The following is a 115,343-nucleotide window of genomic DNA, read 5'->3' as shown; positions in this document are numbered from 1 at the left end:
GGTCTTGTGCTCGACGCGGCTCGGCCCCTGATATTCGCCGGTGGTGAACTGCACGTCCTTCGGGATGTCGACGACGACCGGCCCCGGACGCCCCGTGGTGGCGACCTGGAACGCCTCATGCAGGATGCGCGGCAGGTCCTCGATATTGCGCACCAGCCAGTTGTGCTTGGTGCAGGGCCGCGTGATGCTGACCGTATCACATTCCTGGAAGGCGTCGGATCCGATCAGCGAAACGGGAACCTGGCCGGAAATACACACGAGAGGAATCGAATCCATCATCGCATTGGTCAGCGCGGTGACCATGTTGGTCGCCCCTGGGCCCGACGTGACCAGCACGACGCCCGGCTTACCCGTGGAACACGCATAGCCCTCCGCCGCATGACCAGCGCCCTGCTCGTGGCGCACGAGCAGATGCTTGATGTCGTCCTGCTGATAGATCTCGTCGTAGATGGGGAGCACCGCACCGCCAGGATATCCGAACAGATATTCGATACCATGGTCCTTCAGCGCCTGCAGAACCATCCCGGCGCCCGTCATCTCCCGTGTCATTGTTTCGTCCTCGTTCTCATTGCCGGCCCTGCCCGGCTTTCCGGCCCGCAGGAAGGGCCTCGAAGTCCAACCCGGCGGCCCCCTGTTCCGTGGACACTCAGGCAATAAAAAAGGGCCTCGAGGGCCCTGTTGCGCACAACACCGTTCCCGATGCCCTCAGGCCATCCCGGCTGCGTGCGCGTTCCTTACAAGAATCAGCGTCTTCATACGTAAAACCCCTCCGCGATCGGACACCCGACCACGATGCGGCAGACCCTAAGCACGCGGGGATGGAGGGTCAAGCGTAAAAGTGCAAATATTTCGTCGCAGGCACCCACGCTTGACGAAAATTTCGCATAGAGCATCGATCACCCCGATCGCAGCGTTCAAATTGCGGATCCGCGGATCGAAAGCCGTGCGGGAAGGCAGCTACGAACGCGCCGCCCTGCGCATGGGAACGACGATGGAACAGCGCATGCCGGTCAGGGTGAAGGAGCGTTGAACTTCGCCTTCGACCTGCGTCGGCATCACCTCATCGATAATGCGCGAGCCGAAGCCGGTCGCCTCCGGCGCCTGAACGCCTTCGAGCCCGTCCTCGACCCATTCGATCTTGAGATCGCAGCCGCCCAGCGTCCATCGCACATCGAGCCGCCCCGTCGGACCGCCAAAGGCGCCGTATTTCGCCGCATTGGTCGACAATTCGTGGAAGGCCATGCCCAGCGCCTGTGCCTGGGTGGAGGTCAGCATCACGCGCGGGCCGCGCAAGGTGATGGTGCTGCGCCGCTCGTTGCGAAACGGCGTCAGCTCGCCTTCCAGCAGATCCGACAGCAGCATGCCGTCCCAACCGCCATCGACGAGAAGCTGGTGGGTGCGCGCCATCGCACCGATGCGCTGACCGAACACGGAGGTGAAATCCTCCATCGTGCGCGCATGGGCGGCCGTGCGCCGCGCAATGACGGTGATCGTAGCAAGCAGATTCTCGATGCGATGGACGAACTCGTGGGACACCGCGTCGTTCATCTACTCGGCCGCAACGTCTTCCGTCACATCCATCGCATGCTGCGCAACGCCGCAGATCTCACCGTCGTCGCCGTAGACCGGCACATTCCGGCACGTCCACTACAGTTCGCGTCTCCCGTCCTGTTCGCCGGACAGGGCAATCGGAAAGAACAGACGCTCGACAAGAGACATCTCGCCCGTCAGAGCCTGCTTCAGAGCCGCTTCCAGTGGAGCGGTCTCCTCCTCGGAGCCGGGAAACGCATCGAATATGTATCGGCCGATCAGATCTTCCCGGTTGCGTCCGGTCGTCTTCAGATAGGCCTTGTTCACGTCCCTGAAACGCAGCTCGGTGTCGAGCACCATGTAGGGTGTCGGCAGTTCATCAAAGAGCCGCCGATAGTCAATCGCCGTACTGGTACCTTCCCCACCGCGCAACAGTGGCGGAACACGTTCCGAAGAAGCCTCGCGAACAAGCATTCAATACTTGGATAAAGAAAAGCCACGCCGAAAGAACGCAAAGAAAACGCGCCTCGGGATCAACATTCGACTCAAGCCCTATCCGCGTTCTTGTGAAAGAAGTATCGGATCGGGCGACACTTGGAAAGCGGTACCCGCAGACCGTAGGACTAACGACAATGGTCGGCGAGTACGGCAGGTTCGAGGCAAGTAAAGAGGAGATCGTCTAAAGAGGAGATCGTCGCGAGCCCGCCCGCGACGGCAATGCTGCTCGACTCAGCCGACCCGGTCGATCCTGGCTGCGACGCTATCGACGAAGTTCTGCAGGAAGGCTGCCGTCTGTTCGTTGACGACATTTCCCGCCTCGTCGAACAACTCTTCCTTGTAAGAGAAATAGACTTCCGGCTGCCCCATGACGGCCATGCCGATCACGACCAGAACCTGCTTGAGCTGGGACTGGCCGACGGCGGCACCGATGGCTCCCGGCGAGGTGCCGGCGATGGCCACAGGTCTGCCGGTCCAGGAGTTCTGTCCCCAGGGACGCGTCCCCCAGTGGATCGCATTGTCGATGGCCGGAGAATAGTTGCGGTTGTATTCCGGCGTGACGAACAGAACGCCGTCGGCGCCCTCGATATCCTTCTTCAGCCGCAACACCGGTGCGGGCGGATTTTCCCACAGGTCTTCATCGTAGAGCGGCAGATCGCCGATCTCGATGAATTTGAATTCAAGCTTGCCTGCCGCCAGCTTGGCAAAGCTTTCGGCGAACTTGCGGTTCAGGGAGCCCGTACGAAGCGAGCCGACGAGCACAGCTACAGTTTTCATTGAGGAATGCCCCGTATACATTGGTAACCACCCTCCCACATGAGGGAGTTCATACCGCATCGCAAGATGGCACTTTTCCCTCCCCTAGGCACCTTGACGATACCGAGTATCGTTCGAGTTTCCGAATAAAGACCAATGAATTACGCAACGGAAGAAAAAGAACCCGCGATCACGGCGAACGGCGCAGTCACACAGATAGCGCCCGCTTCTTCGCAAGCGCACAAGCCGAGACAATGCGCCCGCGCCAACGAGGTGATCTCGCTGGTCGGCGACAAATGGAGCGTTCACATCGTCATGCTGCTGGGCAAGGGATGCCAAAGATTCATGGAGATCAAGCGCGCCATTGACGGCATTTCCCAGAAGATGCTGACCGCGACGCTTCGCGGTCTGGAACGCGACGGCTACGTGACCCGCACCGTCTATCCGACCATTCCGCCCAAGGTGAAATACGACCTCACCGATCTGGGACGGGACCTGCTGGTTCCCTTGCGCGCGCTCGGCACCTGGGCCCTGGAAAACCACGACCGGGTGGCCGCGTCCAGAACCGCCTACGACGCACGGCAAAAGCCGGAATAAGCCGGATATCGGGGGCGCAGGTCCCGCCGGACACTTTGTCAGAGATCTCCAAAAGCCCCCGGCGGGCCGGCGCGTTCAAGATCGTCACAGCCGTTCGATCTTACCCGCAACCTCGTCGATCAGCGCGACCGCGGCCTGAAGCTTTTCTTCTTCCATCCCCGCGGTGAGCCTGTTCTGCAGCACGGCGCGCAGATTGTGCATGGCCCGGCGTACGGGTACCACGTCGGTGCGCTCCTGTTCTTGCGAAACCGCATCCAGCCGCTTGAAAAGTGCCTCGATCGCTTCGCTCTGCTTTTCCAGATGCTCGATGCCCTTCGGGGTCGTGGCGAAGAGCTTGCGGGCGCCCTCGCTCGCCGTCTCCGTGATCAGATCCATGTCGGTCAGCAGCGTTAGCGTCGGGTAGACGACGCCGGGGCTCGGCGCATAGGCACCGCTCGTGCGCTCTTCGATGACACGGATCAGATCGTAGCCGTGGCGGGGCGTCTCCGCGATGAGCTTCAGCAGAACCAGCCGCAGCTCACCGCCGTCGAACATCCGCCGACGCCCGCGTCCACCGTGTCCGCGCCCGCCTCGGCCGTGACCACCACCGGAACCCTCACCGCAACTCCCGTCACGACGCCTGCCTCTGTGTCCATATTCTTTCATTTAATATACTACAAAACATGTTTTGATAGTTATAAGATAAATCTTATTACTATCGAATTGCAAGAGCCGACCGCATGAATTTTGCGTCGATGAGCGCGGCCCACCGAAGAGGCGCATCAAACAGGCCCAGACGAGGATACGAGAAACACCCCTCCCCCCGAATGTCATCCCCGCGCAGGTGGGGATTCAGTAACCACCAGGTTTTGCGGATCGAATGAAATGTCAGCGTTCACAGAGTGCTGGATCCCCACCTCCGCGGGGATGACATTCGGGGGGTAAAACGTGCCCGAAGCCAGGGCCCATCTTGTGTGCGCCCTCTCCCTTGTCCGTGCCTCTCTCCTTAACCTTGGAACTCTCCCGTTTATCCCCGAAGACGTTAGGGGACCGACTGCCTCAATGTTCCCATGCGCCCAATCCCCTCGCTCTATTGCATGCCCGGCATCTAGCTCCCGCATGACACTTCTTGCGAGCGGCACCCGCACCTCACCTTTGCGCTGCATGTCCTCACCTCCCACGCCGCCAGTTGCCTCTCCTCTCAACCGACCTCCCCAAAACCACCTCTCTTGCCTTCCCTCTTCCGTCATCACCGCCCACCAAATCCAATCTCGCCTGCCACCTCCTCACTCCCCTTCTCCCTCAGCAAGCTTCCCTTCCTTCGCCAATCCACCCTCCCACAGCCCTTGAATTGCCCTTGCGGCATCTTCGCGCGGATACGCCGCTTGACAACATTGCGCATTGGCGTCATGTCCCAGAACCGTACGGTACGGTTCGGTTTTTGGGAGGGGCTTTTCGGCATGTTCAAAGCGCCATATCCGATACGCACCGCACCCGAATTCGAGCCGGACCGCCAGAGAGCCCGGCCGTATCAATGGCCTTGGGAAGTGCCATGCCACGCGCCACCACTCCGGCCGCAGATGACAGCGGCTTCACACCGCGCCAGGCGGTGGGGCTCGCACGCGCAGCCAATTGCTCCAAGGAATCCCTCTACAAATGGTCCGGCGACCGCGACGGTCTGCTGGAAACCGTGGTGACCTTTCAGGCCTCCAAGGTGCGCCCGTTGGGCGCCGGCGAAAGCGCGCTCGATGCCGCAAGCTATCGCCGCCGTCTCGTCACCTTCGCCCATGAGCTTCTCTCGGTTCTGGCCGGAGACGTGTCGCTGGCGCTGAACCGCCTCGCCATGGCCAGGCCTCGCACCCGGAATCGCCGCTCGGCCGGCTGCTGGTCGAGCGCAGCAAGCATTCGGTAACCGCGCGCGGCCGTGCGCTGCTGGTGGCCGGTCCGCGCCAGCGCCATCTCGAGTTTCCCGACGCCGTAGCCGCCTACTCCACCTTCTATGGCCTGATCATGCGCGATGTTCACGTCCGCCTGCTGCTCGGCGATGCGCTTGAGCAGGGCGAGGAGGATTTCGCCGTTCAGGCCAAAACGGCCGTCAACCGGTTCTACCGCCTCTACGGAACCGAGCGTTCCGTGGAGGTTCTATCGCCCTCTTGAAACTACCGACACACTCCACACGCGCCCGGGTCGCGGCGGCTACAAAACTGAATAAAACTAACGTTTTGAAGGAGAAGACATACGCGTTTATTACGATCAGGATGCCGATCTCAACCTCATCAAGGAAAAGAAGGTCGCCATCATCGGTTACGGTTCCCAGGGTCGCGCCCACGCGCTGAACCTGAAGGATTCCGGCGTCAAGGAAGTTGCCGTTGCGCTGCGCGCCGGTTCCTCCTCCGCCAAGAAGACCGAAGCCTACGACTTCACGGTCAAAAGCGTTGCTGAGGCCGCCGGCTGGGCCAACCTGATGATGGTCGCCACCCCGGACGAGCTTCAGGCCGACATCTACAAGGAGCACATCGCCCCGAACATTCGCGACGGTGCCGTCCTTGCTTTCGCCCACGGCCTGAGCATCCATTTCGGCCTGATCGAGCCGAAGTCGACCGTCGACATGATCATGATCGCCCCGAAGGGCCCGGGCCACACTGTGCGCTCCGAGTATGTGCGCGGCGGCGGTATGCCGAAACTGGTTGCTGTGGCGCAGGACGCCTCTGGCAACGCGCATGACATCGCCATCGCCTATGCGGCGAGCCTCGGCGCCGATCGCGCCGGCATCATCGAGATCACCTTCCGCGAAGAGTGCGAGACCGACCTCTTCGGCGAGCAGGCTGTTCTGTGCGGCGGCCTGGTCGAGCTTATCCGCGCCAGTTTCGAGACGCTGGTCGAGGCCGGTTATGCGCCGGAAATGGCCTTCTTCGAGTGCCAGCACGAGATGAAGCTGATCGTCGACCTCATCTACGAGGGCGGCATCGCCAACATAAACTACTCGATCTCCAACACCGCTGAGTGGGGCGAGTACAAGTCCGGCCCGCGCGTCATCGGCGACGAGAGCAAGGCCGCGATGAAGAAGGTTCTCAAGGAGATCCAGTTCGGCCAGTTCACCTCCGAGTGGATGCAGGAATGCAAGGCCGGTCAGGCCCACTTCAAGGCCACCCGTCGCAACAATGACACTCACCAGATCGAGCAGGTCGGCGAGAAGCTGCGCGGCATGATGCCCTGGATCAAGCAGGGCGCCCTGGTCGACAAGTCGAAGAACTAAGACAGCAAACCTCGAACCGTCAGGTTCGCCAGCAAAAAAATCAATCCCCGCCCGGACATTCCGGGCGGGGCTTTGTTATTTCAGGAACCGCGCGATTTCTTCGCGGAACGTCGCCGACTTTGCCGCCGCATCTCCGCTCGCGGTGAGCATCGAGGCCGCCGACTTGTTGGTCTCGTGCACCGCCTCATCAAGTGAACCGATATTGCGCACGACCGTCTGGGTCAACTCGGCCGCGTTCTGGATGTTCCGGCTGATTTCCACCGTCGCGACACCCTGCTGCTCCACTGCGGCGGCAATCGCGGAGGTATAGCCGTTTACCTCATCCATGGTGCCCGTGATCGTGCCGATCGCATCCACGGTTTCTTCCGTCGCCTTTGAGGTCTGGGTGGCCAGTTCCTCCACTTCCGCCGCAACACCGCAAAGCCCCGTCCGACCTCGCCTGCGCGCGCCGCTTCGATCGTCGCATTGAGCGCAAGCAGGTTCGTCTGCTCCGCGATATCACGGATGAGCGAGACCACGTCGCCAATCCTTTGGGCCGAAAGCGCCAGACTGGTCACCTTCTCGTTGCTCGACTGCGCCGCGCTGTTGGCCTGAGCGACGATTTCCGTGGTGCACACGACCTAGTTGGAGATTTCCGAGATCGAGGACGACAGCTCTTCGGCTGCCGAAGCCACGGTCTGCACATTCCCCGCAGCTTCACCGGAAACCTCCGCCGCCCCGCTTACCTGTTCCGCGCTCGATGCGGCAACGCTTTCGAGACCTGTTGCCATCGACTGAAGGCTGCTGTTGCTCTCCTCGACGGAGGAAAGCAGCTCCTGCGAGGTGGCGCGGAACGTCTCGATGAGTTGCTCGATGCCTTCCTGACGCGCCTCCCGCGCCTTCTGGCTATGGCTTTGTTCCGCCTCCAGCCGTTCCCGATCGATCGCGTTGACACGGAAGATATCGACCGCACAGGCCATGTCGCCGATCTCATCGGCGCGCTTCGTGCCCTGCACCTCGATATCGCGTTCTCCGCCCACAAGAGCGACGATCTCGCCAGCCACGCCCTTCAACGGACGCAGCACCGAGCGGTTGGCGAAATAGAGGATCAATCCCGCGACCGCGAAAAGCAGCACGCTCAGCGCGATACCGGTGACCTTCGCGGTGAGGGCAATGGCGTGATAGGCGGACTGATCGTTGGCGAGAAGAGCGACCGCGATTGGCTTGCCCGAATAATCGTTCAGCGAAAAGCGAATGATCAGGAAGTCGCCGCTCTCGACGCTGCTTCCCTCACCCGTCAGTTCACCCATCAGCGTCTTGGGGGCAACCGTCTTCGGTAAGGTCGAGCCGATGACGTCATACCCGCCCGTCGACGGGCGAAGAACAGCCAACCGGTATCCGCTCTCCTTGGTGAAGGACGCGACGAATTTCTCGTGAAAGCCGAGGTCGAATTCCACCGAACCGATATGCTTGCCGTCCTTTAACACCGGCACCACACCGCGGTTGCCGATCCCCGCGACGCCCTTTTCCAGCCCCCAGACAGGCTTGGCCGCCTCGTTGATCTTGACCACGGTCTTGCGGAAGCCCAAGAGGTCGTCGCCTGACTTCTCCACCTTGTGCACCCGCAGGAACGAGGTCGCGGGGGGGGGAAGATGGAACTCGAACTGGCGAACGCCGAAGTTTGTCTTCAAATCCGAGAATGAAGCCGCGAATTCGCGCGCGAGACCGTCCCGGTCTCCGGCGGCGAATTTCTCCTGCACCCCGGCATCCCCGGCAACGAGGCTCGCCAGCATCAACGCCTGGCGGCTTTCTGATGCGATCGTCGCCTTCAACTGTTGCTCGGCGCCAACGACCTCTCGCGTGAGCACGGTTTCGGCCATATGACCGGACACCCACTGAGTGACCCCGAAAATCGCAACAGATGCAAGTATCGACAACCCCATGATAACAAGACTCAATTTGGCTCGGATCGTTTTCATCGCCATTTCCTCACATGCAGGACGGATCTCACTCTATCAGTTATTATATCTATGGAAATTTTAACGTTAAAATATGTAGGTTTACTTAAGGGAATGAATCGCCCAACTGCGACCTCTTAGCATCCGACAACAGTCACACCTCGACCCAACGCTCGTTGAGAGCGCGCCACCGGGTTTACGTAAAATTAAGGATAAGGGACGGAAGCGACCGAAACGCGAAGCGCTTCAAAAAGAACGCTTTTTCCCGGGATTTTCGGAGAAAATCCAACTGTTCCGCAGCACTCTTCGGCGAAGCTCGCCGAATTGACGTGACGCCTGCGACGAATTCCGACCCCGGGAAAAGATATTTTATTGGCCGCGCTACCCCGCTTTCAGGTATTGGAGGGCGTTAAGGGAGTCTCCCCCACGCCGATCCGAATGCCAACCTGAAGCCGGGAACAAGCCTGATGTCGCGACCCTACGCTATCCTCGACGTCTTCACCAACCAGGCACTTGCGGGCAATCCGCTGGCAGTCGTGTTGGAGGCCGACAGGCTGGACGACGCGGCGATGCAGAAGATCGCGGCGGAATTCAATCTGTCGGAAACGGTCTTCGTCTTCTCGGCCAGAAACCCGGCCCACTCCGCCAGCATCCGGATCTTCACCCCCGCACGCGAGTTGCCCTTCGCCGGGCATCCCACCGTCGGCACGGCCATCCTGCTGGCGAGCGATCGCTTTGGCGAGGTGGAGAAGGCGCAGGACGCCATGGTGGTGCTGGAGGAAAAGGTCGGCCCCGTGCGCTGCGGCGTGAAGCTGACGCCGAAGGCCGCCGGGTTCGCGGAATTCGACGCCCCGCGCATCTCCAAACCGGTCGGCATCAGCCTGGGCGACAAGGCGGAAGTCGCGACCGCTCTCAACCTCAACTCAGTCGATATCGGCTTTGAGAACCATCATCCCTCGACATTCGAGGCCGGAGTCCCCTTCGCCTTCGTGCCCATCGGCGGGCTCGATGCGCTGGCCCGCGCCAGACCGAACCTCGCCGCCTGGGTGGATGCGCTCGGCGACGGCGACCACAACAACGCCTTCCTCTACTGCCGCGACACCCGCAATCACCGCACCACCTTCCGCGCCCGCATGTTCGCCCCCGAAATGGGCATCACCGAAGACCCGGCCACCGGCTCTGCCGCAGCCGCGTTTGCAGGCGTGATCCGCACCTTCGACAAGCCCACCGACGGCACCCATTTCATCCGCGTGGAACAGGGCTTCGAAATGGGCCGCCCCTCGCTGATCGATCTCGAGATCGATATCGAAGGCAACGAACTGGGCGCCATCCGCATCGGCGGTCAGGCCGTGATCGTCGCGCGCGGGGAACTTTTCGTCTGATCGAGGCACCTACCCCCGAGTTCCACGGGCGCATGCCGTCGCACGACCTTACGCTGCGTTTTCTTTTCACTTGAAACGGGCCTCCCTCGCCCATCGCACACAAAGGCGCTTGCGCGAGCGATCGCAATCACCTAAACACCTTGTTTAATGGTTCGATAACGGGTCGCGGCCACACTGGTCGGACAGGACTTGAATCGGCGGCTTTTTGCCGGAACATCGGACAGCAAAGCGGAGATTGACGGGACCCATGATCGCCCGCCGCGAAATTACGGCACTTGTGATCGACGCGCGGCTGCGCGGCGGACCCTCTCTCATTGCCCTTCTTTCCCTTTCGCTTCTCGGCGCGCTCCTCCTTATCTGCTCCTGAGCGTCGACTGCTCCTTGATTTGAAGGGCGGGCACTCAGGGGATTGCAGATACCGAGCCAATAGCCCGAACGAACGGTTATACCCGGCCCCCATTGAGACAAAGAAGGCCGGAGCGAGGAAACCGAAGGATACCCCGCCATGATTACCGACACTGTCGCAGGCAATGAACCCGCGCAGACTGCCCCGGACGCCGAACACGTACGGATCTTCGACACGACCTTGCGTGACGGCGAGCAATTGCCCGGCGCATCGATGACCTTCAACGAAAGACTGCAGGTCGCGGAGCTCCTGGACGCGATGGGCGTCGACATCATCGAAGCCGGTCTCCCGGTCGCCTCGAACGGCGACTTCGAGAGCGTTCAGGAAATCGCCCGGCGCTCCAAGAACTCGGTCGTCGCCAGTCTGTCGTGCGCTGCCTTCAAGGATATTGATCTCTGCGACGAGGCGGTGAAACCGGCCGCGCAGCCGCGCATTCACACCTTCATCTCCACCTCCCCAATCCACATGAAGTACAAGCTGCAACTGGAGCCGGAAGAGGTTCTGCAGCACGTCTACGACAGCGTCGCCCGCACCCGCAACTGGGTCGATGACGTGGAATGGAACGCGGAGGACGGCACCCGCACCGAATTCGAGTTCCTGTGCCGCTACGTGGAGGCCACGATCAAGGCCGGCGCCAGCACCATCAACATTCCCGACACGGTCGGCTACACCACGCCGCTGGAATACAAGGACCTGTTCGAGCGCGTACGCGCGACGGTTCCCAATTCCGATCAGGCGATCTTCTCCGTCCACTGCCATGACGATCTGGGCTTGGCAGTCGCCAACTCGCTGGCCGGTGTTGCCGGGGGCGCGCGGCAGATCGAATGCACCATCAACGGGCTGGGCGAGTGAGCCGGCAACGCGGCGCTGGAGGAGATCGTCATGGCGATCCGCACCCGCCACGACGTGCTGCCCTACACGACCTCCATCGATTCCCACTATCTGATGCGGGCCTCCAAACTGGTCTCGGCCGTCTCCAACTTCCCCGTGCAGTACAACAAGGCGATCGTCGGCAGGAACGCCTTCGCGCATGAGTCCGGCATCCACCAGGACGGCATGCTGAAGAACGCAGAGACCTACGAGATCATGAAGCCCGAGGACGTCGGCGTGAAGGCAACCTCGCTGGTCATGGGCAAGCATTCCGGCCGCCATGCCTTCCGCGAGAAGCTGGCCGAAACTGGGCTTCGAGCTGGGCGACAACGCGTTTACCGACGCCTTCCGCCGGTTCAAGGATCTCGCCGACCGCAAGAAGAACGTCTACGACTAGGACATCGCCGCTCTGGTCGAGGATGAAATCTCCACCCGGGGCGAGGAGATGGCCAAGGTGATCGCACTGACAGTCATCGCGGGCACCGGCGGGCCGCAGAAGGCGATCATCACCATGGATATCGACGGCCAGCACATCACAAAGAAAGCCAACGGCGACGGACTGGTGGACGCCACCTTCAAGGCGATCCGCACCTTCGTGCCGCATGAGGCGCATCCGGCGCTCTACCAGGTGAGTGCGGTCGATGCACAGGCGGAGGTTTCCGTCCGTCTCGAGGCGGGCGCATCGCCACCGGCAAGGGCGCGGATACCGACACGCTCGTCGCCTCCGCACGCGCCTATGTCTCGGCCATGAACCGGCTCGCGCTGCGCATGAAGTCCTCCAACCCGCAAGGCGGCGCGCTCAAGGCGAGCTGAGCGGGAAGGCAAATGAGAATTGGAAAGGGCCGGTCTCGCACCGGCCCTTTTTCTTTGGGGCGGAGAGAGAAGGGAAGAGGATGGGAGCGGCTGCGCCGCACTGATTTCTGGATTCCGGATCAGCGCTCGGCTTCGCCGCACTTGTCCAGAAAGAGGAGCAATTTGCCGCAGCTTCTCACGCTGGATTCCGGGTCTGGCCATGCCGCTTCGCGGCAGATCGCCCGGAATGAGGAGCAAGCGGGGAGTTGTTAAGCAGACGTGACTGATGTGCGAGCAGCATCCGGTTTCCAAGTCGGCGTGTGCTTACAACTCAGCCCCCTCCCTCATTCCGGACAAGTGAGGCAAAGCCGAGCGCTGATCCGGAATCCAGAAATCAGTGCGGCGCAGCCGCTCCGCTTCCACTTCCCTTCCCATCACGCCCCCACATCAACAGATGCGCGGGACACGTCGCACAATCGCTGCTGCCGAACCCCGGCACGGGCACCGTGAACTCCACCGCCAGCAGCCCCCCCACCAGATCGCACTCACTCAGACCTTGGAAAGCTGCCGCCCGCACTTCGCTTGCGGCAACGGTCAGCCGGTCCACATGCCAGCGCAGGCGTTTCTCGTGCCGCAAATGCCGCGAGACCCGCGCCCGCACGCCTCCCGGCCCATGCGCGCTACCGCAATAGGCGTACCAGCCACGCGCAAAAACCGGATTGCCGAGCCCCGGCATATCCAGCGCCAGCCGCTTCCCGAAACGGATCAGCACCACGTAGGATCCCGGCGTTTCCGGCAATCGCGCAGCGGTGCGCTCCGACACCCAGCGCGCATCGGCAATGCATCCACGAAGCGGCGCCGGAATGCTCATTGCTCCGCATTCTCCAGCATCGCGGCTAGACTCTCCACGGTCTCGTCGATCTCCTCCGGCCGGGTTCGTGGCCAGTCGACCATCTGGTTGCGGAACCACGTTTCCTGTCGCTTGGCATAGCGCCGCGTATCGGTCTTCGCCCGTTCGATCGCCTCGCGGAGATCGCGCGCACCCGTGGCGGCCTCGGCCAGCGGCCGCACGCCGATCGCCTTCATCACGGGCGTGGAGGGATCGATGTTCATCTCGACCAACGCGTGGGCTTCCTCAAGCCCGCCATTGTCCACCATCGCCTCAAAGCGCTGGTTGATCCGCGCATGCAGCCAGGCCCGATCCGGGGCGATGACCAGTCGAGGCGCAGCCGGCCCAACCACCGTCTTCCCCTTCTCCGCCTGCCAATCGCTGAGCGAGCGCCCCGTCGTCTCGATCACCTCGATCGCGCGCAGAATGCGCTGGATATCGGCAGGCTCCAGCGCCGCTGCCATGACAGGGTCGCGCGCGGCGAGATCCGCGTGAAGCCCCTCGCCGCCCTCACACTCCACCAAGCCCCGCCAATGGGCGCGCACCGCCTCATCCACCGGCGGCACCGGGGAGAGACCTTGCGCAAGCGCCATGAAATAAAGCCCGGTCCCACCGGTAACGATGGCCGGCACGTTCCGCTCTGCCAGCTCGTCCAGAACGTGCTCCGCCTCGTCGCGCCACCGGCCCACCGAATAGGGCTCGTCTGCCGCAACGTGACCGTAAAGCCGGTGTTCTGCTTGCCGCTCCTCCTCCACGCTCGGGCGTGCGGAAAGAATGCGCAGATCGCGGTAGATCTGCATGCTGTCGGCATTGACGACGGCACCGCCCACAGCCTGGGCCAATTTCAAGGCCAAAGCCGACTTGCCGCTCGCCGTCGGACCAGCTATCAGAACGGCACGCCTGCGGCCCATTCTCTCACCCGGATCCTTCATGTCACACATTGCAACGCTCATTTCCAACCCCGCGGAACCGGCCGTCGACGACGCTCTGCTGCGCAAGCTCTCGCATATGACGCCCGGCGCCGGCCCGGCACGCATTCTCAATCCCGGCATTGCTGCCGATCTGCCTTTTGAGGCCGGCGACATTCCCGGCCACGGCGACTTCCTCGCCACGCTGCGCGACGAACTGGCGGGCCTGCCGGTCGACCTCTTTGTGCAGAAGGCGGAGGGTCGGCGCAAGCGGCTGCTGCTGGCGGACATGGATTCCACCATGATCGGTCAGGAATGCATCGATGAACTGGCTGCCGAAGTCGGCGTCAAGGAGCACATCGCCGCCATCACCGAACGCGCCATGCGCGGTGAGATCGCGTTTGAACCGGCGTTGCGCGAACGGGTTTCGGTTTTCAAGGGCCTGCCGGTCGCGGCCATCCAGCGCGTCATCGACCAGCGCATCACGCTGACGCCCGGCGGTCGCACACTCGTGCAGACCATGAAGGCGGACGGCGCGCGCTGTGCGCTGGTCTCCGGCGGCTTCACGCATTTTACCGGCGCGATCTCGAAAATGATCGGCTTCGACGAGAACCATGCCAACACGCTGGAAACCGACGGCGACATGCTGGCGTGCACCTTGCACGAACCGATCCTCGGCAAGGACGCCAAGCTCGGCCACCTCAAGCGTCTGACGGCCGAAGTCGGTCTCGATCCCTCGCAGACGATGGCGGTGGGCGACGGGGCAAACGATCTCGCAATGATCCAGGCCTCGGGCCTCGGCGTCGCCTTCCACGCCAAACCCGCCGTCGCCGTCCAGGCCGATGCCCGTATCGACCACGGTGACCTGACCGCGCTGCTCTATCTTCAGGGCTATGGCGTGGACGAATTCACCATCGACTGACGTAGGTCAGAAATCGATTTTGTGTCCCATCCTTCGAGACTGTGCTGACGCGCCTCCTCAGGATGACGTTGTGTGTGGTGCACGCGCTTTCAAAACCAACACCACGATAACGTCATCCCGAGGAGGGTCGTCAGGCCCGTCTCGTAGGATGGGACACACATACAAAAGGCCCGCGGAACCAACCGGTCCCGCGGGCCTTTCGCTAAGCTCTATGAGCCGGCCGACTTACTTCGAGATCGCGGAAACGATCGCGTCGGTGTTGTACTGCATCAGCTTGATGTAGGTGGGAGCCGGGCCGTCCTTGTCGGACAGGACTTCCGGATAGAGCTACCCGCCGGGCTGCGCGCCCGTGGCCGAGGTGATCTGCTTCACCAGACCGAAATCGTTGGAGTTCTCGAGGAAGTAGACCTTGATGGCCTCTTCCTTGATCTGGTCGATCAGCTCCGCGACATCGACGGCCGAGGCTTCCGTTTCGATCGAAACGCCCATAGGCCTCGGAGTAGTAGCCGAATGCGTCGTGGCTCGTCACAACCTTCCGCTTGTCTTTGGCAACCGCCTCGATGCGCTTGTGAATGTCGGCATCCACGGCCTTCAGCTTGGCGGTATAGCTCTTGGCATTGGCGGCAAAGGCATCCGTATCGGCCGGATCGGCCTCGGCAAGCGCTTTCTCGATGTTGTCGATCCACACCAGCACGTTGGGAATGGAATTCCATACATGCGGGTCGGTAACGGTCTTGCCGTCTTCTTCGAGCGTGTGCGTCTTGATGCCCTCGGGACACCACGACCGGCTCCTTCTCGTTGCCCGCCGCCTTGGCAAGGCGCTGGAACCAGGTTTCCAGGCCCTCACCGCTGAGGAAGGTTACTGCTGCCGCCTTCAACGCCTTGGCGTCTTCCGGGGAGGGCTCGAAATCGTGCGGATCGCCGTTCACAGGAACCAGGCTCGTCACGTTCACATGGTCGCCGCCGACATTCTTCACCACATCCGCCAGGATGGTGAAGCTCGCCACGGCATTGATGGTCTCGGCCGAGGCCACGGCCATGGAGCCCATGGTGAGGGCCACGGTGCCGGCCAGAGCAAGAAGCGTACTCTTGTATTCAAGGAAATTCTCCTTATCAGTCAACCCGCCAGATTCGGGCGTTTGATGAAGCGTCGAATGGCCCCGGACGGAGGCGACGATGAGAGAGGTGCAATAGATCAGGCTGGCGGTCAGGATGATCGTCGGCCCCGAAGCAAAGCGCAGATGGTAGGAAACGAGCAGGCCGACATAGCCCGAGAGCACGGCACTGACGGCCGTGACCACGACCATGCCGGGAAGCGTGCGCGCCCAGAGCTGCGAGATCGCGGCAGGCAGCATCATCATGCCGACCGCCATCAATGTGCCCAGCGACTAGAACCCGGCCACGAGATTGATCACCACGAGAAACAGGAACAGCACGTGATAAAGCGGCCCGCGCCCGCCGACGGCCCGCAGGAAGCCCAGATCGAAGCACTCGGTGACCAGCGGCCGGTAAACCACGCTCAGCGTGATCAGCGTGACCGAGGCGAGGATGGTGCCGAAGAGCACGTGCAGCAGATCGAGGTTCGAACCGCGCAAGGAAACGATGAGCATGCCCAGCGCCAGCGACATCAGATAGAAGCTGGCGAAGGTCGCATCCTCCTTGAGGACGGTCGTGCGGCTGACGAGACCGGACAGGAGCGCCACGCTCAGCCCCGCGCCGAAGCCCCATCGCGGGAAGCGACAGACCGCCCGCAATGAGAAAGCCGACGGCAGCGCCCGGCAGAACGGCATGGCTCAGCGCATCGCCGGCAAGGCTCATTCGCCGCAACATCAGCAACACGCCGACAGGGCCCGATCCCACGCCGAGCGCGAGGCTCGCCACAAGCGCGCGGCGCATGAAGCCATAGTCGACGAACGGCTCGGCTGCCAGGGCATAGAGGCTCATGCCGCCGTCTCCCGCCCGATCATGCATAGCGGAGCGTTCTCGTCCTAGTCCTCGGACATGGCCCGGGCGCGCAACAGGTTCTGCGGGGTAAGAGCCGTCGAGGTCTTGCCCCACGCGATCGCCTCGGGCGCCAGCAGCAAGGTGGGGGGAAGTTCGCGCGCACCGGCTCGAAATCGTGAAGCACGGCGATGACCGTGCACCCCTCCCCGTGCCAGCACCGCACGAGCATCAGGAGATCGCGAGTGGTGCGCTCGTCGATGGCCGTGAACGGCTCATCCAGAACGACGACGCGCGCATCCTGCAGAAGCACCGGGCAAAAAGGACGCGCTGGAACTGACCGCCCGACAGGGCGCCGATATGGCGGCGCTCGAAACCGGCAAGCCCCACGGCCGCGAGCGCCTGACGCGCGTTCTCGGCCAGCGCCTTACTCACCTCACCAGAGGGGCCTGTCCAGCGCCACCCGCCCAACAAAACGGTATCGGCGATGGTGAGAGGAAACTGCCGGTCGACGGCGGCCGCCTGCGGCAAGTAGCCGAAATCTCGCGCGGTCAGACCGCCGCGATCGACCTTACCCTCAACCTGGGAAAGCTCGCGCATCAGGGTCTTCAGCAAGGTCGACTTGCCCGCCCCGTTCGGCCCCGCGATCGCGGTGAGGCTGCCGGGAGGAAGCAAACGGAAACATGGTGCAGCGCCGGATGCCGGTCATAGGTGACCGTCACGTTGTCAAAGCGGATCTCGGGGATACTCACGGCAGTGCGACAGCCCAAAGGATTGCCAGCCAGAGCGCGGCGAGGATGACGAGAACGGCAATCAGCCGACGCCATGCCGGTTGGGCGATCACTGTCGAGCGGAAGGGGCCGGGAAGCATCAGGGCAATATCCGTTGATTACCCTCACTTCATATATGTAATTTTATAAAATTACATATATCATAGAGCGAAATCCCCCGACGGTTCGCGCCTTCATCCTCTCCGGAAAAATCGAAAATCCGACTTTTCCTAGAATTTTACTCCCTGCAGGGTACGCCTGACACCGCAATAAAAAACCGGATCCACAGATGTCGATCCAGCTTTCTGTCTCGTTCACGCCCCGACCAGAGATGCCCCGATGAGTGCGCGTAAAGCGTTCCGCCTATTTGGCGTCGCCCGGCGTACGCACCGCGACGAAACGCAATTCGCCGTTGGCGTTGGACAGCAGCAGCAGCACCGTGCGCCGCCCTTCCTTCTTCAGCTTGGCGACCTGTTTGGCCACATCCTCGGGCGTTGCGACCGGCTCCTGCGCCACTTCCACGATGACGTCACCCGCCACCACGCGCTTTTCTTCCGCCGCACTGCCGCTGTCGACGCTGTCAACCAGAACGCCCTTCATGTCCTCGCCGATCTTGAACTTCTCGCGGCTTTCGGCATTGAGCTCGGTGAGCTCCATCCCGAGCACGTTGGTGGCGACCGTCTCGACCTGGCCCTGATCGGTGCCATTGTCCTCGGCAGCGACTTCGCCCTCCTTCAGGTGACCGACCTTGACGCTGAGGGTCACTTCCTTGCCCTTGCGCAGGATGACGACGACGACTTCCTTGCCAATCTCGGTATCGGCGACGATGCGCGGCAGTTCGCGCATCCCCGGAACGTCCTTGCCGTCGAACGTGGTGATGACGTCGCCCGACTCGATCCCGGCGGCACCGGCCGGCCCAGCGTCATCGACGCCTGCCACCAGCGCACCATGGGCGCGATCCATGCTCAGGCTCTCCGCGATCTCGTCAGTCACTTGCTGAATGCGAACGCCGAGCCAGCCGCGCCGCGTCTCGCCGTACTTCTGAAGCTGGGCGATGACGTGCTGCGTCGTGTCGGAGGGAATCGCAAAGCCGATGCCGATGGATCCGCCGGACGGCGAGATGATCGCGGTGTTGATGCCGATCACCTTGCCCTGCATGTCGAACAGCGGTCCGCCGGAATTGCCCCGGTTGATGGCCGCATCCGTCTGGATGAAGTTGTCATAGGGACCGGAATTGATGTCGCGGTTGCGCGCAGACACGATGCCCACCGTCACCGTTCCGCCGAGACCGAACGGATTGCCGATCGCCATCACCCAGTCGCCGACGCGCGAATGGTCGGAATCGCCGAAGGACACCGCCTTCAGCTCCTTTTTCGGCTCCACCTTGAGAACCGCCAGATCCGTCTTCTTGTCCCGCCCGATCAACGTCGCCGTCAGCTTGGAGCCGTCGTTGAAATTGACGGTGATCTCGTCGGCATCCTCGATCACGTGGTTGTTCGTGATGATGATGCCCTTCTTGCCATCGATCACAAAACCGGAGCCAAGCGAACGCACCCGGCGCGGCTGATCCTGATCCTTGTTCTGACGATTGAAGAACTCGTCGAAGAATTCCTGGAAGGGCGAGCCTTCAGGCAATTGCGGCATCGGCACGGAGCGCCGGGCCGCCACCGCCTGCGTGGTGGAGATATTGACCACCGCATCGAGCAGATTTTCCGCCAGATCGGCGACGGAAGACGGGCCGTAGAGCCCCGCCGGAGCTTTCGTCCCCGCCGCGTCCTGGGCCAGGGCAGAACCGGTCAGCCCGGCTCCCACGGCAAGCGCCGCCAGCGCAATGAAGGAGTTGCGGATCATGAATCCGGTGCGGACCTTAGAGGCCATATGCCAGTCTCCTATCCACTGGGTGTCGTGCCGATCAAGGCATCCGTTGTTATGTGACGACAACCGTCCCCGCCACATTGAGCGCGGCCGTTGAAAACCGATTGGAATCTTATGACGCAATGAAACCCGAATTGCGGTCGAAAATCGACCCTGACGCGCGTTCGCAGTCACACTGACGTCAGCTTCCCGTCAAACCGAAACGCCCGTCCGGCTCCGGACGAGGATCGGCCCGTTCACCCGCGAACGAACCACACCACGAAAACGCCCGTCGCCAGCGCAGCGAGACCGGCCAGGCGCAGCACCTGATCCGGTGTCTCCTGCGCCTGGGCCATCAGGCGTTTCAAAGCGCCGGGCAGAAGCGCGTAGAGGGTTCCCTCTATGGCAAGTACCAGCCCGAGCGCCGTAACGAAGTCCTTCATTGTGCGCCGGCACTAGCCGCCGGAGCACCGCTCTTGCCGGATGCATCCGCCGTTCCCTTCGGCCCCCGGAAGTACCGGAAGAAGTCCGAATTCGGCGAGATCACAAGCCGCGTGTCGTTCGAGCTCATGCCGGTCAGATAGGCCTGCATGGACCGATAGAAAACGAAGAAGTCAGGATCCTTGCTGTAGGCCTTGGCGAAGATGCGGTTGCGTTCCGCATCGCCGTCACCGCGAATCTTTTCCGCATCGCGCTTGGCCTCGGCCACGATGACCGTGGCGTCGCGATCGGCACGCGAACGGATGCGGCGCGACTGCTCCTCACCCTGGGCGCGGATCTCGGTCGCCTCACGCTGACGTTCCGTCTGCATGCGGCGGAAGACGGCCTGACTTTTGGCCCCCGGCAGGTCCGCGCGGCGGATCTTCACATCCACCACGTTGACGCCGATTTCCTCTGCACGGCGGTCGATATTCTTGCGGATCGCCTCCATCAACTCCGCACGCTTGTCGCGCACCACGTCGGTGAAGGACGAACGGCCGAGTTCCGAACGCAGCGATGCGTCGAGGAAGGTCGACAGGCGCAGATCCGCCTCACGCACGTTGTTCACCGTCTGGAAGAACAGCACGGGGTTCTCGATGCGATAGCGGGCGAAGGCGTCCACGATGAGACGCTTCTTGTCCGCCGCGATCACTTCCTTGGGCTCCATGTTCAGATCGAGCACGCGGTTGTCGAAGAACACCACGTTCTGCACGAACGGAACTTTGATGTAGAGGCCAGGCTTCTTAGCGGTACGGCGAATTTCACCGAACTGAAGGACCAGCGCCTGCTGGGTCGGGTTCACCACGAAGAACGACAGATAGGCGAGAACCGCGGCCGCGATCAGAACGATTGCGACGAAACCGAAGAAACCGTTTTTCATCAGTTGCCTCCCTTGCTGGAGGAGGTTCCGGCGGTACTGCTTCCCGTCCGTCCCAGTCGTTCAAGCGGCAGATACGGCACGACGCCGTTGCCCTGGTCGTCGTCGACGATCACCTTGTCGGTGTCGCGGAATACCTTTTCGATCGTCTCCAGATAGATGCGTTCACGCGTCACGTCCGGCGCCTTCTCGTACTGCTCGTAGACCTTGAGGAAGCGGTTGGCCTGACCTTCGGCCTCCGCGACGGTCTGACCACGATAGGCGTTGGCCTTTTCCAGAACCTGCGCCGCCTCGCCTCGAGCTTCCGGCACGACCTTGTTGGCGTAGGCCTGGGCTTCGTTCTGGATACGCTCCTGGTCGGCACGCGCGGCCTGCACATCGCGGAAGGCGTCAATCACCTGGGTCGGCGGATCGACCTTCTGCATCTGCACGTTGGTCACGTCGATGCCGGCATTGTAGCTGTCGAGCGTCTGCTGCATCAGCTTCAGAACCGACTGCTGGATCGGCGCGCGGTTCTCGGTCAGGATATCGTCGATCTTGCCCACACCCACGACCTCGCGCATCGCGCTTTCCGCCACCGCCTTCACGGTGCCTTCCGGATCCTCGATGTTGAAGAGATAGGCGACCGCGTCTTTGATGCGCCACTGCACCTTGTAGTTCACGTCGACGATGTTCTCGTCGCCCGTGAGCATCATGCTTTCCTGCGGCACGTCGTTGGAGGAGACGCCACGCGAAGTGACGTATTCCTGCGTGCCGACATTCGTCTCCCGCACGCGGGTCACGGCGGGCGTGTAGACCGAACCGACCGGATAGGGCCAGTTGTAGTTCAGACCCGGCTGGGTTCGCGCTTCGACCTTGCCGAAGACCAGTTCCACGCCCAGCTCCTCCTGCTCGACCCGGTAGAAACCGGTGGCAAGCCAGACCAGGGCCGCAATGACGATCGCCAGAGCGATACCCTTGGCGCCCATATGACCGCCGCCGCCGGGAAGGACGGTGCGCAAACGGTCCTGGCTGCGCTTCAGCAGCTCCTCTAGATCGGGCGGATTACCGCCGCCACCGCCGCCGCGCTGCGGACCGTTGCCCCAGGGGCCCTGGTTTCCGCCGCCGTTTCCCCAGGGGCCGCCGCTGCCACCCTTCCAGCCGCCGCCCCCGCTCTGGTTACTCCAAGGCATCAAGACATCCTTTGTCGCCGGCCCTCATCGCTCCTCACGATGGATCGCCAGAATTGGCAAGGACCGTGGTCCGTTGTGTCATACACTTCATGGCCGCGGTTATAGGCGAGTTGACCCCACCTTTCAACGAACGCACACCCGAAGCCCCCACAAGCCGCCCGTCATGAGAGTGTGTCGGGCGGAAACTTCCGTGCAAGTGGGGTTTTGCTACGCAAATTCACCACTGCGAAGCCAAGTGCCCCGCAATTAAGAGTATCGGGGCCCGAAATCCGCCGGATCCGCGGCCTTGCGCCCCAGAAATCAGCCATCCGCCCGCCGATACGTAATGAAGGTTATTCCGGCGTTGTCACGCTCCCCGCGCGGGCACGCCTCGCGCGACACTTCGCGCCACGTGTCAGGCGAGATTTCGGGAAAATGTGTGTCCCCTTCGGGCGTCGCATGAACCTCGGTAATGTAGAGCACGTCAGCCGACGCCATCGACTGTTCGTAAAGTGTGCCGCCGCCGAGCACCATGACCTCGTCGGCGCCCGCCTCAGCTGCCAGCTTGCGCGCGAGATCGAGTCCCTCGTCCAGCGAGGCAACCACGTGGATACCCTCGACCGAGAAGTCGGGATTGCGCGTCACCACGATATTGGGCCGTCCGGGAAGCGGCCGCCCGATGGACTGGAACGTCCTGCGCCCTATCACCACCGGCTTCGCCATTGTCAGAGTCTTGAAGCGCTTGAGATCCGACGACAGCTTCCACGGCATGTCGTTGTCACGGCCGATAACGCCGTTTTCCGCAATAGCCGCGATCAGAGCGATCGAAACGGTCATAGGGCTTCTCCATATCCAAGCAGACCCGCCACATGATCCCCGATGGCGAGCGAGGCGGTCAGCCCCGGCGATTCGATGCCGAACAGCGCCACGACACCGCGCTGCCCATATGTCTCAGGCCCGTGAATGGCGAAATCACGCCCTGCCTCTCCGCGTCCCGACAGTTTCGACTGGATGCCCGAATAATCCGGCACCAGCGCCCCGTCGGGAAGCCCCGGCCAGTAGCGGCGCACGGTCTCATAGAAAAGTTCCGCGCGCGCGGGATCGACGTCGTAATCCTCGTCCGCATCCCATTCCACGTCCAGGCCGAACTTGATGCGCCCGCCAAGATCCAGCGTGGCATGGGTGCCCAGCCCGCCGGGCACCGGAACCGGATAGATCAGATGCGAGAACGGGGCCTTGCCGGTCAGCGAGAAGTAGCTGCCCTTGACCCGGTGAAGCTGCAGGATCGCCTCGCTCGGATATCCTTCAAGAGCGCTCGCCGCAGCCTGGGCACCAAGCCCGGCCGCGATCACGACCTCTTCGGCCAGAAGCTCCATCGGAGCATCGCCCCCGACCTCGAGCGCGATACCGTCCGACGTGATCCGCCCGCCCCTCAACGGCGCGTTGAAGGCGATCATCGCCCCCGCTTCCTCCGCATCGCCCTGATAGGCCAGCATTAAGCCATGCACATCAATGATACCGGTGCATGTGGACAGGATCGCGCCTTCGCAAGCCACCTCCGGCTCAAGCGCATGCGCCTCGTCGGCCGACAGAAGCCGCAGCCCCTCGACACCGTTGTTCTGCGCCCGCTCGACGATTGCCGGAAGCCCGGCGGCCTGCTCCTTGTCGGCGACGACGATCATCTTACTGGGCCGCCGCATGGGCGACACCGTGGCTTTCCAGATATGGATAAAGACGCTTGCGCCCTTCCACGCACAATCGGGTCTTCAACCAGTCCGGCGCATAATAGAGCCCCGCATGGATCACTTCCGAATTGCGGGCGGATACCTCCGACCCGATAAGACCGTGGCGCTCGAGCACGATCACCTCGCGCCCGGCAAGTGCGAGTGCACGCGCCACCGCCAGCCCGACGACGATCGACTGGACCTTTTCAGCCATTGCGTATCCTCTCCCTCATTCAGCCCTCAGACCGCGACCGGCGCCTTGATGTGGGGATACGGGTCGTAGTCCTTAAGCTGGAAATCCTCGTAACGGAAACCGAACAGATCGGTGACGTTCGGGTTCAGCACCATCTTCGGCAGAGGCCGGGGCTCACGCGAAAGCTGCATCTTCGTCTGTTCGATGTGATTGGAATAAAGGTGCGCATCGCCGAGCGTATGGACGAAATCGCCCGGCTTCAGCCCCGTCGCCTGCGCCACCATCAAGGTGAGGAACGCATAGGAGGCGATGTTGAACGGCACGCCCAGAAAGACGTCGGCCGAGCGCTGATAGAGTTGGCAGGAAAGCTTGCCGTCGGCTACATGGAACTGAAACAGGCAATGGCACGGCACGAGCGCCATCTTCGGCAGATCCACCGGGTTCCAGGCGGACACGACGAGACGGCGGCTGTCGGGATTTCGGCGAATTTCCTCCACTATCTGCGCGATCTGGTCGACCGAACCGCCCTCGGGCGCCGGCCAGGACCGCCACTGCGCCCCGTAGACGGGCCCGAGATCGCCGTTCTCGTCCGCCCATTCGTCCCAGATGGAAACACCGTTTTCCTTCAGATAGGCGATGTTGGTATCGCCTTTGAGGAACCACAGAAGCTCGTGAATGATGGAGCGCAGATGCAGTTTCTTCGTCGTCACCAGCGGGAACCCGTCGGCGAGATCAAAGCACATCTGGTGACCGAAGACGGAGCGCGTGCCGGTGCCGGTACGATCACCTTTCACGGCCCCCTCGTCGAGGATGCGCTGCATCAGGTCCAGATATTGTCGCATGAAGAGTGCTTTCCGAGTTCGTTGGAAGCCAAAGGTTCGGAGGCCACGCCACTCATGGCAAGGGAAACAAGCCCGCACCCGTCTCCTGCCCCCGCTTTCCTCAGGGACGGAGCGACTTCGTGAGGAACGACGAGGGCGGAGTTTGTGCGGGGGCCCATCCTTCGAGACGGCTCTGTCGGACCTCCTCAGGATAACGTTATCGTGTTGAACGTCTCAAGGAAGCGGGCACCATTCACAACGTCATCCTGAAGAGCGGTCGCAGACCGCGTCTCGAAGGATGGGCCTGCGTCCACAATCAGCCCTCGCCTGCACCTCCCCACAGCGTGCAGACTTCCGCTCCGCCATGTGAACATCCCCAGCAGAAAACCTCACCTTACCGTCACACTCTTTTCATCGGCTCCCTCACTACCTATATTCGTCGTGCCGGGGCGACCCGCTATGGCGATAAATGGTCAGTGCAATAAGCCTATCGGACCCGGGGGCGGTACCCGGCGCCTCCACCAGAGCCCATCGAAGCCGAAACGGCGAAAACGATGGGTTCCGGCGGGGGCGAAATAGGATCGACGAGGGTGTAAAGACTGCGCTTTCGCCCGGCATGGTTCCGCCGTTATCGGGCCGTTTTGTAGTTGCAAACGACAACTATGCTATGGACAACGCCGTCGCCGCGTAATGCGGTTCCGGTAGTCCGATCAAGTCTTGTCGGGTAGCACTGGCAGGCGGGGTTCGGAGGCACCTGGCAACAGAAGCCTCCGCTTTCGTTTTCCATGGAGGGGGCGTTTCTCGAGCGAGAGGGCTTTGACCGAGAGAGTGTCATGTCCGATGCGGACCGCTTCCCTTTTGCCTCGCAACAGTTCATGTTCGCGCGAGTAATATCGCCTGAATCGAACGCGCATCCCATCGGATGCACCCGCATCCCATCGGGTGCACCTTTGTCGAAACGGTTCGCAGGATCGAGCCTGCGTCCCCCAGAATGTCGAACAGCTCATGCCCGAAGACCTGATCCGCTACGACATCATTATCCAGGGCGCCCTGCGCGGCGCCGTAAAGAAGATCCTGACCGAGGTGGCCCGTACCGGCCTTCCCGGTGAGCATCATTTCTACATCGCCTTCGATACGACGGCGCCCGGTGTGCGTATCTCGCAGCGCCTGCGCGAACGCTATCCCCAGGAAATGACGGTCGTCCTGCAGCACCAGTTCTGGGACCTGACCATCACCGACCACACGTTCGAGGTCGGCCTGTCCTTCGGCGGCGTGCCGGAGCGGCTGCTGGTCCCCTTTTCCGCGATCAAGGGCTTCTTCGATCCGTCAGTCCAGTTCGCGCTCGAATTTGAGCCGGGCAAGACGGCGGAAGAGCTGCCCGCGGAAGTGGTTGCCGCCAGAGACGCGGCCAAGATGCTCGGCGACATCGAGAAGCTGACGACGACCGCAGCCGACGAGATCGCCAAGGCAGACTTTGGCGACGCCGAGAAAGCGAGCGGCACGGATCAGGACAGCGAGAGCGCGGAATTGGACGATGAAAAGCCCGAGACGAGCGCCGACGTTGTCTCTCTCGACACATTCCGCAAGAAGAACTGACGGCGACGCCCGCGCGGCCAACCGCCCTCCATCCGGTTTCAATCGGCAAAGGTTGTCCGCGCGCGGGTCACGACGCGCGGCGCACCGCAATCAGCGACTTGATGAGGCCGAGGAAATGCTCCCGCAACACCTCGGTGTCCGGATACAGGTAGGAAAACTGCCGGATATCCAGCAGCTTGGCTGACTGTATTTTCTCCACTGCATCGCCAACATCCGTTGCCTTCCCCCAAAATCCGCATCGACGCAGAAGCAGGATCCGATAGGCGATTGATTCCGGCAGCCAGTGCATGAACGGCGTGCGCGCATGCGGCTCGATCGGGAACCAGGCATAGGGAGTCTGGATCAGATAGCTCTTGCAGATCCGACGCGTTTCATGGACAAACGCCACCATGTTGTCCCACGCCACCATGTTGTCCCACATGCCGACATGCTCGATCACCGAATTGGAGAAACCGACATTGAACTGACCGTCGGCGAACCGGGAAAGGTCGCAGCCATTGCCGTATTCGACCCGGACCTTGTCGAAATCCGCCTGGGCATGGGACGGGTCGACGTTGATGCACAGCCACACCTCGACCGATCGAAATCGATCTGCTCTTCCCAGGTCTTCCAGAAGCCGCTGGTCCCGCCGATATCGAGAACCGTGCACTTGCCGTTCTTGACGATGAATGGCGCGGCAATCTCTTTCAACAGTTCCACGCGCCGTGCCCGGAAGGCATTGGAACTTGAATCGGGGGAAATGCTGAACATCCTGATCGACCCTTTGGCTGCTCTACCGTCAAATATATATTTAAAATGTATAATTTTTATATAGAACCGCGATGCGGTATGCAGGCGTCCGGAACGGACGAAATCGAAAACTGCCTGTTCCCCCTTCCCTATGCCCGGTTTGAGCCGCTATTCAGGCACCTAACTCCCTTCTAAGCCGAGGAACCTCCATGACAAGTCGTATTGAAACCGACACGTTCGGCGAAATTTCCGTTCCCGCGGATCGCTATTGGCGCGCGCAGACCCAGCGCTCGATCCAGAATTTCCCGATCGACGACGAACGCATGCCCGAACCGCTGGCGCGCGCACTCAGCATCGTCAAGATAGCGGCGGCGAAGGTGACCTCGATCTCGGCCTCATCGACAAGACGCTCGCCGACGCGATCATCCAGGCGACATCCGAGGTCGCCGACGGCAAGCTCACCGACCATTTCCCCCTCGAGATCTGGCAGACGGGGCCCGGCACCCAGTCGAACATGAACGCCAACGAGGTCATCTCCAACCGGGCAATCGAGATCCTGGGCGGCGAGATGGACTCCAAGAGCCCCGTCCACCCCAACGATCACGTCAACAAGGGCCAGTCGTCGAACGACATCTTCCCGACCGCCATGCATATCGCGGCCGCGCGCGAGATTGCCGACCGGCTGGTACCGGACCTCGCGCGCCTGCACAACGCGCTTGAGACCAAGTCCGACGCCTTCAAGGACATCATCAAGATCGGTCGCACCCACACCCAGGACGCACCCCCGCTGACCCTTGGCCAGGAATTCTCCGGCTATGCGGCGCAGGTCACCTCCGCCATCTCGCGGGTGGAACAGTCGGCCGAGGACCTTCTCGATCTCGCCCAGGGCGGCACCGCGGTCGGCACCGGGCTCAATGCGGCTTGACCGGCCTGCCCTTCCGCACCGCGCCGAACAAGTTCGAGGCGCTCACCGCCCACGACGCCATGGTTCACACCCATGCCGCGATCGAGACGGCGGCCGTGGCGCTCTTCAAGATCGCCAACGACATCCGCTTCCTCGGCTCCGGCCCGCGCTCCGGCCTCGGCGAACTGATGCTGCCGGAAAACGAGCCCGGTTCCTCGATCATGCCGGGTAAGGTCAATCCGACCCAGGCGGAGGCGCTCACCATGGTGTGCACCCGCGTCGTCGGCAATCAGGCGACGATGGCGTTTGCCGGATCGCAGGGCCATTTCGAGCTGAACGTCTACAGGTCGGTTCTGGCGGCCACGCTGCTGCAGTCTGCACGCCTGCTGGCCGAAATGCCGCCGTTTCTTTCGCCGAACGCTGCGTGGACGGGATCGAGGCCAACGAGGCGCGCATCACCGGACAGATGCAGCGTTCCCTCATGCTGGTGACCGCGCTTGCACCCAAGATCGGCTAAGACAAGGTCGCCAAGACGGTGCATGCCAACGGCACCACATTGCGCGAGGAAGCGCTGCGGCTGGGCTATGTCAGCGACGAGGATTTCGATGCGATCGTGCGGCCTGAAAATATGCTCGGCCCGAAATAAAATCGCTTTACCACACAAAAAGTCCAATTCGCAACGCAACTTTATGGGCATTACTGCGTTACGGTAGCGGGCTGTATCTGGGCGGGAGCTAAATTCCGCCTAGATACCCGGAAGTCATTGGGGCGAGGGGGGCTCGCGTCGGAGACATATCATGACAGCCGACATCATCAATCTACGGCAAGCACGCAAGGCCCGGCGTCGTGCCGACAAGGAAACCAAGGCGGCCGAAAACAGGGTTCGCTTCGGGCAATCGAAGGCGGACAAGGAAACGGCGAAAGCCGAAACCGAAAAGGCCACCCGGTCGTTGGAAGGACATCGGCTGGATCCCCCCAGCCGGGATGACGACGGCGCATGAGACTGCACAAACGTTTCCTCACCCTGCATGGTCACCGCACGAGCCTGGCGCTCGAACCCGAGTTTTGGGAAGCGCTGGAAGAAATCGCGCGCGATCGCGCGCTTTCGCTTGCCGCGACCGTCACCCAGATCGACGACAACCACACCTCGGATGCCGTGCTGACCTCCGCAGTGCGTCTGGCGGTACTCGCCCACTATCGCGAAACCCGGCACTGAGATCCCACGGGTCGACAGATTTCGTCACGCTACAAAAAGGGCGACCCTTTCGGGGCCGCCCTTTTCATTTGCCAGATACGCGAAGGCGCGGTCTTACCAGTTGCAGGTATCCGTGCGCTTCGGATCCTTCTTCAGGCCGGTCTTGGTGAACCATTCCTTCGTGAAGTCGTCGGCAGGCGACAGGGTCTGCCCATCATCGGAGACGGAGAAGGTGAACTTGCCGTCGGACTGAAGCACCACGTATTTCGTGCCTTCCCGCGCTTCCACGGTGTAGATCCGGTGCCCCATTCCCGCATAGGCCTTGCCGCCGTCGCAGAAGACCGCTTCCTTCATCAGGCTGTCGGCGTCCTGATTGACATAGGTCCCCTCAAGCCAGTCGGCTACCATGGCGGAACCCGCCATCACGCTTGAGATCGTAACAATCGACAAGTAACTCGCGGCTTTTTTCATGTCATCTCCATATTCTTGTAAGGTCTAAAAGCCGTTCGGGTTATATATATATTTTTGTGTCAACTCCATAGCCGCGCCGTATAATTTTATTTTATTCACATGATATTCTTAATCACGTAAATAATAAATTCCTCTAGGTAAGTAAAAAAATCTCAATACGAAAGGGAATAGCGGCAACATACGGCCCCGCCGCAATCACCTTTCGCTGTCGTCGTCATCCCTCGACTTCTACCGGGCGACGATTATGAAGAGATGGAAATGGCTTGCGGGATCCCGCAAGGAGGCGCATGCCGCCGCAGAGGGGCGCCCCGCCTCAGTTCCCGGGATAGGTCGGGTTCAGGATCACGCGATTGCCGGGCAGCGTTATGTAGCGCGGCACCTTGGGCCTCGTGTCCTCGCACGACGACCGACGGGACCGTACGGGCATATCGCTTGAGGGTTGGCTCTGAGAGCTGATACTCCCGGTAGTTTCCTCCGATGCCGCTTCCTGCACAGGGCTTTCAACAGCGGGCGTTACCGCGAAGCTTATCTATCGAAATCGGGGCGCCGAGCCCACCGTTCAGTTTCAGCGGCTCGCCCGTGGCGGGAACGGGAGTAAGCCCGCTTTTCGGCTTGCCCGTACCGCTCCGGGGATCGTCTGCGCCATCGATTGCCGGGCGAATTCGTTTGATGAACTCATACATCGACATCGGGCGCCCAATATCGCCCGTATCGGAGGTCTGCGGCTCCTTCGCCGCCTTTGCAGCGTCGCAGGCCGCTTTTTCCTGAGCCGCCTTTTCCTGCGCCGCTTTCTTTTCCCGTGCGGCCTTTTCCTGGGCAGCCTTCTCCTGTTGCGCCTTGGCGCGTTGGGCGGCCTCTTCCTCAACCTTGCGGGCAGCCTCTTCCTTGGCCGCCTGTTCGCGCTCCGCCTTCTCCTCCGCCGCACGCTCGCGCTTTGCCTTGTTGCGGTTCAACTGGCGCTGTTCGCGCATCAGCCGCTCACGCTCGTTGACGTCGGCCTGAAGATCCTCGACCCGGCGCACTTCCTTCTCAAAAGCGCGCAGTGTGAGGAAGGCGGTGAAGGGCTGAATGTCGATCTCGCGATGCGGCGCATCGAGCGGCCCGCGGAAGAGCACGCCGACCTGCGGCTCGGCTCCAGTCACCGCATTCTCGCCCGCATCCACCTTCAGCGACCAATCACTTTCCAACGCCCAGCGTTCGAGATCCGCCTGCCCCGACCTGAAAGCCGTTGCGCTCAGACTGTCGACGGTCACGTTGCGCGCCCGCGCTGTACCGCTCGCCACCACCAGCGTCCCGTCGATACGCTTGAAGGGCAGCGAGCCGATATCGAGATGGCTCTCGAACGCCCTTGGAGACCTCTTCCGGCTTCAGATTGAACCCCGCGTCCGCCGCACGGATGACGGACGCAAAGGCCGCCGGATTGATCGAACGGATCTCGCCGTCATGCACGGTGAAACTGCCACCGCCCGCAAGGTTCGCCACAATGCCCGCAATCGAGCGCCCGGTTCCTTCAGAATCGCCCTTCGCATCCAGCAGCCCCGTTGTCACTGGACGGTCGTTTCGACGCCACACGAGATTTTCCAGCGCGGTTCCCGTCAGCGCCAGATTACCTGAAACAGCCGCCTGCGCACCGGAGCGCTTGATCAGCAGCAATCCCTTGGCATCCCCGCCGTTGAACGTTCCTTATAGCCCGTCAATCGCCAGCTCGTCGGCACGGATCTGAAGCGCGAAATGCGCCTGCTTGACCGGCTGCTCAAGTCCCACATCGACGGCCCCGCTCGTCACGTTGAGCGAAACCGTCCCCTGCCCCATCAACGGCGCACCGAAGGCACCCGTCGGCCAGGGCGTATCCGTTTCCCCCGCACCGGTTCCTCCGACGGAATCCCACACATCCGCACCGAGCAGGACTTCGGAAAGCGGCGCCAGCGCGACGCGTGAGACCATCACGTCCCCCGTCACGCGCCGCAGGCCGGACTTCAAAACCGCATCGAGCTTGCTGGCCAAGGTGATGTCGCCGAGCCGCGCACTCACATCGCTCAACGATGCGGAGGCGCCTGCACCTTCGACCTTCGCCTTGGCATCCACCGGCAGCTCGCCGCTCATCATGGGAAGGAGCCGCCCGGCCAGCATACCGAGCGGAGAAACGTCCGCGCTCTTAAAGGCAAGCGTGCCCGAATAGACGGGAGCAATCGTCGCCCCCTCGTTCTGCGGCCAGGACATGGATCCGTCGAAAGAGGTGGAAGCACCGAGACCATCGGCGATCAGCGTCACAGCCAGCCCGTCGGCCGGTCGCCCTTCCGCCCTCACCGTCACCGAGCCGCTTCCCAGGTCCGGCAGGGGCACGACATCGATCCCCAACTGGTCGAGCAGGTGCACGCCTTCCTCGGCCTTGAGGGAAAGATTGCCCGTCACCTGCGCCTCGCGCCAGTGATCGACCGCGCCGGAGGCACCGAGCTAACCGTCGAGCTTGCTTCCGCCCAGATCGCCGGACAGCGCCATGCAAACCTGCGAATTGTCCTCACCGTCCGCCTTCGCCGTGATCGAGCCGTCGATGCTGAGCGGCGCCAGCGCCTCGCCGCCCGCGGCAAGCCGGTCGACCAACGGATTTTCCGGAAAGGGCCCTTTCAGCATGGTCACGAGCCCATCGATCCGGCTCGCCTTGACGCTCGTACGGAAGGATCCGTCGGGCGCGGTGGAAAGCTTGTCGATCCGCCCGCTTGCCTCGATCTCCGCTCCCGCGAGATCGGCGGCTGAGAACTGCTCCACCTGCAGATCGTCGCCTGCAAGGCTCGTAGCAACCCGCACCTTGTCCGCAAAGACGCCCGCATAGACGAGCCGGTCGGTCTTCAATCTCACCGAGATATCGGTATCGAGCGCAGGTCCGGCTTTGTTGTCCCCGCTCTTGCGCCCCATCATGTGAGCGAAGGCTTCAAACCGATCGAGATCGAGCCGATCGACCTCCAGATTGGCCGCGACACGGGCACGGCCCTGATCGCTCGCCGCCCGCCAGGTCACGTCGCCACCATGAGGCGAAGGCGGAAGGTTGCGGGGGAATCTATGCGAACCTGACCGGAAAAGGCCGGTTCGTCCGCGCTGCGCAATTCGCCCCGGCCCGACACTGTCGTCTGGCCGGGAAGACGCGCCTCCAGATCGGCGATCTTCCAGCCGCGCGGCAGGGTTTCCGCTTCCAGATGGATATCCTGCGCCAGACCGCCTGCAACCACGAGGGCGGGCAGGTCCAGCTTGAACAAGCCGGGTATCGGCGGCAGCGGCAGGGCCTTGATAACCGCGATCAGCGCCTCCGCGCCGCCTTTGATGGAAAGCGGCTCGCTTGGCCCGGCGCCGGAAAAACGATCGAGATCGAGCTGTTTTCCCGAAAGACGCGCCGTGAAGGACGGCGTTGCCCCGAAATCGACGCGACCATCGCCATCGATGCGGACCGCACGATCCTCCGGCCCATAGCGCAAGGAGGCCTTGTCCACCTCAAGCGCGCCGGGATTGAGCGAGAACGATCCTTCGCTGCGCCACAGCTTGACCTGAGGCTCCAGCGTGGCGGCACTCCCCTCGCCTTGCCCGTTCGCGACGTCGGCAACGCTTTGCGCCGTGAAGCCGCCGTCATAGATCGGCTTGCCGTCTTCCTGCCCGAGCAGACCATCGGTTTGAAGCGTTGCGGCGATGTCGGTGAGTTGGATTTCCGCCTTGACGCGGATCCCGTTGGCCCCGCGCCGCCTGGTGGCGATACGCAGCGACTGGCGCACGCCCGCGATCTGCGCGCTTCCGTCCGCCTTGAACGACCCTTCCAGCGACTGCGCGGAGACCCTGAGATTGATATCGTCGGCCCGGTAGGTCGCCCGTGCGCGCATCGATGACGCTCACCGCACCGTTGGTGACCTCCACGTCCTCAAGCTGCACGTCGTCGGGATTGATGGCGGAGCCGGAATCCGGCACATGCGCCGTCAGCCAGTCGATACGGCCGGATTCGTCCAGCGAGACGTTCAGCTCCGGCCGGTCCAGCTCCATGTTCAAGACCTGGATCTTGCCGGTCAGGAGAGGCGGCAGTTCCACTCGCACCTTGAAGCGCGAAATGACCATTAGCGGATCTTCCGCCGGGTCCGACCCGCACGTCGGAGAAGGTCAGTGTCGGGGTCGGCAGAAGACGCGCATCCGTCGAACCCAGCACGGTCACCCGTCGACCCAGCGCCTCGCCCGCATATTCCTCGAACGTGGTGCGATAGGCGCTCCAGTCGATAAACATCGGCGCCACCAGCGCTGCGACCAGCGCCAGGATCAGGGTCGTACCGACGGTGATGTAGATCGAATTCAGCGTTCGTCTCCGTGGCGGTGCGGATTCTCGCGACATCGATCGGGTTCCACCGGTCGGCCATGCGATATGGCCATCCAGTTCACATCTGCAGGCCCCCGCTCGGAGCGCCCCTCTCAGCCGACCGGATCAGCGCCCGCGCGCCGGAAGCGAATCGACCTTCCTTACTTGGGTATGATCTTCCCCGGATTCATGATGTTCAACGGATCGATCGCCACCTTGATCGTCCGCATCACATCGAGGGCATCGCCGTGCTCCCGTTTCAGGTACTTCATCTTGCCCTAACCGACGCCGTACTCGCCCGTGCAAGTCCCCTCCATCTCGATAGCGCGCCAGTTTAACCGCTCGATGAAGCCATATGCAGCGGCAATTTCGTCCTTGTTCTCCGGATCAACGAGAATGGACACATGGAAGTTGCCGTCGCCCACATGCCCGACCATCGGCGCGATCAGCCCTGTCTCCTCGACATCGGCACGCAGACATCGGTCGTCAGCGACTTCTTGCCGGGTTTCAGCGCCAGACAGGCCCAATAGGCGTCATGCCGCGCCTGCCAGAGCTGGGTGCGCTCTTCCGCCTTGTCCGTCCAGACGAACGGCCCGCCGCCGAAATTTTCCGCGATCTGGTCGAAAAGCTCCGCCTGCTCGGCAACACCCGCATCGGTGCCGTGGAATTCCAGAAACAGCGTCGGCGTTTCCTGCAGCCCAAGCTTGGAATAGGCGTTGACCGCCTCCACCTGCATGGCATCAAGCAGCTCGATGCGCGCAACCGGAATGCCGGACTGAATAGTCAGGATCACCGCATTGCAGGCGCTTTCCACGTCCGGGAACGGGCACACGCCACCGGAAATCGCTTCCGGAATGCCCTGCAGCCGCAAGGTGACCTCGGTGATGACGGCCAGCGTTCCTTCCGAGCCGACGAGAAGACGGGTGAGATCGTACCCGGCCGAAGACTTTTTCGCCCGACTGCCCGATGGTGCCGTCCGGCATCACCGCGGTCAACGCCAAAATGTTGTCCTTCATGGTGCCGTAGCGCACCGCATTGGTGCCGGAAGCCCGCGTCGAGACCATGCCGCCGATGCTCGCATCCGCGCCTGGATCGATGGTAAAGAACAGCCCCGTATCGCGCAGATACTCGTTGAGCTTGGTGCGGGTGATGCCCGGCTGAACCACGCAGTTGAGATCCTCGGGGAAGATCTTCACCACCTCGTTCATCTGGCTGAGATCGATGCACACGCCGCCCACGGGCGCATTAACGTGGCCTTCGAGCGAAGTACCGGCGCCGAAAGGAATGACCGGCGTCGCGTTGACCGCGCAGATCTTCACGATCTCGGAGACCTCTTCGGTGGACTGCGCAAAGACAAGCGCGTCCGGAATCTGATTGGCGATCAGGCTCGTGGTATGTCCGTGATGCTCGCGCACCGCATGCGAAACGGAGCAGCGCTCACCGAAACGTTCGTTCAGTTGCGCCACGATCGCAGCGATACCGTCTCCCTCCCGCTTGTCCTCCCGTTCCGCTGTCGCCAGCACCATATTTCCTCTCCTATGCGTTCATGAAACCGGTTCTTTGCATCGGTTCCATTGTTTTTCATGACAAGTTTGCGTTTGATGGTTGATGGGCGACGACGAAATCCGGATTGCCAAAATTCGGCCTACTGTTAATTGTCTCGCACCGCTGCGCAAATCATTTCGCAGCGATAACGCGGCGTACATCCCCAGCCCAGGAGTTTTTCATGTCGAATGCCGAAGTCCCTTTCCGCTCAAGCGTCATGCACGTGGAAGAAGACTGGATCGACTATAACGGTCATCTCAACATGGCCTACTATAATGTTATTTTCGATCGAGCCATAGACGAGGCGTTCATCGAGATCGGACTAGGCCCGGATTACCTGAAGCAGGAAAACGCATCCTACTTCACTGCGGAAACCCATCTGTGCTACGTGCGGGAATTGTCGCTGGGTGATCCGGTCACGGTCACGACCCAGATCATCGGCTTCGACGCCAAGCGCATTCATACGTTCCAGGAATTGCACCACACCGACGGCTGGCTGTCCGCGACCTCGGAACAGATGTCGCTGCACGTCGACATGTCCCAATACAAGGTCGCGCCGTTTCCACCCGGTGTAGTCGAGAAACTTGGCTATTTCGGGAAGCTTCACGAAGCGCTTGCCCGGCCGGAACGTGCCGGCCGGAGCATCGGCCTGCCTGCGAAGAAGTAACCCCGCCCGTCAGGCGTAGTGGTTGGCAACCACTGCGCTCGCGATCTCGGACGTGTCGATAACGCCGACCACATCGTCGGGACGCGGAACGCCCGGATCGCCTTCGATGATGATCCCGTAGCTGCGGTCACGCTGGTTCATGCGGGCGATGACCGAGTTGAGGATGTTCGTCTCGGGTGCGATCACGTAGTCGGTCGACATGACATCGCGCAGCGTCTGTCCGCAATCGCGATCCGGTGCGTAGGGAATAGTGCCGAAACGCACATACCCGGCGATCCGCGATCCGTCGGAAACGATCACGTGCTGCGCTCCGCATTCCGAAAGCTTGGCCACGGCCTCGGTCAACAGCGTTTCGGCGGACAGGATCATGAAGTTCTTCGCCATCAGCTCCTTGGCTTGACGCACCAGATACATGTTGGTGTGACGCATGGAGGGGATCGGCTTGCCGCGATTGCGCAGCTTGATGGTGTAGATGTTGGCGGAGACCAGCGACCGCCGCACGCCCACCGCAATCGCCACCGCCAGCACCAGCGGCACGATCACGTTGTAGTCGCGCGTCATCTCGAAGATCATCACGATGGCCGTCATCGAAGCGCCGGTCGCGCCGCCCACCAGGGCGCCCATGCCGACCAGAGCGAATTCCGCCGGTGAGAAGCCGTGCCCGGGAAACAGCATCGCGCTGATGACACCAATCGCACCGCCGAGTGCGGCACCGATGAACAGCGACGGCGAGAACACGCCGCCGGAAGCACCGGACCCCAGGCTGACGGAGGTGGCGAAGAGCTTCGCCAGCAGCAGCGCCGCCAACAGCATGAAGGTATAGAGCTTGCCGTTCAGAATGTCTTGAATGGTCGCGTAGCCGACGCCCGAAGTGTGATAGTGGCCGGTCGTCAGGAAGAAGCCGTAGCTCAGGCAACCGATCAGCAGCATGCCGACAATGTTCTGCGTGTAGTCGTTGCCCGGCAGCATCGGGAAGATATCCTCGCACCAGGCGAGGAACTTCACAAAGGCCCAGGAGGCGATGCCCGCAAAGCCGCCCAGAACCGCGTAGGCGACGAGCTGCACCATATCGACTGCATGATGCGACGACAGGCCGGCGATCGGCATGATGAAGGCCGGATCGAGGCCAAGCGCGATGCGCGCCACGTAGATGGCCGTTGCGGTTGCAACGACAACGGGAAGGAACGTGCGCGAGCTCACTTCCGGCAGCAGCATCTCCACGGCGAACAGCACACCGCCGAGCGGCGTGTTGAAGGTGGCCGCGATGCCAGCGCCCGCACCTGCGGAGAGAAGCGTGATCTTCTGCCAGCGCGCCAGATGCAGCATGCGCGCCAGCGTCGAGCCGAAGGACGCGCCGATCTGGATGATCGGCCCCTCACGTCCGACCGATGCGCCGGATCCGATGGAAATGGCGGAGGCCAGCGACTTCACGACCGCCACGATGCCGCGCACGTCGCCGTTCTTGTGATAGATCGCGAACATCACTTCCGGCACGCCGTGGCCTTTGGCCTCGGGAGCGAAGGTGCGCACCAGGAAAACGACGATCAATCCGCCGATAACCGGAGCCAGAATGATGAACGGGCCGAATGAGCTCGGCGCTTCGAACTGGTTTGCGTCGTAATAAAGAGAAAAAGTATCGTAGTAGAATATGTTATGAACTATCGAAATCAGGTATCGAAATATAACGGCACCCGTCGCAGCGACCAATCCAATAAGAAAGGCGAATACACAAAGAGCGGGGATCGAATAAATCCGCGCCTCTGGTGAGGCAAGCGGATCGGTTTCTTGATCAGGCATGCTCGTTAGCTCGGAAGCGGACATGACGACGCAAATTCCATGGGCTGAACTACTCGAAATCGACCGGGGAGGGTCGATAAAGGGGGCCCAAGGCCAATGAAAACACCGTACTGGAAACATGGCATCCCGAGCAATACGGAGCTCGACGGGGCTTGGACGCCACACTCCTGAACCTTGGCGTACCGAAAATCAAGGGTTGCAAGCGGAATTTACGGAAACGATTCCACTTTCTCTCGCCTCCTCACCCATCTCCCCCTATGCTGATTGCCTGAGCGAAAATCGTAAACGCCAACAAAACCAAGCAATTCCCCGTCCATAAAGGCCGAAAAATCTCCACTGGCGAGAATACTGGATCCGTTAAAAAGCGGGTTTACTTTCGTCGTGACCGACATACGGGTCAACGGGCTGGTCTTTACGTCGCGTCGTCAACCGCTGGTCTGGCTGCTTGCCCTCGTCATCGGCGTCGTGGTCGCCCTGGCAGCGATTCTGTTTCGCGTCGGCATCGGCCTCGTCCAGCTCCCCTGGCTCGGCACCGCTTCCGAAAGCGTGGTGACCGCAAGCTGGAACGTTTCCTTCATCTGGATCCTGTGCGCCCCGATCGTCGGCGGCCTGCTGGTCGGTTTTCTGCTGCAGACCATCCCGAAACAACGCACCTTCTCGGTGGCAGACGTGATGGAAGCCCGCGCTCGCGGCGGACACGGCCTGCCCTTCTGGCCGGGGATCTCTTAGGCGCTGCTCACAGTCCTGTCGCTGGGATCGGGCGCCAGCGCGGGCCGCGAAGGCCCCGTCGCTCATCTCGGCGCCACGGTTGCGGCGGCGTGGTGCAATCTCTTCTAGCTCGCCATCACCGCGCGCCGCGTGATGCTGGCCTGCGGCGTCGCCTCCGCCGTCTCCACCTCCTTCAACGCGCCCATCGCAGGCGTCCTCTTCGCCCATGAAGTCATTCTCGGCCATTACGCGCTGTCAGCCATCGTGCCCGTCGCCATATCCTCGGTTGCCGGAACACTGATCACGCGATTGTGGTTCGGAGACGTGGCCCCTTCGTCATTCCCGGCCACCAGATCTCCTCCTACTGGGAATTTCCCGCCTTCGCGCTGCTCGGCGTGGCCTGCGCGGCGGTCACCGTGATCTTCCAGTTCGCGCTGACCGGATCGGAATGGGTCGCGCGCCATATCCCCATGCCCCTGTGGCTGCGCCCGGCGGTGGGCGGAGCGGCTGTCGGCCTGATCGCACTCGCTTATCCGGAAGTCCTGGGCGTCGGCTACGAGACGACCGATGCAGCCCTTCGCAACAACCTGCCGTTGGCAGCCATGCTGGTCCTGCTGGTGGCCAAGATCGCCGCCACCACGATCACGCTCGCCTCGCGCTTCGACGGGGGACCTTCTCGCCCTCCCTATATCTGGGAGCGATGGCCGGTGGCGCCTTCGGCCTGATCGCCGCCAAGGTCTTTCCCAATCTCCCCTCCTCGGAAGGGCTCTATTCCATTCTCGGCATGGGAGCCGTGGCGGCCGCCATGCTGGGTGCACCCTTTTCCACCACCGTCATCGTCTTCGAACTGACCGGCAGCTATGCGCTTTCCATCGCGCTTCTCATCACCGTTTCCATCTCCACCGGCCTGACGCTCGCCGTGCACGGGCGCTCCTATTTCCATTGGCAACTGGAAATGCACGGACTGGAACTTCAGGCGGGCTCGCACCGCTATCTGGTGCGAACGGTCCATGTGCGCGATTTTCTGGAGCCGCCCGGCGAGGACAATCCGAAGGAACTCGACGACAAGGAGGAGACCGGATCGCTGCCCCCGGGAGACTCCCTTGAAACGGCGCTGCGCATGTTCGATACCTCCGGCGATGCCCGCGTTCCGCTGGTCAAGGAGCGCGGATCGCGCTAGATCATCGGTTATGCCCGGCACATCACCGCGCTCGACCGGTTCAACAAGGCGCAGATCGAGGCGAGCCGCGAAGAGCACGAATAGGTCGCTCCCGGGACATGGAAGCAATTGTGTCCAAGACACCGTCGCGGCAAGCCGCTACAGTTTTCCCATGATGACGACGAACCAACCCGAAACAGTCGAGCTGGCGCGGGTGAGCGCGGGCGAATGCGCGCGCTTCTGGCGCAAGCCGCGCCACGATGCGCTCGAATGCCTGTCGGCGACGTTCCGCACCCACGTCTACACACCGCATACCCACGAGACCTATGTCGCCGGCGCCATCGTCGTCGGCTGCGAGGGCGTCAATATCGCGGACTACCGCGGCGCGGCCCGGCCGGGCGACATCTGCTTCGTCAATCCCGGCGAGCTGCATGACGGTGCGCCCGTCGACGGCGGCTACACCTATCGCATGTCCTATCCGGAAACCGATTTCATCGTAGAAATCGCCGAGGACATGCTCGGCCGCCGCCCGCGCACCCTCCCCCGCTTTCGCGCGCCCATCGTCCGCGATCCCGCTCTCGCGATGACTTTCGCTCGGGCGCATCGGCGGCCGGAGGCCGGACACGGCAGTCTGGAGAGCGACGAGCTGTTCCATCACTTCTTCACCCACTCGCTTGCCCGCTATGCGGATCTGGAACCCGCCGTCTACGCCACCGCGCATCATCCCGCTCTGGCGCGAGCGCGCGACTATATCGACGCACATCTGGACGAGATCATCGATCTTGCCACGTTTGCCGAAATCGCCGGGCTCAGCCGTCACCATTTCCTGCGCGCCTTCCGCAAGATCTACGGTCAGGCGCCGCACGCCTTTCTGCTCGACCGCCGGGTCCATGCCGCACGCCGATTGCTGCTGCATGACGTACCCCCGCCGCAGGTGGCCACCGCCTGCGGATTTTACGATCAAAGCCACCTCAATCGCGTGTTCAAGGGGCGGATGGGCGTCACCCCCGGCGTCTTCCGCACCACGGCCTGAAATTCTACCGAAACGATCATGTCCGATTTGTCCTCCGGCCCCGGCGATACAAAAGCCGAATTCGCCGCCGGCGTCATCAAGGCCCTGCCTGTCATCCTGGCCACGGCCCCCTTCGGCCTGCTGCTCGGCGCCATCGCCGCGCAAAAAGGCTGTCGCTTCTGTAAATCGGGCTGATGAGCACGCTCGTCTTCGCCGGAAGCGCCCAGTTCATCGCCATCGACCTGTGGAGCACCCCGGCGCCATGGCTGGCGCTCGGCTTTTCCGCGCTACTGATCAACCTGCGCCACGTGCTGACGGGAGCCTCCATCACGCCCAAGCTCGGCCGGTTCCCCACCGCCCTCCGCCCCCTTCGCCATGTACTTTCTGGTCGATGAACTGTAGGCGCTGGCGGAGGCGCGCGCGGCACGCGCCCCACTCACCCCGGCCTTCTATTTCGGCATGGGCTGCGTCTTCATCGTGGGCTGGAACAGCTGGTCGCTGCTGGGCGGGGTCATCGGCCCGGCTCTGGACGATCCGGTCGATATCGGCTTCGATTTCGCCTTCAGCGCCATGTTCATCGTGCTGATCGTCGGCTTCTGGAAGAACGCGGCGACCGGTGCAGTGCTGGCGGCAAGCGGCGGCACGGCGGTCTTCGTCCACGCCCACGTCTCGGGCGCCTGGTACATCCTGGCCGGCGCATTTGCCGGAATGATCGCCGCCGCCCTCTTCTGGCGCCCGGAAAGTCCGGAAGCACCAGCCTCCCCCTCCCAGCTTCAGGGCGAATGGAGCACGGACACGCCCGGCTCCCGCCTCGACATTCCCCAGGAGGCCCACCCATGAGCGCGTTCGATTTCGACCCGACAACGCTCGCCGCCTTCGTGGCGATGGGCGTTGCGACCTACGCCACCCGGCTCGCCGGTCTCACCCTGGTGCGCCACATCCCGTCAATCGACCGCTTCAAGGCAGCCCTGGAAGCCGTGCCGCCCGCTGTCCTGATGACCGTCATCGCACCGATGGCGCTCGCAACCGGCTGGGCGGAGACGCTCGCGGCTGCAATCACCGCGATCGCGGCAACGAGATTGCCGCTCTTCGTCGTGGTCGCGATCGGGGTCCTGTCGGTGGTCGGGTTGCGAATGGTGCTTAGCTGAGAAGCGGAACACGTGGCCCGTCTCGAAGGATGGGCCACGCACTCAACGCTCTCGCCACATGAGTTCTCGGACCGTCGCCCTAAAACTCCACCTCCAGTTCGATGATCTCGTCGGGCTCCTCCATCGCGCCTTCGGTCCATTCCTTCATCAGCGACCAGTCGAGGATCGTCTGGCAATAGGCGGCGATGTCCTCCTCCATGTCCACAGCATAGGTGACGAAACGTGTGCAGACCGGCGCGTACATGGCGTCGGCGACCGTCGGCACCTTGCCGAACAGATACGGCCTGCCGTGAACTTCCAGACATTCGCGCCAGATCGTCTTGACGCGCTCCACGTCGGGGCACGCGCCGGAGAAGATCTTGAAGCTCTTGTGCCGGGCCTTGAGGTTTATCGGCAGGGCGGAGCGCAGGTTGTAGAACCCGGAATGCATCTCGCCGGAGACCGAGCGGCAATGGTTGCGCGCCACCTTGTCCTTCGGCAGCAGCCCCGCCTTCGGAAAGCTTTCCGTCAGATAGGTCGCGATCGCCAGCGTATCCCACACGGTCACGTCACCGTGAACCAGCCGCGGCACCAGCATGGAGGGTGACAACAGCAGCAATTCCTGGCACGCCTCCTCGTCCAGATCGACTCGCACCTCCTCGAATTCCAGCCCCGCCATGCGACACAGCAGCCAGCCGCGCAGAGACCAGGAGGAATAATTCTTCGAAGAAATCGTCAATATTGACATATGACAAACCTCCCTCTTCATATTTTCGCACCGCATCATATTTTATCGCATTGCATGATATAACCCATTAGCGCATTTTGTGCATATGATTGAGGGCGGGGCAAACAGGACGGATCCATGATGTACCAGGCCTACCAGTGGCAGGATGACCTGATCGAGCCGATGCGCTTCTTCGCGCACCAGATGCGCAATTCGGCTGACACCCTGTTCTGGTCGCTCAGCGATCCGGTCAAACGGCGGTTGACGGCCGGGCTGGAGATGATCGAGCGCTTCGAGATCAGCCATGTCTCGCCGGACTTCGGCATCACCGAGGTCATGAGCGGCAACCGCCTCGTTCCGGTTTCCGAAAGCGTTGCGCTCGACCTGCCCTTCGCCCGGCTTCTGCATTTCACCAAGGACACAAACACGCCCCAGCCGCGCGTTCTTGTCGTCGCCCCCCTGTCCGACCACTTCGCGACCCTGTTGCGCGGCACGGTGCAAACCTTGCTGCGCGATCATGACGTCTACATCACAGACTGGGCCAACGCCAGCGACGTGCCGGTGGAAGCAGGATCCTTCGGGGTGGAGGATTACATCTCCTACAATCATCCGCTTTCTGGAGGAGATCGGCCCCGACGCGCACGTTCTGGCCGTCTGCCAGCCCTGCGTGCAGGCGCTTGCCGCCGTCGCGGTCATGTCGAAGGACAAGCACCTCGACACGCCGCGCTCCATGGCGCTGATGGCCGGGCCCATCGATCCACGCGAAAGCCCGACGGAGGTGAACGAGTTCGCGATCGCCAAGTCGTTCGGCCGGTTCAAGCGTTCGGTCATTTTCACGGTGCCATCTCGCTATCGCGGCGGCGGTCGCCGCATCTATCCGGGCTTCCTCCAGTTCACAGACTTCATGGCTATGAACATGGACCGCCACCGCAAGGCGCATGAAAATCTCTATCAGCACATGGTCGCGGGGTGCACGGAAGAGGCGAGGAAGATAAAAGACCTTCTACGATGAGTATTTCGCTGTCCTGGACATGACGGAGGAATTCTACATCGAGACAATCGACCGCGTGTTCCACAAGGCCGAGCTTGCCAAGGGCGAGCTGGTCGACCCGAGTGCCATCACCTGCACCGCGCGCGCTCCTGACGGTCGAGGGCGGACGCGACGATATCTGCGCGCTTGGCCAGACGTCTGCGGCCCACGAGCTGTGCAACTCGCTCCGCCCCCACCTGAAGCGCCACCACCTGCAGGCCAATGTGGGCCACTACGGCGTCTTCAACGGCAAGCGCTGGGAGCGCGAGATCTACCCGGTCGTCCGGAACATGATCCGGTCGATGGAGTAATCCACTCGGCACGGCGCGAACGTGTCCCCTCTCCGATGGGGAGAGGTTATGAGCGAGCGACGCAGCTCCCTTTCCGCCCATACGTCTTGCCCACTCCACCGTCATCACCCGGCGCAGTCCGGGTGATCCAGCGAGAGCGGCATGCACTGCGGCAACGTCTGAATTATCCGGACAAAGCCGGGCACAATGACAGCAGTCGGGGACGGCGGCGCGGGGACGGCACCTCTCCATTCTCACGCAATATCTCTTGCCTATTGGGGCGTTTTATTTTCCCCGAAGCCACGACGGCGGGTTCGGCCAATCCGAATATGTCTCAGCATCGGCATAGAAGCCTTCGAAATGGTCTTCCGGTTGTGCCGTCTTCCACGCTCGTTCGGTCATCGCGATCGGGAAGTGACAGCAATCGAATTCCCACACCATGAGAACTCCCGGATCCGGCAAATGGACGGCATAGGGCCACGTCCCTGTGATCGCATTCGCCAAGTTATAGGTTGTAATTTCGGGTGAAAAGACAGATAGCGGCTCCGTAAATACGTTACAGCAGAACTCATCATAGATATCGACCGTAGTTTTTACGAAGCGGGAAAAACCTGAATATGTCCGGCTCCAGAACAGAGCACATATTGTCGCCTGTAGGGAAATACAGCTCTTCAGCTTCACAATACGCCGAAATCTCTTTCTGCAGATCCCGAACGATTTCAGAACGCTCCCCCGGGCGAGCCGTTCCGCAGGCTCCAAGGAGCCAACCAGCCATGAAGAACGAGTGCATGCAGCTTTCCGGGGCGACTGCCACACGCATCTCCTCCCAGGACACCGGTACTCCGCGGGCTTTGGCGACATCGTCGAAATCTTCGTCGAACCAACCTTCTCCGTGACAGAACTCTCGCCCTGTCCCATCCCCATCGGCTTCGGAAGCAATCCGGAAACACGGATGGAATGCGATGAAGACACGGTCGTAAATTCCCTTCCACCAGTCCAGCATCGGCGCATCCCGGTCAGGACACACAATTTCGCGCGGAAGTTTTGGGCCCGTCTCCGGGTCATTGCTAAAAGCCGTCTTCATACTCACGTCTCCCGCCACCGAACCGGCGGATCGAGCGGTTTGACCGCGCCGACCGGCGGCTGACCCCTCTTGCCCTTCTTCGCCTTGCGCGTGTTGAGCCAGTCGTGAAGCTCTGCCTGCCGCCCCTTAAGGCCCGGCAACGAAAACGGGGCGAGCTCCCGTGAAGGACAGAAACGGATTGCGCCTCAGCGAGCCGTAGACGCCGAGCCGCACCGTCGCCCGACGGCTCACGCCGCCCGCATGAAAACCGTGCGTATCGGCCACCACCAGCGTGTTGGCGGGCACGGCCACGCTGACCGAGGCGCCATAGCCAAGCTCCTCCAGTTCCTGATCGGAAATCCGGAACGAACCAAGCGCATGGTGCCAGTTCCTATCCTCACGAGCGATGAGCGACTTCTCGTATTCCCAGCGCAACCGTTCGGGCGTCATCCGGTGCGAGCCCGGCACATAGGTGAAAGGTCCGCCGTCCTCCGCCACGTCCTCCAGAAAGAACCACGCCTTCGCGGTCGCGTGGAAGGTATCGGAGTGAAATACCGTCTGCGGGTCGCGCGGGCCGCGATCCGGTTCGGCAAAGATCGTGTGCAGAAACACGATCGGATTCGCATCTGTGGAGGCCACATAGCGCAGCAGCCCCTGAAACAGCGCGCCGTTGACGAAAGATCCGATTTCCGGGTGATCGGCGCACATGGCGCAGGTTGCGGGCGCAAAGCGGGTGACGGCGTTTCCCTGCCACATCTCCTGGGCGGGAAAGGCGTTTTCCTCCACCGCGCGGCGAAGCGCCTGAAAGTCGGCCTCCGGCAAGGCGTTGCGGCGGATGACGAAGCCGTCGCGGGCGTAATCCTCCACGTCCCTCGGCTCCACCAGATGCGCCAGTCTCCGGCGCCGCCAGTCCACCATGCGCTCGGCGAGCCGGACGCGCGCCACATGCAGCCTACGCCGGTTGAGCCCGGGAGAGTCAATCAGCGGATTGTCGCAAAACGACTTCGCCCCGCTCGCCAGCTCCAGCGCCCAGACGGGCACCCGCAGGATATCGATGGCCTTCATGCATCCTCCCCGGATTGGCCGTCGCTCTCATGGAGCCGGGTGCGTTGGTGTGTGAAGCCCATCCTTCGAGACGGGCCACACGCCCTCACCCTCCGAGCCCTCCCGGCTCGAAACCGAGAGAGAGCCACAGCCCTCTCCCGGCAACAGTCTCAGTCCTGAAGCGGCTCCGTCGCTGCCTCGAGCCAAGCGCGCGTTTCCGCGTCCAGCAACGAGCCAATCTCCTTGCGCACGCGGGCGTGATAGGCATCCACCCAATCCCGCTCATCCGCATTCAGTATGGAGGTGACGATCAGTCGACGATCGATCGGCACGAGCGTCAGCGTCTCGAAGCCCAGCATCGGCCGCTCGCCGCCTTCAATCGGCGTCGCCTCGGTGACCAGTTCCAGGTTCTCGATGCGGATGCCCCACGCGCCATCCTTGTAGTAGCCCGGCTCGTTGGAGATGATCATGCCCGGCTCAAGCGGCGTCTTGCCCGTCTTGGCGATGCGCTGAGGGCCTTCATGAACGCTGAGATAGGCGCCCACGCCGTGCCCCGTGCCGTGATCGAAATCGAGCCCGGCCTTCCACAACGGAATACGCGCCAGCGCATCGAGCTGCGCGCCCGACGTGCCAGCGGGAAAGCGTGCAGTGGAAATGCCGATATGGCCCTTCAGCACCAGCGTGAACTGCTGCCGCATTTCCTCGCTCGGCTCACCCACCGCCATGGTGCGGGTGATGTCCGTGGTGCCGTCCTCGTACTGCGCACCGGAATCGACCAGGTAGAGATTGTTCATCTCGAGGGGAAGGCTGGAGGCCGTCGTCACCCGGTAATGGCAGATGGCAGCATTCGGCCCGGTACCTGAGATCGTGTCGAACGAGATATCCTTCAGCTTGCCGGTCTCGGCACGAAAGCCTTCCAGCGCCTCGGACACCGAAATCTCGTTGAGCCCGCCCGACGGAGCGGTTTTCTCGAACCACAGCAGGAACCGTGCAAATGCCACAGCATCGCGGCGGTGCGCGGCGCGCGAACCCTCGATCTCGACCGCATTTTTCACGGCCTTGGGCAGCATCACCGGGTTGTCCCCTAAGCGAACCTTTGCACCATTCGCCTCCAACCGCTGCACGGTGGCATCGCCCGACATGTCGGGATCGACCAGCACCGTCTTGCCGGAAAACCCGTCCAGCGCCGACAGGAAACCGTCGGGCTCGCCGACCTCGGCCAGTTGCCCGAGCGCATCCGCCACCGTATTCGACATCTTGCGATGGTCGATGAAAAGAAGCGGTTTAGCATCGGCGCGAACAATCGCGAAGGCCAGCGCAACCGGGAGATGCGGCAGGTCGTGACCGCGAATGTTGAAGAGCCAGGCGATGGAGTCCGGCTGCAGGATCACCGCAGCATCACATCCGCCTTCGCGCAGCTCCGCCTTCAGCCGCTCGATCTTGTCCTTCGCTCCTTGCCCCGCAGAGGACATCGGATGCAGGACAACCGGCTCAAGCGGCGGCTCAGGGCGGTCCGTCCACACCGTATCGATCGGATTGCCGTCGACCGGCACAAGCTCCGCGCCCACCTTTTCGCAGGCGCTCTTCAGCTTCTTCACGCCGTTCACGGTGTGAAGCATGGCATCGTAGCCGATGCGCATGCCCTTTTTCGCCTTGAGCTGGATCCAGGTATAGGGCGGCGTCTCGATCAGGTGCAGCGGCTCAAACAGCTTCGCATCGACTTGATCGCGCACCTGAATGGTGTAGCGACCGTCCACGAAAATCGCCGCCTGATCCGGCAGGACGACCGCGGCACCGGCCGAGCCGGTAAACCCGGTCAGCCAGGCAAGGCGTTCCTCGCTGGGCGCGACGTATTCGTTCTGGTGGGTATCTGTGTGCAGCGCGATGAAGCCATCGAGACCGCGACGGTTCAGTTCGGCCCCCAGGGCGACCAGTCGGTCGCCGTGTACGTATGATTCAGAGGGGGGATCGTAAGACTGGAACATGAGATCAAACTAGCGCTTTCTGAGCTCAAGACGACAAGAGATTTGCATCTCTTATCCTCCCGCAATCGCCCGCGCGCAAAGAAACCCGCATGCCGACCACCATCGCGGCCGCATTTTCAACCGAGTGGAGGTGCGACCAACCAGCACGTGCAGGAAGCTCGGTACGCAATTACGCCCCTAGTAGCCCTACTGAGGTCGCTTCGGCAGTCGGGAACGGCTCTGATCCCGACATTGGAAAACGCCCGGAAAACCGGCATTTTCCACCCATTTTTCGAGCAAGATGATCAGAATGGATACCGCAGCGCACAAACGGAAAATCGCGCATTCCAAAATGGCAGGGCAGCTATGCGATACCAGCGCTTACTGAGGGTCACCTGCGTCCATACTTTCGGGCCAGTGAGCGACGGGAATGATCTTCCCGGCCGCACGTGACCGAAGGAGATTTCATCATGGCGACTGCCTCTGTAATCTCGACCGGACTTCCCGGCGCCCGTCACGGCCTGTTCCGTCGCGCCCTGGATCGCATGGTCAACACCCGCGAGCGTCAAGCGCACCGCTATGTCAATGGATACCTGTTGCAGCTCGACGACGCGACGCTGAACGCGTATGGCTACGACCCAGCGAGTTGGAGCGCGAAGGCGCGATGACGCTGCCCTACTAGGCGGCAAAACCGGTTCAAAGAGACCGGATACAACGCGGCTTCGGGAGGCACAGGGCGTGACCGCAAAGCGGTACGCCCTGCCTTCGTTTCAGGGACGGGTTTTCTCTGACAAAAGCCTGCCAACAAAGGCTCTCGCCGGGGCCTCAAAGCTCCGTGCGCGTGTTGGCGAAGGTCAACGTCAGCCAGTCTTCGTGCTCGATACGGTGGGTCAGGCGGAAGCCCTGGCCGCGATAGGATGCGATCACGCGCGGCCCGTCGGCAACTCTGAGGCCTGAAAGTACCAGCGTGCCGGGCTTTGCCATCAACAGCGAGATCGAACGGGCCAGCGCCATCAGCGGACGGGCCAGAATATTGGCCACCACCAGATCGAACGGTGCACGCGCCCGAATGCGCGGATGATCAACGCCCGTCGCCGTCACGCATTCCACCAGTCCCAGCACCTCGTTGAGCCGCGCATTGGCCTTTGCCGCAGCCGTGGCGACCGGATCGATATCGGTTGCAAGCACCGGCAGGTGCGCCAGCTTCGCCATGCCGATGGCAAGCACGCCCGAACCGGTGCCAAGATCGAGGATAGACTTGTAGTGCCGCCGCTTCAGGACCCGGCACAATTCCTCCAGACACCCGACCGTGGTGCCATGATGACCGGTGCCGAAGGCCTGCGCGGCCTCGATCTCGATGCCGATCGCATAGGGCGAGATCTTGTCTCGATCATGGCTGCCGTGGACGACAAACCGACCGGCGGAGACCGGCGTAAGGCTTTCCAGCCCCTTGGCGATCCAGTCGATATCCTCCAGCACATCCGTCACCACGGGAGCCGCGAAGGCATCGGTGCCGACCTTGTCGAGGATCTCCGCCCTCACCGCTTCGGGGTCGCCGTCGAAAAACAGGATTTCCGCCACCCACGGCCCGTCCATCACCGTCTCGTAGACGGAGACGGGATAGGCCTCTTCTTCGAAGGCGGCTTCGAGAATACCGGCAATGCGCTTGGCTTCGGTTTCCTCCGCCGTCACGCGGGCGCGGATCATGGGCATGGAAACAAGGTCCTGGATAAAGGGCCGCAAGAGAACGGCTCGGGAATTGGAACAATATGCGCCTTATAGGGCGAAGGGGAGAGGCGCGAAAGGGGCCGGGCACTCAGCATGTTGCGCCCGGGATGACGCTGGAGAGATTTCTCAATCCGGTTCGAAACCGCTTTCCATCACAAGATTATCGAGTGTCATCCCGGGCGCGCTGCGGCACGCAGTGCTGCTGCGCAAAACCGGGATCTCGCCCCGCTTGCCGTGCCCCTCAGGCCGCGCGCGCCTCAGACAGCCTCCACGAAACTGTCCAGAACCTTCTTGCGGCCCGCCTTCTCAAACTCAATGGTCAACTTGTTGCCGTCGATCGAGGCCACGCGGCCGTAGCCGAATTTCAAATGGAAGATCCGCTCGCCCACCGAATACGCGGATTCCGTTTCCGTCACGCTCTTGGCGACCAGTTCGCCCTCGATGGTCTTCGGACCGCCCCGGCCGCGCGAGCTTTTCCCGAACCCGCCAGACGACGCCCCGCTTTCACGGTTGCGCTGGGCGCGTTGCCAGCCCGGCGTAGAATGGTTGCCGGATGCAAACGGATCGCGCGTATCGAACCGGCTGCCGCCATAGGGGCCCATGCCCGAGGTGCCATATCCGCCATAGGACGATGACGGCTCGGACACCTCCACATGTTCTTCCGGCAACTCGTCCAGAAAGCGCGAGGGGATGGAGGTCTGCCACATGCCGTGAACGCGGCGATTTGCGGTAAAGCGGATGCGGGCGCGCTTCTTGGCGCGCGTGATGCCGACATAGGCGAGGCGGCGCTCTTCCTCCAGCCCCGCACGCCCCGATTCATCGAGCGCGCGCTGGTGGGGAAACAGCCCCTCCTCCCAGCCGGGCAGGAAGACGGTATCGAATTCCAGCCCCTTGGCCGAGTGCAGCGTCATGATGGAGACAGCATCGTCCGTGTCGCCGGAATCCCGATCCATGACCAGCGAGATATGCTCCAGAAAGCCTGCCATGGACTCGAATTCGTCCATGGAGCGGATCAGTTCCTTGAGGTTCTCCAGCCGCCCCGACGCATCCGCGGAGCGGTCGTTGCGCCACATCTCCGTGTAGCCGCTCTCGTCCAGAATGATCTCCGCCAGATCCGTATGCCTCTGGCTTTCAAGCTGTGAGCGCCAGCGGGAAAAATCCATCAGCAAATTCTTCAGCGTGTTGCGCGGCTTGGGGCGAAGCTCTTCCGTCTCCACCAGCATTCCGGCAGCCTGCATCATCGGAATATTCTGAGCCCGCGCCAGCTCCCGCACCTGCCTGAGCGACGCATCGCCCAGGCCCCGCATCGGCGTATTGACAATGCGCTCGAAGGCCAGATCGTCGGAGGGCTGCAAGGTTGCGCGAAAGTAAGCCAGCGCGTCGCGGATTTCCAGGCGCTCATAGAAACGCGAACCGCCGATCATCCGGTAGTTCAGCCCCAGCGTGATGAACCGATCTTCGAACTCGCGCATCTGAAAGGACGCGCGCACCAGAATGGCGATGTCGTTGAGCTCATGCCCGTGGCGCTGAAGATCCTCAATCTCCTCGCCAATCGTGCGCACCTCTTCCTCCGAATCCCACACGCTCGCCACCGAGATGAGTTCGGCGTCCGGATCATCGTGATCGGTGAACAGCGTCTTGCTGAGCCGTCCCTCGTTCTTGGCGATCAGATGGGAGGCGGCGACCAGAATGTGCGAGGTGGAGCGGTAATTGCGCTCCAGCCGGATCACCTCGGCGCCGGGAAAATCGTGGTCGAAGCGCAGGATATTGTCGACCTCCGCCCCGCGCCAGCCGTAGATCGACTGGTCGTCATCGCCCACGCAGCAGATGTTCTTGTTGCCCTGGGCGAGCAGACGCAACCACAGATACTGCGCGATGTTGGTGTCCTGATACTCGTCCACCAGCATGTAGCGGAAGCGCTCCTGAAAGCTCTTCAGGATTTCCGGCTGCTCGCGGAAAAGCCGGATGGTCAACAGCAGCAGATCGCCGAAATCGGCGGCATTAATAACGCGCAAGCGCTCTTGATAGTCGGCGTAGATCTTCCGCGCCTTATTGGGGCCGAACCATTCAGCGTCCCCCACTGGCACTTGCTCTGGTAGCAACCCTCGATTCTTCCAAGTGTCCAGTTTTATTGCGAACCAACGCGGCGTCCATCGCTTAGCGTCAACACCTTCAACCTGAAAAAACTGCTTGATCAGGCAGATCTGGTCGTCCGTATCCAGAATGGAGAAATCCGGCCTCAGCCCCACCATTTCCGCATGACGGCGCAGGATCTTCAAGCCGATGGAGTGGAACGTGCCAAGCCACGGCATGCCCTCCACGCTCTCGCCGACGAGCGAGGAAATGCGGTCCTTCATCTCGCGGGCGGCTTTGTTGGTGAAGGTCACGGCGAGGATCTGGCTCGGGAAGGCTCGCCGGGCCGCCAGAATATGCGCGATCCGGGTGGTGAGCACGCGGGTCTTGCCTGTGCCCGCGCCTGCCAGCACCAGAAGCGGCCCGTCGAGGCTTTCCACCGCATCGCGCTGTTCGGGGTTCAGACCGGAGAGATAGTCGACGACTTCGGGCGCCGGCCGCACGGCCGCCATGGCGCGCGCAGCGATGCTTCCCGTCCCGGGGCGTGGCGGCGCGGGTTCCAGAGCCTTGCCGGATGCAGAGCCCCTGCCCGGGCCCGGCAGGTCCCAGCCGTCCAGATCGTCGTCATGCGTGCCGCCGGAGGTGCTCATTTGTCCACGAATCTCCTGTGTCATTGCGGAACAATATAGCAACGATCATGGTGCAAGCGAGGCCGTGCGCGGGGTTTCTTGGGGGGGGGGCAGGGCAGGAGATACGGCAGGGATCGCATCTGACGCCCATCCGTCGAGACAGCGCGGCCCCCACTCCATCCCCCGCACCTCCAATGGATCCCCGACTTGATCGGGGATCCATTGGAGGTGCGGCCCGGCTCGCTCTTTACCCGAGCACGCCACTTAGCGCGCGTCGTCGACCACGGTGGTGTGGCTCTCTTCCGGGCCGAGAATGCACGCGTTCCGCGCGCCGGAGCAGGCCCAGTGCCGAACGGAAAAGGCAATGGATCCCCGATCAAGTCGAGGATGACGACGGAGGGGGCCGAAGGTGGGGCTACTCCCCCACCAGCTCAAACCACACGTTTTCCGTGATCACGTCCACGCCGAGGTCTTCCGCCTTCTTCAGCTTCGAACCCGCGCCCGGTCCGGCGACCACCAGATCCGTCTTCTTCGAGACAGATCCAGCCACCTTCGCGCCCAGCCGTTCCGCCATCGCCTTGGCCTCGTCGCGCGACAGGCGTTCCAGCGATCCGGTGAACACCACCGTCTTGCCGGCGACAGGCGAGCCGTCGGCTGCAGGCGCTTCCATGTCGATCGGCGTCACTTCCGCCAGCAGCGCAGCAGCCGCCTGCCGGTTGTGCTCCTCGGCAAAGAACTGCACCACAGCCTCGGCCAGAATCTCGCCGATGCCGTCGATATTGTTGAGATCGGCCCACGCCCCGCTCGCATGGTTCTCCGCCTCGCGCATGGCATTGGAGAACGCCTCCCATGAGCCGTAGGCGCGCGCCAGAAGCTTGGCGTTGCCCTCGCCCACGTGCCGGATGCCAAGCGCGTAGATGAAGCGGTTCAGATCGATCTGGCGGCACGCATCGATCGCCGCAAACAGGTTCTTCGCCGATGTCTCACCCCAACCGTCGCGATTTTTCAGCTTCACCAGCGACTTCGCATCGCATTGCTGGAGCGTGAAGATATCGGCTGGCTGATGGATGCCGCCTTCCTCAAGCGGGATCTCGTAGAAGAACTCCACCTGCTTGTCGCTCAGCCCCTCGATATCGAAGGCGTTGCGCGAGACGAAGTGCTTCAACTTTTCCTTCGCCTGCGCGGAGCAGATCAACCCGCCGGTACACCGCCGGATCGCATCGAGGCGGCCGGTCTTCGGATTTTCCTCGCGCACCGCGTGGCTGCCACAAGCCGGGCAACGGGTAGGAAACATGAAGGCTTGCGCATCCGCCGGGCGCTTTGTCAGATCCACGTCCAGCACCTGGGGGATGACGTCGCCCGCGCGCTGGATCTGAACCGTGTCGCCAACCCGGATATCCTTGCCCCCGCGGATCGGCTCGCCATCCTGGCCGATGCCCTTGACGTAATCCTCGTTGTGGAGCGTGGCGTTGGAGACGACAACGCCGCCCACCGTGACCAGTTCGAGCTTAGCGACAGGCGTCAGCGCTCCCGTGCGACCGACCTGGGTCTCGATATCTCGGACGATGGTGAAGGCCTTTTCGGCCGGGAACTTGTGCGCGATCGCCCAGCGCGGAGAGCGAGAGACATAGCCCAGCCGCTCCTGCAGATCGAGCCGGTCGACCTTGTAGACCACGCCGTCGATATCATAGCCGAGTTCGGCCCGCCCCTCCTCGATATCGTGATAGACGGCGAGCAGTTCCTGAACGCTCTCGCACCGCTTCATCAGTGGATTGGTGACAAAGCCCCAGCCCGCAAACGCCTCGATCATGCCCATCTGCGTGTCGGCGGGAAACGAGGACATCTCGCCCCACGCATAGGCGAAGTAGCGCAAAGGCCGCGAAGCCGTGATTTCCGGCTTGAGCTGGCGCAGCGAACCGGCCGTCGCATTGCGCGGATTGGAAAACGGCTTGCCGCCATTGCCGATCATCCGCTCGTTGAGCGCGGCAAAATCCGTGTGCGCCATGTAGACCTCGCCGCGGATCTCCACCACCTCCGGTACGCCGTCCGGCAGGCGCTTCGGGATATCGTCGATGGTCTCCGCATTGCGGGTAACATTCTCACCCGTCGTCCCGTCGCCGCGCATCGCCGCCGTCACCAACCGGCCGTTTTCATAGCGAAGCGACAGCGACAGACCGTCGATTTTCGGCTCCGCCGTCACCGCCAGCGCCCCGTGCAACGGATCGTAGCGCAGAAACCGGCGCACCTTGGCGACGAAATCGGCCACGCCCTCATCGGAAAACTCGTTGTCAAGCGACAGCATGGCGATGGCGTGGGTGACCTTGCCGAAGGCCTCCTGCGGCGCCGCGCCCACTTTCACCGAAGGCGAATCCTCGCGCACAAGATTGGGAAAAGCCTGCTCGATCGCCGCGTTGCGCTGCCTCAGCGCATCATAATCGGCATCCGAAATCTCCGGATAGTCTTCGCGATAGTAGAGCGCATCGTGATGGGCGATCTCGACCGCCAACCGCTGAAGCTCCGCCTTCGCCTGCTCTTCGCTCAACTCTTCGACGGGAATGGAGGCGGTATCGGACATGGGGTCTTCTCAAAATGAGGGATTCGGGAGGCCGCATTATGCCGCCGGAAGGGCGCCCGGCGGAAGCCATGAAGGCTGCTTTCCACGCCGCCGCGACAAAAGCCGCAACGCCATGCGCGGCAGGCCCTTGTTCCGCTCTCCCCCTCAAGCCACAGAACGCGCTTCGACCTCTTCCGCCAGCCCGAGCCGGTCAGCAATCCGCGCCACATCTTCCTCATCCAGACGGAGATCGAAATCCTCCACCAGCAGCCGCTCCAGATCCGCCGTATCGGTGAGTTCCCGCACGGTTTTAACGCCGTCACAAACCGTACTCACTTTCGTGTTGAAAACGCCGATGCGCCCCTGTGGCGCCAGCCGGTGCAGCATCATGTTGGCGGAAAACGGAGTTTGCTCCCAGGTCGCGCACAGATGATTGGCGGCGTCCACATCGATGCGCGGAACGGGCGCGCGTTCAAAACCGTAAAGCCCATACCACGCGCCGTCATTCAGCGATTGCAGCACCATCTCATCCGTCTCCGGATCCCGGATCAAGCGATAGACCTCGCCGGGCTGATAATCGGAGCCTGTGACTTTCCACCGGCACTGGCCAGCGCGCCCCGCCACCGCCGAACCCGACATCGGCGAGCCACTCACTCACGCCCCTCCAGATGAACGATATGCGCCAGATGGGAGCGCGTTCCCCCGCGCAGCTACCCGTTTCGCACGCGAGCAAGCACCGGTTCGGCCGTAACCCCCCAAGGCCTCGAGCGCCAGCGCGAAGAGACTGTTCTGTTGAAAGCAATACCCGCCGCGCCCGCCTGACACGAGCTTTTGCTGAAGCGCGTCGGGATCGAGCGCTGGCACCCGACCCAGCAACGCGTCGAGGCTCTCGAATGCAGTTGTCAGAAGATGGGCTTCCTGAAGGCAAGCAAGCCCCGCGCTGTCAGCCTACGGACGCGCAATACCAAGGCGGCCCAGATAGGCATCGAGATCGAATGTCACGGGTATGTCCTCCCTTGCCGATACTGAGAGACTGCGTCGGCAGTCTTGGGCGGTGTTTTATCGTGTGGCCCATCCTTCGAGACGGTCGCTTCGCGATCTCCTCAGGATGACGTTGTGTGTGTTGCGCACCTTCAAAATCAGCAATCCGATAACGTCATCCTGAGGAGGACCACAGGCCCGTCTCGAAGGATGGGCCACACGATAAAACAGTCCTCCCCACTCGCCTCCCGGGCCCCTCAGGTGCCCGCCATCAGCTTTTCGGCTGCCGCGCGCGCCTCGTCGGTAATCACGGCACCCGCCAGCATGCGCGCGATTTCCTCCCGGCGCGCGCCGTCCTCAAGCCGCGTCAGCCGTGTCGCGACGCGGTCCGCATCAATCTTTTCCTTAGAGATCAGCAAGTGCCCCACCGCGCGGGCCGCAACCTGCGGCGCATGCGTCACGGTGAGCACCTGAATCTGCGTGGCAAGGCGCGCAAGCCGGATGCCGATTGCCTCCGCAACAGCACCGCCCACGCCGGTATCGATCTCGTCGAACACGAGCGTCGGCGCAGAACCCTTGTCGGCAAGCGAGACTTTCAGAGCCAGCAGAAAGCGCGAAAGCTCGCCGCCCGAGGCCACCTTCATCATCGGGCCCGGCCGCGTGCCCGGGTTGGTCTGCACCCAGAATTCAGCCTGATCGATACCCTCGGCCGTGCGCGCCTGAGGATCGGTGGCGATCTCCACGACGAAGCGGGCATGTTCCAGTTTCAGTTCCGGCAATTCACCGGCCACCACTGCTTCCAGCGTGGTTGCCGTCTCGCGGCGATGATTGCTCAAGGCGGCCGCCAGCTCGTCGTAGCGAGCTTCCGCCGCCGTCAGCGCCTTTTCCAGCGCCGCAAGCTTCTCCTCGCCCGCATCGAGATCGGCAAGATCCGTCTCCATGCGCTCGCGAAGCGCGCCGAGTTCATCAACCGGCACGGAGAACTTCCGTCCCGCCGCCCGAAGCGCGAAAAGCCGTTCCTCGGAAGCTTCCAGCTCGCGCGGATCGCATTCGGTCTTGCGGAGCTGCACCTCCAGCTCGCCGCGCGCCTCCTCCAGCAGGTCAAGCGCCTGACCGATCAACGCCACCGGCTGATCGACGATCCCGCCCGCAACCTCCGCCTTGCGCTCAAGCCGCCGCATCAGGGAGGCAAGTTCAGGGATAGGAGACGCCGTGCCGTTCAGCGTCTCTACCGCTTCGCCCAGATCGCCGGCGATCTTCTCCACCCGCATCATCGCCTGGCGCCGTTCGGCCAGACCCTCCTCCTCACCGGACTGGGGCGCGAGAACGGCCAGTTCTTCCGTTGCCGAGCGCAGGAAATCGGCCTCGCGCCGCGCGATCTCGATGCGGTCCTCGTGGGTGCGCAGCGCCTTTTGCGCCGTGCGCACGGCGCGATGGGCTTCGGCCACGCCCGCGGCCTCGCTCTCCAGCCCGCCATAGGCATCGAGCAAGCGGCGATGGCTCGCCGCATCCACCAGCGCGCGCTCGTCGTGCTGACCGTGGATCTCCACCAGACGCGCGCCGATTTCGCGCATCAGCGCGGCCGATACCGGCCGATCGTTGACGAAGGCGCGCGTGCGCCCGTCCGCGCTCTGCACGCGGCGCAGGATGATGTCGCCATCATTGTCGATATCGTTTTCGGTGAGAATCTTGCGGGTCGCATGGTCCATGGCGACATCGAACGCCGCCGTCACCTGCCCTTGGGTGGCGCCGTGCCGCACGAGCCCCGCATCGCCCCGTCCACCCAGCGCCAGCGTCAGCGCATCGAGCAGAATAGACTTGCCCGCACCCGTTCCGCCGGTCAAAACGATCATGCCGCCGGTGAAATCAATGTCCAGCCGGTCGATCAGAACGATATCGCGGATCGAGAGCGCTGCCAGCATGTTGCGGCCGATTCGAAAAATCTCGTGAAACGGGTCCCGTCAAACTACGAAAGGGCCGATCATTGCGGCGAACGGCCCTTCATACGCGGCATCCGGACCGCCAGGCGCCCCGGATGCGATCTCGCGGCAGGCCCGAATCAATGTCGGGCCTCAGGCGGTCACAGCACCTTGGTACTTTCAAACGCCTTGCTGATCCAGCTTTGCGGATTAGCCGAGGGCTCGTACCCGCCCTTCTTCAGCAGCGTGTAGGAATCCTTGTACCACTGGCTCTCGGGGTAGTTGTGCCCGAGCACGGCCACCGCCGTCTGCGCCTCGTTGACCACGCCCAGCGCGTAGTAGGCCTCGGTCAAACGCGACAGTGCCTCTTCGATGTGGCGGGTTTCCTGATAGTGCTCGACCACATAGCGGAACCGGTTGATCGCCGCCACGTAATTGTGCCGCTTCAGGTAGTAGCGCCCCGTCTCCATCTCCTTGCCGGCGAGCTGGTCGGTCGTGACACGGATCTTCTTGCGCACGTCGGCCGCATACTCGCTATCGGGATAGCGGCGCACCAGTTCGCGCATGATCGACAGAGCCTTGGCCGTCACCTGCTGGTCGCGGGTCACGTCGGGCATCTGCTTGAAGTAGGAATTGCCCATGATGTAGAGCGCATAGGCCGCATCCGGCGAGCCCGGATAAAGCGTGGCAAAGCGCTTGGCCACGGTGATCGCCTCCGCATACTCGCCGCGCGAATAGTTCGTGAAGGCAAGATTGATCAGCGATTTGCGGGCATATTCGGAATAAGGGTGAAGACGGTCGACGTCCTCGAACTTTTTGGTGGCCTCTTTCAGGTCACCGGCGGCGCGGAAGGCCAGGCCCTCGTTGTAGAGCTGATCGGCGGGCGTGTCGTCCATCGCCAGATCGTCGGGCTTCTTGGATGCGCAGGCCGCCAGGGCAAGCGCTGCAACCAGCGGCAGAACGCGCCCCAGGCTCCGGCCCCGGCTCACCACATCACACCCCCGCACATGCAGGTCCGGTCGGCTCAATACGAACACACATCGCAACACTGATCGCCTCTCCTCAAGAAGCCGCGACGGCCACGTTCTTCTAACGCGGAATTCCCCTTGAAGGAAAGGGGCCTGGACCAGAGACCCGTCACGCGTCCCCACGACGCATCACCGTAACGCGCCAATGACGCGACTTAGCTGGCCTTTGCAACTTTTTTGTGGCGATAGCGCCCGGTTTCCGCCTCAGGCGACTTCCGGGCAATAGGCAGGCACGGCAATCTCGCCGGAAAAATCGACCAGCGCGGCTTCGCGCTGCGGACGAGCGACGACCATTTCATAGGCGTCCTCATCGGCAAACAGTGCCACGAGAACGGAATGATTCATCTTGTGACCGGGCTTGTAAGACCGGTATTCGCCGAGAATTGGCACGCCCGCGAGGCTGAGATCGCCCACCGCGTCCAGCGTCTTGTGACGCACGAACTCGTCAGGCCAGCGCGTCCCTTCCGGGTTCAGGACCCGGCCGTCGGAAATCGCGACAGAATTCTCAAGCGACGAGCCCTTGGCAAATCCCATCGCCCAAAGCTTCTCCACATCGGAGACGTTACCGAAGGTGCGGGCGCGGGCAAGTTCCTTGCGGAACACATCCGGCGTCAGGTCGGAAGCGAAATGCTGACGTCCGATCAGCGGCGTATCGAAATCGATGGTGATGTCGAAGCGCGTTCCAGCATAGGGGCGAAACTCGCTCACTGCGCCGTTCTGTTCCACGCGGATCGGCTTCAGAATGCGGATGTAGCGGCGGGCCACGGTCTGCACCATGAGCCCGGCCTGATCGATGGCAGCGACGAACTGCGCCGAGCTGCCGTCCATGACCGGCACTTCGTTGGCATCCACTTCCACCACGACATTGTCGATGCCAAGCCCCATCAGTGCGGCCATCAGATGCTCGATGGTGCCGATCGCCTCGCTGCCGCGGCCGATGACCGTGCACAGCGACGTGGCCGAAACCTGAGACCAGTGGGCCTTGATTTCAGTGTCCGTACCGGGGGCTATGAAGGTGATTCCATTGTCGGCGGGAGCGGGATGAAGCACCATCGAAACGGGCTTTCCGGAATGAACTCCGAGCCCATCAAGCGTTACGCGCTCGGCCAGAGTTTTCTGCCTGTCGTTCCGAAGTCCCGTCATTCTTCTGTCCTCAAAATGGCCTTTTCGGCCCTTTAGCCCTCGTCGGTCAGCGTCATTCGTCAGGCTCGGCATGTGCCTGAAGGGAGTATCCACTTGATAAGGATTGTCCCGTCAGGCTCTTTCCGGTCCATGGAAACAAGAGCGAGCGCCGGATGCGTGACCTTGGCCGCGGTTGAACCGCGACTTCGAGGCGCACACTACCCGCAGGCAGGGCGAGGCAGAAATAAAGCTTTATTACGCATTGTAACGATTTCCCAACCCTCCCGCGTGATGAGCCGGGCAATTCGCTTCAATCCCGATTGACCGGTTTTTCCCGTGAACGGCGGAAAGTCCGGCAAACCGCGAGGTTCGTCGCAAAAACGCGACCACCGACAGTGCCTTGCGCAGGTTCTTTTACAATGCGTGATTGCCGTGAACGTCCGTGAAGGACACGCCCCCGCATCCGTGGAAAACCCGATCGCTCAGACACGCTAGTCTCTTGATTATGCGCACGGAACGGAGACGGCTTCAACGCGCGGGTGCGACTCGATTCCCTTTCGTCATTCACGGTGGAGAAGGGAACGCAGGCGGGCCCGGAATGACAAACGGCCCGGCAAATGCCGGGCCGCTGACACGAGGAAGTCGAGGGAAGTAAGTGCGTCGTCAGTTGGCCTGACGGCGCAGGAAGGCCGGGATTTCCAGCTGGTCATCCTCGATCTGCTGGCGGGCCTGCGGGGCGGGCCGGCCATGTGGGTCGAGACGTCCGGCGGCTGCCTGCTGGACAGGCCGCTTGGCGTACTCATTGTGGGTGGGCTGCAGCGCGGGCTGCTGCGGCATGAGCTGAGGAGCGGTCTCCTGCCAGGCCGACGGCTGCTGAGCCTCGTGCGCATGTTCCTCTTCGACGTAGCCCTCATGCTCTTCACGACGGCCGAGGCCAGAAGCCAGACGGCGCAGCAGGCTCATCGGGCGACAATCATCGTCGTCTTCATAGCCGTGGTGGCCCTCATGGGCGTGGGCATGGCCGTGCTCTTCCGTCACAAGCCCCATGGATTCGCGCATTTCGGACTGAACGATCGGCGGGAAGTCCTCGATCTCGGGCATGCGCGGTGCGGCAACTGTTTCCGCAGTGGGCGGAATGTAGGGCTCGACGGCAGGCTCCGGAGCCGGTGCGATCGGCATGTCGTCGAGGTCAAGCGGAATGTCGCGCTGGAAAACAACGCTCGGGCTCGGCTGATAGGCCTCGATGGTCACATCAGGATCGGAGGCAACCGGGGTCGGCCGATGATGCGTGGTGCTCAGTTCGGCTTCCAGCGCATTCTCCGCAACCATCGCCGCGGGGGCCGGCTTGGAGGAGGTGATCGGCGTCGAGATCTTTTCCTGCGCCGTCGCCGTCTTCAGGCGTTCGGTGAGCTGGGCCATGCGCGTTTCGGCCGGGGACACGCCTTCGCGAAACTCGCGATCGATGCCGGTGGCCACGACCGACACGCGGACGGTACCTTCCAGCCCCTCGTCGAATGTGGCGCCCATGATGATGTTGGCGTCCTCGTCGACTTCTTCGCGAATGCGGGTCGCGGCTTCGTCCACCTCGAACAACGTCATGTCACGGCCGCCGGTGATCGAGATCAGCAGGCCCTTGGCGCCCTTCATCGAGGTCTCGTCAAGCAGCGGGTTAGCGATCGCGGCCTCGGCCGCTTCCATCGCGCGGTTTTCGCCGGTGGCTTCGCCCGTGCCCATCATCGCCTTGCCCATGCCGCGCATGATCGAGCGGACATCGGCGAAGTCGAGGTTGATGAGGCCTTCCTTCACCATCAGGTCGGTGACGCAGGCGACGCCCGAATAGAGCACCTGGTCGGCCATCGCGAAGGCGTCGGCGAAGGTGGTCTGGTCGTTGGCGATGCGGAACAGGTTTTGGTTCGGAATGACGATCAGCGTATCGACGGACTGCTGCAGTTCCTCGATACCGCGATCCGCCAGACGCATGCGGCGCTGGCCCTCGAAATGGAAGGGCTTGGTGACGACGCCGACGGTCAGGACGCCCTGATCGCGTGCGGTCCGTGCGATGACGGGGGCAGCGCCCGTACCGGTGCCGCCGCCCATGCCACCGGTGATGAACACCATGTGGGCGCCTGCCAGGTGATCGTTGATCTCGTCCAGGACCTCTTCGGCGGCCGCGCGGCCGACTTCCGGCTGGGATCCGGCACCGAGGCCCTCGGTCACCGCAACGCCCATCTGAACCACGCGGTCGGACTGCGACAGCGTCAGCGCCTGGGCATCGGTGTTGGCCACGACAAAGTCGCAACCCTGCAGGCCTGCCTGGATCATGTTGTTGACGGCGTTGCCACCTGCACCGCCCACGCCGAAGACCGTAATTCTAGGCTTCAGCTCCGTGATATCGGGAATTTGGAGATTGATGGTCATGACTTCCTCGTAATCCTTGGCACGCCCGCTTGCGGGCGCTCCGGCTTCCTCGTCCTCGTTTCCGGTCTTGCGACCGGTAGTTCGGTTGCGAAACCGCCGCTTCCTCGACGGCGGGTCCGCCCTCCCTGGCCTAGATTCGAAACGTTTTCCTGTTGCCCGGACGATCCCGCCCAATGGAAAGCGCCTTAGAAACTGTCCCGGATCCACCGGCCGACACGGCCGAAATACCCGGTGCCGGTCATCCGCCACTGGCAGCGATCCGATTCGAATTGCTCGATCTGCGCGACCTGCGGATAGATCAGAAGACCAACCGAGGCCGCAAAGGCCGGTCCCTTGGCTGCTTCCGGTAGACCGACGATGCCCAGCGGGCGACCGAGCCGCACATTGCGACCCAGAACCCGGCGGGCCTGTTCGGCCATGCCGTTCAACTGGCTGGCGCCGCCCGTAAGCACCACGCGCTTGCCGACCTGTCCGACAAAGCCGGAAGCGTTCAGCCGGTCGCGCACCAGTTCCAGAATTTCTTCCACTCGCGGTCGGATGATCCGCGTCAGAACCGACCGCGGCACCTGCTGGGGCATGTCACTGTCGGCATCCACCGGCGGCACGGAGATGAGGTCGAGATCGTCGTCGCCGCCCGGCAGCGTGTTGCCGTAAAGCGTCTTGATGCGTTCCGCATCGCGCAGCCGGGTCGAAAGACCGCGCGCGATATCCATGGTCACGTGATGACCGCCCACCGCGATTGCATCCACGTGCACCGCCTGACCTTCCACGAAGACCGCCAGCGTCGTGGTGCCGCCGCCCATGTCGATGCAGGCAACGCCCAGTTCGGACTCATCGTCTACCAGCGTCGCCAGACCACTCGCATAAGGCGTGGCGACCATGGTCTCCACCTTCAGGTGACCGCGGTTGATGCAAAGCTCCAGATTGCGAAGCAGCGGGAACTCCGCTGTCACCACATGCATGTCGACGCCGAGCTTGCGGCCGATCATGGCGCGCGGATCGCGAATACCGCGATTGCCATCGAGCGTGTAGGAGATCGGCAGCGCATGAACGATGGCCCGATCGTCGACCGCGAAATGCTCGCCGCCCGCCGCCAGTACGCGCTGGATGTCGGCCTCGCTCACAGCTTCACCGGCAAGCGGCACGCTGGCACAGAAGATTTCCGACGAAAGCCGTCCGCAGGTCGTATTGATGATCAGCGATTCAACCGTCACGCCCGCCATGCGCTCGGCGCTGTCTACCGCCTGACGCACGGCCTGTTCGGCCAGGTCCAGATCGACGACGACACCCGACTTGATGCCGCGAGCGCGCTGGTAGCCGTAGCCCAGTACCTCGACCGCATGGGTGCGGCCGGGCAACACGTCGCTGTCCTCGTGCGGGGCCAGCTTGGCGATCAGGCAGCACACCTTGGTGGAGCCGATATCGAGCACCGAAACGATGACCGAGCGGCGCGCGGGCAGCGACTTCATGCGCGGCAGGTAGGGAGAGGCAACAGACATTATGTATCCGCCCCCTTTCGCGAGACCGAGAGATTGGGCTGAACGCTGCCGCGATTGAGCTTCGCATCCTTGGCGAGCTTGACGACGATACGGTCCTTCAACCTGAGATCGACGGCCGTGATGTCTCGCGACAGCAGGCCCTTTTGCTGGTCCAGCCGCACCAGGTAGCGAAGCGCGTCCTCGACGCCCTCCTCCGGCAAGCGAACCGTGATGTTGTTTTCCAAAACGAGGTTCCAGCGGCGCTCCGCGATCAGAACCAGCGCACGCACCCGCGAGCGCAGTTCCGGCACCGCATTGAGGTCGGACAGGATTTCCGGTGCCCTCTTCTGCGTGCCGTGCCCGACCACCAGCGGCAGATTGGCGTAACGCTCCTTCACCTCGTCGGTGATCACGTTACCGTCGCGATCGATGATCGAGACGATCTTGCCGCGCTGCCATAAGGCGTAGGGCTCGCGCTCGGACAACGAGACCTTGAGCGTGCCGGGATAGAATTTCTGAATAGAGACGGTCCGCACCCACGGATTGCGCTCAAGTCGCTCCCGTGCAGCCGCCACATCGAACGTCAGAAGCGACAATCCGTTCGGGATCTCCAGCTCTTCCAGGATTTCGAATTCGGTCGTCTCGCGCTGGCCGGAAAGCTGGATCGCTTTGATCGAGAACCCGGCCTCCGCCGTCAGCGCATTGGCCACGGCCTCGGTGTAACCGCCGAGCACCATGCCATAGAGCGCCGTTGCGCCGAGAAAGCCGAGCGCACCCGCCGTACCCGCCCAGGGCGGCAGGTTGGCAAGGAACCCGGCCTCGCGCCAGACGGGACGACGCTTGAGGCGCGAGACACCGCGGCGCCACTTTTCGCCGGCACCGGCCATCTCGTCCTGCTTCTCGTTCCGACGCTTTCCTAGCGTACGCAACCTGCCTCCTCCACCATCCAACTCACCAACTCTCCGAAGTCGTGGCCCGCGTGGGCCGCCATGTCAGGAACCAGAGAAGTCGGCGTCATGCCGGGCTGGGTGTTTACTTCCAAGCAAATCAGTTCGCCGGTGCCGTGAATCCTGTCATCCAGCCGGAAATCGGCCCGCGAGACGCCCCTGCAACCAAGAGCTTGATGCGCCTTGAGTGTCAATTTCTGTACTTCATGGTAAATATTTGGTGAAACTTCCGCTGGAAGGATGTGTTTTGAACCACCTGGCAGATACTTGGCGTCGAAATCGTAGAACTGAGACTTCTCGGACACGATATCGATCACGCCCAGGACGACATCACCCATTACCGCACAAGTCAATTCACGGCCGGCTACATAGTGTTCGACCATGATACGGTCACCATAGGGCCAGTCGTCAAAATAGAGCTGCTGCGGCGGATGCTGCTGATCTTCACCGACGATGAGCACGCCGTAGCTCGACCCCTCGTTGACCGGCTTGATAACGTAGGGCGGCTTCAGCGGGTGTTCGCGCGCCGCTTCCATCCGATCCATGATCCGGTGTTCGGCAACCAGCACCCCGGCGGCCTTCATCACGGCCTTGGCGCGATCCTTGTTCATCGCCAACGCAGAGGCCATCACGCCAGAATGCGTGTACGGGATCTCAAGAATTTCCAGAAGGCCCTGAATGCAACCGTCCTCACCGAACGGTCCGTGCAGCGCGTTGAAGGCCACGTCGGGCTTGAGGTCGGCCAAAACGGCGGCGACATTGCGCTCCACATCGACGCGGCTCACGCGATATCCGTGCGCCTCAAGCGCATCGGCACAGGCGTTGCCGGACGTCAGGCTCACAGATCTTTCCGACGACCAACCGCCCATCAGCACCGCGACATGCTTCGTCATAACTGCACTCAAGCTCCCGTGTAACGCGGCCCCTTGTTCGGGCCTTACAGGACATGATGCGGTTAAAATTCGTTAGAAAGTGTTAACCTAACCAGAATGTGAACACGTTTCGTCAATTTTTGTCGTCGATTAAAATTTGAATCGAATTTGCCTCGAATTCCCTCGATTTTCTCGCAGATTCAAATCGATGACGAACCGGTCCGAAGGAGGATACGCGCAGGGATAAGTCGGGAAAATCCGCCGCGCGCATTAACCACGTTTCATTTATGAACCGCCGCCGTCAGGCCCGCCCGAGGAACGGTTCGATCGTCTCGCCCGGACGGAAAACGCCCAACCGCTTGATCTCCCATTCCAGACGAATGCCGGAGTTTTCCACAACCTTCGCGCGTACCGTCTCGCCGAGCATCTCCAGATCGAGCGCGCTCGCCTCGCCCGTATTGATCATGAAGTTGCAGTGCATCTCGCTCATCTGGGCGCCGCCGACGGTCAACCCCCGGCAGCCTGCAGCATCGATCACCTTCCAGGCGGAGTTGTCCGGCGGGTTCTTGAAGGTCGAGCCGCCGGTTTTTTCGCGGATCGGCTGAGCCCTTTCGCGATGGGCGACCACCACGTCCATCTCCTCGGCGATCACCTCCGCCTTGCCCGGCACGCCCTGAAAGACGGCCGACGTGAAGATGAGATCGGCAGGCTGCTCCGAATGCCGATAGGCGTAATTCATGTCCGCCCGGGAAAGGCGAAGCACCTGACCGGAGCGGTCGATCGCGGTCAGCTCCACCACGCGTTCGCACGTCTCGGTACCGTGCGCCCCGGCATTCATCCGAAGCGCTCCGCCGACCGCGCCCGGAATTGCGGCATAGAACGAAAACCCGGAAAGCTTGGCCTGAAGGGCGGCCTGGGCGAGTCGCTTGTCCGGCACCGCCGCGCCGACGCGAAGCCGCGTTTCGCCCACCGGTTCCAGTTGCCCGAAGCCCTTGCCCGTCAATCGGATGACGACACCCTCGATCCCGTCGTCGCGGATCAGCAGGTTTGAACCGAGCCCGACGGGGAGCACCGGAATGTCGTTCGGCAGCACTTTCATGAAAGCCGCAAGATCCGCCTCGTCGGCAGGCTGAAAGAGAAGCTGTGCGGGACCGCCCACCCTCAACCAGGTGACGGGCGCAAGCGGCTGGTTCGAAAGAAGACGACCGCGAACGCACGAAAAGCACTCTCGACCAAGCTGTTCGACAAGATTGGGAAAGCTCACGCCACGCCCTCCCCGCCCTGGGCATCGAGAGGCTCAAGCTGCTTCGGCAAGGCATAGGCCCACTGCGAGATCGATCCGGCCCCAAGACAGACGACGAAATCCCCCGCCTCCGCCACTTTCGAGATGAGCGCGGGCAGCACGTCCGGCCCCTCAAGCGCATAGACATTGCGGTGCCCGCGCGCCCGGATACCGGCGACCAGCGCATCGCGGTCGACCCCTTCGATCGGCGCTTCGCCGGCCGGATAGACCGGCGCGACGATCACCGTATCGGCATCGTTGAAGCAGGCGCTGAAATCATCAAAGAGGCTCTGCAGGCGCGTGTAGCGATGGGGCTGAACGACGGCGACGACCTTGCCGCCCGTGGCGCTCTTCCCGTCATTCGCCCCCTGGGCACCGGCGCGAGCTGCGGCCAGAACGGCCCGAATTTCCACCGGGTGATGGCCGTAATCGTCAAAGATCTCCACACCCTTCCAGGAGCCCGTCGGCGTGAACCGGCGCTTCACCCCGCCAAAGCCCGCGAGCCCGCACGCAATCGCCTCGCCGGAAATCCCCAGATGGTCGGCAACCGCGATCGCGGCGGTGGCGTTCGACACGTTGTGCATGCCCGGCATCGGCAGGACGAGATCGCTCAAGGTCTCGTTGCGCCCGGAAATGCGGTCCTGAATGACCACATCGAAATGGGTCTTGCCACCGATCGGACGCACATTCTCAAACCGCACGTCGGCCTGCCGGTTGGCGCCATAGGTGACGATACGCCGATCTTCGATGCGACCGACCAGCGCCTGCACCTCCGGATGATCGAGGCACATCACCGCGAATCCGTAAAACGGCACGTTCTCCGCGAACTGCATGAAGGCGGCGCGAACCGTATCGAAATTGCCGTAATGATCCAGATGTTCCGGATCGATATTAGTGACGACCGCGATATCGGCGGGAAGCTTGACGAAGGTACCATCGCTCTCATCCGCTTCCACCACCATCCAGTCGCCCTCGCCGATGCGCGCGTTGGTGCCGTAGGCGTTGATGATGCCGCCATTGATGACGGTCGGATCGAACCCGCCCGCATCGAGCAGCGCCGACACGAGCGAGGTCGTCGTTGTCTTGCCGTGGGTGCCGCCGATGGCGATGGCCTGCTTGAAGCGCATCAGCTCCGCCAGCATTTCCGCGCGCCTGACCACCGGCAGCGAGCGCTCGCGCGCCGCCATCAGTTCCGGGTTGTCGCGCTTGATGGCAGACGAGATGACCACGACGCGCGCCTCGCCGAGATTTTCCGCGCTGTGACCGACATGAACGTCGATCCCCTTGGCGCGCAGGCGCTGCAAGTTGGCGCTTTCCGACAGATCGGAGCCCTGCACGCGATAGCCGAGCGTATGAAGCACCTCCGCGATGCCGCTCATACCGATGCCGCCGATACCGACGAAATGCACTGCCCCGATATCCTGCGGCATTTTCATGATGGAACTCCTGAATGTCTGTTCGCGCCTGTGCGCCGAAACGGAAGCGTTAGCGCAATTCGCGGGGTTTATCGCCCCCTTCACAAGGTCGCGGTGAATAGAGAGGCGATTGGCGCGGAAGGGAAATCATGCGAGGTAAGAAAGAGTGCCTGGGGCCCGTCCTTCGAGACGCCCGCTTGCGCGGGCTCCTCAGGATGACTTTGTGGGTGTTGCGCGTCTCGCATGCCCAGCGTTACCCCCTATCCATCGTCATTACCCGGCGAAGTCCGGGCAATCCAGCACACCATCGGCATGTGCTGAGCGCGATGGATCCCCCGGACAGAGCCGGGGGATGACGACGGAGGGACGGGGAAAGACGAAAAACCCGTTCGCCCCTCAATAGGCGGAAACCTTGCCGCCATCGCCGACGTGATCGACCAGATCCGCCAGACGTTTCACCGCGTCCGGACGGCCCTGAGTGTGGGCGGCTTCGGCGGCAGCGACCAGCCGGTCGGGATCGTTCATCAGTTCCGCCAGTTCCTTGGCCATGCGGCGCGGGCCCAGCTCCGCTTGCTGGATGCACCAGGCACCGCCCGCTTCCTCCAGAACTTCCGCATTCGCGCTCTGATCCTGATCGAGCGCATGGGGCAGCGGCACCAGGATCGACGGGCGACCGATGACCGACAGTTCCGCCACCGACGACGCGCCCGAACGGCAGATCACAAGATGGCTCAGCGCGATGCGCGTCGGCATGTCGACGAAGAACGGCGCAAGGCTAGCACCGATCCCCAACTCGTCGTAGCGCGCGCACACCCGATCCATGTCCTCCGGACGGCACTGCTGGACGAGCGCCAGCCGCTTGCGAAGGGTGGGATCGAGTTCGGCCAAGGCATCCGGCATCATGTCGGAAAAGAACTGCGCGCCTTGCGACCCGCCGAAGACCAGAAGGCGGAACGACTTGTCGAGCGAGGGCGGATCATAGGGAGACCTGGAATCCTCGATCACTGCCTGGCGCACCGGATTGCCGGTGTGCCCGGCCTTGGCGGCGAAACCTTTCGCCAACCTCGTGTCGGCGAAACTCTGGGCGATACCGGTGACGAACTGTGCCAGCATGCGGTTTGCCCGCCCCATCAACGCATTCTGCTCGTGCAGGATCGTCGGAATGCCGAGAACGCGCGCCGCTATCATCGGCGGAAAGGCCGGATAGCCGCCAAATCCGACCACCACCTGCGGGCGCAACCGGCGCAGGATCACCAGCGACTGGAAGAAACCGCGCAGCAGCGCGAACCCCGTTCGCGCCAGTGCGACCGGGTTCTTGCCCTGGATCGTGGCCGAGGAGACGATATGGATCTTGCGCGCCGGAAAGGCCTGACCGTAGCGGTCAGCACGTTCATCGGTGGCCAGCTCGACCACATGGCCGCGCGCCGTCAGTTCCCCGGCCAGCGCCTGAGCCGGAAACAGGTGCCCGCCGCTCCCTCCGGCGGTCAGCAGTATCGTCTTTTCCATGAGATCGTTTCGTTCGTTGATCGAGACAAGCGGCGCATCGTGATGCAGCGTCAGACATGAGCACGTTTCGCCCGGAACTGTCATCCCCGCGCAAGTGGGGGGGTGACAACGGTGTATGCGGCAAAGCTCGCGCGACAAAGGCCCTCATTCTGCCGGATCGACCGGCGTTCGCGCCACGGGACGAACCACCACCGGGGCCGTGTGGCTCGGATGCGGTCGGCGTCGGGTGAGCGCGAGCACGAAGCCCATCGACAGGGCCACCGCCAGCATCGAAGACCCGCCGTAGGAGATGAAGGGCAGCGTCATTCCCTTGGCAGGCATCATGTTGAGGTTCACCGCCATGTTAATGGCCGACTGGATGCCGAACATCACCATCAGCCCGGCCGTTGCCAGCCGGACGAAGAGATCGGGCTCACGCCGGGCGTGGCTCAGGCCCCGCAGCACCACGAAGGCGAAGATGGAAACGAGCACCAGACACAGGATAATGCCGAATTCCTCCGCCGCCACGGCGAAGATAAAGTCGGTATGGCTGTCGGGCAGGATGCGCTTGACCGTGCCCTCACCGGGGCCGCGGCCGAACCAGCCACCCTGAACGATGGCCTCAAGCGCGGTATCGACCTGATAGGTGTCGCCGGAAGCCGGATCCAGGAACCTGTTGATGCGGGCGGTCACGTGCGGCAGCGCCATATAGGCGGCCCCCATGCCCGCCATGCCCAGAAGCCCGAGCACGCCGATCCAGATCCACGACAGCCCCGCCATGAAGAACAGCGCCGCCCACACCATCATTAGCAGCATGGTTTGGCCGAAATCCGGCTGAGCGACGAACAGCGCGGCCACCATGACGAAAAGCAGGATGGAAAAGAGCCGCCCCGGCACTTCCGGCCGTTTACCCACTTCCGACAGCAGAAAGGCGATCAGGATCACGAAGGTCGGCTTGATGAATTCCGAAGGCTGGATGGAAAAGCCCGCGATATCGATCCAGCGGCGCGCGCCCCTCACTTCCACGCCTGTGAAAAGCGTGAGCACCAGCGCAACCAGCATGATCCCGAATATGACAAGCGCCACACGGCGCACCATGCGCGGAGAGAGCATGGAGGCCCCCAGCATCACCGCCGGCGCGGGCAGCAGATAGAGCGCCTGCCGCTTGACGAAGAAATAGCTGTCGAGGCCGAGACGTTCGGCAACCGCAGGCGAGCCCGCAAAGGACAGCACCACGCCGCCGAGCATCAGCGCGACGACCCCCGCAAGCATCAGGTGGTCGACCGTCCATAGCCATTCGGATAAGGCGCTGCGGTCCACGCGGCTGGCCATCTGGTTCCCTCTTCAAGAGCGGCCGGATTCATCATCCGGCTCATTTCATCAGTTCAGTTCGGTACCGGTTCAGATCGCCTCGTTCCCCAAGGAACGCCCAATGGAAGGTATCAGGCGACCTCCACCCCCTCGATCCCGGCAACGGCGGCACGGAACGCGTCTCCGCGCTCCTCAAAACTGGAATACTGGTCGTAACTGGCACACGCAGGAGACAACAATACGACCGGCTCGCCATGGGTATCGGCCGATGCCGCACGCGTTGCCTCGCCGAGCGCCGCTTCCAGCGTGCGGCTCATCGAAGACGGCACGGCCTCGCCGAGCGTGCCGGCAAAGCGTTCCGCCGCTTCGCCGATCAGATAGGCATGGACGATACGGTCGAACCAGTTGGTGAGATTGTCGATCCCGCCGGTTTTCGCCCGTCCGCCCGCAATCCAGTAGATGTGGTCGAAGGAGCTCAGCGCCCGCTGTGCGGCATCCGCGTTCGTCGCCTTGGAATCGTTGACGAACAGCACCTTGCCGAGACGCCCAACGATCTCCATGCGATGCGGCAGGCCCGGAAAGCTGGCAAGCCCCGCCGAGATCGTCTCAGCCTCGAGGCCGAGCAGACGCAGCGCAGCGAAGGCGGCGACGGCATTCTGGGCGTTGTGGGCGCCGCGCAACGTGTCGATACCGGAGAGATCCGCGACCTTGTGCGCCTCTCCCTTGACGACCTCGTAGAGGATCGTGCCCTCCGCATAGACGCCGTTTTCGACCCCCTTCGTGGAGGAAACCCGCTTCACGCGGCCGAGTCCGTCGTCAAGCTGGACAGCAATGGTGGCCGAGATATCGTCATCAACGCCAATAACGGCGTTGCGCGCAGCGGCGACGAGCCGGGTCTTGATGGCGACGTAATTGTCCATCGAGCCGTGCCGGTCGAGATGGTCCGGCGCGATGTTCATCAAAACGCCGACATCCGGTGCAAGCCCCGGCGTCAGATCGATCTGGAAGGAGGAGCATTCCACCACATAGGTGCGGCCGGGAACCGGAGGCTCCAGCGCCAGCACCGGCGTGCCGATATTGCCGCCGAGCTGCACGTCGCGCCCGGCATGGCGCAACAGATGCGTGATCAGCGAAACGGTGGTGGATTTGCCGTTCGTTCCCGTGACCGCGATGATCGGGCAATCGACGCCCACTCCGGTCGGCCGGGCGCGGCGCTCGCACGCGAGCAGCTCCAGATCGCCGATGATCTCGATATTGGCGTCATTGGCCGCGCGCACCGTCCAGTACGGCTCGGGATGGGTGAGCGGCAAACCGGGCGCGAGCACGAGGCAATCGAAGGTGCTCCAGTCGGCAGTCGTGAGATCGCTGAGCGCGATACCCGCCGCCACGGCGCGGTCGCGCGAACGCTGCGCATCGTCCCAGGCGGCGACACGCGCGCCGCCCGCAACAAGCGCCTTCGCGGTTGCGATGCCGGAACCGCCGAGCCCGAACAGGGCGACCGAACGTCCGGCGAATGAGGTGACCTCTATCATCAACCTATCTCAGCTTTCCGGACCTATCTCAGCTTCAATGTGGCGAGCCCGACGAGCGCCAGCACCACCGCGATGATCCAGAAGCGGATCACGACCTGCGATTCCGTCCAGCCCAGCTGTTCGAAATGATGGTGGATCGGCGCCATCTTGAACACCCGCTTGCCGGTCAGTTTGTACGAAAAGACCTGGATGATGACGGAAAGCGCCTCCAGCACGAACAGTCCGCCGATGATGGCGAGCACGATCTCGTGCTTGGTGGCGACCGCGATGGAACCGAGCATGCCGCCCAGCGCCAGCGAGCCGATATCGCCCATGAAGATGGCGGCGGGCGGCGCATTGAACCAAAGGAAGCCGAGCCCGGCCCCCATCACCGCCCCCGCAATGACCGCAAGTTCACCCGTACCGATGATAAAATGGATCTGCAGGTAGTCGGAAAAGACCTTGTTACCCGACAGATACGCGATCAGCCCGAAGGAGCCGCAGGCGATCATGACGGGAACGATGGCGAGCCCGTCGAGCCCATCGGTCAGGTTCACCGCATTGCCCGCACCCACCATGACGAAGGCGGCGAACACAATGAAGAACAGGCCGAGATCGATGACCGTGTCCTTGAAGAAGGGCAGCGCCAGCGCGGTGGAAAAGGGTTCAGGTTGCGCCCACGAGATGCACACGGACGCGATCACCGCAATCAGCGCTTCCAGCGAGAGACGGAAACGGCCGGAAAACCCCTTGTGGCTCGCCTTGGTGACCTTCAGATAGTCGTCGTAGAAGCCGATCGAGCCGAAACCGAAGTTCACGAACAGCACGATCCAAACATACGGATTGGTGAGGTTCGCCCAGAGCAGCGTGGAGACCAGCACACCGGCCATGATCATCAGCCCGCCCATGGTCGGCGTGCCCTTCTTGGTCATAAGGTGCGAGGCCGGACCGTCGGCGCGGATCGGTTGTCCCTTACCCTGGCGCAGGCGCAGCGCGGAAATGATCCCCGGTCCGAACAGGAAGACGAACAGAAGCGCCGTCATGATCGCACCGCCGGTGCGAAAGGTGATGTACCGAAAGACGTTTAAGGCGGAGAACTCGTTGGAAAGGTCCACCAGCAAATAAAGCATTCAATCGCCCCAGTTCGTTACGACGCCGCGCGATTTCGTTTCGCGCCGTAGGCGTCAATGAGGGCGGAAACCAGCAGTCCCATCTTCGTCCCCAGCGAGCCCTTGATCATGATCGCGTCACCGGGGCGGATAGCAGCGACGAGGTCCTTTTGCAATTCCGCGGAGGTCTCCGTCCACCCTCCACGCTTCGATTCCGGGACTACGTCCCACAATTCGTGCATGGTGCGGCCGACGCAGTAGACGAGGTCTATGCGCGCCGCCTCCAGCGGCTCGACGAGTTCCTTGTGCAACTCGCCCGACCGTTCCCCCAGTTCCAGCATGTCACCAATGACGGCGATGCGCCGCCCTCCGCGCGCCACCGGCGCCGCACCAAGAAGCGAGATCGCCGCGCGCATGGACGCGGGGTTGGCATTGTAGCTTTCGTCAATAAGGGTGACGGAGGCGTCGTGAACGGTCAATTCATGGCGCTGGCCGCGCCCCTTGGGCGCCTCCATGTCGCTAAGCGCCATCGCGCCGCGCGCCAGATCCGCGCCCATCAGCTTGACGGCGGCCAGAACCGCCAGCGAATTCTCAACCAGATGTCGCCCCGGCGCCCCGATCTTCCAGGTCAGATCCTCGCCCAGCACCGCGCCCGTGACGCACGAACAGTCGCTGCGCGCAACGATCTGGGTGGTGTGGGCATCGAAGGAGCAGGAGGCGCCGAAGGTCACGATCTCCTTCACCCCGGCCGCGATGGTCAGAAAACGCAAGAGATCGAACTGGTCGTTGGAGGCGTTGAGGATCGCCGTGCCACCGGGCTCCAACCCAGTGAAGATTTCGCCCTTGGCCTTTGCGATTTCCTCCACCGCATCAAACTGCGCCAGATGAACCGGCGCGACCGTGGTAACAATCGCAAAGTGCGGCCGGACCATGCCCACCAGCGGCGTGATTTCGCCGGGATAGTTCATGCCGATCTCGAAGACACCGTATTCGGCATCGGCGGGCATGCGCGCCAGCGTCAGCGGCACGCCCCAGTAATTGTTGTAGGAGGCAGCCGATGCATGGGTGCGCCCGCTGGCCGACAGGGCCAAGCGCAGCATTTCCTTCGACGAAGTCTTGCCGACGGAGCCGGTCACCGCAACGATCCGCGCCTTGGTGTGCGCCCGCGCGGCCCGGCCCAGATCCTGCAACGCGGCGAGCACGTCGGCGACCACCACATAGCGGCCTTCGGGCGGAAGTTCCGACATGCGGCCTTCCGCCACCACGGCAAGCGAAGCACCCCGGCTGAGCGCCGCCTCGACGAAACGGTGCCCGTCGCGCACATCACCCTTGATGGCAAAGAACGCCTCACCGGGCTGCAGGGAGCGGCTGTCGATGGAGATCCCCGTGACGGTCGTCGTCGGATCGCCGACGACACGCCCGCCGACGGCCTCCACCAGATCGTCCAGGCTCCACAACACTTCGCTCATCCAAGGATCTCCTTCGAAAGATCGGCCAGAACCGTCTTGACGGTTTCGTGGTCGGAAAACGGGAGCACCGTTTCGCCGACGATCTGGCCGATTTCATGACCCTTGCCTGCGACACACAGGACATCGCCGGCTTCGAGCATCTCCACCGCGGCCTTGATGGCGATGCCACGGTCTCCGATTTCCATCGCACCCGGCGCGGCGTTCATCATCGCCATGCGGATTTCGGCCGGGTTTTCGCTGCGCGGATTGTCGTCGGTGATGATGACCACATCGGCCCGGCGGCTCGCCACCTCGCCCATGATCGGCCGCTTGCCCTCGTCGCGGTCTCCGCCGCAGCCCATCACCACGATCAGCCGACCGCTGGCATAGGGGCGCAAGGCAGAAAGTGCGTTGTCGAGCGCATCGGGCTTGTGCGCGTAATCGATGAAGATCAGCGCGCCATCGCCCGTCGTGCCAACATATTCGAGGCGACCCGGAGCGCCTTCCAGCCGGGCAAGGGCCGGAATGGCGACGGATGCAGGCACGCCGGCGGCAATCGACAGGCCTGCGGCGGTCAGCACATTGGTAACCTGGAAACGGCCGACGAGCGGCAGATCCACCTCGTAGCGCTCGCCCGCAGAACTCAGCACGAGCCGCTGGTGGAAACCTTCGATGATCAGGCTTTCCAGCGTGATGTCGGTGCCCGCCTCGCCCACGGTGACGGTCTTCAAACCGCGACGCTCGGCAATCTCGGCGACGCGACCACCGTAATGCTCACCCGGATCGAAGACGGCCGTGCCGTCATCGGGCAGCAGGTCCTCGAAAAGCCTGAGCTTGGCGAACAGGTAATCTTCCACGCTCGGATGATAGTCGAGATGATCGCGGCCCAGATTGGTGAAGGCGGCGGCCTTCAGCACCACCCCGTCGAGCCGACGCTGATCGAGCCCGTGGGAGGACGCCTCCAGCGCGGCATGGGTAACGCCATCGCGCGCAAGCGCGGCAAGCGTTGAATGCAGCGTGACAGGATCGGGCGTCGTCAGCCCGCCGTAGCGCATGCCCTTCGAGGTGACTGTGCCGATGCTGGCCGAATGATAGCCCGCGGCATCGAAGATCTGGCGTGCGAAGACGGCGACAGAGGTCTTGCCCGCTGTACCAGTGACGGCGACGATCGTCTTCGGCTGTGCGCCTGCGAGGCGCGCGGCCAGAAGCGAGAGCGCACGGCACGGATCGCTCGCCCGGATCACCGGCACATCGAGGGAGGGAAGCTCCGCCCCCTCGCCCGCCAGCACCGCGACGGCCCCGGCCTTCACCGCATCCGCGGCGAAATCGGCCCCGTCCGCCTTCACGCCCTTCAGGGCGGCGAACAGCGTACCGGGTTCCACCTTGCGACTATCGGCAGTGATCGAGGAAATATCCAGCTCGAGCGCAGCTTCCGGCACGCTAACGGGCTCAGACAGATCGGCAATGAGTTGTTTCAGCAGCATTTCGTTTCCGCTTCGTGTGCGCCGCGCCCGCTCTCCTCAAAACCAACAGCGCGACGCCCGTCTCCTTACCATCAGGCAAGGAGATGCCTCACAAATGGCGACACGGGCACAACCGCTTGCAACGAAGCGGCAACACGACCGGTTTCGAGGGAACCGCTGACGGCTCCAGGACAAAACGCCGACCGGGAGCGAACCACACCCGCTCCGGAGCTGAAGGCCGTTCCGTCTCGGGTCCCGACAGTCAGCCGGAATCGCCCTGCGGCTCTCCCCCGTATTCCACCTTTGTCAGACCGGTTCAATAGGAGACCAGCATCGTGTCACTGTCTTCGGTGACGTGCGGCACAACGCCCAGCATCGGAGCGATGCGTGCGATGATCTTGGAAACGGTCGGCGCCGCGTTCCAGCCCGCGGTTGCAAAGCGCTTGCCCTCTTCCGGCTTCGGCTCGTCCAGCGTGACCAGCACCAGATATTGCGGATCGTCCATCGGGAAGGCCGCCATGAAGGAGTTGCGCCGCTTGTCGTGGGCGTAGCGACCGTTGACGATCTTGTCCGCCGTACCGGTCTTGCCGCCAACCATGTAGCCGGGCACGCGCGCACTGCGGCCGGATCCCTCCACCGCATTCAGCCGGAACAGGTAGCGCATGATGTCGCTAACCCGTTTGCTAGTCACACGTTTGGCCACTTTCTCCGCCTGGGCGCGGGTGCGCGGGAAGAAGGTTGGCTCGATCAGAAGCCCGCCGTTCATCAACGCCGCCCCGGCCACCGCCGTCTGCATCGGCGAAACGGAAATGCCGTGCCCGAAGGACGCGGTCATCGCCACGATATCCGTCCACTTGCGCGGCAGGAGCGGGTTTACGACCTCCGGCAGTTCGGTCTGCACCTTGTCGAGCAGACCCAACCGCTTGAAGAACTCCTGCTGCTGGTCGATGCCGACATCCAGCGTCATCCGCGCGGTGCCGATATTGGAAGAATGGACAAAGATTTCCGACACCGACAGCGCGCGATGCATGTTGTGGAAATCGTGAATGGTGAAGCCGCCGATGCAGATCGGCTTGGAGGCGTCGAACTTGTCGTCAGGCGTGACCTTGCCGGAATCGAGTGCCATCGCGATGGAGAAGGTCTTGAAGACCGAGCCCATCTCGTAGACGCCAGCCGTCGCCCGGTTGAGGTTTTCCGGCTTCAGCGCCTCAGCCGGATCGTTGGGATCGAAATCCGGCAGCGATGACATGGCCATAACTTCGCCGGTATGGACGTCGAGCACGATGCCGATGGAAGCGATCGCCTTGTAGCGCTCCATCGCCTTGGTCAGCTCATCGCGCACCACGTGCTGAACACGCAGATCCATCGACAGCTTGACCGGCTTCAGCGCCTGGTCGGTCGCAAAGCCGAATTGCTGAAGATCGGCGATGCCCTGGCCGTCGATGTATTTCTCGAGCCCGGCAATGCCCTGCTCGTCCACATTGGCGATGCCGACGACGTGGCTCGCCGTCGCCCCGCCCGGATAGAAGCGCCGGTTCTCAGTCAGGAACCCGATGCCGGGAATACCGAGACGGTGGATCGCGTCGCGCTGCAAAGGCGTCAGCTCGCGCTTCAGCCAGACGAAGCCCGCATTGCTGTCGAGCCGACGGCGGACCGCATCGGATCCCAACTCGGGAAGCACGGAGGACAGCTTGTCGATCGCCTCATCCACATCAAGGATCTTGCGCGGCTCGGCATAAAGCGAAGGAGCCTTGATGTCGCTGGCCAGCAGCTCGCCGTTGCGGTCGACCAGATCCGGCCGGGACGCTGTGATCGCCTGTTGCGCGCCGATATAGCCCGAAGCCTCCGTCTCGTCCGACAGGCCCAGATCGATCAGCCGGGCCGCGATCAGCCCGTAGATCACCACGAAGGCCAGCATGGCGACGACGACCCGTCCCGGACTTCCGGCATCCGCCGCCATGGGACGGGAGACGAAAGCAGAACCACACGGAGCCTTAACGCGGGGACGAACGGATGCGGCAAGCGGAGAGAAATCGCTGGCAACCAGTGACATCAAGAGGCTCCTTCAGCACGAACCGCCGCGCATTCGGCGGACCGTTGGCTCATGGACATGCGTTAGGCGCGCGAGCGCCGATTATCGGATCACGGCACCGCCGGAGGCGTAGCCGCCCAGCGGTTCATTGTTGAACGGGGTAACGTTGATCGGCTTGGTCGGCAGATCGTCGATGGACGCGATCTGCTCGACCTTGAGCGGCTCAAGGTGGAGATAGAAGTGGTAGCGTTCGGCCAGCCGCTGCAGACGTGCGGGCTGATTGAGCACGCTCCATTCCGCTTTCAGAAGGTCGATCTTCTCTTCCTCCTGATTGATGGCGTGCTTGAGATGGGCAACCCGCTCCGCTGCGTTTTCGGCGTTGTGCTTCATTCTGAAGACGACGGCCGCGCTCACGACAACGGCGGCGATCAGCGCGATATTGAGAATACGAAACACGAGTTCTCAGCCTCCAAGCGTCTGAAATACGGGCAAATGCGGCTGACCGAGATTGTCGGGCACCGCATCGCGTGGCGGGTTTTTCTGTTCTGATACCGGCGCGCAACCACGCCGAACGAGACCGCGGATTGGCGGCGACTTCCGTCTCCCCCGGCTCCACTGCGCCCTTGACGGCGAAACGGAAGGTCGGCGGCGGCACGTCCGCCTCCAGCATGTGGCGGGAACCGCCCGCATGCACCCGGCAGCGCTCCGCCAGAAAGCATTTGACGATGCGGTCTTCCAGCGAGTGAAAGGTGACGACGACCAATCGCCCGCCGAGCTTCAGGCAACGTTCGGCCGCACACGGCGCCTTCACCACCTCGCCCAGCTCGCTGTTCACGAAGATCCGCAGCGCCTGAAAGGTCTTGGTGGCGGGATGGGTCGCCTTGCCGGGCTTGCACCCGATGGTGCGCTCGATCAGCCCCGCCAGTTCCAGCGTACGGGTGAAGGGCTTTCCCTTGCGCGCCTGACAGATGGCGCAGGAAATGGCCGAGGCCCGGTTTTCCTCTCCCAAAATACCGATGATGCGGGTCAGCTCGCGTCCGTCCATCTCGTTGACGATGTCGGCCGCACTCGGCCCCGCCTGCTCCATGCGCATGTCGAGCGGACCGTCCTGGCGGAAGGAAAACCCGCGTTCCGCCTGATCCACCTGCATGGAGGAAATGCCGAGATCGAGGACGACGCCGTCGACCGTCTCGTGACCGGCGCCTGCGGCATGGGTATCAAGTTCGGAAAAGCAGCCCGGCACCAGTGTCAGGCGTCCGCCGAATTCCTCGACTATCGCCTGTCCGTCGCGGATGACATTGGGATCGCGATCGACCGCGATCACGTCGGCGCCCCGCTCCAGGATGGCGCGCGCGTAGCCGCCCGCACCGAACGTGCCGTCGACGATCGTCTCGCCATCGGCCGGCGCAAGAGCGTCCAGAACTTCTTCGAGTAGAACGGGAACATGACGCGCCGGTCCGCCAGCGACCGGGGGTTCGTCCCCTTCGCGACCCACCATTACCCCGCACTCCCCGAAGGAGATACCAGTCCGGGCTGAGGCGCGCCCAAAAGGACCTCCAGCGCGCGCTTCAACGCTTCCGCGCGATATTCCGCGAAGCGATCCGGATTCCACATCTGAAACTTGTATCCCTGTCTGACGAAGCTTACGTGATCGGTGATCCCGGCATGTGCGCGCAGCGTCTCCGGCAGGATGACCCGCCCGTCGCTGCCGAGCTTCAGGTACTCCGAAACGCCGAACAGCGCCATGGAGACGAAATCGTGCTGCGGGGTGAGCGTGGTGAAACTCTGTCCACGCGCTTTTGGCGGAGATCTAGAAGCGCATAGCCCCCGGCATCCACCGCAGGCAGATGCGCGGACGGAAAACAGTACCCCCCTCGTATCCCTCGCGAGACAACGCGGCGCGGAAAGGCGCAGGCACGGAAACGCGCCCCTTGGCGCCCACCCGATTGGTGAAGTTCGACACGAAGTCGGCCATTCATCGCCTCGCCCCTCGCAACGCATCCGCGCGCGCGAATCCATGCCGTCCCGGCCGCAAAATCCGAACATTCCCATTTCCGCAGCCGAAGCCCGAATGACCTGCGTTCTCAGCCCCATCGCGGGTACGAAATTCCGCGACATCGGACACAAAACACCTCACACGGACACGCTTGCGAGCCGTTGCGCGAAGTCGCGCAGTGACCCGTATCGGTGCCCGATTTCGGGCTTCGTTCAGCTGTTTCTTAAGCTTCGTTTCGGCAGCGGATTTCCTTCCAGGTATGATAGAACAGGATATCATGGGCGATCACGGGCGTCAATGGAACAGACATGTATGTGCAGGCTCGATCCCCCGGACCAAAGCGATTTAAACTTCATTAGGCTTAACGAGGAGTTGCCATTCCAGCGCCCGCGCAACCGCGCCGTCGAAGCGATAAATCATTATTAAAAAAATGTTTTCACGAACCACCTGACGATGAGGCAGAGACCTGCCCGCAGACGCTTGCGGCGCGCGGGCGCACGGGGCGTGAAAGAGCTGTGTGTAAAAGCCGGAGGGGGAGTTACGGAGAGGGGTTTGCGGGAGCCCATCCTTCGAGACGACCCTTTGGACCATCTCAGGATGACGTTGTCTGTGTTGAACGTTTATTCAGAAATAACAATATGATAACCTCATCCTGAGGAAGCGCGACAGCGCCGTCTCGAAGGATGGGCCACAGCCACACCCGATGCCACCGCCACACCCATCCCATGGACGCGTCGCGGGATCGAAAAGGAGAAATTTGCCAGCCGGCCTATAAGCCGGGTTCTGTTCGACGGACGAGCCGCCGCGACGACCATTCATCTGGGACGTTCGTTGCCGGACGTCTCGCGCGACCTACCCGGACGGTCGACGTGAAAACACGCTTGGATCCCGTTGCCGGAACCCGGTGCCGTCCCTATTCGGTCTTGCTCCCGGTGGGGTTTACCGTGCCGGTCCCGTTGCCGGAGCCGCAGTGGGCTCTTACCCCACCCTTTCACCCTTACCCCGCCTTGCTCTTGTGAGCGGCGCGGGGCGGTTTGCTTTCTGTGGCACTTTCCCTGAGGTCGCCCCCGCCGGGTGTTACCCGGCACCGTGTTTTCATGGAGCCCGGACTTTCCTCCTCCACGGCCTTTCGGCACTTGCAGGGGCGGTCGTCCAGCCGACTGGCACGCCGTGAGTAGGGACAGGCGCAGATAGAATCAAGGCTGGAACCGCATCGCGGCCCGGCCTTTGAACTGTATTGAGGGATCGAGCCTCAATGCGGAGCTGTCCGCACCGGGGCTCTCACATCGCCTCAAACGACATCGCCCAGAAGGGCGAGTACCCGGTGGCAGTATCGCTTACTCACCGGATTCATGCGCCGCGCATAGTGCCCGGCACTGTAGCGCAGGATGGTGCCGTAGGTATCGCCTGAGGCGAGCTGATGTGCCTTGGCCAGATACCGCATGCCCCATTCCAGATTTGTCGCAGGATCGTAGAGCGCCTTGATGGGCCCGCGATAGCCGATCCCGCGCGCGGTGGCGGGCTTGATCTGCATCAGGCCGATTTCACCGGCCCCGCCGTGAGCCCGCGCATTGAAGCTGCTCTCGATCCGGATGACCGCCCGGGCGAGACGAACCGGCACGCCATGCTTGCACGCGGCCGCCGCGATTAGAGCAGAATACTTGCCCTTGCCGGACTGCTTGGTGACCTTTGCCGCATTGCCCCCGCCAAAAGAGGCGTCCTCGAACTGCGCCTGATAATTCCTGAGAGCTGCCAGCGGGCCCGTCCCCCCGCTGCCGGCCATTGCCGGCATGTTCGTCATGAAAGCCCCCGTCGCTATAACAAGGGCGCCTACAAGTGCACGTCGCTTCATTCGAGTTATTAATCCGTTCTCACGTTGAAGATGGACGGCGGTATGACGTCGCGAACCGACCAAAATCGGTCAACCAAAATCACGAATTATTACGAAAATTCCACGAGTTTCCCCGCTTTTAGGGCTTGATCATGGCGATTTGGGCAAAGCTCGCGCCAAGCATGACGAGACCTTGGGGAAGCTGTGTACGAACCATGGCGGCAATCGGGCATGGTGCACCGCACGCGCCCCGATTGAGACCGCGTCTCCCGATGCTCACCGACGGTTCCCTCGCTTATCGCTTCAGGGAACTCAGCAGCCGGTGCAATGTGGTGATGGTGGAGGCATCGGCCACCCCGTCCACCTTGAGCGGGCGGAAATGGCGCTGGAACGCTTCGACCACCGTCGCCGTCTTCTCATCGAAGACGCCGTTCACCGGCACGCCGTAGCCGTAGAGCGACAGCATCGTCTGCAGCGCTTCCACGGGCTGCCCGATGGCGCCCTGCTGCAGGAAGCGACCCGAGGCGATCGCTTCTGGCTCGACCCAATGACCAACGCCCGCCGTAGCCAGCCGGTTCCACGGAAACTTCTCACCCGGATCGATTTTGCGCCCGAGTGCGACGTCGGAATGGGCAAGCACGCGTTCGGGCCGAATCTCGCGGCGGCACGCGATATCGAGACACAGCGCGGTAACCGCATCAACCTGCGCCTCGGGAAAGGCGGTGTAGCCGTGCTCGTGCCCCGGATTGACGATCTCGATGCCGATGGAGCGCGAATTGATATCCTCCTGTCCACCCCAGGAGGCCTCGCCCGCATGCCAGGCGCGCTGTACCTCCTCCACCATCTGCACGATGCGCCCGTTCTCATAGACGAGATAGTGGGCGGAGACTTCCGAGGCCGGATCGCGGAGCCAGTCGAGGGCGACGGCCGCATTGGCCATGCCAGTATAGTGGAGCAACAGCATGTCGAGCGGCGCCTTGCGCGACCCATGATTGGGAGAGGTCAGCACTTCACCGGTAAGCTGCGTATCGGATTTCATCAAAGTCCCCGTTCGACCTAAATCTGCCGCCAGGCTTCGTTGAGCGCGGCCATGCGGTCATTGGCGATGCGCACGAATTCCTCTGGCACGCCGCGCGCGATCAGCCGGTCGGGATGGCTTTCGGCCACCTGACAGCGATAGCGGTGCTTGATCTCGTCATTGCTGGCGGAACGATCGACGCCGAGCACCTTGTAGGGGTCGGCCCCCTCGATGACATGGCGCGCGCAGATCTGCTGGAAGCAACGCTCCTCGATAGAGAAAATCTCCGCCACGTGTTCCAGATAGGCCAGCTCCGCCTCGTGCACGTAGCCGTCGGCCTTGGCGATGTGGAAGAGCCCATCGAGAATGTCGATCAGCATCTCCTGCTGATCCTTGAAGAGCCCCGCAATCCGCCGGGCATAGGCGTCGAACCCGGTGACATCCTGCTTTGCGAGATCAAAGACCCGCGCCACGTTGCGCTCCTCGCCGGGCGGAATGTCGAACAGGTTGAAGAAGGCGACTTCCTAGTCGATCGTCACCACGCCGTCCGCCTTCGCCATCTTCGCCGACAACGCAATCATGGCGGCGGAAAAGGCCACGGAATTGCGCGCCTCGCTGTTCGCCCCGACGAGAGCGGCGAGACGATCGAAAAGCTGCGCTCCGCTTGCCTAAATCGCAGCGGCCGCAGCGGCGAGGGTGGACCAGAGACTCATGCGTTTCTTCTTAAAACAAATCCGGCGTGCCCAAAATCGGTTGCGGTGCCGCGGTGGCGTGATGGCGGGGATAAGAAACGCAACGGGCCGGAAGGGGTTCCCGATGTGAGGCAGGAGGGATGTGGCAAGACGGTTGGGAGCGGCATTGCCTGCCCTCTACGTCGTCGTCCCCCGGCTTTGTCCGGGGGATCCAGCACGTTCCGCATATGCCGCTGCCTACTGGATTGCCCGGACAAAGCCGGGCAATGACGAGAACAAAGAGCCAAGCGAGCCTCTCCTCACATGGCAGCAGCCGAACGCGCCGCCTGGTCGTAGTGGCCCGACACCGAGCGCATCACGGCCGCCAATCGCGACAGTTCCGCTTCATCCAACCCCAGCGTCTTGACCGGACCGACCAGCAGCGCCTCGCGAATGCGGCGGTATTCCAGACACGCCGTCTCGCCCGTCACAGTGATTTCCACCGTCTTCTCCTTACCGCGCTTGCCGGTGACGACAAGCCCCGCTTTCTCCAGCTTGCGCAAGGAATAAGTGACGGTGTGCGTATCCTCGATATTAAGGACGAGACAGATATCGGCGAGCGTCTTGGGACGACCGCGATGATTGATCGAATGCAGCACAAGCACGTCGAGCGGCGCCATGCCGGGCTGACCGGCGGCCGTCATCGCCCGCACCATCCAGCGGTGATAGGCGTTCACCATCATCGTCACCGCGAATTCCACTTCCGAGAGCGCGGGCATGGCCCCCTCGGCAAGATGTGCGGAAGAGACGACGGGCCCGATCCCGGGAGGCGTTTCGTTCGATGGCATTGCGGCTTCCTCCTTCGATCCTGTTGTTGCGCTCCGCAATACACCGCGCCCGCGCCGCCGTCACCCCGCGACGCGAGCCCCGTGTTTCCTCGCCCTAACGCGCCATCATGTTGTGCGGCAGCCAGAGCGCGACCTGCGGGAAGGCGACGACGATCACCACCACCACCATCAGCAGGAAGAAGGGCAGCGCCATGCGCGCGACCTTGAAGATGTTGTACCCGGTCATGCCCTGCAGAACGAACAGGTTGAAGCCGACCGGCGGCGTGATCTGGCTTATCTCCACCACGATGACGAGATAGATGTTGAACCAGATCAGATCGAGCTCCGCATGTTCGATCATCGGCAGAATGACTGACGCGGTCAGAACCACCACCGAAATCCCGTCGAGGAAGCAGCCCAGCACCACGAAGAAGATCGTCAGCGCGGCCAGAAGCTCGTAGGTCGTGAGGTTCAGCGATCCGATCCAGGTGGCCAGTTCACGCGGGATGCCAGTAAAGCCCATGGCGACCGTCATGAAGGCGGCGCCTGCCAGAATGAAGGCGATCATGCAGGAGGTGCGCGTCGCGCCCATCAGCGCCTGGGTGAATGTCGTGCGGTTGAGCGTGCCCGCGATCCACGACAGGCCCAGCGACAGCACGACACCGACGGCGGCAGCCTCGGTCGGGGCCGCAAGCCCGGCATAGATGGAACCGACAACACCGACAATCAGCAGCAGCACGGGAAAGAGCCGCCGCGTCGCCTTGATGTGCTCCCAATAGGGGATCGGGGCTTCGCGTGGCGGCATAAGCGAGCGGTACGTCAGCGACCAGAACGCCACATAGCCCATGAAGAGCGCGCACAGCATGATGCCCGGCACCACGCCCGTAATGAACAGCCGGGCGATCGACTGTTCCGTCGTAGCACCATAAACGATGAGAATGATGGAGGGCGGGATCAGCAGCCCCAGCGTGCCGGAGCCCGCCAATGTACTGATCGCCATGCGCTCGTCGTAACCGCGCTTGCGAAGCTCCGGCAGAGACATCTTGCCGATCGTGGCGGTGGTGGCGGAGGAGGAGCCGGAAACGGCGGCGAAGATCCCACAGCCCAGAATATTGACGTGCAGCAGGCGGCCCGGAAGCGCGCGCATCCACGACGTCAGCCCCTCGAACATGTCCTCCGACAGGCTGGAGCGGAAAAGGATCTCACCCATCCAGATGAACATGGGCAGTACGGTCAGATCCGAGGAATTCGATGCGCCCCACACGGTGGTGGCGAGCACGGTACCCGCGGGCACGGAAACGAGCAGCGCCATGGCGGCAAGCGCGACGGCGAAGAGCGCAACGGCGACCCAGATGCCGGTGGCGAGCGCGGCCAGCATTCTGATACCGAGCCCGACGGCGATGATTGTGATGTCCATTTACTCGGTCCCCTCGATATCGTCCGGCTCTTCTTCCATTTAGCTGGGATCTCCGCCGGTGACGGTGACGACGAAATCGTCGACAAGGGCGACCAGGAAGACGGTGAGCCCCAGGGTCATCGACGTCTGCGGGATCCACAGCGGTACCGGAATGATGCCCTAGGAGACCTCGTGGAAATTGTAGCTGTCGATGGTGAGCAGCAGCGCGTTCCAGCCGAAATAGCCGACCAGAACGACGGCCACCGCCAGCACTCAGATTTCCAGGAACCGGGCGACCGAATACGGCACCTGTTGCAGCATGATGTTCACGCGGATGTGGTCCGCGTTGCGCAAGGTGGAGGCGAGCGCCATGAAGGAGGTGGAGACCAGCAGAAAGCCCGCGATTTCCGCGAGCGACGGTACCAGCAGCCCGAGCGGTTCGAAACCGAGCACCGAGCGCGCGCCGTCGATCACGCGACCGGCGACCTGAATGACCACCAGAACCGCGATCGCGACCAGGGACAGGGCTGCAAGACCGGCCGGCAACCGGTAGAGCGCATCAAGAGCTTTGCGCATGGCTTTCTTTCAATGAAGCGGGCCCGGGGGACCCGGCACGGCAATCGGATCGTTCTTCACGGCCATCGCGCGATCAGGCCGCCCCGGACAAGATGGCCGGAAGGCTAAACGAACCGGTCTGGCATTTTCGTAAAAAGGCGCCCCGTCCCTCTGCGGCAAAGCCGTGGCGAATTCGACTGAACACCAGCTTGGGGCGTGGGGTTTGGCGGGTGGAGCGGTCGCAGACTGCGCCTCCAAAGATGGGCGGCCCGTCAATCCACGGCCGTCCCCTCTCCCGCGTCCCCGCATCCGAATAAAGGTGCGGCTCGGGCCATCGACCGGCCCGCCCTCATCGTTCGCGTACTTGGAATAGGCCTCGATGATGGCCTTGCCGTCGCCGCCGGCTTGTTCCTGCCACTCGGACACCATCGTCTTGCGATCGCCTTGAAGCCATCCTCAAGCTCCTTGGAGGGGGCCTGAACCTTGATGCCGTGGTCCTTCAGCATCTGGGTTTTTTCGGCGGTTCCCTTCTTGGAGACTTCCCAGCCGCGGGTTTCCGCGGTGGCGGCAGCTTCCTTCACCGACTTCTGAACGTCGGCGGGAAGCGCCTCGAAGGCAGCCTTGTTGACGATGACCATGTTCTTCGGCAACCTCGCCTGGGTGTCGTAATAGTGGTCGAGATAATCCCAGGACTTCGAGTTCGCACCGATCGACGGCGAAGTGATCATCGCCTGGACGCGGCCGGTGAAGAACGCGATCGGCAGATCCGGCACTTCGACCTGCGTCGGTACGGCGCCGGCGAGCTGGGCGATCCTCTCGGTGGAGGCATTGTAGGCGCAGAAGCGCATGCCCTTGCAGATCGTCGATCGAATTGATGTCGGTCTTGGTTTAGATGCCCTGCGGCGGCCACGGCACGGCGTAGAGAAGCATCAGCCCCTGGGCTTCCAGCTTCTTCTCCAGAACCGGCTTGGACGCCTGATAGAGCTTCTCATGGCTACATCTTAGGAAGTCGCCAGGAAGGGCACGGAATCAAGCGCGAAGATCGGGTCTTCATTCGACAGGCGCGAGATCAGCACTTCGCCAATCGGCACCATGCCCTTGCGCACCGCATTCTTGATTTCCGGATGCTTGAGCAGCGATCCGACGGAATGAATCTGGATCTTGAGTGCGCCATCCGCGGCCGCATCGATGTTTTTTGCAAATTGCGCAATGTTCATCGTGTGGAAGTTGGTATCGCCATACGGCGTCGGCATATCCCACTTGGTTTGCGCGGAAGTGGCAAACCCGATTACCGATGCCGCGACGAAGGCGGCGCCCGCAGCGATAAGGCGGTTCGTTCTCAGCACGAGAAGTTTTCCTTGTCGAAGCGCCGGGCCAGTACCCTTGACGCTTCATTGAGGCTTAGCGGAACTCAGATGCGGATACCAGGTCCTCAGCGCATTACACTCGTTCACACCTCATAACGCTAGCGGCACGGCCAATGAACATCAACAATTTATCGACAAAATCTCGGTATATGCTTTCAAATTGCGCAGTTGCGCAATAATTATGCAAAAAAGCGGCGAATTATTGGGCAAAACCGTCGCACCAACGACGTAACCCACTTCGCCGCGTGAACGTGCCGCAGCGCCGCCCCCGTCGCACGGGCGATGCCGCCGGAATGAAAAGCGGGCCACGACGCCCGCAATTACGTCACTCCCTCCGCCGCCATCTCTCCGATAGGCGTTGCGATCCCCGCATTCGACACTGGCCTCCCGCCCTCTTCCGGGGCACTGCCTGACCGTGCCCACGCGACGATCAGGTATCCTCTTCATGTCCCGACCCGATTTCCACGTCCTCGCCCCCGGTTCCAGCCTCGCCTTCAGGGGCGGGTTCTTCGGGATATCGTCCATCGTTCTCATTGAGACGGGAGGGCGCCGGGCGCTGTTCGATGTCGGTCACGGCGTGACCCGCCACCTGTTGCTCGAGGCGCTGGCCGCCCGCGGGCTCGCGCTTTCCGATATCGATCTGCTGATCTTCTCGCACGGCCATTTCAACCACGTGCTCAATCTCGATCTCTTCCCCGATGCCCCCATCGTGATGGGACGCGAGGAGCGCGACTATCTCGACGAGGTTTTCGACGACGATCGACGATCCGGCCACTCCACGTTTTCTGGCAGATCTTCTCAAGGCACGAGACGTCACGACCATCGATGGCGAGGCCGAGGTGATGCCCGGCGTGACGCTGTTTCCCACCCCCGACCATTCGCCCGGCCAAGTCTCGCTTCAACTGGAGGCGGACGAAGGCCCGGTCGTGCTGGCCGCCGACGCGCTCAAGACCGCGCGCGAAGCCCTGAGCGGCATCCCGGACATGGAAATCGACCCGCAAAAGCGCGGCCGCGCCTCTATCGCCGAGATCCTGCGCCGCGGCCGCACCATCGTGCCGGGGCATTTCCCGACGATCCACCGCGAGGTCGACGGCCGCTTGTGGTAGGACGAGATCCAGGAAATGCCGCTGCTGATCAGGTGAGGACGCAGCGCCCTATTTCGGCGGAGTGGCGGTCACTTTGATGGCGGAGAAATAGGTCGCGGCATTGTCGATATCGGCATCCGACAGCGCCTCCGCGATGATCGACATCTGCACATGGCTGCGCTCGCCTGCCCTGAACGCCTTGAGCTGCTTGACGATATACTGATGGCCCTAGCCCGCCAGATTGGGCACGGTCGGATTGGTTCCAATCCCGTTCAGCCTATGACAGACCTGACAAGTCGACCGCACCTTCTTGCGTCCAGCTTCCAGATCGCCCGCAGATGCGGACACTGAAAACACACTCACGAAGACACAACTCAACGCAGCCCGCACGATGCGGGCGCTTCTCCGTTCCAGCATTCAATCCCCTCCCGTGACCGCGCCAGCGGCGGCCGATAACAATCTCAGGCAAGTCCATCGCCCGCCGCCGTTGTCCTCATCTCGCCTCCGTCATGTTCCGGCTTCGTCCGGGCAATCCACCGCAACCGACGACATGCCCGGACGAGCAAAGGAATCCCCCGGACAAGGCCGGGGGATGACGATGGCGAGAGAAGTTTTATTGCGGCTTGGAATTAAGAGATTCGGTAGATCGCGCCGACGAGATCGTCGGAAACCAGCAACGAGCCGTCACGCAACTGCGCGACATCCACCGGGCGTCCGAGATATTCGCCGTTCTCGTCGATCCAACCTTCGGCAAAAGGCTCCGCTTTGGCGTTGCCGTCCGCATCGATGGTGGTGACCATCACCCGCGCGCCGACCGGGGTCGTAGAGAAAATCGCGCCCTTGTACTTTTCCAGAAACTGGTTGCCCGTATAAAATGCTATGCTGAGATCTGCCGCATGCGCCACCATTTCCACCGCCGGGAAAACGACATCGGCCGGCGGCTCGTCGTTCTTGTACTCGTTGGTGCGCACGTCACCGCCGCCCGTACCACGGGAAGCCGAAATTCTGGCCCGCCGCCGTGGCGTGGTTGATCTCGCCCGGCGGAATATCGTCGCCCATGCCGACGGAGTTGCGGATGCCGGTGGCATAGACCCTCACGGTCCGTTCCGTCCACGTTCACACGGATGATACCGCCGATGCCCCACTTGGTGTAGAGCTCCGCCTCCTCGGGAGCCGGCACGTTGAAGGACTGGCCGAGCGTGATGTAGAGAGCTTGCCGTCCGGCCCGATATCGCACACGCGGGCGGTGTGGTTGTAGCTCTCCTCCTCCGGCGGGGTCAGCTCGCCCTGCTTGACCACCTCGAAGGCCGTCACGTCCGAGCTCTCATAGAAGAACTCGGCCGCCGGGAACCACAGCACGCGGTTCTGTTCGGCCAGATAAAGATGCCCGTCCTTGGAGAAGCACGGCCCGTTCGGCACCGCGAACTGCAGCGAGGGCGCGAAGTTCTTCACCTCGTCGGCGACCCGGTCCTTGTTGCGGTCGGTGACCGACCAGACCTGCGTCTTGCGCGTGCCGACGAAGGTCACGACGCCCTGCGGCCCCACGGCCATGTGCCGGGCATCCGGCACCAAGGCATAGAGATCGATCGAAAAGCCCTGCGGCAACTTGATCCGCTCCAACGTCTTGCGGATACCGTCCGCATAGGGACCGTCCTGCGCCACACATTCGAACTCGGTGGTGCCGGTGGTCTTGAAGCCCGAGAGCTTTTCCAGATTGCCCGTATCCTGAGCCAGCGCCGCGCCGACGCCTCCCGACAGGATCAACCCAGCCATCAATATTCTTAAAATGGAATATCTCATACTACTTTCCTCCCCATCCTTTGCCGCCTGTTATTATCCGGCATTACGTTACGGATCATACCACGATAAACGGGCATATGAGAAAGATCATTTTTCATGTTATGGAATAGATCGTTTTAGGGAATAGGTCGTTCGTTCTACGCGAACGAATACGCAGGATACATGTAATTCATTTCAGCTTTTGAAATACTACTCTCACTCCACTGAGAAAATCGGCAGGTTCCGCCTCGCTGCGATATCCGCCTGCGCGGGGATGACAGTCAGGGGCAAAACATGCCCGTTTCTGACCAGACTTTCAAAATGACGTCATCGTGGTGTTGGCTTTGAAGACGCGTGCGGCAAACACCACGTCATCCTGAGGAGGCCCGACAGGACCGTCTCAAAGGATGGGCCGGGCCCCACGAAGAACGCCCCATCCAACGAAAAATCGCGCCCGGAAAGCTCTGTCCGCGGTTCGTGAGAGTTCCTGTTCAACCCGTTCCGATCCTACGGGACGCGGCAGAAATGATAGCGGCCGTCATAGCCGATGAAATACCCGATGTTAGGGATTGAAGCTGCGATAGTGACGCTCGCAGTAGCGATACCATTGGGGGTTCCAGGCAGGATACCGACCGCCGTCGTAGTAGCGCGGCGAGGTGGCGCTGCCGATCGCGAGCCCTGCTCCCAGACCGAGAATGCCGCCTAGAATGGCTGCACCGGCATCGTTGTTGCGGTGCCGCGGGCGACGATGGGAGGGACAGCGTTTGCGCGAATACGAGCGGCTACTGCTTTTGGGCTTGTGACGATAGACGCGATCGCCGCGCTGTTGCCAGTTGTAGCGGCCCGACATTTCGGGGGAATTGTCCGAATCCCCGGCGAAAGCCGGCGGCACGGTAACGGCGGTGCTGAGCGAAAGCGCGATTGCCAGCGAAACGCCCTTCCACACCTTGTTTCCGGTCTTGAACATCACAGTCCTCTGCTGTTCAGAAAAGTGCCGGAAGGCGACGCTCATGTGCGTCGCCTTCCGCCGACAGATTTCACTATCACACGCGCCGCCTCACCGGCGCGGTCCTCCGTTCCTCACCTCCACCGATCTCAACGGCAGAAGTGGTAGTCGCCGTCGTAGCCGAGGAAATACCCGGTACGCGGATTGAAGCTGCTGTATTTCGAAGTGCAATAGGCACGCCACTCCGGCGTCCACGGCCGCGGATGATCGTAGTAGTAGTCAGCCGGTGGGGGCGGCGGTGCGGAATTCGCCAGCGCGCCTCCAAGGATCAGTCCCGCGCCAAGCCCGAGCAGACCGGCAGCCACGCCGTCATCACCGTCGTGATGATGGTGAGGCCCACCATAGTCGCGATAATGGCGAACGCTTGGGCCTTCCCAAGGATCTGCGGATGCAGTGGTGCCGGACGTCGCGAGCATCGCCGCCGCGGCCAGCGCGGTTATCGACGTGGATGCAATCTTCTTCAATGCGGACATTGAATACTCCATACGTTTCCGGCCCCCCCTGGACCCGAATCCGATTGTCGCAGCCACCCTAGACACCGGGCCGTGAACGCGTTCTGAGAACCGTATTCATCGCGCGTTCACCTGCCCGCGCAACTTGTCTTGTTAAATTTAACATGAATGACTTACCGGTAAACATCATGTCGGCACGACGAACCGGCGTTTCAAGTGGGGCTTCTGCGGCTGCGCGCCGCAGAACCTGTCGTAATTGGGAATAAAGGCCGGATAACGTCAAACCGGAGTGCAAGTCGGCATCAATTGCTCGCGAGACGCGAAAGCGCGAAGGGAGCCGGATCGACGCACGGGGTTGCCCCCGTCACGAGATCGGCGGCAAGACGCCCCGCACCGGGGCCGATTCCAACCCCGTGGCCGGAAAAGCCCGTCGCGATGTGAAAGCCGGGCAGCGAGGCGACCGGCGAGATCACCGGCACCACATCCGGCGTCGTATCCATATAGCCGCCCCAGCGCTCCGCGATCTCCACATTCTCAAAACCGGGAAAGACGGAGACGAGATCCGTCCAGGCTGTTTTCAGGGTCGAGGCGGAGGGCTTGGGATCGAGAATGCGCTGCTCCTCGAAAATCGTCGTCGCATCGAGCGCCCAGTCAGTCTTGCACCGCAAGCTTTCGAAGAAGGGCGCGCCGAAGCTCAGCCGCGTGGTGCACCATTCCGACATCAGTATCGGCATGTAGCGGAAGAAATAGCGGAAGCTGTCGAGCGTGATATCGGCGGTGGAATGACCGCCATGCGCGATCGTGTAGCCGCCGTCGATCCGGCGCCTGAGCGCGAATTTTGGCGTCCAGGCTCCGCCCTGCGTCAGATCCGGACCGCCATGGATCCGCATCACCGACAGACGAACGGTGAGCTGGGGCAAATCGATGCCGAGCCGGCGGCAAAAGAGCGAGGATCGCGCCCCGCCCGCCAGAAGAACGCTCTGGGTGGCGATCGGTCCGGCCTCGGTGACGACCGCAGAGACCCGCCCGGCCGACGTCTCCAGCCCGCGCACCGCGCAATTAGGTGAGAACGCTCCCCCCCTTCCCTCTGCGTCGCACGCGCATAGGCGGGAGTGACCAGCGCCGGCTCCGCCCGACCCATCGGACGGCGTCACCATGCCCCTGTACCAGGACCGCCTCACCCCCGGTAGCGCCTCGGCCGCTTCCGCGGCACTGAGCAGGCGCGTATCGAGCCCGTATTCCCGCGCATGCGGCATTAAATCCTCATACCGCTTCATGCCCGCGGCATTGGCGGCGAGATAATGAACGCCCGTACGCCGGTATCCGACGTCCTCGCCGAGGTCCTCCGCCATCGTCTCCCATTGCCGCATGCTTTCCTTGATGAGCGGCAGCTCGGCCGGATCGCGTCCCTGCTGGCGGCAATACCCCCAATTGCGCGAGGACTGTTCACCTCCGATGACGTCCTTCTCGCAAAGGGCGACAGATACGCCCCGTTTTGCCAGATGCCAGGCGGCGGCCCCGACGATACCACCGCCGATGATCACCACATCGGCGGATTTGGGCAGAGTTTCACTGGAGATGACGGGAGAGACGTAGGGAGACATGGCTGCTATCCGGAAGGTGTTTTCTTTCGGCTTAGCATGCGGGAACCAAAGGAGGAATCGGCATTTGAGGACAGCGTGTCGCAGCGGGAGGAAAGAGGGCGCTGCAACCGGACGTGGATGCGGGGGCCGCGCGTACTCTCCGCGGGGCTTAGCGTCGTTCCCACTACAGTCAGTCCCGGTGGTTGTGACGCATTTCTTCACACCCTCGGCACGACGAGGAAAGGTCCCCTCTCCCATGGGGAGAGGGTTAGTGTGAGGTGATGAGATTTCTCAGGGATACGGAGAACTCGCCTCCCCTCACACGGCGCATCCGCGCCGACCTCTCCCCATGGGAGGTGAAGAGCGAGCAACACGAGTTCCGGCCCCATGCCTCGATCTCTCGATCGTCATCACCCGGCGAAGTCCGGGTGATCCAGCGCGGGCGGCATATGCAACGGTAGCGGCTGGATTGCCCGGACTGCGCCGGGCAATGACGGGGGCTGATGCGTTTGCTCGCGGGGCCGAAAGACCCGACCCTACTCGGCCTTCCCGTATCCGCCGCCGGTGGGCGATACGACGATCACGGCCTCGCCTGCCTTGAGCACGATCTGATCGCAGCCCTGAAGCTCCTCGATCGTACCTTCGGCGCGGCGGACCAGGGTCTGACCGCATTCGCCGGGCTCGCCGCCTTCCAGCCCGTGCGGGCGGATGGTGCGATGAGAAGACAGGATCGCGCAGTCCATCTCCTGAAGGAAACGAAGCGTGCGCCGCGTACCGTTGCCCGCGTGCCACTTGCCCTTGCCGCCAGAATTGGGGCGGATGTGGAAGTCTTCCAGCAGAACGGGGAACCGGAATTCCAGCACCTCCGGATCCGTCAGGCGCGAGTTCGTCATGTGGACGTGAACGCCGTTGGTGCCGTTGAAGCCGGGGCCTGCGGGCGAAACAGAACAGATCGTCTCGTAATACTGGTAGGTGTCGTTGCCGAAGGTCAGATTGTTCATCGTGCCCTCGGACGCCGCCATCGCTCCCAGCGCGCCGAACAACGTGTTGGTGACGTGCTGCGAGGTCTCCACATTACCGGCAACGACGGCCGCCGGATATTTCGGCTTCAGCATGCAGTCGTCGGGGATGACGATGTTGATCGGGCGCAGACACCCGGCATTCATCGAGATATCGCCATCCACCATCACGCGGAAGCAGTAGAGCACGCACGCTTTCCGCCGCATTGTCCTGAACGTGGCCCATATAGGCCTGCACCACGTCCAGCCCGAAATGGGCGACCATCTTGCGAAGCTCCTGTACGCCCTTCTCGTTGGCCGCGATCTGGGCCTTGAGGTCGGCGACGTTCTGCACCGGTTTGCGGCAGGGATACTTGTGATCGGTGAGGAGCTTGACGGTCTCCTCCTCGCGGAAATTGCCCTGATCGACCAGCAGGAAGTTGTCGATCAAGACGCCTTCCTCGTCCACGGTGGTGGCGCGCGGGGTCATGGAGCCCGGCGCCGTGCCGCCGACATCGGCATGGTGACCACGCGAGGCGATCCAGAACAGGATCTCCTTGCCCTAGTCATCGAAGACCGGCGAGACGACCGTGATGTCCGGCAGATGCGTGCCGCCATTATACGGCGCGTTCAGCGCGAAGACGTCGCCGGGACGGATCTTGCCCGCATTCAGCCGGATGACCGTTTCCACCGACCGGTCCATCGAACCCAGATGCACCGGCATGTGCGGCGCGTTGGCGACCAGCGTACCGGCCTCATCGAAGACGGCGCAGGAGAAGTCCAAGCGCTCCTTGATGTTGACCGAATAGGCGGTGTTCTGAAGCGTCACGCCCATCTGCTCGGCGATGTTCATGAAGAGGTTGTTGAACACCTCCAGCATGACCGGATCGGCCTCGGTGCCCACCGCGCCCGCACGCTTGGCAGCGACCACGCGCTTCAGCACGATGTGGTCCTTGACGGTCAGTTCCGGCTGCCAGCCCGGCTCCACGACGATCGTCGCGTGTGGTTCCATGATGAGCGCGGGGCCGGAAACGGTCATGCCCGGCTGGATGGCATCGCGCCGATAGATCACCGCATCCTGCCAGGCGTCATCGGAGAAGAAACGGGTGTTGGCCGTGGCAACGGCCTCCGTCTCGGCAAGGACATGATCGGGCTCGACGATGCCCGCACCACCGCTGACGGTCTCGACCTCGAGCGCTTCCACGACCACGGGCTTTGCCTCGTAGACGAAGCCGAACTGCGCCTTATGGGGGCGGCCCCGAATTCCGCCATCATCGCCAGAATGGTGCCGAGCGTAACGGGAAGCGGCGTATCCGTGCCCTCGTAGCGCAGATGGGCGCGGGCGTGGGTCTCGCACTCGGCCGCAGGAATGCCCTGACCGACCAGCTCGCCTTCCGTCTCGCCTTCAAGTGCGGCGCGCAAGGTGTCGAGTTCGCCGAGCATGTCGTCGGCCAGCGTCTTCACCACCGCCTGCTGGCGGGTGGCGCGGATATCGGCGAGCCCCATGCCGTAAGCCGACAGGATGCCGGAGAGCGGATGGACGATCACCGTCTTCATGCCGAGATTGTCGGCGACCATGCAGGCCGACTGCCCGCCTGCGCCGCCGAAGCAGGTCAGCGCATATTCGGTGACATCATAGCCGCGCTGGACGGAGATCTTCTTGATGGCGTTGGCCATGTTGGCGACGGCGATCTTGAGGAAGCCATCGGCGATCTCCTCCTCGGAGCGACCGTCGCCGATACGGGCGGCCATGTCCTTGAACTTCGCACGGACGACGTCCTCGTCCAGCGCCTCGTCGGCATTTGGACCAAAGATCTTGGGGAAGAAATCGGACGACAGCTTACCGACCATCACGTTGGCATCGATCACCACCAGCAGGCCGCCGCAGCGATAACACGCCGGGCCCGGATTAGCGCCCACACTGTCCGGGCCGACCTGGAAGCGGCCGTCGCAATAATGCAGGATAGACCCGCCGCCCGCCGCGACCGTGTGGATCATCATCATCGGTGCGCGCATGCGAACGCCCGCGACTTCCGTCTCGAAGGCGCGTTCGTGCTCGCCGTTATAGTGCGACACGTCCGTGGAGGTGCCGCCCATGTCGAAGCCGATGATCTTGTCGAAGCCGGCGATCTTGGAGGTCTCCACCGCGCCGACGACACCGCCCGCGGGGCCGGACAGGATGGCGTCTTTACCCTGGAAGAGATCGGTCGCCGTCAGCTCACCCGACGACTGCATGAACATCAGCCGGCAGTCGGTGCCCTCGATCTGAAGCTCCTCAACCACCTGCTCCACATAGCGGCGCAGGATCGGCGAGAGGTAGGCATCGACCACGGTCGTGTCGCCGCGCTCGACGAGCTTCATCAGCGGCGAAACCTCGTGGCTGACGGAGATCTGCGGGAAACCGACTTCGCGCGCGATCTCGGCCACGGCTTTCTCATGCTTAGGATAGGCGTAGGCATGCATGAAGACGATGGCGAGCGAGCGGATGCCGTCATTGTAGATTGCCTTCAGCGCGGCGCGGACCTGAGCGAGATCGGGGGCCTTCTCCACCGTCCCGTCGGCGCGCACGCGCTCGCCGCACTCCACGACCGTCTCGTAGAGCATTTCCGGCTTGATGATTTCCTTGGTGAAGATGTCCGGGCGATCCTGGTAGCCGATCTCCAGCGCATCGCGGAACCCCTTGGTGATCAGCAGCGCCGTGCAATCGCCCTTGCGCTCCAGCAGAGCGTTGGTGGCGACCGTGGTGCCCATCTTCACCGTGTTGATGTTCTCAGCCGGAATGCGCGCGCCTTTTTCAACGCTCATCAGCTCGCGGATGCCCTGGATGGCGGCGTCGCGATAGACTTCCGGGTTTTCGAACAAAACCTTGCGCGCGCGGATCTCACCGTCGGGCGGGCGTGCCACGATATCGGTGAAGGTGCCGCCACGATCGATCCAGAAATCCCACTTCGCCGTCATGTATCAAACCTCGGTCAGGTGTGTTTGTTTTGGAGGATGCGGACAGCCCGCAATACGGATTCCGCCCGTCACCGGCAGTAAAAGTCACAATTTATCGATAAAATATCAACGTAGGAAAGTATGGCGCAGATTGGCGGGAAGGAGAAGGAAGAGGAAAGAATAATGGAGCGGCTTCGCCGCAAACCATTGCGCTGGATTCCGGATCTGGCCATGCCGCTGCGCGGCAGACCGTCCGGAATGAAGAGCAAGCAGAGAGTTGTAACCACACGCGGATAGAGATCGAGCAGCACCCGTTTTTATGTCCGCATCTGCTTACAACTCGACCCCACATTCCCTCATTCCGGACAAGCGAGGCGAAGCCGAACGCCGATCCGGAATCCAGAAATCAGTGCGCACACCGTGCGATTATTGTTTCTTTTGTCAACCCCATTTTTTGCTTACCTAAACAAAACCTCCTCTACCGTAGAGGCTGGCAACCTTTCAAATCCGATCTTTCTGTCCTCACGACGCCCAAGGAAATTTTTCAAGCTATCCGCCATGAAACGAATATTCATTATCCTCTTTATTATTTGCCTGACACTGTACTGGCTACAGTCATGGCGCACTCAAATTAAAATTATAGAACAATTCATTCCAGGGTTACCGGCGTCGATTGAAGCCGAAGGCCTTGCCATGCAAAACGTCCACACAGGATTGTTTAGCGCTCTTGTGGCTGACAGTTGCGGCGTAACCGCCATCCGAATTACGGAAGCAACGGCGGATAAAATCAGGAAAGATGGCCAGACGTTCCTTGAATCAGCAATGCGAAGCAGGTCAAATTCCGCCCGGCGAGGACGCCCGATTTTCTACGCCGCATGGGAGAAGATGCCTACGGCAAAATATTCGGATGAATCTGTATTCGCAGCAATCCTTTCATGCTCCGGACGCGCAGGCATCCCTGCGAGGCAGATTATTGAAGGCCTGGAGGGTGGAAACGGATACGCTTCGAGAAACCGCGGTTATAATGAGTTCTACATTTTACTGGATCAGCGGCTCTTTAGTTTATGCATTCATGAATTGATCCTCGTAGCTGAGAAAACAGGCGGCAAAACGCCTGCACTCTTCAACCACGACGTAAGGGGCTCGGCCGGAGCCCCTCCCCCTCAATCCGCCATCATCTCGATCGAGGCAAAACTCACCGTTCCGTTGGGTTTCCGGGCTCATCGAAGGGCCGGTCCACCTCCACGACCGTGTCGGGATAGAAGCCGTTGAACCGGATCCTGAGCGACAGCGAGTAGGCGCCGATGTGGCCGATCTCGATCCAGTCGCCGGTATCCACCGTCTCCGGCAACCAGAAGGGCCGCGACAGGATATCAACGCTGTCGCACGTCGCGCCGCACACCTTGAAGGGCACGATGTTCTCAGCATCGCCGGTGCGCCGTTTGCGGGCGGGATCGGGGATGTGGCGGGCGGGCAGCGTGATCTTGCCCGCCCAGCTGTCCGACAGCGAGGCCCAGATGCCATCGTTGATATAAAGCCGCCGCCCCTTCTTCAGCAGAACCCGCACCACCAGCGTCACGGCGCACGCGCAGATCGGCTCAGCCGCGATGGACAGATCGGAAAAGCCCCAATCGTCGAGATCGTGCTTCAACTGTTCGATGATCTCGCCCGTGGAAGGCACATGGCACACCTTGCGGTGCGGATCGTTGCCGTAGACGGCCCGGGAACCCGCCGACGACATCGAGCCCGACCAGTTCCACCCCGGCGCGCGACCGCACCCAGTCGGCAGACGCCAGCGCCCGCTCGTAGGTCTCCGCCTCCTCGATCTGCGAGCCGGCATGGAAGCACAGGCCGCACTTGAAGCCGATACGATCGATGCGCTGCAGAAGCCCCACCGCATGACCGAGGGCCGCGCCGAATTTCTTCGACAGTTCGTAGGCCGCATGTCCCTTGGTGGCGATGCGCACAAACAGCGTGATGTCGCCCGGATCGAGATCGAGCGCGCGCACGATGCGCAGGATCTTGGCGACTTCGTCCTCGTGGTCGAGCGACAGGGTGCGGATGCGATAGGTCTCAAGTGCCAGACGGATATCGGACTGCGCCTTGATCGGATGCATGTAGAGCAACTCCGCTTTCGGCGCGACGGCCCGCACGGCCTCGAACTCGGCAAGCGATGCGACGTCGAAACAGCCGATGCCCGCCGCAGCCAGCGTCTCCAGCACGAAGGGTTCGCCGTTGGTCTTCACCGCATAGGCCGTCTTGCCCGGAAAGGCCTTCGTGAAGGCTTTCGCATCGGCGGTGAGAACTTGCAGATGAAAGCAGTAGACGGGCAGGTCGGGGCGGAGCGCGAGGGTCATGTCGCGGGCGCTGTCATACCGATCCATCATTGGCCTTTCACTGTCTGCCGGGTGCGTGGCATCGCACGCAGGGTGACAGGTTGCCTGCGCCCCTACAACCGCGCAGATCCATTATATACCGTTACGTTACTGGCAGATCCGGTAGGTGCATGTCTTGCCGTGGCATCCCTGGTCGAGATGCATGTGATCCTGATGATAGGCGTCGCCTTCCGGCGTGAGCACGGTGAGAAACCGCTCGCAGGCCTTCTTGCGAACGCGCCGAAGAAACGCCTTCTCCCGCCCCGACGTCTTCCACCCGTCGGCGACCGTGACGAGACGACCGTCGGCGAGCCGAAAGCCCGAGATATCGACCGCGTTGCCCTTGGCATGCTCGGAAATCTTGCCCTGAAGAAAGATTGTTGCGCCGTCGGCAATTGTAGGAGGCGGCAACACGCAGGCCCGTCAGTTCCGATCCGAGCAGGTTCTTCGCCGCTGGCGCCACCGTCTCCCGCACCCGTGCGGCGAAGGACGAGGCAAATGCGCAGTCGAGCGTCGCATCGGGGGGAGAGATCGACAGCCTCGAGCACGGAAAGCGACGAGACATCCACCGGCACCGGGATACGGCAGGCGGGAATATCGGGTTCGGGCAGCTCCACCCGCGTGACGTCTGCTCCCGGCAACGGGGTGTTGCGGCTGGCCGACGGGGAGATCCGCCGGAGCCTTCGCGAAGAGATCGTCCGTCTCCGGCTTTTCCGACGGTTTGGCGGCGGCAGGTGATCGGCTTGCGGTTTCGCCGTCGGCGCGACCCCCTTGGCCGGGGGCGCGGCGTCGACATCGGCCGTCTCTTCTTCCCCGACGTTCTCCATCGCCTGACCTGCGGCATCTTGCGGGGCAGCACCGCGTTGCTGCGGTGCGGCCGAGGCCATATCCAGGTAAGGAAATGCGCAAAGGGGGAGCGCGACGGCAAGAAGGCCGATGACCTGTTTTTTCGTCACGTCCTCATGCCTCCCGTTCGGCTGGCGGGTCGGTTAACGGTTTTGCCGAGGTCCCTGCACTCCACAGTTGCTTGAAGTTTGCGAAGTGCCGGTTACGTTGAGGTCTCGTATCCCTAACGTGCGAGATGAGCGAATGGTTTCGTCGTTCCGCCAACTGGCGCGATAGCAGACCGACGAAACAATGGGAGAGCGTCATGACGTGGGAACTCTATTCGGCCTATCTGGTCGCACCCCTCATCGTGCTCGCCATTCCCGGCCTGACCATCATGCTCGTCGTCTCCTATGCGCTGGCGCAGGGACGTAAGACGGCGCTTGCCTCCGTCACAGGTGTGGCACTCGGCGACACCACGGCCGCGACGTTGTCGCTGGCGGGTCTCGGCGCCGTGCTCGCGACCTCCGCCACCCTGTTCACGATCCTGAAATGGGTCGGCGCCGCCTATCTGATGTGGCTCGACTGGAAGATGTGGCACACCTCGCCCGCGCCGCTTGAAACGGTTGCCACCGCCACGCGCGACAATCGCACCATTCTGGCGCATGCCTGGATCGTCACGGCGCTGAACCCCAAGGGCATCGCCTTCCTCCTGCCCCACTTCATCGCCCCCGGCGCGCCCGTGACCCCGCAGCTCGTACTGATGGGCGTGACCTTCGTTGTGCTGGCCATCGTCAACGCGCTTGCGGCCTCCGCCGTGCGCGAAAAGGTCAACCGCCTCTCGACGTTGAAGGCAATTCACCAGCTCGGCGGCAGCGTGCTGATTGCTGCCGGTCTGATGACCGCCGCAATGTGCCGCGCGACCGGTTGAGAGCGTCATCAGAAAAGCCGCTTGCCCCTCTCAAGGGCAGGTCAACGTGATGACCTGCGGCGCCACGGCAAAGCGCGGATAGCTATCCGCCGGAATGGGTGCGACCTTCATCTCGCAGCCGGGCGACGGCGCATCCTTGAGGATTGCGAGCTTCGCCTGCGCCGGTTTCACATCCATAACAAAATCGGAATCCTCGACCGTGACGGAGAGCGGCGTGCGGCTAGGATCGACCGGTTCGGGCAAGCGCAGGCCGAAGGGTTTGACCGTCGACACATCCTTGTCGCCCACGCGAATGAAGGTCAGGTACCGACTTGAGGCCAGATTGCCCATGATATCGGCCCCGACGGCCGCCGCTTCCGCCTTGTCGAAATGGCCGTCCTTGTTGACGTCATAGGTCTCAGGATCTGCGCGCTGGTGCCCTCGTCCAGCGTCCAGGCCTCATCCATGGGCCTTCACCTCCTTTTGCGAAAACGGAAAGGCGACCCGGTAGACGAGCTGGGTAACGGGTGTGCGCCGTTGCCGGAGCGCCCGGCGCGCTCATCAGAACGCCGGCAAGCAGAAACGGAATTGACCTTTTCACATGACCCTCCTTGAGCTGGGGCGACGTCAGGGCTGACGTGCGAGATCGAACCCGGACGTTTCGGGCCCCCGAAGGGCCGGATGTCCCCATATCGGAAAACCCGGAATCAGGATCGGGAAAGAGCCCGCCCTCATCCGGGGGAATTGCGGGATCGGGAAGCCGGGTGGCTACGGAGCCGGAGCACTCGCGGCTTGCGCAATGACGGCGCCGCCGTGCAGCAGGCCGATGGCAAGCAGCCAACTGCCGAGGATCCGTCCGGCAAGATCGAACCAGGACTGCCGAAAGGCCCGCACGCTCAATCCCAACGCCAGAACCAGCCAGACGACCGTGACCGTTCCGGCGATCGAAAAGGCGGGATCGTGCAGACTGGGATCGGTCAGCCGCAGGAAGATGCCCGCCGCCGTCGCCGCCAGAAACACTGCAAGCGGCACGACGATGATCCGCAGCCCGCGCGGCTCGAGCAACGCCAGACCTATCGCGATTGAGGCAATCGGCGTGAGAAGATCCGCCGGACCAGGCAGGGTGGAGAGGTGGTCGAGCACGATCGCCTCCCCCACAAGCCCGAGATAGAGCTCCATGCCAAGCGCCACGAGTCCGGCCACGAACGCACGTCGTTGAATGATGCCAAAAGCGATGCCGATGCCAACCAGCGGCAATGCATGCTGAGGCGACAGGACGGTGGTCAGTACCCCACCAGTCCAGCAAGGTGCTTTTGTCTGCGCCGAAAACGAGCCAGAGAATGACGATCAGTCCGAGGACAAGAAGGCCGGACCCCGCCCAAAGAACGGGGCTGCGCACTGCAACGGATCTGAGCGACCAGGTTTTCATACGATCAGATAGTAGCACACGCCGAGCGCAATGACACCCCCGAGGACGCACGAGAACATGCCACCGCGGATACGTTGAAGTGCGAGCCCCACGCCAATACCAATCAGGTGGATCATGCCGGTGGCGAGCACGAAGCCGATGGCATAGTCGGCCGGATCGGCCGCCCGCGGCAGCTCCGCACCGTGCGCATAAACTGACAGATGGCGAAGACGGCGATCAGCAGCAACGCGCCCCATTCCGGCAGATGCCAGGCAAAGACGATCGCAAGCCCGAGCGCCAGGATTGACAGCGCGATGCCCGTCTCGATGCCGAGGACATTGGGATGCCGAGAATACCGCCGATACCGCCGACAACCATGATCAGCGGAAACGCGACCGGCAGGCTCCACACGGGCCGCCCGCCCATCTGCGCGCCCCACAGGCCGACGGCGAACATGGCCAGAAAATGATCGGCACCGGTCAGCGGATGTTCGAACCCGCTCGAAAAGCCGCCTGCCCCACCCTGAATGATGTGAGCTGCCGCCGGAGAGGTTGAGCCCAGAAGAATAAGCCCCGCGACGGCGGCAAGCGCGCCGGACCCGAAGCCGGAAGTGTCTCGCGCTAGCCGGAAGCCCCGGAAGAAACGAGAATGATCCAGATGCATGCAAACGCCCCCTTGTCGACCCTACAAATCATACGGGAATGCGGACCGGCCGCAGAGCCGGTTGTCCGCATCATGCGTCGCAATCCCGACAATAGTGATGTTATAATGTTATGTCCGGATTGTGGCGGTTGCAGAAGCCGACCGAGCGCGAGAAGACCCAATGGTATTTCCAGCGCTATATCGAGCACCTGCCCGCCGCCGGTGAAATCGTGCTGTTCGACCGCTCCTGATACGACCGCGCGGACGTGGAGCGGGTCATGGGTTTCTGCACCGCGAACGAGCATCTGGAATTCATGCGCCAGTGCCCGGGCTTCGAACGCATGCTGGTGCGCGATGGCATTTGGCTCTTCAAGTGCTGGCTCTCCGTCACCCGAAAGGAACAGCGCCGCCGCTTTGACTCCCGCAAGACCGACCCACTGAAGCAGTGGAAGCTCTCGCCCGTCGACCTCGCTTCCCTCGACAAGTGGGACGATTACACCGAGGCGAAAGAAGCGATGTTCTTCTACACCGACACCGCCGACGCTCCCTGGACGGTGGTGAAATCGGACGACAAGAAACGCGCCAGGCTGAACTGCATGGAGCATTTCCTGAACGCCCTCGATTACCCCGACAAGGACACCAGCATCGTCGGCGCCCCCGACCCGCTCATTGTCGGCTCAAGCGCCCACGTGATCGGTCACTCCGACCACGTGCTCGCAAAGACAGCGCTGATTGACACACTTCGACAGCGCCGCCGCATCCTCGCGACGCTCCGAATAACGGTCGACCAGATAGTCGGCCCGGTCGCGGGTCAGCAACGTGAACTTCACCAGTTCCTCCATCACGTCGACGACCCGGTCGTAATAGGCCGACGGCTTCATCCAGCCGTCGTCGTCGAATTCCATGAAGGCTTTGGCGACGGAGGACTGGTTGGGAATGGTGATCATCCGCATCCACCGCCCCAGAACGCGCAACTGATTGACCGCATTGAACGATTGCGAGCCACCGGAAACCTGCATGACGGCCAGCGTCTTGCCCTGGCTCGGACGCACCGCGCCCAGCGCCAGCGGGATCCAGTCGATCTGCGCCTTTCTGATGCCCGTCATCGCGCCGTGCCGTTCCGGCGAGTACCACACCTGCCCCTCTGACCACATGACCAGTTCCCGCAGTTCCGCAACCTTGGGATGATCGGGCCCGGCATCGTCGGGAAGCGGCATGCCGGAGGGATCGAACACCCGCGTCTCGACCCCGAAAAGCTGCAGGATACGCGCGGCTTCCTCGTTCAGAAGCCGCGAATAGGAGCGCTCGCGCAGCGACCCGTGCAACAGCAGGATGGCGGATGATCGGAGGTGGTCGGCTGGAGCAAGCGCTCCCGGTCGATCTCGCGAAAGCTCTCCCCATCGAGAGCCGGAACGTCCTGAAACGTGTCGCTCACGCTTTCCCCACCGCCGGGCCCGCTGCCTTCACCGTCTCGCCGTCTTCCTTGGTGAAACCCGCCATGGGGACATCCAGTATCTCCAGAACCTTCTCCGACGGGCGGCACAGTTTCGTTTCGCGCCTTTATCCGTCACCACGATGGGCCGGTTGATCAGGATCGGGTGCTCCATCATGAAATCGATCAGCTCGTCGTCGCTCCACTTGCGATCATCGAGCCCCAACTCGTCATAGGGCGTGCCCTTGCGGCGCAGCACGTCGCGAACGGGAATCCCCATCGCGGCAATGAGCTCAACGAGACGCTCCCGGCTTGGCGGGGTCTTCAGATACTCGATGACCTCCGGCTCCTCCCCGCTCTCGCGGATCATGGCAAGCACGTTGCGCGAGGTGCCGCATTTCGGATTATGATAGATGGTGACAGGCATGAATGTCCTTTGTCCGGCGTTATGGAAGGCAAAGATCAGGAAGCTTGCGAGATGTCGCGCCGACCGATCTCATCAAGCCGCGTCTGCAGGGCGAGCCAGCCGAGGCTCTTGAGCGGCAGGCTGGTGAAGACGATAATACGCTGACGCAGCATGCGCATCGTATCGGCAAAGGCGAACCGGCGCTCGGCCTCCGTTCCTTCAACCGCGGAAGGATCCGGCACGCCCCAATGGGCGGTCATCGGCTGGCCCGGCCACACGGGACAGGTCTCGTTGGCGGCGTCGTCGCAGACGGTGAAGACGAAATCCATCTTCGGCGCATCCGACGCGGCGAATTCGTCCCAGGACTTGGAGCGCACGCCGTCCGTCTCGTAGCCATTTTGGGCGAGCAGATCGAGCGCATAGGGATGCACCGCGCCGCGCGGGTGACTGCCCGCGCTGAAGGCCCGAAACCGCCCCTCGCCATAGCAGTTGAGCATGGCCTCGCCGATGATCGAGCGGGCGGAATTGTGCTTGCACAGAAACAGCACGTTAAAGACGCGCGGGAGCTGCCCGCCGGATTTCAACTCACTCTCGCTCATGTCGTCTCCTCCTCAGAGGCGGGAACGGGGGCAATACACGCGACGCCCGCCGGATCGCCGCAGATTTCCGGATGACCGTTGCAGCAGTCTTCCGTCAGGAAGACGAGCAGGGTTCGCATCCGTTCAAATTCCACCGCGTAGATAACCTTGCGCCCGGCGCGCCGCGCATGCAGCAGACCGGCACGCTCCAATGTGGCCAGATGAAACGACATCCGCGTCGGCTGTATGGCTAGATTTTCGGCGATTTCCCCCGAGGTCAGCCCGTTCGGTCCGACCTTCACCAACAGGCGAAAGGCCCTGAGCCGATCGTCATGGGCAAGTGCTGCAAGTGCGGTAACGGCGTCTGTATCGATCATTGTAAAATGATGAAAGGATATTTGTAGAATTGCAACGGAACATTTACCCTCGAGGTACATGGCACCCACGTTGCGATCGAGCCTCGCGACGCCACTGGCCTCCCACTCACGCCCGGCACCACCCCCCGCTTGCATCCGTTACCGTAACGGTATTTCTATGCAAACAGTCATTTTTACGAGACAGCGATTTTCACCTATCGGCGGGATCTCCCGTCGAAGCCAGCGTGCAAACGAAAACACCTATCCAACATGACACTGGAAAAGACGCCCCCTCTGCCGCCACCGTCGCTGAGAAGCTTGACGGAAGACGCACTGCCTTTTCTGGGCATCGGTATCATGTTGTTGGGAAGCCTGCTCGTGACGATCAACGACGGGCTCATCAAGCAGGCACTGACGAGTGCTGCGACGCCTGAGGTCCTGTTCTTCCGTGGAGCCTTCGCGCTCGTCTTTTTCGTTCTCTATGGGGCGCTTACCCGGAATTTCAGGAACTTCGTGCCGCGCAATCTGCTGAATGCCGTCTGGTTGTCGGCGCTGGCGGTTCTGTCGCTGTTTCTGTTCACCTATGCCCTGGGGCTCGTTCCGCTGGCAACCGCGATCGTGCTGGCCTATCTCAGCTAGGTCTTTGTCGTGATATTCGCCCTCATGCTGACGGGAGAGAGGATCGGCCGGCTGCAATGGCTTGCCGTGCTCCTCAGCTTCGTCGGCGTCGTGCTTGTCGCCTCGCCAGACTTTTCGATCGGCGGCGCGGTCGTACTCCTGCCCATTCTGGTCGCGCTGACGATCGCGTTCCGCGATCTTTTCATCCGCAGGGTCATTTCCGGCGAAAAATCGCTCGCACTCTCGGTCATGGTGCACGCCCTCACGGTTCTGTTGTCCGGCTTCGCCTTCGATGCCTCATGGCTCACCCAGACCGGCGAACAGATGACGCTCTACTCCGTGGCGAGCCTGACCGTTTTGCCGGAGGATCGACGGCGATGATTGCCGCCGCATCCGGAGACCGCTGCCCAAGAGCACGGAGTGAGGCCAGACAGGGAAAAGCGCGGCAGACGGCCTGGAATTGGATTCCGCCGAACGGTCGTAATGAGCCGTCGGCTTGACTCTTCAGGACCTGAATCGCGTTTCAGGTCTCCGCCTTCGTCAGCCTGACGCATGATCGGGGAACTCTGTTCGATCAGGAGGCCCCAAATGGCCAGACTTTCTGCCACCTCCGCCGCGCTCCTGCTTCTGACGGCAACCAATGCGAACGCGGGCCAGATCGGGTTCCGCCAGTTTTCCATCGACACCGAGGGCGCTCGTCCGCTCAATATCAGCCTCTGGTATCCGACAGATGAGAAGGCGCCCCCCCCCACCATTGTCGGAGAGAACCCGATCTTTCTGGGCGCTCCAGCCATGGTCGATGCCACGCCGGATCAGACGCGGCACCACCTGATCGTCCTGTCCCACGGCTATAGCAGCAGTTGGCGCAACCTGAGTTGTCTTGCGGCGGAGCTTGCCGAAAATGGATATGTCGTTGCCGCCCCGGATCACCCCGGCACGACCACCTTCAACCGCGATCCGGTTCAAGCCGCGATACTTTGGGAACGCCCGCGAGACTTGAGCCGCACCATCGACGCCGTTCTTGCAGATCCCGCACTTGGTCCCGTCACGCCCGATCAAATGACGCCATCGGCCATTCTCTGGGCGGCTGGACGGTGGCAGCGCTCGCCGAAGCGAGGTTCGACCCCGGGCAATTCGCCGACGACTGCAAAAGCAATATCAGCCCTCGCGCCTGTTCTCTCACCGATGAATTGGGATTGGGCAACCCTGCACTTGGCCAAGACAGACCTGCGGGATCCACGCCTGGTCGCTTTCGTGACGCTTGATCTCGGCTTTGCACGGGGTTTCACGGCTGAAAGCCTCGCCTCGATCAAGGCACCGGCCCTTGTCATTGGTGCAGGGATCGATATCGGCGGCCTGCCTGCCACGCTGGAATCCGGTTGGCTGGCCGAGCATCTGCCCAGGGAAAGCACGCATCTGGTGATGATCCCGCACGCCATGCATTTCAGCTTCATGCAGCGTTGCAAGGAGGGGGCGGAGGCATTGATCGAGGCGGAAACACCGGGGGACGAGATCGTCTGCCACGACAGCGGCGGCCGCAATCGCATCCAGATTCACCGCGAGGTCGTCACAACGATCATCCGGTTTCTCGACAAGGTCTTACCACCCGGTTGACTGCGAATTCAACGTTCTCCCTCGCCTTACGGAGGAACCGGCTGGGCGAGGTGCCCGTGATACGCGCGAACTCCCGGTTGAAATTTGATTTCGTCTGAAAACCGCAGTCGAACATGACTGTTGTCACCGGATAATCGGTTTCAGCGAGCAGGTTCATCGCCTCACGGATCCGCCATTCGTTGATAACTCGCGGCACGGTCTGAACGAGTTTGCGATTGATCGCACGTGAAACGTGGCGGACTGGAATGCCCAGACGGCGCGACAGCCGGGTCATCGTCAGATCGGGATCGCGAAAGAGCTTGCGCCCGGCCAGCAGCCGGTTGACCTTTTCCAGGATACGATCATCCTCGCGGCAGAAGGGCTGTCGTCCCTGGGCACATTCTCCCCGGCCCCCGTGTGCGCCGTATCGGGCGCGATTTCGGCCATGGTGCCGGGCGCCCGGCCCCGACGATCCGCATCACGTGACTACCGTTTCCAATGCGGAAATCCAACGCAATGGCCAGATCGAGAAGCCCGCAAAACAGCAGCAACAGACCGACAGTCGCGGCAGCCCTGTCCGCGCAGCCCGTCGCTTTCGCGCACCGCGGCATGACGGCCAGCTCCGGCGAGATCGCCATAGAAAAGCAACGTTCCGAAGCCGAAGTACAAGACGACCAGCAGCGCGTCGACCGCGTCGCGCCAGCGGGGCCCGATGACCAGAAGTGCAAGGACCAGCGCGGCAGGCGACAGATACGGCCAGACGGGACCACGCCTCGCGCCCTGTCGACTTGAAAAACAAAGCCAGGCCAGAGAGGGCAAAAGCGCGGCAAGAACAGGCTGCAGGAAGCGGAAGACAGGCAACCCGGAGCTCCAACGCAGACCGACGACGATAACGACCGCGACACAGGCACCGAGAAAAAGGACGATCAGCTCGCGACCGGCATCGCGTCGCGCCACCACGACACCCAGTAGGAGCGCAACGACAAAGGGGAGCGGGAGCGAAATCATCTGGCACTCCAATCTTGCCCGGTACACGACATAACAGGCCCCGCAGCAGGCGTCAATATCGGGAATTCATCTCAAAAGGCGCGACCGTCTACCCCTACCCCAGCTTCCCCCCGCCACCAGCAGCGAGGCTGCGTTGACGCCCCTGGTGTCCATCATGTCGGCTGGCTGTCGGCGATCAAATACACGGGCACGCCCGTTGCGGCTTCCCCTTGGGGCGTGGCCGGTTCAGGTGCCCGTGTAAGTCGCTATCCGACGCGCCATCCAGGCATCCAGACCCTCGCGGACATCGTTCGTCGCGGTCATCCGGGCGAACTGTTCGCTCTCGATCTGCAAGCCTTCCGCGATCGTGGCGTTCAACCCGCGCGTGACGGCCGTGATGATACGGGCGGCAGCTGACGATGAATGCCGCAGAATGCGTTCCGCCCCGTTCACCGCGGTGATGACCGGCTTGGGAAACGCCTCCAGCCGATGCGTCATCGCCTACCCCCGGCGCACGAACTCCCGCACGGCGACGTCCGGCCCCTTTTTCACGCTTTGCGAGAACTCGTGAATGTCGACCCCGGCTGAAAAGGCCCGCTCCCCGGCTCCAGTCAGGATAACGGCGCGGATCGCGTCATACGCCTCAATCTCATCGAGAAGCCGCATCAGCCGGTCGTTTGTCGCGTAACTCAGGGCATTCAGCCTGTCGGGCCGATTGAGGGTTAAAAGCGCGATCTTGTCCCGCCGTTCCGCCAGTACCGTGTGTTCCATGTCAGACCTCTCTATCTGTCTTGACGCAACTCTATCTGTCTTGACGCAACGGTATTTTGGCGAGACAAAGAGGTAAGCCTGCTGGTCGGCCGGCTAAAGGCCACTGATGCAAAGTGGAAACGCAAGATGACACACTGAAGGGCTGGGCTTCCGGCCACTATCTGTGCGAGGGCCATTTGCCCGATTAAGCCGGAATTGCCAGATGAAGCCCAACGGTCGCCTTTTGCTTATATCTCTGTAGCGAAGGGCAATCTGACCGCTTTGCGCCTAATGCCGCCAATCTCGCGCGTCGTAATTGATCCCGAACGCTTCCGCTCGTTGAATGGGTGCTCTTACGCGAAAGACCATGCATCCCCCGTCCCGTCTTGCGATCGTTCCGGCGGACGACGTGGCAAAATGAGAACTGAACAGCGTGGCCTTTTCGTCGGCTGCGAAATCCATAACCCAACGCCTTGATGTCAGAGCCTTTTCTCTTTCCGCTTCGAAGACCGACAGGAGCTCGGGCGCAAGAACCTGAACAGGATGGTGAAACACATCGCCTGAAAAGAGGCTTTGGTGCCGCCGCTTTCCAGAACGATCGAGGCATGATCTGCCGAATGACCCGGCGTGGAATGGAATGAGAACCCGGGGATCACTTCGCAACGTCTATCGAAATCATGTCGGCAAGGCCCGCGTCGACAATCGGTGTCACGCTGTCCTGCTGGGCCTGGAGGCTCGTGTGGTGTCGGGCGTTCGCATTGGCCGGATCGCGGAAGAAGTCATACTCCTTGGCGGAGAACACGTGCCGGGCATTGGGGAAGATGGCGATCCAGTGCCCATCGACGAGGCGGGTGTTCCATCCCACATGATCGACATGCAGATGGGTATGCAGCACATAGTCCACGGCTTCGGGCGTGCCCCCCCCCAGTGCCTGGAGACGTGCGAGATAGGACGTCGTCAGCTGGTCGAAATAAGGCGCAAACGGGCGCTTTTTGCCATTGCCTGCGCCGGTGTCGATCAGGACGATCTTGCCGTCGATCCATACGATCCAGCTATGGATGCTGAGAATGATCCATGCCCCATCCGGTGACAGGGTAGCGGGCAGGCCGGCAAGCAGCGGCTCATGTTCAGCGCCCCAATCGGGCAGGAGGTCGGTAAATGTAAAGGAGGCGGTTTCACAGATCTCGTAATCGAGCACGCGGGCCACCTTGGCATTACCTATGGTGTAAACGGGGCTGGGAGACATGAATGGCTCCTTTCGGACAAGCCATATATCGCTTTCATTGGTAAATTAGAATAGAGTGAGAATTCATATACTGCTAATTACGAGTCATGAATGAAAGCGGGTGAAGTTCTTGAGCTGAACATGTTCCTCGCGGTTGCGCGAACGGGACAGTTTGCGGCTGCCGCAGTCCAGCTGGGCGTGACGCCATCGGCGGTGAGCCAATCCATCCGCCGATTGGAAGCCAGGCTCTCCACGCGGCTTTTTTCGCGCACCACGCGCAGCGTCGCCCTGACGGAGGCAGGCCACTCCCTGCTTACCGAGGTTGGCCCAGCACTCGACGCCTTGTCGCAGATGGAAAGAACTCTGATCGCATCGCAGTGTCAATCCACCGGCAAGGCGCGGGTGAGCATGTCCTCCGTGGCGATGGAATTGCTGGTCGCGCCTGTACCAGACTTTCATCTCGATATCGTCGTGGAAGACAGGCTTACCGATCAGATCGCTCAGCGATTTGATGCGGTCATCCGGCGCGGCGAGCTTCTCGAACAAGACATGATCGGCCGGCGTCTTTGTCCCGACGACCGTCTGATCCTGGTCGCTTCCGATAGTTGGGTGGCTCAGCAGACACCATCGGATCGTGATCGCAGGCCTCGCTCCGACGCGATACAGCCATGGTCCCTCGCGCGCGCGGACGAAGGGTCACCTTGCGGGGATCTCATCCAGCCTGGTTGCCGAACATGCCGCATCAGCCCGGCAATGTGCGCTGGACGGTATGAGCGTTGCGCTGCTGTCGCAGAATTTTGTGTCCAGGCATTTGGCTGACAAGCAGTTGCAACAGATCCTACCCGAATGGAGCGGGCCGCTTGCGGGCTTCTACATGATGTATGCTCACCGGAGAAATCTGGCGCCACCGCTAGAGGATTTGATACGGCGAATGACGGCGTCAGCCTCGTCCGCTCCTTGAACCTGATCTCCCGCGATCAATCCACCCTCGCCGCCTTCGCGGACTGATACAACAGCACCGACGGCACGGCGGCCGACAGGACACGCACCATGTGAGACCGGCTGGCACAGAACGCCCGACACCCGAAACGAAAGGGCTGCGGCTTTCTTCGCACCGTCGCGGAATTGACCAACAGCCCGGCCACCCGCCGTCACTGTGGGCGCCGCGCACAAGATAAAATTCGAGGGCAGGCTCACCGAACGCCACGCAAGCGGCGGGGCGGACGGCATATGTGCTAATGGAGAGTGGGGCAGTGAGGGGTAGCGGGAAAGTATGTGCACGTCGGAGAGTTTACGCCTTGCTCGGGCAGACCTTTGGCGGAAGATCGACTACGATGGTTGCCTTGCACCTTGCCGATGCCAACTTGGAATCCGCCTTCGAATAAAGAAGGAATAGCGGATTTATAGGACTATTTCATAGTCAAAAGTATGAAGGCAACACCCAGATTTCTTATTGATCACCGGATATTACGCACGTAACATAATCATATTCGGATCATTAGATGCGTTATTTAGCTCATGGCAGACTGTCGGAAAGCCCTCATGTCGAAGTTTAATATAAATCATAGACATACTGACTTCGAGCCGTGCCTAAGAAGCATCGAAGTATCCGGATTTCGTGTAATTATAGCGAAAATGAACTTCGATTATCCGGTTACGGCAATCACCGGATTAAATGAAGCAGGTAAAAGTGCCTTCGGCCAACTAGCTCTTTGTGGTTATCGGAAGGTTTCAACGGAGATTTCCTCAGAAAATTTTTTATATTAAATAATTTTTTCCCGTATCTGTTGCGAACCCCACTCCTTAATCTCTGAAAAAGCCAGTACAAAATTTATTTTTGAAACAGATGATAAAAATTCGCCGCAGGAATTAACGGTTAGTCGCGCTACCAAGGAGTGGACCGGATATAAAAGATAGCCAGAGCGGCACGTAGAATACATAGGATTAGAATTATATATAACAAAGGTTGAAATAAAATATCTAACTATATATAGTGCGGGATCGCTGGAGTTGTCCGATAGAGAAGATCTAGAGAATGCAGGATCATATGATCGCGAAGCGTCTTGGGGAACAATACTCCGGAAACGATATGGGTTTCGGTGAGGGTAGAGTGATACATACAATCAAATTGCAGAAACATGTGCGGAAAAAAGCCTAATCGTGCTTGAGGAGTCAGAAAAATCACTCCACGAAAATGCTCAATATGAATTTTCTAAAGCTATCGTCGAGGACATCAGATTATTTTTTCAACTCACTCTTCACCCATGCTAGACGCTCTTCCTGCTGAAGCTCGCAAATAGTATGCGTAGAAGATGAATTCGCACAATCTCTACTAAGAGAGATACTAAAAATACGCGCACTCGAATTGAGAAAAACACTAGATATTATCCCTTTCGGCGATGCAAACGCCATCAAAAATGCACTATTAAGAGCTATGGCTGTATGGGATGCAGATAGAGATATTTCCTAATAGAGACTATGAATTTGACTTGGATGCCCACCTAGCTGCCTATACAGATAAAGATTGGGCCGAATTCTTAATTAGAAGATATAAAATCAAGAGTCCGATAGTTATATATTATATAGTAAATATTATTTGTATAACAACATCATAATATAGAGCACCGCTCTTCACTCCAATTTTTCCCACACCACCAGCATCGAGGCGGCGCCGAAGCCCTTGGTGTCCATCATGTCGGCGATGCGTTCCATGGCTGACAGGAGGTCCGCGCGAACCTCTTGCGAAAATAATCTTACAGCATCGGCGGGGCGGAACGAAGGACCTCCTCGCCGCGTTCGGTAACCAGCGTGTGCACGATACGGCAATCGTCGGCGGAGCGGTGACGCTCCACCAGGCCTTTCGCCTCAAGCTTGTCCAGAATGGTGACCACCGTGGCGGCACTGAGATCCGAGCGTTCCGAAATCGCCCGCGTCGTCACCCGCCCCATGTCGTTCGCCGACTGCAAAACGACGATCTGCAGGATCGTCAGCCCCACTGCGCGCGCAACTTCGCGCGAGCGCAGATCTATGGAGCGCACAATGCGGCG

101 protein-coding genes, 2 other RNA genes and 20 pseudogenes (1 of these 123 running past the window's edge) are annotated in these 115,343 nt (G+C 62.1%); 32 read left to right on the top strand and 91 right to left on the bottom strand.

The window, feature by feature from the left end; all coding sequences use genetic code 11:
- The 4 genes and pseudogenes from QNJ43_RS10610 to QNJ43_RS10595 form a co-directional block, all read right to left on the bottom strand.
- Positions 1-549 (bottom strand): annotated as a pseudogene (locus QNJ43_RS10610) (acetolactate synthase 3 large subunit); it reaches 1,237 nt to the left of the window's first position.
- A 408-nt stretch (positions 550-957) separates the two neighbouring features.
- Positions 958-1,548, bottom strand: a complete 591-nt coding sequence (locus tag QNJ43_RS10605; protein WP_300469808.1) for a sensor histidine kinase — start codon at positions 1,546-1,548, stop codon at positions 958-960.
- 99 nt (positions 1,549-1,647) lie between these two features.
- Positions 1,648-2,004 (bottom strand): PAS domain-containing protein, encoded by a 357-nt coding sequence (locus QNJ43_RS10600; protein WP_300469805.1) that lies wholly within the window; start codon positions 2,002-2,004, stop codon positions 1,648-1,650.
- Between the two features lie 255 nt (positions 2,005-2,259).
- A complete protein-coding gene (locus tag QNJ43_RS10595) occupies positions 2,260-2,805 on the bottom strand; it encodes an NAD(P)H-dependent oxidoreductase (protein WP_300469803.1) in 546 nt (181 codons plus the stop codon).
- A gap of 135 nt (positions 2,806-2,940) precedes the next feature.
- Here QNJ43_RS10595 and QNJ43_RS10590 point away from each other — a divergent pair, with 135 nt between their 5' ends.
- Positions 2,941-3,381 carry a helix-turn-helix domain-containing protein gene (locus tag QNJ43_RS10590; RefSeq protein WP_300469800.1) on the top strand — a complete coding sequence of 147 codons (441 nt, stop codon included), beginning with the start codon at positions 2,941-2,943 and terminating at the stop codon, positions 3,379-3,381.
- Between the two features lie 84 nt (positions 3,382-3,465).
- On the opposite strand, the gene QNJ43_RS10585 is transcribed toward QNJ43_RS10590, so the two are convergent.
- Positions 3,466-3,915 (bottom strand): PadR family transcriptional regulator, encoded by a 450-nt coding sequence (locus tag QNJ43_RS10585; RefSeq protein WP_300469797.1) that lies wholly within the window; start codon positions 3,913-3,915, stop codon positions 3,466-3,468.
- A 997-nt stretch (positions 3,916-4,912) separates the two neighbouring features.
- Here QNJ43_RS10585 and QNJ43_RS10580 point away from each other — a divergent pair.
- The 3 genes from QNJ43_RS10580 (at position 4,913) to ilvC (ending at position 6,616) form a co-directional block, all read left to right on the top strand.
- Entirely contained in the window at positions 4,913-5,272 is a 360-nt protein-coding gene (locus QNJ43_RS10580; protein ID WP_300469795.1) for a hypothetical protein, read from the top strand.
- Positions 5,242-5,517, top strand: a complete 276-nt coding sequence (locus QNJ43_RS10575; protein ID WP_346432938.1) for a TetR/AcrR family transcriptional regulator C-terminal domain-containing protein — start codon at positions 5,242-5,244, stop codon at positions 5,515-5,517. Before QNJ43_RS10580 ends, QNJ43_RS10575 begins: the two co-directional genes overlap by 31 nt.
- A 79-nt stretch (positions 5,518-5,596) precedes the next feature.
- A complete protein-coding gene (gene ilvC / locus QNJ43_RS10570; protein WP_300469886.1) occupies positions 5,597-6,616 on the top strand; it encodes a ketol-acid reductoisomerase in 1,020 nt (339 codons plus the stop codon).
- Positions 6,617-6,691: 75 nt separating this feature from the next.
- Here ilvC and QNJ43_RS10565 read toward each other — a convergent pair whose 3' ends face one another.
- Together QNJ43_RS10565 and QNJ43_RS10560 are read right to left on the bottom strand one after the other, a co-directional pair.
- A complete protein-coding gene (locus QNJ43_RS10565; RefSeq protein WP_300469793.1) occupies positions 6,692-7,018 on the bottom strand; it encodes a hypothetical protein in 327 nt (108 codons plus the stop codon).
- 218 nt (positions 7,019-7,236) lie between these two features.
- On the bottom strand, positions 7,237-8,475 hold the full coding sequence (locus tag QNJ43_RS10560; protein ID WP_300469791.1) for a cache domain-containing protein: 1,239 nt from the start codon (positions 8,473-8,475) through the stop codon (positions 7,237-7,239).
- Positions 8,476-9,020: 545 nt separating this feature from the next.
- On the opposite strand from QNJ43_RS10560, the gene QNJ43_RS10555 reads away from it, so the two are divergent.
- Positions 9,021-9,935, top strand: coding sequence for a PhzF family phenazine biosynthesis protein (locus tag QNJ43_RS10555; protein WP_300469789.1), 915 nt, complete (start codon positions 9,021-9,023; stop codon positions 9,933-9,935).
- Between the two features lie 505 nt (positions 9,936-10,440).
- Positions 10,441-12,024, top strand: a pseudogene (locus tag QNJ43_RS10550) (2-isopropylmalate synthase).
- Positions 12,025-12,397: 373 nt separating this feature from the next.
- On the opposite strand, the gene QNJ43_RS10545 reads toward QNJ43_RS10550, so the two are convergent.
- Together QNJ43_RS10545 and miaA are read right to left on the bottom strand one after the other, a co-directional pair.
- Positions 12,398-12,874 (bottom strand): GIY-YIG nuclease family protein, encoded by a 477-nt coding sequence (locus QNJ43_RS10545; RefSeq protein ID WP_300469787.1) that lies wholly within the window; start codon positions 12,872-12,874, stop codon positions 12,398-12,400.
- Positions 12,871-13,803, bottom strand: coding sequence for a tRNA (adenosine(37)-N6)-dimethylallyltransferase MiaA (gene miaA / locus QNJ43_RS10540; RefSeq protein ID WP_300469785.1), 933 nt, complete (start codon positions 13,801-13,803; stop codon positions 12,871-12,873). Before miaA ends, QNJ43_RS10545 begins: the two co-directional genes overlap by 4 nt.
- A gap of 19 nt (positions 13,804-13,822) precedes the next feature.
- Here miaA and serB point away from each other — a divergent pair, with 19 nt between their 5' ends.
- On the top strand, positions 13,823-14,722 hold the full coding sequence (gene serB, locus QNJ43_RS10535) for a phosphoserine phosphatase SerB (protein WP_300469783.1): 900 nt from the start codon (positions 13,823-13,825) through the stop codon (positions 14,720-14,722).
- Positions 14,723-14,947: 225 nt separating this feature from the next.
- On the opposite strand, the pseudogene QNJ43_RS10530 reads toward serB, so the two are convergent.
- From QNJ43_RS10530 to QNJ43_RS10480, 11 genes and pseudogenes are all read right to left on the bottom strand, one after another.
- Positions 14,948-15,771: pseudogene (locus QNJ43_RS10530) on the bottom strand (zinc ABC transporter substrate-binding protein).
- A 68-nt stretch (positions 15,772-15,839) separates the two neighbouring features.
- Positions 15,840-16,666 (bottom strand): annotated as a pseudogene (locus QNJ43_RS10525) (metal ABC transporter permease).
- 44 nt (positions 16,667-16,710) lie between these two features.
- A pseudogene (locus QNJ43_RS10520) lies at positions 16,711-17,415 on the bottom strand (ABC transporter ATP-binding protein).
- Positions 17,412-17,534, bottom strand: a complete 123-nt coding sequence (locus QNJ43_RS10515) for a hypothetical protein (protein ID WP_300469781.1) — start codon at positions 17,532-17,534, stop codon at positions 17,412-17,414. Before QNJ43_RS10515 ends, QNJ43_RS10520 begins: the two are co-directional and overlap by 4 nt.
- Positions 17,535-17,796: 262 nt before the next feature.
- A complete protein-coding gene (locus QNJ43_RS10510; RefSeq protein ID WP_300469779.1) occupies positions 17,797-19,311 on the bottom strand; it encodes a DegQ family serine endoprotease in 1,515 nt (504 codons plus the stop codon).
- 233 nt (positions 19,312-19,544) lie between these two features.
- A complete protein-coding gene (locus QNJ43_RS10505; protein WP_300469776.1) occupies positions 19,545-19,730 on the bottom strand; it encodes a DUF2065 domain-containing protein in 186 nt (61 codons plus the stop codon).
- On the bottom strand, positions 19,727-20,647 hold the full coding sequence (locus QNJ43_RS10500; RefSeq protein WP_300469774.1) for a protease modulator HflC: 921 nt from the start codon (positions 20,645-20,647) through the stop codon (positions 19,727-19,729). Before QNJ43_RS10500 ends, QNJ43_RS10505 begins: the two co-directional genes overlap by 4 nt.
- Positions 20,647-21,816: an FtsH protease activity modulator HflK gene (gene hflK, locus QNJ43_RS10495; RefSeq protein WP_300469772.1), complete on the bottom strand. Its 1,170-nt coding sequence runs from the start codon at positions 21,814-21,816 to the stop codon at positions 20,647-20,649. The genes QNJ43_RS10500 and hflK overlap by 1 nt, the downstream gene beginning before the upstream one ends.
- Positions 21,817-22,116: 300 nt before the next feature.
- Positions 22,117-22,632 (bottom strand): dihydrofolate reductase, encoded by a 516-nt coding sequence (locus QNJ43_RS10490; RefSeq protein WP_300469770.1) that lies wholly within the window; start codon positions 22,630-22,632, stop codon positions 22,117-22,119.
- Positions 22,629-23,733 (bottom strand): annotated as a pseudogene (locus QNJ43_RS10485) (NAD(P)/FAD-dependent oxidoreductase). Before QNJ43_RS10485 ends, QNJ43_RS10490 begins: the two are co-directional and overlap by 4 nt.
- Positions 23,734-23,759: 26 nt before the next feature.
- Positions 23,760-24,554 (bottom strand): thymidylate synthase, encoded by a 795-nt coding sequence (locus tag QNJ43_RS10480; protein ID WP_300469769.1) that lies wholly within the window; start codon positions 24,552-24,554, stop codon positions 23,760-23,762.
- Positions 24,555-24,937: 383 nt separating this feature from the next.
- Between QNJ43_RS10480 and ssrA the strand changes: the two genes are divergently transcribed.
- Both ssrA and QNJ43_RS10470 read left to right on the top strand, forming a co-directional pair.
- Positions 24,938-25,308, top strand: a transfer-messenger RNA (tmRNA) gene (gene ssrA, locus QNJ43_RS10475).
- 230 nt (positions 25,309-25,538) lie between these two features.
- Positions 25,539-26,129, top strand: coding sequence for a ClpXP protease specificity-enhancing factor SspB (locus QNJ43_RS10470; RefSeq protein WP_300469767.1), 591 nt, complete (start codon positions 25,539-25,541; stop codon positions 26,127-26,129).
- A gap of 67 nt (positions 26,130-26,196) precedes the next feature.
- Here the strand turns inward: QNJ43_RS10470 and QNJ43_RS10465 are convergent, their stop codons facing one another.
- Positions 26,197-26,778 (bottom strand): class I SAM-dependent methyltransferase, encoded by a 582-nt coding sequence (locus tag QNJ43_RS10465; RefSeq protein WP_300469765.1) that lies wholly within the window; start codon positions 26,776-26,778, stop codon positions 26,197-26,199.
- Positions 26,779-27,126: 348 nt separating this feature from the next.
- Here QNJ43_RS10465 and QNJ43_RS27010 point away from each other — a divergent pair.
- The 5 genes and pseudogenes from QNJ43_RS27010 to QNJ43_RS10450 all read left to right on the top strand — a co-directional run.
- A pseudogene (locus tag QNJ43_RS27010) lies at positions 27,127-27,717 on the top strand (lyase family protein); the annotation flags it as partial.
- Positions 27,663-28,253, top strand: a complete 591-nt coding sequence (locus QNJ43_RS27005) for a lyase family protein (protein WP_346432937.1) — start codon at positions 27,663-27,665, stop codon at positions 28,251-28,253. The pseudogene QNJ43_RS27010 and the gene QNJ43_RS27005, both read left to right, overlap by 55 nt.
- Before the next feature lie 41 nt (positions 28,254-28,294).
- A pseudogene (locus QNJ43_RS27000) lies at positions 28,295-28,408 on the top strand (hypothetical protein); the annotation flags it as partial.
- Between the two features lie 151 nt (positions 28,409-28,559).
- Positions 28,560-28,763 (top strand): DUF4169 family protein, encoded by a 204-nt coding sequence (locus QNJ43_RS10455; protein WP_300469762.1) that lies wholly within the window; start codon positions 28,560-28,562, stop codon positions 28,761-28,763.
- Positions 28,760-28,978 carry a ribbon-helix-helix domain-containing protein gene (locus QNJ43_RS10450; RefSeq protein WP_300469760.1) on the top strand — a complete coding sequence of 73 codons (219 nt, stop codon included), beginning with the start codon at positions 28,760-28,762 and terminating at the stop codon, positions 28,976-28,978. Before QNJ43_RS10455 ends, QNJ43_RS10450 begins: the two co-directional genes overlap by 4 nt.
- A 93-nt stretch (positions 28,979-29,071) precedes the next feature.
- Here QNJ43_RS10450 and QNJ43_RS10445 read toward each other — a convergent pair whose 3' ends face one another.
- From QNJ43_RS10445 to QNJ43_RS10410, 8 genes and pseudogenes are all read right to left on the bottom strand, one after another.
- Positions 29,072-29,428 carry a hypothetical protein gene (locus tag QNJ43_RS10445; protein WP_300469758.1) on the bottom strand — a complete coding sequence of 119 codons (357 nt, stop codon included), beginning with the start codon at positions 29,426-29,428 and terminating at the stop codon, positions 29,072-29,074.
- Positions 29,429-29,928: 500 nt separating this feature from the next.
- Positions 29,929-30,711: a hypothetical protein gene (locus QNJ43_RS10440; RefSeq protein WP_300469756.1), complete on the bottom strand. Its 783-nt coding sequence runs from the start codon at positions 30,709-30,711 to the stop codon at positions 29,929-29,931.
- On the bottom strand, positions 30,605-31,081 hold the full coding sequence (locus tag QNJ43_RS10435; protein ID WP_300469754.1) for an AsmA-like C-terminal region-containing protein: 477 nt from the start codon (positions 31,079-31,081) through the stop codon (positions 30,605-30,607). Before QNJ43_RS10435 ends, QNJ43_RS10440 begins: the two co-directional genes overlap by 107 nt.
- A gap of 30 nt (positions 31,082-31,111) precedes the next feature.
- Positions 31,112-31,840 (bottom strand): hypothetical protein, encoded by a 729-nt coding sequence (locus QNJ43_RS10430; RefSeq protein ID WP_300469752.1) that lies wholly within the window; start codon positions 31,838-31,840, stop codon positions 31,112-31,114.
- A gap of 42 nt (positions 31,841-31,882) precedes the next feature.
- Positions 31,883-32,443, bottom strand: coding sequence for a hypothetical protein (locus QNJ43_RS10425; protein WP_300469750.1), 561 nt, complete (start codon positions 32,441-32,443; stop codon positions 31,883-31,885).
- The gene (locus QNJ43_RS10420; RefSeq protein WP_300469748.1) at positions 32,440-33,291 is read right to left on the bottom strand and encodes a hypothetical protein; all 852 of its coding nucleotides are present in this window, start codon (positions 33,289-33,291) and stop codon (positions 32,440-32,442) included. The genes QNJ43_RS10425 and QNJ43_RS10420 overlap by 4 nt, the downstream gene beginning before the upstream one ends.
- Before the next feature lie 38 nt (positions 33,292-33,329).
- Positions 33,330-33,788, bottom strand: a complete 459-nt coding sequence (locus QNJ43_RS10415) for an AsmA family protein (protein ID WP_300469745.1) — start codon at positions 33,786-33,788, stop codon at positions 33,330-33,332.
- A gap of 125 nt (positions 33,789-33,913) precedes the next feature.
- Positions 33,914-35,278: pseudogene (locus tag QNJ43_RS10410) on the bottom strand (FAD-linked oxidase C-terminal domain-containing protein).
- A gap of 200 nt (positions 35,279-35,478) precedes the next feature.
- On the opposite strand from QNJ43_RS10410, the gene QNJ43_RS10405 reads away from it, so the two are divergent.
- Positions 35,479-35,964 carry a thioesterase family protein gene (locus tag QNJ43_RS10405; RefSeq protein WP_300469742.1) on the top strand — a complete coding sequence of 162 codons (486 nt, stop codon included), beginning with the start codon at positions 35,479-35,481 and terminating at the stop codon, positions 35,962-35,964.
- 9 nt (positions 35,965-35,973) lie between these two features.
- On the opposite strand, the gene QNJ43_RS10400 is transcribed toward QNJ43_RS10405, so the two are convergent.
- Complete coding sequence (locus tag QNJ43_RS10400) at positions 35,974-37,512, bottom strand: chloride channel protein (RefSeq protein ID WP_300469740.1); 1,539 nt, start codon at positions 37,510-37,512, stop codon at positions 35,974-35,976.
- Positions 37,513-38,142: 630 nt separating this feature from the next.
- Between QNJ43_RS10400 and QNJ43_RS26995 the strand changes: the two genes are divergently transcribed.
- The 7 genes and pseudogenes from QNJ43_RS26995 (at position 38,143) to QNJ43_RS10380 (ending at position 41,788) form a co-directional block, all read left to right on the top strand.
- Positions 38,143-38,490, top strand: a complete 348-nt coding sequence (locus tag QNJ43_RS26995; protein WP_346432929.1) for a hypothetical protein — start codon at positions 38,143-38,145, stop codon at positions 38,488-38,490.
- Between the two features lie 3 nt (positions 38,491-38,493).
- A pseudogene (locus tag QNJ43_RS26990) lies at positions 38,494-38,889 on the top strand (chloride channel protein).
- A complete protein-coding gene (locus QNJ43_RS26985; RefSeq protein ID WP_346432928.1) occupies positions 38,781-39,194 on the top strand; it encodes a chloride channel protein in 414 nt (137 codons plus the stop codon). The pseudogene QNJ43_RS26990 and the gene QNJ43_RS26985 overlap by 109 nt, the downstream one beginning before the upstream one ends.
- A complete protein-coding gene (locus QNJ43_RS26980) occupies positions 39,170-39,649 on the top strand; it encodes a chloride channel protein (RefSeq protein WP_346432927.1) in 480 nt (159 codons plus the stop codon). The genes QNJ43_RS26985 and QNJ43_RS26980 overlap by 25 nt, the downstream gene beginning before the upstream one ends.
- 151 nt (positions 39,650-39,800) lie before the next feature.
- Complete coding sequence (locus tag QNJ43_RS10390) at positions 39,801-40,661, top strand: AraC family transcriptional regulator (RefSeq protein ID WP_300469738.1); 861 nt, start codon at positions 39,801-39,803, stop codon at positions 40,659-40,661.
- Between the two features lie 18 nt (positions 40,662-40,679).
- Positions 40,680-41,369 (top strand): annotated as a pseudogene (locus QNJ43_RS10385) (AzlC family ABC transporter permease); the annotation flags it as partial.
- A gap of 107 nt (positions 41,370-41,476) precedes the next feature.
- Positions 41,477-41,788: an AzlD domain-containing protein gene (locus QNJ43_RS10380; protein WP_300469736.1), complete on the top strand. Its 312-nt coding sequence runs from the start codon at positions 41,477-41,479 to the stop codon at positions 41,786-41,788.
- A 79-nt stretch (positions 41,789-41,867) separates the two neighbouring features.
- Here the strand turns inward: QNJ43_RS10380 and QNJ43_RS10375 are convergent, their stop codons facing one another.
- Complete coding sequence (locus tag QNJ43_RS10375; protein ID WP_300469734.1) at positions 41,868-42,515, bottom strand: glutathione S-transferase family protein; 648 nt, start codon at positions 42,513-42,515, stop codon at positions 41,868-41,870.
- A 117-nt stretch (positions 42,516-42,632) separates the two neighbouring features.
- Here QNJ43_RS10375 and phaZ point away from each other — a divergent pair.
- Positions 42,633-43,835, top strand: a pseudogene (gene phaZ / locus QNJ43_RS10370) (polyhydroxyalkanoate depolymerase).
- A gap of 550 nt (positions 43,836-44,385) precedes the next feature.
- On the opposite strand, the gene QNJ43_RS10365 reads toward phaZ, so the two are convergent.
- From QNJ43_RS10365 to QNJ43_RS10350, 4 genes are all read right to left on the bottom strand, one after another.
- Positions 44,386-44,898, bottom strand: a complete 513-nt coding sequence (locus QNJ43_RS10365) for a hypothetical protein (protein ID WP_300469732.1) — start codon at positions 44,896-44,898, stop codon at positions 44,386-44,388.
- Between the two features lie 2 nt (positions 44,899-44,900).
- The gene (locus QNJ43_RS10360; protein ID WP_300469730.1) at positions 44,901-45,038 is read right to left on the bottom strand and encodes a hypothetical protein; all 138 of its coding nucleotides are present in this window, start codon (positions 45,036-45,038) and stop codon (positions 44,901-44,903) included.
- Complete coding sequence (locus tag QNJ43_RS10355; RefSeq protein WP_300469727.1) at positions 45,025-45,942, bottom strand: phytanoyl-CoA dioxygenase family protein; 918 nt, start codon at positions 45,940-45,942, stop codon at positions 45,025-45,027. Before QNJ43_RS10355 ends, QNJ43_RS10360 begins: the two co-directional genes overlap by 14 nt.
- A gap of 149 nt (positions 45,943-46,091) precedes the next feature.
- On the bottom strand, positions 46,092-47,906 hold the full coding sequence (locus QNJ43_RS10350) for an aminopeptidase P family protein (protein ID WP_300469725.1): 1,815 nt from the start codon (positions 47,904-47,906) through the stop codon (positions 46,092-46,094).
- Positions 47,907-48,355: 449 nt separating this feature from the next.
- On the opposite strand from QNJ43_RS10350, the gene QNJ43_RS10345 reads away from it, so the two are divergent.
- Positions 48,356-48,553, top strand: coding sequence for a hypothetical protein (locus QNJ43_RS10345; RefSeq protein ID WP_300469722.1), 198 nt, complete (start codon positions 48,356-48,358; stop codon positions 48,551-48,553).
- Between the two features lie 157 nt (positions 48,554-48,710).
- Here QNJ43_RS10345 and QNJ43_RS10340 read toward each other — a convergent pair whose 3' ends face one another.
- The 34 genes and pseudogenes from QNJ43_RS10340 to QNJ43_RS10180 all read right to left on the bottom strand — a co-directional run bounded on the left by QNJ43_RS10340 (position 48,711) and on the right by QNJ43_RS10180 (position 89,126).
- Complete coding sequence (locus QNJ43_RS10340; protein ID WP_300469720.1) at positions 48,711-49,598, bottom strand: 50S ribosomal protein L11 methyltransferase; 888 nt, start codon at positions 49,596-49,598, stop codon at positions 48,711-48,713.
- Between the two features lie 272 nt (positions 49,599-49,870).
- Positions 49,871-52,336: a UvrD-helicase domain-containing protein gene (locus QNJ43_RS10335; protein ID WP_300469718.1), complete on the bottom strand. Its 2,466-nt coding sequence runs from the start codon at positions 52,334-52,336 to the stop codon at positions 49,871-49,873.
- A 394-nt stretch (positions 52,337-52,730) separates the two neighbouring features.
- On the bottom strand, positions 52,731-54,890 hold the full coding sequence (gene ligA, locus QNJ43_RS10330) for an NAD-dependent DNA ligase LigA (RefSeq protein ID WP_300469716.1): 2,160 nt from the start codon (positions 54,888-54,890) through the stop codon (positions 52,731-52,733).
- A gap of 144 nt (positions 54,891-55,034) precedes the next feature.
- Positions 55,035-55,523, bottom strand: coding sequence for an arylamine N-acetyltransferase (locus QNJ43_RS10325; RefSeq protein WP_300469714.1), 489 nt, complete (start codon positions 55,521-55,523; stop codon positions 55,035-55,037).
- 584 nt (positions 55,524-56,107) lie between these two features.
- Positions 56,108-57,772, bottom strand: coding sequence for a DNA repair protein RecN (recN, locus tag QNJ43_RS10320; protein WP_300469712.1), 1,665 nt, complete (start codon positions 57,770-57,772; stop codon positions 56,108-56,110).
- A gap of 158 nt (positions 57,773-57,930) precedes the next feature.
- Positions 57,931-58,758, bottom strand: a complete 828-nt coding sequence (locus QNJ43_RS10315; RefSeq protein ID WP_300469710.1) for an outer membrane protein assembly factor BamD — start codon at positions 58,756-58,758, stop codon at positions 57,931-57,933.
- A 243-nt stretch (positions 58,759-59,001) separates the two neighbouring features.
- On the bottom strand, positions 59,002-59,940 hold the full coding sequence (gene lpxC, locus QNJ43_RS10310; protein WP_300469708.1) for a UDP-3-O-acyl-N-acetylglucosamine deacetylase: 939 nt from the start codon (positions 59,938-59,940) through the stop codon (positions 59,002-59,004).
- A 642-nt stretch (positions 59,941-60,582) separates the two neighbouring features.
- Positions 60,583-62,337, bottom strand: a complete 1,755-nt coding sequence (ftsZ, locus tag QNJ43_RS10305) for a cell division protein FtsZ (RefSeq protein ID WP_300469706.1) — start codon at positions 62,335-62,337, stop codon at positions 60,583-60,585.
- Between the two features lie 185 nt (positions 62,338-62,522).
- Positions 62,523-63,836, bottom strand: coding sequence for a cell division protein FtsA (gene ftsA / locus QNJ43_RS10300; protein WP_300469704.1), 1,314 nt, complete (start codon positions 63,834-63,836; stop codon positions 62,523-62,525).
- Positions 63,836-64,702 (bottom strand): cell division protein FtsQ/DivIB, encoded by an 867-nt coding sequence (locus tag QNJ43_RS10295; RefSeq protein ID WP_300469702.1) that lies wholly within the window; start codon positions 64,700-64,702, stop codon positions 63,836-63,838. Before QNJ43_RS10295 ends, ftsA begins: the two co-directional genes overlap by 1 nt.
- Positions 64,703-64,731: 29 nt before the next feature.
- The gene (locus QNJ43_RS10290; RefSeq protein WP_300469699.1) at positions 64,732-65,655 is read right to left on the bottom strand and encodes a D-alanine--D-alanine ligase; all 924 of its coding nucleotides are present in this window, start codon (positions 65,653-65,655) and stop codon (positions 64,732-64,734) included.
- 280 nt (positions 65,656-65,935) lie between these two features.
- Positions 65,936-66,898, bottom strand: coding sequence for a UDP-N-acetylmuramate dehydrogenase (gene murB / locus QNJ43_RS10285; RefSeq protein WP_300469697.1), 963 nt, complete (start codon positions 66,896-66,898; stop codon positions 65,936-65,938).
- On the bottom strand, positions 66,895-68,352 hold the full coding sequence (gene murC, locus QNJ43_RS10280; protein ID WP_300469694.1) for a UDP-N-acetylmuramate--L-alanine ligase: 1,458 nt from the start codon (positions 68,350-68,352) through the stop codon (positions 66,895-66,897). Before murC ends, murB begins: the two co-directional genes overlap by 4 nt.
- Before the next feature lie 375 nt (positions 68,353-68,727).
- Positions 68,728-69,837, bottom strand: coding sequence for an undecaprenyldiphospho-muramoylpentapeptide beta-N-acetylglucosaminyltransferase (gene murG, locus QNJ43_RS10275; protein ID WP_300469885.1), 1,110 nt, complete (start codon positions 69,835-69,837; stop codon positions 68,728-68,730).
- A gap of 144 nt (positions 69,838-69,981) precedes the next feature.
- Positions 69,982-71,148, bottom strand: a complete 1,167-nt coding sequence (gene ftsW, locus QNJ43_RS10270; RefSeq protein WP_300469692.1) for a putative lipid II flippase FtsW — start codon at positions 71,146-71,148, stop codon at positions 69,982-69,984.
- Positions 71,149-71,258: 110 nt separating this feature from the next.
- A complete protein-coding gene (gene murD, locus QNJ43_RS10265; RefSeq protein ID WP_300469690.1) occupies positions 71,259-72,659 on the bottom strand; it encodes a UDP-N-acetylmuramoyl-L-alanine--D-glutamate ligase in 1,401 nt (466 codons plus the stop codon).
- A gap of 23 nt (positions 72,660-72,682) precedes the next feature.
- Positions 72,683-73,768: a phospho-N-acetylmuramoyl-pentapeptide-transferase gene (gene mraY, locus QNJ43_RS10260; RefSeq protein WP_300469688.1), complete on the bottom strand. Its 1,086-nt coding sequence runs from the start codon at positions 73,766-73,768 to the stop codon at positions 72,683-72,685.
- Between the two features lie 17 nt (positions 73,769-73,785).
- Entirely contained in the window at positions 73,786-75,216 is a 1,431-nt protein-coding gene (locus tag QNJ43_RS10255) for a UDP-N-acetylmuramoylalanyl-D-glutamyl-2,6-diaminopimelate--D-alanyl-D-alanine ligase (RefSeq protein WP_300469686.1), read from the bottom strand.
- Entirely contained in the window at positions 75,213-76,679 is a 1,467-nt protein-coding gene (locus QNJ43_RS10250) for a UDP-N-acetylmuramoyl-L-alanyl-D-glutamate--2,6-diaminopimelate ligase (protein WP_300469684.1), read from the bottom strand. The genes QNJ43_RS10255 and QNJ43_RS10250 overlap by 4 nt, the downstream gene beginning before the upstream one ends.
- 295 nt (positions 76,680-76,974) lie before the next feature.
- Positions 76,975-78,711: a penicillin-binding protein 2 gene (locus QNJ43_RS10245; RefSeq protein ID WP_346432926.1), complete on the bottom strand. Its 1,737-nt coding sequence runs from the start codon at positions 78,709-78,711 to the stop codon at positions 76,975-76,977.
- An 81-nt stretch (positions 78,712-78,792) separates the two neighbouring features.
- A complete protein-coding gene (locus tag QNJ43_RS26975; protein ID WP_346432925.1) occupies positions 78,793-79,146 on the bottom strand; it encodes a hypothetical protein in 354 nt (117 codons plus the stop codon).
- Between the two features lie 6 nt (positions 79,147-79,152).
- Positions 79,153-80,188 (bottom strand): annotated as a pseudogene (rsmH, locus tag QNJ43_RS10235) (16S rRNA (cytosine(1402)-N(4))-methyltransferase RsmH).
- The gene (locus QNJ43_RS26970) at positions 80,188-80,436 is read right to left on the bottom strand and encodes a hypothetical protein (RefSeq protein ID WP_346432924.1); all 249 of its coding nucleotides are present in this window, start codon (positions 80,434-80,436) and stop codon (positions 80,188-80,190) included. The pseudogene rsmH and the gene QNJ43_RS26970 overlap by 1 nt, the downstream one beginning before the upstream one ends.
- 64 nt (positions 80,437-80,500) lie before the next feature.
- A complete protein-coding gene (locus QNJ43_RS26965) occupies positions 80,501-80,665 on the bottom strand; it encodes a hypothetical protein (RefSeq protein WP_346432923.1) in 165 nt (54 codons plus the stop codon).
- A 777-nt stretch (positions 80,666-81,442) separates the two neighbouring features.
- Positions 81,443-81,850, bottom strand: an RNA gene (gene rnpB / locus QNJ43_RS10225) — RNase P RNA component class A.
- Positions 81,851-81,977: 127 nt separating this feature from the next.
- Positions 81,978-82,487: a transglycosylase SLT domain-containing protein gene (locus QNJ43_RS10220; protein WP_300469680.1), complete on the bottom strand. Its 510-nt coding sequence runs from the start codon at positions 82,485-82,487 to the stop codon at positions 81,978-81,980.
- 325 nt (positions 82,488-82,812) lie between these two features.
- Positions 82,813-83,556 (bottom strand): N-acetylmuramoyl-L-alanine amidase, encoded by a 744-nt coding sequence (locus QNJ43_RS10215; RefSeq protein ID WP_300469677.1) that lies wholly within the window; start codon positions 83,554-83,556, stop codon positions 82,813-82,815.
- A 17-nt stretch (positions 83,557-83,573) separates the two neighbouring features.
- Positions 83,574-84,032 carry a DnaJ family molecular chaperone gene (locus QNJ43_RS10210; RefSeq protein WP_346432936.1) on the bottom strand — a complete coding sequence of 153 codons (459 nt, stop codon included), beginning with the start codon at positions 84,030-84,032 and terminating at the stop codon, positions 83,574-83,576.
- 494 nt (positions 84,033-84,526) lie between these two features.
- The gene (locus QNJ43_RS10205; RefSeq protein ID WP_300469675.1) at positions 84,527-85,054 is read right to left on the bottom strand and encodes a winged helix DNA-binding protein; all 528 of its coding nucleotides are present in this window, start codon (positions 85,052-85,054) and stop codon (positions 84,527-84,529) included.
- A 94-nt stretch (positions 85,055-85,148) separates the two neighbouring features.
- The gene (locus tag QNJ43_RS10200; protein WP_300469672.1) at positions 85,149-86,450 is read right to left on the bottom strand and encodes a TRAP transporter large permease subunit; all 1,302 of its coding nucleotides are present in this window, start codon (positions 86,448-86,450) and stop codon (positions 85,149-85,151) included.
- Positions 86,451-86,702: 252 nt separating this feature from the next.
- Positions 86,703-87,005: a hypothetical protein gene (locus QNJ43_RS10195; protein WP_300469670.1), complete on the bottom strand. Its 303-nt coding sequence runs from the start codon at positions 87,003-87,005 to the stop codon at positions 86,703-86,705.
- Between the two features lie 251 nt (positions 87,006-87,256).
- A complete protein-coding gene (locus QNJ43_RS10190) occupies positions 87,257-87,832 on the bottom strand; it encodes a hypothetical protein (protein WP_300469667.1) in 576 nt (191 codons plus the stop codon).
- A gap of 153 nt (positions 87,833-87,985) precedes the next feature.
- On the bottom strand, positions 87,986-88,330 hold the full coding sequence (locus QNJ43_RS10185; RefSeq protein WP_300469665.1) for a hypothetical protein: 345 nt from the start codon (positions 88,328-88,330) through the stop codon (positions 87,986-87,988).
- Positions 88,331-88,781: 451 nt separating this feature from the next.
- On the bottom strand, positions 88,782-89,126 hold the full coding sequence (locus tag QNJ43_RS10180) for a hypothetical protein (protein WP_300469663.1): 345 nt from the start codon (positions 89,124-89,126) through the stop codon (positions 88,782-88,784).
- Here QNJ43_RS10180 and QNJ43_RS10175 point away from each other — a divergent pair.
- Complete coding sequence (locus QNJ43_RS10175) at positions 89,086-89,457, top strand: MBL fold metallo-hydrolase (protein ID WP_346432935.1); 372 nt, start codon at positions 89,086-89,088, stop codon at positions 89,455-89,457. The two genes, QNJ43_RS10180 and QNJ43_RS10175, sit on opposite strands and share 41 nt — an antisense overlap.
- Before the next feature lie 207 nt (positions 89,458-89,664).
- On the opposite strand, the gene QNJ43_RS10170 is transcribed toward QNJ43_RS10175, so the two are convergent.
- From QNJ43_RS10170 to QNJ43_RS10135, 8 genes and pseudogenes are all read right to left on the bottom strand, one after another.
- Positions 89,665-89,853 carry a hypothetical protein gene (locus tag QNJ43_RS10170; RefSeq protein ID WP_300469661.1) on the bottom strand — a complete coding sequence of 63 codons (189 nt, stop codon included), beginning with the start codon at positions 89,851-89,853 and terminating at the stop codon, positions 89,665-89,667.
- Positions 89,854-90,065: 212 nt separating this feature from the next.
- Positions 90,066-91,209, bottom strand: a pseudogene (locus tag QNJ43_RS10165) (PQQ-dependent sugar dehydrogenase).
- A 568-nt stretch (positions 91,210-91,777) separates the two neighbouring features.
- Complete coding sequence (locus QNJ43_RS10160) at positions 91,778-92,182, bottom strand: hypothetical protein (RefSeq protein ID WP_300469659.1); 405 nt, start codon at positions 92,180-92,182, stop codon at positions 91,778-91,780.
- A 128-nt stretch (positions 92,183-92,310) separates the two neighbouring features.
- Positions 92,311-92,694 (bottom strand): BA14K family protein, encoded by a 384-nt coding sequence (locus QNJ43_RS10155; protein ID WP_300469657.1) that lies wholly within the window; start codon positions 92,692-92,694, stop codon positions 92,311-92,313.
- Positions 92,695-92,975: 281 nt separating this feature from the next.
- Complete coding sequence (locus tag QNJ43_RS10150; protein ID WP_300469654.1) at positions 92,976-94,277, bottom strand: FAD-binding oxidoreductase; 1,302 nt, start codon at positions 94,275-94,277, stop codon at positions 92,976-92,978.
- Between the two features lie 515 nt (positions 94,278-94,792).
- Positions 94,793-98,212 (bottom strand): annotated as a pseudogene (locus tag QNJ43_RS10145) (hydantoinase B/oxoprolinase family protein).
- A 1,142-nt stretch (positions 98,213-99,354) separates the two neighbouring features.
- Positions 99,355-100,575, bottom strand: a pseudogene (locus QNJ43_RS10140) (alanine racemase).
- Positions 100,576-100,674: 99 nt separating this feature from the next.
- Positions 100,675-100,977, bottom strand: coding sequence for an extensin family protein (locus QNJ43_RS10135; RefSeq protein ID WP_300469652.1), 303 nt, complete (start codon positions 100,975-100,977; stop codon positions 100,675-100,677).
- An 87-nt stretch (positions 100,978-101,064) separates the two neighbouring features.
- Between QNJ43_RS10135 and QNJ43_RS10130 the strand changes: the two genes are divergently transcribed.
- Both QNJ43_RS10130 and QNJ43_RS10125 read left to right on the top strand, forming a co-directional pair.
- The gene (locus tag QNJ43_RS10130) at positions 101,065-101,304 is read left to right on the top strand and encodes a hypothetical protein (RefSeq protein ID WP_300469650.1); all 240 of its coding nucleotides are present in this window, start codon (positions 101,065-101,067) and stop codon (positions 101,302-101,304) included.
- 412 nt (positions 101,305-101,716) lie between these two features.
- Positions 101,717-102,322, top strand: a complete 606-nt coding sequence (locus tag QNJ43_RS10125; RefSeq protein WP_300469879.1) for a LysE family translocator — start codon at positions 101,717-101,719, stop codon at positions 102,320-102,322.
- Between the two features lie 30 nt (positions 102,323-102,352).
- On the opposite strand, the gene QNJ43_RS10120 is transcribed toward QNJ43_RS10125, so the two are convergent.
- The 5 genes from QNJ43_RS10120 to QNJ43_RS10100 all read right to left on the bottom strand — a co-directional run bounded on the left by QNJ43_RS10120 (position 102,353) and on the right by QNJ43_RS10100 (position 104,372).
- The gene (locus tag QNJ43_RS10120) at positions 102,353-102,757 is read right to left on the bottom strand and encodes a DUF1007 family protein (RefSeq protein WP_300469876.1); all 405 of its coding nucleotides are present in this window, start codon (positions 102,755-102,757) and stop codon (positions 102,353-102,355) included.
- 312 nt (positions 102,758-103,069) lie between these two features.
- Entirely contained in the window at positions 103,070-103,504 is a 435-nt protein-coding gene (locus QNJ43_RS10115) for a hypothetical protein (RefSeq protein WP_300469648.1), read from the bottom strand.
- 222 nt (positions 103,505-103,726) lie between these two features.
- The gene (locus tag QNJ43_RS10110) at positions 103,727-103,861 is read right to left on the bottom strand and encodes a hypothetical protein (RefSeq protein WP_300469645.1); all 135 of its coding nucleotides are present in this window, start codon (positions 103,859-103,861) and stop codon (positions 103,727-103,729) included.
- Positions 103,843-103,992 carry a hypothetical protein gene (locus tag QNJ43_RS10105; RefSeq protein WP_300469873.1) on the bottom strand — a complete coding sequence of 50 codons (150 nt, stop codon included), beginning with the start codon at positions 103,990-103,992 and terminating at the stop codon, positions 103,843-103,845. The genes QNJ43_RS10110 and QNJ43_RS10105 overlap by 19 nt, the downstream gene beginning before the upstream one ends.
- Entirely contained in the window at positions 103,947-104,372 is a 426-nt protein-coding gene (locus QNJ43_RS10100; protein ID WP_300469643.1) for a HupE/UreJ family protein, read from the bottom strand. Before QNJ43_RS10100 ends, QNJ43_RS10105 begins: the two co-directional genes overlap by 46 nt.
- Before the next feature lie 128 nt (positions 104,373-104,500).
- Between QNJ43_RS10100 and QNJ43_RS10095 the strand changes: the two are divergent.
- A pseudogene (locus tag QNJ43_RS10095) lies at positions 104,501-105,076 on the top strand (polyphosphate kinase 2); the annotation flags it as partial.
- Here the strand turns inward: QNJ43_RS10095 and arsH are convergent.
- From arsH to QNJ43_RS10075, 4 genes and pseudogenes are all read right to left on the bottom strand, one after another.
- A pseudogene (arsH, locus tag QNJ43_RS10090) lies at positions 105,029-105,732 on the bottom strand (arsenical resistance protein ArsH). The pseudogenes QNJ43_RS10095 and arsH overlap by 48 nt on opposite strands.
- A gap of 50 nt (positions 105,733-105,782) precedes the next feature.
- A pseudogene (gene arsC / locus QNJ43_RS10085) lies at positions 105,783-106,210 on the bottom strand (arsenate reductase (glutaredoxin)).
- 35 nt (positions 106,211-106,245) lie between these two features.
- Positions 106,246-106,788: an arsenate reductase ArsC gene (locus QNJ43_RS10080; protein ID WP_300469641.1), complete on the bottom strand. Its 543-nt coding sequence runs from the start codon at positions 106,786-106,788 to the stop codon at positions 106,246-106,248.
- On the bottom strand, positions 106,785-107,144 hold the full coding sequence (locus QNJ43_RS10075; RefSeq protein WP_300469639.1) for a metalloregulator ArsR/SmtB family transcription factor: 360 nt from the start codon (positions 107,142-107,144) through the stop codon (positions 106,785-106,787). The genes QNJ43_RS10080 and QNJ43_RS10075 overlap by 4 nt, the downstream gene beginning before the upstream one ends.
- Positions 107,145-107,441: 297 nt before the next feature.
- Between QNJ43_RS10075 and QNJ43_RS10070 the strand changes: the two genes are divergently transcribed.
- The 3 genes from QNJ43_RS10070 to QNJ43_RS10060 all read left to right on the top strand — a co-directional run bounded on the left by QNJ43_RS10070 (position 107,442) and on the right by QNJ43_RS10060 (position 109,355).
- Positions 107,442-107,762, top strand: a complete 321-nt coding sequence (locus QNJ43_RS10070) for a hypothetical protein (protein ID WP_300469637.1) — start codon at positions 107,442-107,444, stop codon at positions 107,760-107,762.
- Positions 107,763-107,771: 9 nt separating this feature from the next.
- Positions 107,772-108,122, top strand: a complete 351-nt coding sequence (locus tag QNJ43_RS10065) for a hypothetical protein (protein WP_300469635.1) — start codon at positions 107,772-107,774, stop codon at positions 108,120-108,122.
- 207 nt (positions 108,123-108,329) lie between these two features.
- Positions 108,330-109,355, top strand: a complete 1,026-nt coding sequence (locus QNJ43_RS10060) for a lipoprotein signal peptide (RefSeq protein WP_300469633.1) — start codon at positions 108,330-108,332, stop codon at positions 109,353-109,355.
- Here QNJ43_RS10060 and QNJ43_RS10055 read toward each other — a convergent pair.
- From QNJ43_RS10055 to QNJ43_RS10040, 4 genes and pseudogenes are all read right to left on the bottom strand, one after another.
- The gene (locus QNJ43_RS10055) at positions 109,318-109,629 is read right to left on the bottom strand and encodes an AraC family transcriptional regulator (protein ID WP_300469631.1); all 312 of its coding nucleotides are present in this window, start codon (positions 109,627-109,629) and stop codon (positions 109,318-109,320) included. The genes QNJ43_RS10060 and QNJ43_RS10055 overlap by 38 nt on opposite strands.
- Positions 109,630-109,820: 191 nt before the next feature.
- Positions 109,821-110,342, bottom strand: coding sequence for a hypothetical protein (locus QNJ43_RS10050; RefSeq protein ID WP_300469628.1), 522 nt, complete (start codon positions 110,340-110,342; stop codon positions 109,821-109,823).
- Positions 110,343-110,567: 225 nt separating this feature from the next.
- Positions 110,568-111,092, bottom strand: a pseudogene (locus tag QNJ43_RS10045) (enoyl-CoA hydratase/isomerase family protein).
- 631 nt (positions 111,093-111,723) lie between these two features.
- The gene (locus QNJ43_RS10040; protein ID WP_300469626.1) at positions 111,724-112,278 is read right to left on the bottom strand and encodes an MBL fold metallo-hydrolase; all 555 of its coding nucleotides are present in this window, start codon (positions 112,276-112,278) and stop codon (positions 111,724-111,726) included.
- A 129-nt stretch (positions 112,279-112,407) separates the two neighbouring features.
- On the opposite strand from QNJ43_RS10040, the gene QNJ43_RS10035 reads away from it, so the two are divergent.
- Positions 112,408-113,115 carry a LysR family transcriptional regulator gene (locus QNJ43_RS10035; protein WP_300469624.1) on the top strand — a complete coding sequence of 236 codons (708 nt, stop codon included), beginning with the start codon at positions 112,408-112,410 and terminating at the stop codon, positions 113,113-113,115.
- A 1,934-nt stretch (positions 113,116-115,049) separates the two neighbouring features.
- Here QNJ43_RS10035 and QNJ43_RS10030 read toward each other — a convergent pair.
- The coding region (locus tag QNJ43_RS10030; protein WP_300469622.1) for a MarR family transcriptional regulator at positions 115,050-115,343 on the bottom strand (294 nt) is incomplete at its 5' end.

Source organism: Breoghania sp. (assembly GCF_030066895.1).
Classification (GTDB): Bacteria; Pseudomonadota; Alphaproteobacteria; order Rhizobiales; family Stappiaceae; genus Breoghania.
This window is presented reverse-complemented; position numbering and strand designations above follow the sequence as displayed.

Excerpts from the sequence above, each read along its gene's own strand:
- QNJ43_RS10195 (WP_300469670.1), bottom strand. The coding sequence starts at position 87,005 with ATGCGCAAAGCTCTTGATGCGCTCTACCGGTTGCCGGCCGGTCTTGCA.
- QNJ43_RS10560 (WP_300469791.1), bottom strand. The coding sequence starts at position 8,475 with ATGGCCGAAACCGTGCTCACGCGAGAGGTCGTTGGCGCCGAGCAACAG.
- QNJ43_RS10215 (WP_300469677.1), bottom strand. The coding sequence starts at position 83,556 with ATGAAATCCGATACGCAGCTTACCGGTGAAGTGCTGACCTCTCCCAAT.
- QNJ43_RS26970 (WP_346432924.1), bottom strand. The coding sequence starts at position 80,436 with ATGGCGCTGTTCGGCGTTTCGGAGTACCTGAAGCTCGGCAGCGACGGG.
- QNJ43_RS10515 (WP_300469781.1), bottom strand. The coding sequence starts at position 17,534 with ATGCTTCCCGGCCCCTTCCGCTCGACAGTGATCGCCCAACCGGCATGG.
- QNJ43_RS10340 (WP_300469720.1), bottom strand. The coding sequence starts at position 49,598 with ATGCCCATGATCCGCGCCCGCGTGACGGCGGAGGAAACCGAAGCCAAG.
- QNJ43_RS10205 (WP_300469675.1), bottom strand. The coding sequence starts at position 85,054 with ATGCCATCGAACGAAACGCCTCCCGGGATCGGGCCCGTCGTCTCTTCC.
- ftsA (WP_300469704.1), bottom strand. The coding sequence starts at position 63,836 with ATGTCTGTTGCCTCTCCCTACCTGCCGCGCATGAAGTCGCTGCCCGCG.
- murC (WP_300469694.1), bottom strand. The coding sequence starts at position 68,352 with ATGAAAATGCCGCAGGATATCGGGGCAGTGCATTTCGTCGGTATCGGC.
- QNJ43_RS10345 (WP_300469722.1), top strand. The coding sequence starts at position 48,356 with ATGGCGACTGCCTCTGTAATCTCGACCGGACTTCCCGGCGCCCGTCAC.
- QNJ43_RS10375 (WP_300469734.1), bottom strand. The coding sequence starts at position 42,515 with ATGTCAATATTGACGATTTCTTCGAAGAATTATTCCTCCTGGTCTCTG.
- QNJ43_RS10505 (WP_300469776.1), bottom strand. The coding sequence starts at position 19,730 with ATGAAGGACTTCGTTACGGCGCTCGGGCTGGTACTTGCCATAGAGGGA.
- QNJ43_RS10255 (WP_300469686.1), bottom strand. The coding sequence starts at position 75,216 with ATGAGCGAAGTGTTGTGGAGCCTGGACGATCTGGTGGAGGCCGTCGGC.
- QNJ43_RS26965 (WP_346432923.1), bottom strand. The coding sequence starts at position 80,665 with ATGGCCGACTTCGTGTCGAACTTCACCAATCGGGTGGGCGCCAAGGGG.
- QNJ43_RS10160 (WP_300469659.1), bottom strand. The coding sequence starts at position 92,182 with ATGTTCAAGACCGGAAACAAGGTGTGGAAGGGCGTTTCGCTGGCAATC.
- QNJ43_RS10290 (WP_300469699.1), bottom strand. The coding sequence starts at position 65,655 with ATGACGAAGCATGTCGCGGTGCTGATGGGCGGTTGGTCGTCGGAAAGA.
- miaA (WP_300469785.1), bottom strand. The coding sequence starts at position 13,803 with ATGGGCCGCAGGCGTGCCGTTCTGATAGCTGGTCCGACGGCGAGCGGC.
- QNJ43_RS10200 (WP_300469672.1), bottom strand. The coding sequence starts at position 86,450 with ATGGACATCACAATCATCGCCGTCGGGCTCGGTATCAGAATGCTGGCC.
- QNJ43_RS10510 (WP_300469779.1), bottom strand. The coding sequence starts at position 19,311 with ATGGCCTCTAAGGTCCGCACCGGATTCATGATCCGCAACTCCTTCATT.
- lpxC (WP_300469708.1), bottom strand. The coding sequence starts at position 59,940 with ATGACGGGACTTCGGAACGACAGGCAGAAAACTCTGGCCGAGCGCGTA.
- mraY (WP_300469688.1), bottom strand. The coding sequence starts at position 73,768 with ATGCTTTATTTGCTGGTGGACCTTTCCAACGAGTTCTCCGCCTTAAAC.
- ligA (WP_300469716.1), bottom strand. The coding sequence starts at position 54,890 with ATGTCCGATACCGCCTCCATTCCCGTCGAAGAGTTGAGCGAAGAGCAG.
- QNJ43_RS10455 (WP_300469762.1), top strand. The coding sequence starts at position 28,560 with ATGACAGCCGACATCATCAATCTACGGCAAGCACGCAAGGCCCGGCGT.
- serB (WP_300469783.1), top strand. The coding sequence starts at position 13,823 with ATGTCACACATTGCAACGCTCATTTCCAACCCCGCGGAACCGGCCGTC.
- ftsW (WP_300469692.1), bottom strand. The coding sequence starts at position 71,148 with ATGGCCAGCCGCGTGGACCGCAGCGCCTTATCCGAATGGCTATGGACG.
- QNJ43_RS10595 (WP_300469803.1), bottom strand. The coding sequence starts at position 2,805 with ATGAAAACTGTAGCTGTGCTCGTCGGCTCGCTTCGTACGGGCTCCCTG.
- QNJ43_RS10470 (WP_300469767.1), top strand. The coding sequence starts at position 25,539 with ATGCCCGAAGACCTGATCCGCTACGACATCATTATCCAGGGCGCCCTG.
- QNJ43_RS10055 (WP_300469631.1), bottom strand. The coding sequence starts at position 109,629 with ATGACCCGGCTGTCGCGCCGTCTGGGCATTCCAGTCCGCCACGTTTCA.
- QNJ43_RS10415 (WP_300469745.1), bottom strand. The coding sequence starts at position 33,788 with ATGTCGCGAGAATCCGCACCGCCACGGAGACGAACGCTGAATTCGATC.
- QNJ43_RS10250 (WP_300469684.1), bottom strand. The coding sequence starts at position 76,679 with ATGCTGCTGAAACAACTCATTGCCGATCTGTCTGAGCCCGTTAGCGTG.
- QNJ43_RS10380 (WP_300469736.1), top strand. The coding sequence starts at position 41,477 with ATGAGCGCGTTCGATTTCGACCCGACAACGCTCGCCGCCTTCGTGGCG.
- QNJ43_RS10220 (WP_300469680.1), bottom strand. The coding sequence starts at position 82,487 with ATGACGAACATGCCGGCAATGGCCGGCAGCGGGGGGACGGGCCCGCTG.
- QNJ43_RS26980 (WP_346432927.1), top strand. The coding sequence starts at position 39,170 with ATGGCCGGTGGCGCCTTCGGCCTGATCGCCGCCAAGGTCTTTCCCAAT.
- QNJ43_RS10580 (WP_300469795.1), top strand. The coding sequence starts at position 4,913 with ATGCCACGCGCCACCACTCCGGCCGCAGATGACAGCGGCTTCACACCG.
- QNJ43_RS10590 (WP_300469800.1), top strand. The coding sequence starts at position 2,941 with ATGAATTACGCAACGGAAGAAAAAGAACCCGCGATCACGGCGAACGGC.
- hflK (WP_300469772.1), bottom strand. The coding sequence starts at position 21,816 with ATGCCTTGGAGTAACCAGAGCGGGGGCGGCGGCTGGAAGGGTGGCAGC.
- ftsZ (WP_300469706.1), bottom strand. The coding sequence starts at position 62,337 with ATGACCATCAATCTCCAAATTCCCGATATCACGGAGCTGAAGCCTAGA.
- QNJ43_RS10130 (WP_300469650.1), top strand. The coding sequence starts at position 101,065 with ATGCGCAGTCGAGCGTCGCATCGGGGGGAGAGATCGACAGCCTCGAGC.
- QNJ43_RS10060 (WP_300469633.1), top strand. The coding sequence starts at position 108,330 with ATGGCCAGACTTTCTGCCACCTCCGCCGCGCTCCTGCTTCTGACGGCA.
- murG (WP_300469885.1), bottom strand. The coding sequence starts at position 69,837 with ATGGAAAAGACGATACTGCTGACCGCCGGAGGGAGCGGCGGGCACCTG.
- QNJ43_RS10295 (WP_300469702.1), bottom strand. The coding sequence starts at position 64,702 with ATGGCCGGTGCCGGCGAAAAGTGGCGCCGCGGTGTCTCGCGCCTCAAG.
- QNJ43_RS10605 (WP_300469808.1), bottom strand. The coding sequence starts at position 1,548 with ATGAACGACGCGGTGTCCCACGAGTTCGTCCATCGCATCGAGAATCTG.
- QNJ43_RS10420 (WP_300469748.1), bottom strand. The coding sequence starts at position 33,291 with ATGCGCGCACGGGCGACCTACCGGGCCGACGATATCAATCTCAGGGTC.
- QNJ43_RS10500 (WP_300469774.1), bottom strand. The coding sequence starts at position 20,647 with ATGAAAAACGGTTTCTTCGGTTTCGTCGCAATCGTTCTGATCGCGGCC.
- QNJ43_RS10480 (WP_300469769.1), bottom strand. The coding sequence starts at position 24,554 with ATGCGACAATATCTGGACCTGATGCAGCGCATCCTCGACGAGGGGGCC.
- QNJ43_RS10600 (WP_300469805.1), bottom strand. The coding sequence starts at position 2,004 with ATGCTTGTTCGCGAGGCTTCTTCGGAACGTGTTCCGCCACTGTTGCGC.
- QNJ43_RS10390 (WP_300469738.1), top strand. The coding sequence starts at position 39,801 with ATGATGACGACGAACCAACCCGAAACAGTCGAGCTGGCGCGGGTGAGC.
- QNJ43_RS10490 (WP_300469770.1), bottom strand. The coding sequence starts at position 22,632 with ATGACCGTTTCGATCGCTCTGATCGCGGCTATTGCGGAAAACGGCGTT.
- recN (WP_300469712.1), bottom strand. The coding sequence starts at position 57,772 with ATGCTGGCAGCGCTCTCGATCCGCGATATCGTTCTGATCGACCGGCTG.
- QNJ43_RS10355 (WP_300469727.1), bottom strand. The coding sequence starts at position 45,942 with ATGAAGGCCATCGATATCCTGCGGGTGCCCGTCTGGGCGCTGGAGCTG.
- QNJ43_RS10100 (WP_300469643.1), bottom strand. The coding sequence starts at position 104,372 with ATGCATCTGGATCATTCTCGTTTCTTCCGGGGCTTCCGGCTAGCGCGA.
- QNJ43_RS10545 (WP_300469787.1), bottom strand. The coding sequence starts at position 12,874 with ATGAGCATTCCGGCGCCGCTTCGTGGATGCATTGCCGATGCGCGCTGG.
- QNJ43_RS10365 (WP_300469732.1), bottom strand. The coding sequence starts at position 44,898 with ATGAAGACGGCTTTTAGCAATGACCCGGAGACGGGCCCAAAACTTCCG.
- QNJ43_RS10150 (WP_300469654.1), bottom strand. The coding sequence starts at position 94,277 with ATGTCTCCCTACGTCTCTCCCGTCATCTCCAGTGAAACTCTGCCCAAA.
- QNJ43_RS10170 (WP_300469661.1), bottom strand. The coding sequence starts at position 89,853 with ATGCTGGAACGGAGAAGCGCCCGCATCGTGCGGGCTGCGTTGAGTTGT.
- QNJ43_RS10155 (WP_300469657.1), bottom strand. The coding sequence starts at position 92,694 with ATGTCCGCATTGAAGAAGATTGCATCCACGTCGATAACCGCGCTGGCC.
- QNJ43_RS10555 (WP_300469789.1), top strand. The coding sequence starts at position 9,021 with ATGTCGCGACCCTACGCTATCCTCGACGTCTTCACCAACCAGGCACTT.
- QNJ43_RS10585 (WP_300469797.1), bottom strand. The coding sequence starts at position 3,915 with ATGTTCGACGGCGGTGAGCTGCGGCTGGTTCTGCTGAAGCTCATCGCG.
- QNJ43_RS10405 (WP_300469742.1), top strand. The coding sequence starts at position 35,479 with ATGTCGAATGCCGAAGTCCCTTTCCGCTCAAGCGTCATGCACGTGGAA.
- QNJ43_RS10190 (WP_300469667.1), bottom strand. The coding sequence starts at position 87,832 with ATGCGCTTCTGCGCCTACAATGCCTCCACCGAGAGGATCGCCCAGCTC.
- QNJ43_RS10075 (WP_300469639.1), bottom strand. The coding sequence starts at position 107,144 with ATGATCGATACAGACGCCGTTACCGCACTTGCAGCACTTGCCCATGAC.
- QNJ43_RS10350 (WP_300469725.1), bottom strand. The coding sequence starts at position 47,906 with ATGTTCCAGTCTTACGATCCCCCCTCTGAATCATACGTACACGGCGAC.
- QNJ43_RS10080 (WP_300469641.1), bottom strand. The coding sequence starts at position 106,788 with ATGAGCGAGAGTGAGTTGAAATCCGGCGGGCAGCTCCCGCGCGTCTTT.
- QNJ43_RS10245 (WP_346432926.1), bottom strand. The coding sequence starts at position 78,711 with ATGTCACTGGTTGCCAGCGATTTCTCTCCGCTTGCCGCATCCGTTCGT.
- QNJ43_RS10335 (WP_300469718.1), bottom strand. The coding sequence starts at position 52,336 with ATGAGCACCTCCGGCGGCACGCATGACGACGATCTGGACGGCTGGGAC.
- murD (WP_300469690.1), bottom strand. The coding sequence starts at position 72,659 with ATGATAGAGGTCACCTCATTCGCCGGACGTTCGGTCGCCCTGTTCGGG.
- QNJ43_RS10450 (WP_300469760.1), top strand. The coding sequence starts at position 28,760 with ATGAGACTGCACAAACGTTTCCTCACCCTGCATGGTCACCGCACGAGC.
- QNJ43_RS10445 (WP_300469758.1), bottom strand. The coding sequence starts at position 29,428 with ATGAAAAAAGCCGCGAGTTACTTGTCGATTGTTACGATCTCAAGCGTG.
- QNJ43_RS10125 (WP_300469879.1), top strand. The coding sequence starts at position 101,717 with ATGACGTGGGAACTCTATTCGGCCTATCTGGTCGCACCCCTCATCGTG.
- QNJ43_RS10035 (WP_300469624.1), top strand. The coding sequence starts at position 112,408 with ATGAAAGCGGGTGAAGTTCTTGAGCTGAACATGTTCCTCGCGGTTGCG.
- QNJ43_RS10050 (WP_300469628.1), bottom strand. The coding sequence starts at position 110,342 with ATGATTTCGCTCCCGCTCCCCTTTGTCGTTGCGCTCCTACTGGGTGTC.